The organism is Streptococcus suis (assembly GCA_002831545.1).
Taxonomy (GTDB): domain Bacteria; phylum Bacillota; class Bacilli; order Lactobacillales; family Streptococcaceae; genus Streptococcus; species Streptococcus suis_P.
In genome coordinates this window covers 57,672-173,014 of record CP025095.1, presented here as the reverse complement: position 1 = coordinate 173,014, position 115,343 = coordinate 57,672, and the positions used below count along the sequence as shown (strand labels likewise).

Genomic DNA, 115,343 nt, shown 5'->3' with positions numbered 1-115,343 from the left:
TAAGTGGCACAATTGTGATCCACGCTTATAGAGAGTAGGACTCGCGGCAGAACCATTGACCTGTAGGTAACCAATCCACGAATATCAGAGTGGCCAATGCCCGAAGCTAAGAACTAGGCTCTTTCTAGATACTTTTCATTTTTTAATCAGTTCGATTGTTTTTACTTGACAAAGGGCTTTACATATCAGTCATTTGAATTAACTTTGATACATCGTCACTTTCGGCTTGCCGTACTCTGCAGAAGTGACTTGCTTTGCAAGTTATATCTCCAACCTAGCACAGCCACTAGGCTGTGCTAGCAACCTGCACCTCAGTTCCTTGTCTGAAAGCTAATTCATTCGACTATACTTTTTTGAATTTTCCGTATTTTCCTATCTTCAAAAGCAACATACTCTACATTTCTGGTTCAAATTTTTTTGAAAATATATTGAAAAAGTGCGGAGCTAGAAATTGGTTTTGTGCATTTTCTGAATGACTATTTTTACAATCCTTTCTAACTCAATTGAAAAAAAATAAAAAATGTTACAATAGTAATTAACATATTTTAGAAAGTATAATACGTAATGCGAACAACCCATTCAGAGAGCATTAAAAGACGCTCATTGAAAAGATTACATCGTTCAAAATGGAAAAAAATAGTTATCAGCACTATCATACCTCTAATCTGCTTTGGAATTTGGTACGGAGTCAGCTTTGCCACCGCTTCTATTCAAACCAAATTAGCGGATTTTTTTCCAAACCATGTACAAACCATTTATAACCTTTCAGTTGCTCTTTTATACAGTAACCTAGTTTTTACAATCACACTTCCTTTATGGATTTGGTGGAAAATCCTATTCAACGAAAGATTTACATGGTGGAAACCTTCCTCCCTTCTATTTATTCTCCTACCAGCATTCCCTGTTTTCTTATTAGCTGGATTTGAAGCAGCCTCCCATCTTCCAAAATCTCCTCTTATTATCTCCCACCGTGCTTTAAACGACCACCAAGCCATCGAAAATACCGTTGAAGCAGTCCAATTAGCTAGCGAAAGCAACCCAGATTATATTGAAATTGATCTTTGGGAAACTGCTGATTTAGAATTCGTTGCTTTTCATGACCCAACTTTGATTAATTGGGCCGGACTAGACTACCGTCCTCATGATTTAACTTTAGCAAGTTTAACAGAAACAAGGATAACGGATGCAGCAGGACATACTGCTCAAATCGCAAGTTTTGACCAGATTCTAGCTGAAGCAACTGCGAGAAAACAGAAACTCTTAATTGATTTTAAAACTTCAGACCAAGATAGCCCGCAGATGGTGGACAATTTCATGAAGAAGTATCAAAAACGTTTTGAAGAAGAAGGTCATCAACTTCAGTCTGGTAGTTATGATTTCATGAAATCCGCCCTCTCCTACTCTCCAAAGTTTGAAACTTACCTATTGATGAGCAGTCCTCCAGAAAATGAACTACCAAATTTGACAGGTTATAGCGTCCCCTTAGACCAACTCACAGATGAATTGCTCAATTATATTTGCAAATCGGGAAAATCTTTCTACGTATGGACTGTCAATACTCCTGAAGGAGTACAACAAGCAGACTCCATAGAAGTAGATGGCATCATCACCGACTACCCAACTCGTACACAAACAGTTTTATCTGGTCTATCACAAGCCAATAAATACACAAAACTGTATCAAGAACAATTACAATATTTTAAAATATTCCCCATCCAGGAATAATGATTTTGTCTTAAGAGAGATGCGAAAATGTCCACTTGATTATTTAGCATCCACTTCGTTTGTCCGACTTCCACGTGCCACAGTTCAGCCCTAGACTGTTGGAGGTGATTTTTAATGAACTACAACATCTTCTCAGCCACCAGTTTAACTGGTGGTTTTCATTTGTTCTTGACGAAAGAGAAATAGAAGGCATGAAAAAAAGCCCGCTCTTTCGAGCAGGCTTGGGCAATCAATTAAGCATTACCGCCGTTTTTCTTGATGATTTCATCTTGTACAGATTTTGGTACATCTTCGTAGTGGTCAAATACCATCATGAAAGTACCGCGACCTTGTGTTGCTGAACGAAGAACAGTTGCGTAACCGAACATTTCCGCAAGTGGCACATAAGCACGAACGATTTGTGTGTTACCACGAGCTTCCATACCGTCAACGCGACCACGACGTGCAGTAACGTGACCCATAACGTCACCAAGATTATCTTCTGGTGCAGTGATTGTTACAAGCATCATTGGCTCAAGGATAGTTGGTTGAGCTGATTTAGCTGCTTCTTTAAGGGCAAGAGATGCTGCCACTTTGAAGGCTGTTTCAGATGAGTCGACATCGTGGTATGAACCATCGTAAAGCTTAGCTTTAACGTCAACGATTGGGTAACCAGCAAGAACACCGTTAGCCATAGATTCTACGAGACCTTTTTCAACCGCTGGGATGAATTCACGTGGAACCACACCACCGACGATAGCGTTCTCGAACTCGAAACCTTTACCTTCTTCGTTTGGTGTGAATTCGATCCAAACGTCACCGAATTGACCTTTACCACCAGACTGGCGTTTGAAGAAACCACGAGCTTGTGTAGAAGCGCGGAATGTTTCACGGTATGATACTTGAGGAGCACCTACGTTTGCTTCAACCTTGAATTCACGACGCATACGGTCAACAAGGACATCCAAGTGCAACTCACCCATACCAGAGATAACTGTTTCACCAGTTTCAACGTTTGTTTCAACGCGGAATGTTGGATCTTCTTCAGCCAATTTAGAAAGGGCAATACCCATCTTGTCTTGGTCAGCTTTAGACTTAGGCTCAACCATCAATTGGATAACTGGTTCTGGAACGTGGATTGACTCAAGGATGATTTTTGCTTTTTCATCTGTCAATGAGTCACCAGTTGTAGTGTCTTTCAAACCAACCGCAGCGGCGATGTCACCAGCGTAAACAGTTTCAATTTCTTGACGGCTGTTTGCGTGCATTTGAAGGATACGTCCGATACGCTCACGTTTACCTTTAGAAGTGTTCAATACGTATGAACCGCTGTTAAGGACGCCTGAGTAAACACGGAAGAATGTCAAACGACCTACGAATGGGTCAGTCATGATCTTGAAGGCAAGAGCTGCAAATGGCTCCTCATCTGATGCATGACGTTCTTCTTCAGCATCTGTATCTGGGTTAACACCTTTAATAGCAGGGATGTCAACTGGGCTTGGAAGGTAGTCGATAACCGCATCAAGCATCAATTGAACACCTTTGTTTTTGAAGGCTGAACCACACAATACTGGGAAGAATTCAACATTGATAGTCGCTTTACGGATAGCAGCTTTCAATTCTTCGTTTGTGATTTCTTCACCTTCAAGGTATTTCATCATCAATTCTTCATCAGTTTCAGCAACTGCTTCAACCAATTTTTCACGGTATTCTTGAGCTTGCTCAAGGTATTCAGCTGGAATATCTTCTTCAAGAATATCTGTACCAAGGTCGTTAGTATAGATTTCAGCTTTCATCTTGATCAAGTCGATGATACCACGGAACTCATCTTCAGAACCGATTGGCAGTTGGATTGGATGAGCATTTGCTTGAAGACGCTCATGAAGTGTGCTTACTGAGTAAAGGAAGTCAGCACCGATTTTATCCATTTTGTTTGCGAATACGATACGTGGAACACCGTATTCAGTTGCTTGACGCCATACTGTTTCAGTTTGTGGCTCAACACCTGATTGTGAGTCAAGAACGGTTACCGCACCATCAAGAACGCGAAGTGAACGTTGTACTTCGATTGTGAAGTCCACGTGTCCTGGTGTGTCGATGATGTTTACACGGTGGTTGTTCCATTGAGCTGTTGTTGCAGCAGATGTGATTGTGATACCACGCTCTTGCTCTTGCTCCATCCAGTCCATTTGTGATGCACCTTCGTGCGTTTCACCGATTTTGTGGATTTTACCAGTGTAGTAAAGAATACGCTCAGTTGTCGTTGTTTTACCCGCGTCAACGTGCGCCATGATACCGATATTACGAGTTTTTTCTAATGAAAATTCGCGTGCCATGAGGTTTGTTCTCCTATAATTTTAGTTTTATACTTTATTATACCATATTTTAAGAAAAGCGAGTGGGCAAGTCCCACCCGCTTGATTTCTTACTAATGGTGTGAAGTGGATGAGGTCATCCTCAATCCGGTTTGTGATGGTTGAACGAGAAGTTTGTACCATAATATCAATTGATTTATGTAGAACTAACTTAACGTCCTCACATCCTAATTAGTTGGGTTCGGACTAAAAATTCTGGAAAAAAGAGACGCAATTGTTTTGGCTTTAGCCAATTACAAGTGTGGCTACCTTTAGGTGTAAATCTTCCTTGGACCTTAAGGTCCATCGTCTGATTTCCTATTTTTCCTTGAATTTTCTTAACGTCCTCACATCCTAATTGAACTTGGGCTACAACTCACTGACAAAAAGAGACGCAGTTGTTTTGGCTTTAGCCAATTACAAATGGGGCTACCTTTAGGTGAGAACCTCATTGATTGCACAGCAATCTGTTTCGCTTCCCTATTTTGTCTAGGAGTTGCTTGACGCCCTCGTATCTTAATCTTAGTTGAATTTTAGCTACAAATGTCTGCCAAAAAGATAAAATCTCCTAGAAACCGAAGTTTCTGCGTCAATTTTCCTATTTTGGCTAGCATTTGTTTAACGCTAAAATATCCTATCTTACCAGCGGAAGTGTGCGAATGCGCGGTTTGCTTCTGCCATTTTGTGGGTGTCTTCACGTTTCTTAACAGCTGCACCAGTGTTGTTTGCTGCATCCATGATTTCTTTCGCAAGGCGATCAATCATAGTGTGCTCACCACGGTTACGAGCGATTGTTACCAACCAACGAAGACCTAGTGTTGTACGACGCTCTGGACGAACTTCAACTGGGACTTGGTAGTTAGAACCACCGACACGACGTGCACGTACTTCAAGTACAGGCATGATGTTTTCCATTGCTGTTTCAAATACTTCAAGTGCATCGTTACCAGTTGCTTCTTTGATTTGATCAAAGGCTCCGTAAACGATTGATGCAGCAGTACCACGTTTACCGTCCAACATAACACGGTTGATCAAACGAGTTACCAATTTTGAGTTATACAATGGATCTGGCAATACTTCGCGCTTAGGCGCTTGATTTTTACGACTCATTTATATTTCCCCTTTCTTAGCCTTTTGGACGTTTAGTACCGTATTTAGAACGGCCTTGCTTACGATCGTTAACACCTGCAGTATCAAGCGCACCACGAACGATATGGTAACGTACCCCTGGAAGGTCTTTTACACGTCCACCACGAAGAAGAACAACGCTGTGCTCTTGCAAGTTGTGGCCGATACCTGGGATGTAAGCAGTAACTTCGATAAGGTTGCTCAAACGTACACGAGCGAATTTACGAAGGGCTGAGTTAGGTTTTCTAGGTGTCATTGTTCCGACACGAGTTGCAACACCGCGTTTTTGTGGTGATGAAACGTTAGTTTGAACTTTTTTACGGCTGTTGTAACCAACGTTCAAAGCTGCTGATTTAGATTTTTCTACTTTAGACTTACGTGGTTTACGTACCAACTGGTTAATTGTAGGCATCTACATTCTCCTGTATATATTTTTTATTTTTGGTGATAGGGCATTGGTGACAACCCCTATCTGTGTGTACTTTTGCAACATTTGTCAGCACGTCCCTGTACACTCTTGAGAGACCAAAAGTAAAAAGTACCGTCTAATATAGTACCACATCTCAAAACTATTGTCAAATAGATATGTTTGAAATTTTCAAGAAAAAAACACAGCCAAGTAGCTGTGTCATTTTGCTATTTCTTAGTAGCCCATACCCATTCCATCCATACCTTGTGGCATAGCTGGAGCGGCTGGTTCTGGCTTGTTGGCAACGACTGCTTCTGTCGTCAAAATCAAGCTGGCTACGGAAGCCGCATTTTGAAGAGCAGAACGAGTAACTTTAACAGGGTCAATAATTCCTGCCTCAATCATATTCACCCATTCACCTGTCGCAGCATTAAAGCCTGTTCCAAGCTCAGAATTCTTCAATTTATCAATGATAACTGAACCTTCATAGCCTGCGTTATAGGCAATCTGACGAACTGGCTCTTCCAAGGCTCGTAGGACAATATTGCGTCCTGTCTCATCGTCGCCTGTCAATTCCAATTTCGCTACGCTATCAATTACATTGACAAGAGCAGTACCACCACCGGCAACGATCCCTTCTTCAACTGCGGCACGTGTTGCATTGAGGGCATCTTCGATACGGAGTTTCATTTCTTTCAACTCAGTCTCAGTAGCGGCACCGACTTTGATAACTGCAACACCGCCTGACAATTTAGCCAAACGCTCTTGCAATTTTTCACGGTCAAATTCAGAAGTCGTCACTTCAATCTGTGACTTGATAACAGCGACACGGTTGGCAATGACTTCTGGATTTCCAGCACCTTCAACAATGGTTGTACCATCTTTGTCGACCACAACTTTAGCAGCCTGACCAAGTGCTTCAATGGTCGCATCTTTCAAGTCCAAACCAAGGTCTTCTGTAATCACTGTACCGCCTGTCAAGATCGCAATGTCTTCCAACATAGCTTTGCGACGGTCACCAAAGCCTGGAGCTTTGACTGCAACAACGTTGAAGGTACCACGAATCTTGTTGAGAACAAGAGTAGGAAGAGCTTCGCCATCCACATCGTCAGCAATAATCAAGAGCGGACGACTAGTCTGGAGAATGCTTTCCAAGAGTGGCAAAATATCTTGGATATGAGAAATCTTCTTATCTGTAATCAAGATGAATGGATTTTCAAGTTCTGCCACCATTTTCTCATTATCTGTTACCATGTATTGCGAGAGGTAACCACGGTCGAATTGCATACCTTCAACCACATCCAGCTCAGTTTCCATACCGCGAGATTCTTCAATGGTGATAACACCATCTGTACCCACACGCTCCATAGCTTCTGAAATGTACTCACCAACTTTTTCAGAACGTGAAGACACGGCTGCGACTTGAGCAATTTCAGCTTTATTGGATACTGGGCTTGCTTGTGCTTTCAAGGCTTCAACCGCAGTCGCAACCGCAGCCTCGATACCACGACGGATACCAATTGGATTGGCACCTGCAGTTACGTTTTTCAAGCCTTCACGTACGATAGCCTGGGTCAAAACAGTTGCAGTGGTTGTCCCGTCACCAGCGATGTCATTGGTTTTTGACGCTACTTCGGATACCAGCTTGGCACCCATATTTTCAAAGTGGTCTTCCAACTCAATTTCTTTGGCAATGGTTACACCGTCGTTTGTAATAAGTGGTGAACCGTATGCTTTTTCCAAAACAACATTACGACCTTTTGGACCCAAGGTTACTTTGACAGTATCCGCCAGAATATCGACACCACGGACCATGCTTTCACGTGCATCTGCTGCAAATTTGATTTCTTTTGCCATTTTCCTACCTCTTATTCTACAATTGCCAAAATGTCTGCTTCACGGATGATGTGAACGGTTTGGTCTCCGTCTTTGACTTCCAATCCTGCATGAGCATCAATCAAAACAGTATCTCCAACCGCCACCGCTGGGGCAACCAAGTCACCATTCAAGGTACGAATCCCTTGTCCGATCGCTAGGACACTTGCTTCTTTTGTCTTTTCTTGGCCGGCTCCTGCTAGGACAAAGCCACCAACTGTTTGTTCTTTTTCTTCAATTTTTACGACGATACGATCGCCCAATGGTTTCAACATGGTATTACCTCCTGGTATTTTTAGCACTCTTTGTATGCGAGTGCTAATTCACATTTCCTATTGTATCACTTGGTCAAAAATAGTCAAGAAAATTCTATTCCTTTTCGTGAAAATCCTTCTTAAGTATGAGGTAGAATTTACCTATTCATTATTGGTAAACTATGTTATACTATTTTTAAAAAGTTTGGAGGTATTCATGAAATTTTTTAGAGATTTAAAAACAGATTACCTCGAAAGCCGATTTTCAGCCTAGGAAAATTTTGCAGAATGGTTTTTAAAACGTAAATTAGGCTTTTGGGGAGTGGGAAAGAACTCGACTGGTCAAAAAGAGTTCGTCTTCCCACCCCCGCACAGTTGATTAGGTCAGATTTGGAGTGTGAAACACGAACAAAACTGCCAATCAACCACTGCGCTGAGATGTTGACACCAGACCTGAGAAGAGGAGTCTTGCCTTTTGCTCAACCGCCTACCTACTCTGGCTAGTCTGGTTACTTCTCTTTTTCCACCCTCATTACATCATCTTTTTCTTTTATGGAGTTATCCTGTTTTCTCTGATTATCATACTGGTAGAATGGTGGAAATATAGAAAATAAGTAGCAAAAAACACCAACTTTCGTCGGTGTTTTTAAGGAGATATGAAAAATATTTAGGATTGACTATAGTATAGCCTACTTTTTCTCGTTCTCCATCGGTCTTAGGACCGATATTGCTTTAAAACGGTAATTCCTCCTCTTCCAAGACCAAGTCAGCTAGATCATCGCCTGTGTTATTTTCACGCATGGCACGTTGGGCCCGACTTTCGAGCAGCTGGAAGGATTGTCCTAAGATTTCCGTCACATAATGATTGCTGCCGTCTTTTTCGTATTTTCGCGTTCGCAACTCACCGTCAATAGAAATTAGACTACCCTTGCTGCCATAGGAAACAAGCGTTTCCGCCAGTTTGCCCCAGAAAATGACATTAAGAAAATCTGCTTCACGTTCCCCATTTTCCGTCTTAAAACGGCGGTTGACTGCAACAGTAACACGAGTCAAATTTTTGCCAGTTGGTGTTTGTGTGAGTTCAGGTTGGGCCGTCAAGCGACCGATTAAAATAACTTTATTATACATTTTATGTCCTCCTACTTATTTATTCGTAGAAGGATTAGAAAAGGAGCGAAAATTATGAAAGAATTTTTGATGGAAAAGATACAGACCTCCCAACCATATACCAATGCCGAACTGGCTTGGTTGCTGGAAAACATCGGTCATCCTGTTCCTGCTATACGCGACGAACTGGTTTATGCTAGTTTTTGCCACATCTTTTTGGAGGGCTTGGTCACAAGGGAGCAAGCACAGTCGCTGCTACAATTCTCTCAAGAAACCAATCCTCTTTCCCTAGAAAGTTCCACACTAAAGCGAAGTTTTACTTGCTTACTTTACTGTCTGTTGCTGTCTGTCGATAATGAGCCAGAGTCTATTTATCATGCATTTTTAAGCACTAACGACCGTGAGCTACTCTTCCAGCAGGCCTTGGATTATTTGGCGATTGAAAATGACTGGTCTGGCTACGATGAAAAACTCGGTTGGATCCATACCGTTGCCCACGGAGCAGATTTTCTTCTGGCCACAAGCTGTCATGATCAATTTCCCGATGAAAAAAGCAAAGCAGTCTGGCAAACTATTGTCACTTGTCTAACTAAACAAAGTAAAGTTTTCTCAGCTGGTGAGGAAATCCGTCTGGCACAAATCCCTGTCTACCTCCTGCTGAATGAAAAAGTGTCAAGCCAAGAGCTGACGGAATGGATTAGCAAGCTGGACTTTCCAAATCAAGAACCAGTAGACTACTTCCGGTGGCTCAATCTCCAACATTTTCTGTCTAGTCTTTACTTCCAACTCAAATCACAACAGGCCTTGACCGAAGAAATCGGACAGACTATTGAAAATAGAATTGAAACAACATAAAAGAATTGGCCAAAATCGACCAATTCTTCTTTTTCTATCCCTTCCAGTGTTTAGCTGGATCAAAGGCCTCTCCGACCACGGCGGAGTCGTCTAATTCGATAATACCACGGACTTGTGGTGCGTTTGGCAGAGCCAATTCACGCGGGCTACACATCATACCAAAGCTATCTTCACCACGCAATTTCCCTGGGAAGATCAGGCTACCGCTCGGCATCATTGCCCCCGGAAGAGCCACAATAGTTTTCAGACCTTGTGCAGCATTTGGGGCACCGGCTACGATTTGCACCGTTTTGTCCCCAACATTGACCTGACAGATATTGAGGTGGTCGCTGTCTGGATGCGGAACCAATTCCGCAATCTGACCAACAACAAATTTCGGACTGTTGTCATTGACCAAGCTTTCATTAAAACCTTCTTTTGCTAATGCTGCATTCAAGGTCGCAACTTGCTCATCTGTCAAGAAAACTTGACCATTTCCAGCAAGCTCAACCAAACTTGATGCTTCAAAGATATTCCAAGCGACTGTTTGACCCGTTTCTGCTAAGAAGACACGTGCTACCTTGCCTTTGCGTTCAAACTGGACAGCTTGTCCCTTGTCTTCTGCAACGATGACCATGAGGACATCGCCAACCTGTTCTTTGTTATATGTAAAAATCATTTCTTTTTCATTTCTCCTTTATGCAAATAGACCGGTCAAGCCTTTCCAAAGATTTTCAAAGAAGGCACCGATTTTTTCTAAAATCCCTGAATCTTGTAGATTCTTATAGGCTTCTGAAATTTGTTGCTCCGCCTGTTGCTTGAACTGGTTGAGCTGGGCAGCAACCTCAGCCGAATCAATAGCAGAGGTTTCCTGATAAGCTTTGGCAAATGTGACTAGCTTAGAAATTTCATCTGCTGTGATGACATTTTCCAAACCGTTATTGGCCAAGACATCGTTAATCATAGTATTGATGTCTGATTCGGAAGCTACCTGACCATTGGACTTTTTGTAGTCGGCAAGAGCTGTCTTGATTTCTGCTACTGCCTTATCCAAGGCCGAACTATCAAAATTAGTGTCACCTGTGTGAGCCGTTGCCACTTCATTGACTGTCTCTAGCTCCTGTTGAGCTACTTCAGTTCGAGCGGTATCAACTGTTTCACCATTGGCTGCAAGAGCCTTGTAAACACCTGTCAGGGCGGACTCTCCCGTCACCTGAATGGGTGCCGCAACGTCAATCAAGACATCTGTCGCACCAGCTGTAATGGCCGCATTGGCATACTGCGTTTCAGTAATCAAGGTGATGTTCTGCGGCGTCTTGATGTCCACCACAACCCCTTTGCCAGCGTCCTGCTTTTGCACCAAGACAGATGAATAGAGGGAGGCTGTGTCCGCTCCAGATGTACCTAAATATTGGTCCATATCCGCGCCAACAACCACCTGACGGCTAACATTATTGACATCCGAAATACCAAATAGATTGTTAACCTCTGTCGCCTGCGCATCTGACAAACCACCACCGTAGACCAGTGTTGGCTTGCCCCATTTTTCATTGATAACATCTGTTTGAATCTCAGCCTGCACCAAGGGAGCAAGACTCAAACTCAACCCCAGCACCACAGGTGCTAGAAGGATTTTTCCTAGTGATTTCTTCATATTCTTTCCTTTCTTTTGGGAAATGGCAGAGCTTCTCTGCTAATTTATCTACCCAGTCCAGATAAGAAGTTCATGATTTCTTCCTTGGTCTTGCGATTCTTATCGACAAAACGACCGATTTCCTTACCATTTTCCAAAACAACCAGACTTGGAATGCCTAAAATAGCCCATTCCTGTGCCAAAGGCATAAAGTCATCTCGATCCAGTTGCACAAAACGGAGATCTGGAAAAGCTTCTTCGATAGCTGGCAAATGCGGTTTGATATAGTGGCAATCTCCACACCAAGTCGTCACAAATAGAAAAACGGTTGGCTTGCCATCTTCAATCAAGGCAGCCACTTCTTCAAGCTTTGTTGGAAAAATCATCTTTCTTCCTCCCTGTACTGAATAGAACCTTGGGTATTTTCAAATAAAAACACCTGTCCTGCCTCCATCACAACCCCGCCAATAAGCTGGTCACGAGTTGAGGCTGTTTCATCCACATAGACCGTGGCAATCTCTCCTAAATCAGCGAAAAAGTCACGCACCTCCTGCAAGGCCTGTGCTTTTTTACGGTCTTCTTGGATTTTACGGTAAAATTGAGCACTAGCGGTGAGCACACCTGCCCCCAATAAGCCTGCTAGCAAGGCTGTCTTCTTCTTTTTCATGTTGACTATTTTATCATATTTCTCCGGATTTTTCCCAAAAATGCCATTGGACTTGTGACAGCTGAGACAAACTCGCACCACTTGACAAAAGACTTAAAAATAGATAGAATGGTCTTACAGTGAGAAGTTCGATAATACATCGGCAATCAAAAAGCCCCCAACGTTCCCAGCGTTGAGGGTTTTCTTTTGCCCCTGGGGCCTATTTGTTGCGATTGTTGAGCCAATACTCAAAGAGTATCAACACAAGACCTGATACAATAGGTGCAACGAACAATGTGAGAAGTTCGAACAACAAGGCAATCACCTCCTCTCTATTTTGAGGGGCATTTCTATCCTAGCAAACTTCAAGCATTCTTGTCAATACTATCCATATTTTCAAGACAAGTCTAGCTCTTCGTGATAAAATAGTAGTAATCATGTCATGGAGGAAGAAGAATGACTCTTTTTGAAAAAATTAAAGAAGTTACAGAATTGCAAAGCTTACCGGGATTTGAAGGACAGGTTCGCAACCACATCCGCCAGAAAATCACGCCACACGTGGACCGCATTGAAACAGATGGGCTAGGTGGAATTTTTGGCATCAAGGATACGGCTGTTGAAAATGCTCCTCGTATCCTAGTGGCCGCTCACATGGATGAGGTTGGCTTTATGATTAGCCAAATCAAGCCAGACGGTACTTTCCGTGTTGTCGAGCTAGGTGGCTGGAATCCTCTGGTTGTTTCTAGCCAAGCCTTCACTCTTCAGTTGCAGGACGGTCGTACCATTCCAGCCATCTCAGGCTCAGTACCACCTCACCTTTCACGGGGGGCTAACGCTCCTGGCATGCCTGCCATTGCTGATATTATTTTCGATGCTGGTTTTGCCAATTATGACGAAGCCTGGGCTTTCGGTGTTCGTCCGGGGGATGTCCTGGTTCCCAAAAATGAAACTATCCTTACTGCCAACGGAAAAAATGTTATTTCTAAGGCTTGGGACAACCGCTTCGGTGTCCTTATGGTGACGGAATTGCTGGAAAGCCTATCCGGTCAAGCTTTACCAAATCAGTTGATTGCTGGGGCCAATGTGCAAGAAGAGGTTGGCTTACGTGGAGCTCATGCTTCTACAACCAAATTCAATCCAGACATTTTCCTTGCTGTTGATTGCTCACCAGCGGGCGACATCTATGGTGACCAAGGAAAAATCGGAGATGGTACCCTATTTCGTTTCTATGACCCAGGTCATATCATGTTAAAAAATATGAAAGACTTCCTCTTGACGACTGCTGAGGAGGCTGGTGTCAAATTCCAATACTACTGTGGTAAAGGTGGAACAGATGCTGGTGCAGCCCACTTGAAAAATCATGGCGTTCCATCGACAACCATCGGTGTCTGCGCTCGCTATATCCATTCACATCAAACCCTCTATAGCATGGATGACTTCCTAGAGGCTCAAGCCTTCTTGCAAGCCATCGTTAAAAAGCTAGACCGCTCAACGGTTGATTTGATCAAGAATTATTAGACAATTATGCAAAGCGAAGAAGTACCCTATGATCGCTGAGTCTACCCAACTAGTAAAAAATAATATAGCAGTAAACGCTCTCTAACCTGTATCGTCATATTATGGTATTCACCGATAAGTCTGAGCCTACTATAAGAAACAAACCTATAGCAAACGAATCACCAAAGTTAAGTTAACATAGCGTTTGCATTTTACAAGTAATCTGTTATAATCCCAAGTTTATCACTTAAAAAAGCATAAAGAACAGCTAACCCCTTGTCTATCAAGGGATTTCACTGTTCTTTTCTCTTATTTTTTTGTTGTGTATGGACGTTTCCCATACTTCTTAAGCGTTTCAAATTTGACAATTCCATTGGTCCAATCAAACCCCAAAAGCTTATTTAACTCCTGCATATCGGAATTCTCTTGAAGCCTATAGTAATCATCCCTCAATCTTGTGGCCTTTGCACTATTTAGAGCAGAAGTAATCCGTTCTGGACTCATTTTCCAGTCAATCTGATGTTGGAGTAAGCGTAAGTGAACCAAGGCAATAAAGCATGTTAAAAAGTGTGCTTGAATATGTTCTTCTGTCCAAACATAGACTGGACGACTTTCTAACTCCATCTTAGTTACACGGAAGCAATCCTCAATTTTAGACAGTTCCTTGTAGGAAGCAAGCATAGCCTCATCGCTCATCTCAGTCTCACTGGTCACAAGGACATGAACTCCATCAAATTGAGCATCAAATTCGACCTGTTCTTGGTCAATTCGGATAAGTGGCGAAAATGGTTTAACCTCTCCGGTTTCCTTATCCAAATAGCTCAATTCAAGATATTTCTTTCCGCCCTTCTTACTCGTTTGTCGAAACAATTCCGCATCAGTTAGCTTATTGGCATAGTCAAGAGCCCCTTCACGTCGAATCCGTTCTCTATCTTCATATTTCTTTGACCAGGTCATTAGTACTTTTTCTCTAACGGTTGGAGAATCCTTCTTGGTCCCAAGTTTTCTCTCTCGAATGTAAGACTTTTTAGCGAAAGTGATCTCTTGATTAAACTGCCAACCAGATTCTTCCAATATTTTTTCTTGAATATCCTTCGGAGCACCACGTTTCCCACGGTGCTTTTGTGAGAAGATCCAGCCATCTCCTTGCTTCTCCATAGCTGAAACATTATTTTGACTATTCATTGCCTTATCTGCCACAACTACAATTCGTTCAATCCCAAATTGTTTCTTTACTTCTTCAACAGCAGGAAGATAAGTCACAGGGTCTGTCTGATTGCCTCTGAATAATTTATAGCTGATTGGAATACCGTTGGTATCCATAAACAATCCCAGTTGCACTATAGGCTTAGGTCTGTGTTCCTTACTCGGTCCCCTCCTACGCAAGCCCTCTTTGAGAATTGTTCCGCTCTCTGATACCTCTTCACTATCAGGGATATCTGTTTCAAAGTAATAGTTAGTAACATCATAGAAAACCAGACGAGCTTCACGCTTTGTCAGTCGACTTACTTCCTTGTGCAGATGTAGTTGAAGGTCCTCTTTTAGTGAGTTCAAGAGATCCAAAGAACGGTAGATAGCATTGCGACTAACTGACCAATCTCCAAACAAATCACCCTGAGAAGCATATGTCGCAAGTTTACTATTCGGATGTAAGATACGCTGAAAGACAAGTAGCTTTAGCACTTGAACCAAGTCGTAGTCAGCCTTATGAGGTCGGGATTTTAAAAAATGAGATAACTCCAATTCCTCAAACAAACCATCTAGTACCATCCAACCATAAGACTTATCTGGTTCATACATAGGAGCAAGCAAATCATAGTCAACTGTTAGAGTTTTCTTATCTGTTAAAATCCCTTGCTTAGCTTCTTGTTTTAATCGGTCAAGAATAGCGGGATCGTCTTTTTCAAGTTCGTCCAATAAGCCATATTTTTTTAGGATCCGTTGTTTGACCTTGCCATCTTTACGATATCCCTCGACTAGGTAGACATGGGTCCGACCTTCTTTGTTCGTTGTTGTTTTGATAAATGCCATAGTTACATTATAACATACATAACCATATACAACAAGAATAATGATAAAAATTATTCAAAAAATTCAACTATATCAAGCACTTATGGCATTTTTTTGAAAAAATAAGTGAGAAAGTCGGGAGCAAACGAATCACCAAAGTTAAGTTAACATAGCGTTTGCATTTTACAAGTAATCTGTTATAATAAAAATAGAAAAGGAGCTGGATTGCCGTCCAGCTCCAAATGTAGAACCGTTAAAAAGACGGCGGCTCGTATTACAGATTTAATCCGTCCTACTCGCGCAAAAGTGGGGACGGATTATTTTTTGTCATTATCTTTGAAGATTTTATAGCACAAACCAATCAAAGCAACTGTGAAACCACTGAAACTTAAAATCGTCTGCACAACTTCAAAAGCTGTCAAAAGAACGCTCCCCTTTCCGTCAGATTTTGATGAATTGCCCATAGGCATCACCTTACTTTCAGAAAATCAAGAGCTACCGTCTTCGCTTTTCTACTCATCTAGTACATCATATTTCATTCCTAAAAATTGTTGGAACTAGCGTAGTCTTTCCGAAACTTTTAGAAATCCAAAAAATCTTCCTACTGTCATAGTAAGAAGATTTTTTCATTATAGCCATCTATCCTTGTTTGCGTCTTCTTGCACTTGCAAGACCAAGACTAGATAATACTGCCACACCTGCGAGTGCCAACAAACTTGTTTGCTCCCCTGTGTTTGGCAAGGTCTTAGCACGTTCTACACGTGAGTAAGTAATACCTTGTGGTGTGACGGTGACACCTGCTTGTGGGGTCGTCACCACAACTTTACCGTCAACAACTGTTACATCTTGACCTTTAGTAATAGCGTCTTTGACTGCATCTACGTCAATAGCTGGTTTTTCAGCAGCAGTTGGTGCATCTTTTGGTACTGCAACAATTGTTCCGTCAGGCAATGTGACAATTACCTTGTTTTTCGCTTGATTTTCTAGATCTTTTAGTTTCGCTTGATTCAAATCAAACTTCGCTTTAAGTTCTTTGTATTCTGACAGTTTTGTATCGCGTTCTGTCAGTAATGTTTCTAAAAGGGCACTCGCATCGTCAAATGTTTCCTTAGCTTCTTTGAGCTGTTGTTGGACTTTTGCGTAGTTGCGCTTAGCCTCCTCTAGTTTCTCAGGTGCATTTTGCAAATCAAGCAGCTCCTGTTCTGCACTGCGGACAGCTTTCTTTGCCTCCTCAAGCCCTGTCTCAGCTTGAGTAAGATTTTCCTGTGCCTTATCACGAAGTCTTTCAAGTCGAATAAGTTCTTCTTCCTCTTTTGTCAAAACTTCTTTAGCTGACTTCAGTTCGGATTGTTGGGTTGTGAGTTCTGCTTTAGCTTTATTAAGATTTGATTGTTTCACTTTAACATCTTTTTCAAGAGCTAAAACATCAGCATTTGCCTGATCCAGAACTTTTTGACTTGCATCAAGTATAGACTGAACTCTATTACGTTCTAATTGAGCAGCCGGAGTCTGAACAGGGACTGATTGGGCTTCGGAAAGGGCGTCTTTGGCATCTTTATCATTTTCTAAAGCCGTATCATATTCTTTTTGAGCACTATCTAACCTAAGTTTTTCTTGGTCAACTTGTTCTTGTGCCTCGTCTCTAATCTTAAGAGTATCTTGGTAAAGCTTTGTAATTTTTTCAATATTATAAGGATTCTCAATCAACTCTGTGTCGAAAGTAGAATCAGAGGTTAAATCATGTGTACCGACTGTAATAAAATGAACTCCCGCTTTCCCATTCACCTTGGTAAAGTCAATACCAAGATATACTACATCGTCGTACTTTTCTACATATCCTTGACCAGATACATATTCAGTTGACTTATCGGTTAAGCCAGATATTGATTGAGCATGCAACCATTCTCTACCATTAAACATGAAACTAACAACAGCATGATGCACAGCGCGTTTTAACGTTTGTTTGGTTACTTTTGCAGGCCCAGCAACTAAAACATATCCATTAGAACCATAATCTCTATCATAAAAATGTACTCCAGACCAATTTTCATGATAATTACCAACTGGATAATTTTTATCGGTCAATCCGTATTCTACAGCGGTAGACCAAATTGACTCATCATCGTGACCACTTGTCCATGTATCCCAATTTTTAGAGACGGATTTATCCGTTGATTTATCTACAAAATCAACAGATGATGATGTAACTGTTGTCAAGGGAGTTCCGAAAATTGTTCTAATTTGATTTAACAGATAGGAAGCATAATGTGAAAGCTCTGTTTGCAAATCTTTCGGAAGATTATTCACATCATATTCTGTAGTATTATCATCGTTAAGGTTAATACTATACTTCAAGTTTGCTTCAACATTCGCTTGATTGGCTGCTTTCAATCGAGTTTTCGCATCCTCATTCCATTCATCCCACTTCTCTCTCTCAGACAAAATATTATATGGATTATTCACATAATCTTTAAGAGCTTGAACATAGTCAGAAGTTACAACAAAATTTTGAATACCTTTATAGTTGTTCTCTGCATGTTCAAAAGCAAGTTGCTTGTCTGCTAATTCAGCTTTAACTGTAGCATTATATGAGTTTGCTGTCGACAATTCTGTTGTCTTATTAGACAGTGTTTTAGCCGCTTTATCTGCCACTCTTTGAGCATCATCAATCGCTTCTTGGCGTTTTTTATCGGCTTCATGGGCAGCTTCTAATTTTGACTGAGCTTCATCTACCTTCGCCTTATCTTTATTAACAATATCTTGAGCTTTTGCTTGCGCATCATAAATTGCTTGAGCACCAGTACCATCTAAAATAGCTTGGGCATTATCAACGTTTTGCTGCGCTGCATCAACATCAGTCTGCTCTTTAGATGTCGCTTTTTTAGCTGACTCAACAACTTTAGCTTGGTTGTTTACAGCATCCTGAGCTTCCTTTACAGCATCTTGAGATGTCTGAACTGCTGTTTCTTTAGTTGCTTGGTTTGTTTTAACATTTTCAACTGCATCTGCAGCATTTTGGATATTTTCTGGAGTCGCTTGAGCGACCTTCTCCTCTGCTTTAGTTAATTGTTCCTTAGCTTGAGAAGTTGCTTGTTCAGCTGTTTCGAGAGAACCTTTTGCAGCTTCAACAACAATTTGTTGAGCATCTACAGACGCTTGGGCTTGCTCAGCTACTTCAAGGGCAGATTGAACAGTAGCAGCTGTTACAGGAACCTCAGCGACAGTTGTTGCTGTTTCAACTGTTGCAGTTACTTCCTCTGCTTGGACTGGTGTACCAACGGTTGCAAGGGTAATTGCAGTTGTCGCCGCAAAACCTCCAAATATATAATTGTTCTTTCTCATCTTTTCCTCCTGATGATGCTAATTAGGAAGGGCTTGGCCGAAGTGTCAAGCCCTGCTATACTAGTATAGCAGGGCTTTTGTCAAGTATTTTGCATGATTTTTAAGAATTTTGTCAAAACATTTTTTGGAAAAATTTTAATATCAGAATAACTTTTCTAAAACATACTTCCTCACATGGGTAATGAAATATAGCGAGCCTGTAATCAGGTAGAGTTTTTTGGGATTGTCCAAGTCCGCCTGCTCCAACCACTCCTGATAGGTCTGAACTCGTTCATAGCCTGACGGATAATCTTCTAACTGTACCGCTCTAAAATCGTCAAAGGTTGTCACGCTAACAGGTCCAAATTGGCTAAGCTGGGACAACATCTGGTCCACAGGCTTAGTATTGATGGCCGCAAAGAGAATTTCAATATCTCTGTCAGCATACTTTTCTTCCAAGAGTTGTGTCAGGACGGCAATACTTTCATTATTGTGGGCTCCGTCAATCATGAGGTTCGGTCTTATCAACTCTAAACGGCCTGGCCAGATGGCTTGGGACAAGCCCTGGCGGATGGTTTCATTGGTAATTGTTGGAAAATGAGGGCTGATGAGCTGGGCAGTTGTCACTGCCAAGGCTGCGTTGACCTCTTGGTGACGCCCCTGCATCTGTAGTCTTAAATCCTCAACTCGATCGAAGGGGCTTGAAACTGCAAAGCCTGCTCTGCTATTTTCCAAAAGAATCTCCCGCCCCACCGCATAGGTCGGACTCTGAAGCTGACGGGCCTGCTCCTCAAAAACTGCCACCACTTCTGGCAAATCGGTCGCATAGACGAGGGGAACCCCCTCACGCAAGACAGCAACCTTGTGACGGGCTATAGCAGCGTGGGTCTCTCCCAAAAAAGCCTGATGGTCCAAGCCGATGGACGGGCAAACTACTGCCAATGGGGCAAGGACATTGGTCGCATCCTGCAAACCGCCCATGCCTGCCTCCACCAAGAGAATATCAGGACGCTGGTAGTAGGCAAAATAGACAAACATAGCCACTACTACAATCTCAAACTCCGAGATGGCATCCAGTCCAGCCGTCTGGTCCAAGCCCTCAATCAAGGGATGCAAGTCTGTCACAATCCTCGCAAAATCCTCCTCCGAAATCATCTCCTGCTGGTAGACAATCTGCTCTCGGAAATCGATAATGGACGGCGAGGTAAAGCGACCAACGGTGTAACCCGAAGACCGTAAGATAGACTGTAACGCATTTAAGGTCGAACCCTTGCCATTTGTACCAACAAAGTGAATAGTCGGCACTTGAAGCTGGGGATTGTCCAAGCGTTCCAAGAGCCACTTAACACGTGCAACACCGTTTTCTAAATCTGATGCAGGGCGATTCGATAGCCACCGGCGAGTTTCTTGATAATTCATGATTCCCTCTCTACAAAAGCAGCAACAGGGGGATGACCTGTTGCTAGATTGTTTCTTATTTAAGGCTCATTAACCTAGCCAATTCAGGTATTTTTTGTAAACTTGGCAAGACAAGCATGGTCACGACAATCCGTAATGGAATTTCAAAAATAGCTTTTATGAAACGACTGCTATACAGGGCAATCCAAGGTGTTCCAAAATGGAAATGAAGAGCAACCGGTGTCATGATAAATGAAATCACGACCTGAATCAAGACAACAACCCCAGCCACATAAAACCAGTCAGTCTTGTTTTTAGTGTCTAGCGGTTTTCGATAGAAGAACCAGCCATAGATAAAAGCCGATACCGCCTCAATCAAAATCCAAGTGAAGAGGACGGTCTGCCCACTAAACAAGACAAAGATTGGGTCTGAAATCGCCGCAAAGACGGCTGCCCAAACCGGACCTGCAATAGCTCCCAAAATAGCATTTGGGATAAAGGTAAACTGGACCTGTAAGGTTTCCGAAATCCGAATAGAGAAATAGTTCTCCACAACCATAACCAAGGCCAAAGTCATAGCAATAGCAGCCAACAGCTGCACCGTTAGTTTTGGAATTTTCTTTTCCATAAAAAATGCTCCTTTTTCAAAATGGAGCTGTCGTGTATATTCGACAGCGGATGCAATGGTTTACCGCGCCACTTTTAGCTAAGGACTCGATGTTCCGACTAAAACAGACATCAACCCCAACCAAAAGCTAGCTTCGTTATGTGGCAACATCCCATCCACATACACTTGACGCAAACCATCTACTCTGTGCAAATTTCTTTGCTAGTCTATTGTATCACACACTATATATTTTGACCACTTGCTAAAAACTATACCTTTCTAAAGGTATAAACTATAAGAGAAACTGGCAGTCTCCGACTACCAGTTCGTTTTTCTTATTTCAAGCGTTCCACTTCACGCGCAATAACCAATTCTTCATCCGTTGGAATAACCAAGACACGAACTTTTGATTCTGCCGTTGAAATGTCACCATAGTTGCCAAATACATTTTTTTCCGGGTCCAACTCAATACCGAACCAAGACAAGCCTTCTACTACGTCATTGCGCATAAGCGGTGCATTTTCACCCATACCTGCCGTGAAGACAATAGCATCTGCCCCATTTAAAACTGCAAGATACTGACCGATAAATTTCTTAATACGGTCGATAAAAATATTGTAGGCCAACACTGCATCTGGATTGTGAGCTTGGATGCCTGATTCAATGTCACGCATATCGCTTGAGAAGCCAGATACACCGAACAAGCCTGATTGTTTATTCAACATGTTAACAACATCCGCAGCATCCTTCAACTCATCAACATTTGCAATCAAGTAAGGAATAATCGCTGGATCAATATCTCCCGAACGAGTTCCCATCATTGGACCAGCTAGAGGAGTGAAGCCCATAGAAGTGTCAACTGATTGACCGTGGTAGTTGGCAGTAATGGATACACCATTGCCGATATGGGCTGTAATTAATTTCAATTCCTCAATCGGACGTCCCAATACTTTTGCTGCCTCATGCGCTACATAATAGTGACTAGTTCCATGCGCTCCATACTTACGAACCTTGTGGTCGGTATAGTACTTTTGTGGAATCGGATAAAGATAGGCATGCTTTGGCATCGTAGTGTGAAAGGCTGTATCAAAAACAGCTACATTCAAAACTTCTGGTAGTACTTCCTCAAATGCACGAATTGCTGCTACGTGAGCAGGGTTATGAAGTGGTGCCAAAGCACTTAGTTCTTCAATTTGCTCAACCTCTTTTGGTCCAATAACAGCTGATTCTTTGAAAATCTCTCCACCTGCAACAACACGGTGTCCGATACCAGTAATTTCCTCGTAAGCAGCAATGATGTTGTACTTAAGCAAGTCTTCTAGGAGAATCTTAACCGCAACCGTATGATTAGGAATATCTAACACTTCACTTTCTTTCTTCCCATCATACTTAACTGTTGAGATGGAATCATTCAAACCAATGCGCTCAATAATCCCTGCTGCTAGCACTGTTTCTTCTGGCATTTGATAAAGTTGCCATTTTAGACTTGAACTACCTGCATTAATTGCAATTGTTTTTGACATATCGTTCCCCTTTTTAAAGCGTTTTCCTAACTAGTATAACAGATTTTCAATTAAATTGCATTCTCTTGCTTCCAATTTTTGAAATTGAGCATGAACTTCTGAATAGCTTCTGGTTCTTGAAGACTTTGCAAGGGATAAACAAACGGCGTCAACGATCTTGCAGCTTTCTTTTGCAAGACAAAAATAGACTTGGCCATAGCAGCCTTCCCAAAGAGATTTGGTGGCAGGGCAATCATGGCAACAATATTAGCTTGCTCCTGTAACCAACCTTTCAGCAAATCGCTTTGCGGACTAGTCAATAAATCATTTGGAGCCAACAAAATCGCAAAGCCATCTTTTTCCAGATATTTGAGGGATTGTTCCATGAGCAAATGATGGGCGTAGGTATGTTCATTTGGGCTGGCGACCTGATAACGGCTGGCAATCTGGTCATCTGGATAGTAGCCAATAGGCAAATCCGCAAGAATGATTTGGCTTTCCTTCAAAATCTGCGGACGTACCGCATCTCCCTGAGCAAAAGAAATATCTGCCTGCATGACATCCGCAATACTTGCCGACAAATCAATCAAGAGGTCATCCACTTCGATCCCCAAGTAATCCAAGTCTTTCTGACTGGCGTTAAGAATGGTCTGAGCTAGATTGCCTGTCCCCGAACCAATTTCCAGAACCGTCACCTTTTGAGTCGGCACCAATTGGTCTACTAGAAAAGATAGGATAAATCCGATAGAATCTGGTGTGAACTGGTGATTGTACTGCATGGGTTCAGTCTGATTGGCCTTGATGAGCAAGAATTGGTAGGCACGACGCCATTCTTCCTTGGTTAAATCTAGTTGTTTCAAGGTCTGATTGTTATTGACAACAAGGTCCGTCTCATGCTGATCAGCTACGTAAGCAGCATTTTGCTCAATCATGGCATCATAGATATTGGTACCTAGCTGGTTTTGGATAGTCTGTACGTTTTCTAATAGCAGGTCGTAAGCCTGTTCGATCTTTTCAAAATTCATACTCCTATCTTATCAAAATTTCACAGACTTTGCACCAAAAAGGGAGCGACTAGCCACTCCCCTCAGGTACTATTTTAAGCGGAAATTGATAGTGATAGGGTCCTACCTTCTCTAAGGCTACGATAATCGTTACTTGCTTATTTTTGACATGATAACTAGCCTGACCCTCTTGAAAAGCGACTGTTCCCTTATCTTCTATTGGTTTACTTTCTACATTTTGAGTAGACGATGTGTCAACTGATTTTGTAGCTGATTCTGGCCTAGTGCTAGTTGTTTCTTGTACCTCCCCTTCTTCCTTAATATTAGCCGTATCACTAGCAGCTACTTCAACTCCCTTCTGTTGTTCTGTTTGACTTGCTACCTTCTTGGCAATCGCTACACGCTCTTGTAATTCCTCTTCAACCTGATCCAAGACCATCTGGGCCATGATATAGGCTGTCGCTTCTTGCCTTGCCACCTGAACCAAGCGACTTTCGGCTTCTTGGCGGTGGAGATAAAACTGAAGCAAGAGACTAAAAACCGCCAACATCAAAAGGGCATAGAGCAGGATACCCGCCTTAACTTTTTTCTTTAAAAGCATAGATAAAGGTCCGCTCCTCTCCGTTTTTAAAGCTAAAGTCGATACGCACCAGCTGGTTTTTTTGGGAAATAGCTGCGCTGTCTACTTGATAAATCATGGGCTGATAGCCCTGTCCCCTGTCATTTGTTTTCCGAAAATCATCCGACCGTGACTTGCCAAAGGCTAAAGCCTGTTCGCCTTTGTTGACATAGACCTTGCCATTTTCAACCTTGACCAATTCAGCCTGGTCCCACTCCGACCGCAATTGACTAGAGAAGACCAACCATTCCTTTTGAACAGTCTGACCTTGGTAATGCGCTTCTTGAACCAACAGTTTTGACAAGCCTTCAAAGACCAGAAGACTTCCTGATAGGATGACTAAGGCTACCAAGCATTCCAAGAGAGTAAAAGCGGGAATTTTACTTTTTAACAACCGATAAAACCTCCTTTCCCTCGTGGAAAACAATCATCTTATCCGCCGTTCGTTGAACCTGAACTGTAACACCGTTTAAGGCTAGGTTATCTTGCCCGATCTGAACAGCCATCTGTGCTAGATTGAGAACCTCCTGTTGTTCCAATTCCCAAGCCTGTCGCCTACGACCTGCATCCACAGCTGACAAAATCAAGCTGCAAATAGTCACTAGGGTCGCAAGGGCAACCAGACTTTCTAGCAAAATATAAGCCTTATTCTTCTGTTTTCTTATAGCGACCACTCCCTATATATAATTGATATGTGACTGTCTTTCGACTAAGCCGAAAACGAATTTTAGACAGTGAGGAATTTCCTCCATTTTCTTCAAATTTGATATTTTTCTCCTCCAAGACCTCTACGTTTCTGGGCACCTCTACAGCCTGATAACCATTTGTAACTTCCTGTCCACCGATAGCAAGGTTCACTTTTTGATGGGAACTGGCTGCCAATTTCTGACTGTCTTTATAGATGGCCTCAAATTCCCAGAGAAAAATTTCTTCCTGAACAGACCGAAAGACCGTTTGTACTGTTCCCGACAGGCTGATTGCCAGAAAACTGACAACCAACAAGGTCAGCAGGCTTTCAAATAGGGTAAAAGCCTTATTTTTTCGCCTTAGCATACTGCTCCGCTTGTTTTTCAGTAATATAGCCATCCGCTTGCAAGTCTGCCACCGTTGCTTCCTTGTCATGTTCCAATTCATAGAGCTCCATCTGGCTCTCTACTACTTTGACAACGGCAGCATTTCCTTTCTCTTGAACAGCTGCTTTTTGCTTGCTCAAATTAGGCACAAAAATGAGCAAGAGCAGGCTAATAATACCCAAAACAACTAACATTTCCACCAGAGTGAAAGCTTTCTTTTTTAATTTCAACAATTTTTTCATTTTATAACTCCATATTTTGATAAATCGGCAGCAACATGGCTGCGTAGATGAGAACGACCATTAAGGCCACAAAGAGAAAGACCAGCGGTTGAATCAGCTGCATGGCTCTATTGACCCGAGAGAAAAAATCCTCCCAACACTCAGCCGCATAAACTGTCAACTCGCTCCCCAACTTAGACTTGACCTGACCATACTCGGCAATCAAACTCAGCTCCCGCTTAAAAAAGGCGTAGGTCTTAATGTGTTCGTGAAAGCTCTGACCATTGGAAAGCGACTGCTCCAGGTCCTGGCCAATCTCCTGAAAGAGTTGCGATTGCTGCGATTGCATCAAGCCCACAATCTGCGGCAGGTCCAAACCTTGCCCAATCAAACTCCCCCACTCCCTGGCGTAATAGGCCGTCAGGTAGGTTTGGATGAGTTTTCCGAAAAATGGCAGAGCTGCTAAGCAGGAAAAGACCTTGATTTTGTTAGTTTTTCGAAACCAAACCAGACTAGACATGACCGCCACTAAACTCAGACCACAAAGGGACAAGAAGATAGTCGGCAGATGGTTGATCAGCACGGTCGCTACATTACCTTCCTCCAACTGGGGCAGAAGATAGTTTTTCAAGCCCAGCATTATCAAGAGCAGAAAACCAAGCAAGATTATCGGATAGGTCGCTACCTCAATCAGCTTTTTACGAACCTTGCTGACATTTTCCAGATAGGACTGGATATGGCTCAAACTCAGGCTGGTATTGCCATGAACCTCTGCCAGAGCCACCTGTGTGACCACCGCATCTGAAAACCGCAAATCCGCTAATAGGCTTGAAAAGGGTTTGCCTGCAAGCAACCCATCTGACAAGACCTGAGTGTAGGGATCTGCCAGAAGCTGACTACGCTTGAGGAAATCAACAATCTCCCCCAGATGAAAACCACTAGCAAAAAGATTATTGAAAAGCTCAATGACCTTACGCTGGCGAGCCAAGGGCAATTTTTTCTGTTTCTGCCTGCCGAAGACTGATATGTCCTGCTGCAAAAAGCCGATCAATTTGCGCATTCCACTGGTCTGCGGAATGGTTTTGGTAATTTCCCTTTGCAAAATCTACTACACCTCCTCCCCCGATCAAGCGTTGATAGGCAATGCCTTGAAGGGCATTATTTAACTCTTCAGGACTGACCCCCAATTCCAACATACGAGCATAGACACCCGAAATAGACCTTGCGTGAACCGTTGAGAAAACGGTAGCTCCCGTCAGGCTGGCTCGAATGACTGCTCGAGCTGTTTCCGCATCCCGAATTTCACCGATGATGAGCAGGTCCGGTCGATGACGCAGGGATAATTTTATCAAATTGTCGTAGGTGGCTCCGATGGCTTCATTGAGCTGGAGTTGCAGCATGTCCTCCTGCTTGATTTCGACTGGATCTTCAATGGTCAAAATCTGCTTGTCTGGGAATTTCAGCCTGGCAAGATGGTACATAAGCGTGGTCTTACCAGAGCCGACTGGACCCGAAAAAAGGTAGAGCCCTCGTCCCTTGATTTCTTCTGCAAGCCGCTCGGCCGCCTCAAACCAGAACTTGAGTTCCTTGTCATCGTCATAGAGTAGGCGGATAACCAGACTTTCCTTGCCACGATAATCACCGACAGTTGATAAGCGAAGTGAAATCTCTCCGCTCCCATAATCATAGTCACAGGAACCCTGCTGGCTACGGCGTTTTTCACCAACATTTAATCCTGCTAAAAACTTGAAATGGCTGATGATGGCTGTTACTTCCTCCTCAGCCACGTCTTGCACAAATTCCCGCTCGTCCATGATACGATGGTAGACTTGGTAACACTCACCTCGAGGAACTAGATAGATGTCACTGACCCTATCTGCCACCGCCTCTTCAATCATCTTTCTTGCTTTTTCTTGAATCATACAACCTCCTCACCCTATCAATTCGTAAGGAGACTTGATTTTCCATACTTTTTTGTTAAAATAATAAAAAAGCTTGGAGGTTCCTATGAAAAAATTAAAAAAAGGCGACCACATACGCGTAGTCAGTCCTTCTTCGTCTATTGAAAGAATTGGTGGATTCGAGGCCAATCTTGTCGCCAAGGAAAAACTAGAAGACCTGGGATTCAAACTCTCCTTTTCAGAACATTATTTTGAAAATGATATGTTCGATTCGGCTCCAATTGCCAGTCGCGTTGCGGACTTGGAGGCGGCTTTTGCGGATGAGTCGGTCGATGCCATTTTGACAACCATTGGCGGTTTCAACTGCAATGAACTCTTGCCCTATCTAGATTTTGATTTGATTGCACAAAATTCGAAAATTTTCTGCGGTTATTCGGACACGACTGCCCTGCTCAATGCTATCTATGCCAAGACAGGCATACCAACCTACATGGGTCCAGCCTATTCAAGCTTCAAAATGGTGCAAGCCCAAGAGTATCAAACAGAAGCCTGGCTCAAGGCTGTGACACAAGACTCCTTTGACCTGACTCCGAGTCCAGAATGGTCTAGCGACGCTTGGTACCTACCAGACGCCTCTCGCACCTTTTACCCAACAGAATGGAAAGTCTACAATCCGGGCCAAGCCTCTGGTATTGCCATCGGCGGAAACATCTCAACCCTCAATCTGCTGACTGGGACAGAGTTCGCACCCAAACCGGACAAGTATATTCTCTTTTTAGAAGAGGCGGAAGACGACGATTATCTCATTATCTCTCGTCACTTGACTGCGCTTTTACAAGCCTATCCAAATCCGCAAGCGGTCGTCTTTGGACGATTTCCAAAGGAAACCAAAATGACCGAGGAGATTCTGCTGACCATTTTGGACAAACATCCTATTCTCAAAACTATCCCTGTTCTCTACGATTTGGACTTCGCCCATACCCAGCCACTCTTTACCATTCGGATTGGCGGGCATGTTGAGCTTGATGCGGAAGCATTTACTATCAGATTTAACTAAAAAGGATTGACCCGCAAAGGTCAATCCTTTTTTATTATTCATTTACACAATTATTTTGTTTTAATTTGCAGGGGCGCATACGAGGTTGCGTAGGTTGCTTAATAAAACCAGCCGGTAAATTTTCTCTCGCTTCTACCAACATCAACGAATGATACCGTTGTAAATATTCATCACATTCCTCACACCAATGCTGGTCTGATTCATCCCAAAAAGCCACCATTGTGCCATTCTTACTTTTCTTCATTGGAAAATCCTCTGATAGCCGTACCCACTCCTTCTGAAAAGCTTTTTGCGCATCCTCATAACGTTCATAGGTCTTTTTACTGACTATATCTTCTTCCCAACCATCTAAAAACCACCAGGGTTCAAAATCTCCATACATTCTAATAACTTGATACATAACACATACTTCCTTTTTCGTACACATTATATCGAAATCATCTGATTTAAGAAAACATTCTGCTTGTTAATTCCTTATCAAGTAATGTATGCGCTTCATTTCCGAATATCAAAAAGCACATCCCTAGAAAAGAGAGATGTGCCATCTTAATTTATTCAGTTACAGCTTCAAGCTCTGCTTCTGCTGCAAGCTCTTCTGCTACTGTGTCTTCAATGATTTCAACTTCATTGATGGCTTGTGGTTCAAGATTACGGTAGCGGGCCATACCTGTACCTGCTGGGATAATCTTACCGATAATAACGTTCTCTTTAAGACCGAGAAGGTTGTCACGTTTACCACGAATAGCAGCATCTGTAAGGACACGAGTTGTTTCCTGGAAGGATGCAGCAGACAAGAATGAGTTGGTTTCAAGGGAAGCCTTCGTGATACCCATAAGAACTGGACGAGCTGTTGCCGGAATACCACCAGCGATAACCACTTCAGCATTGGCATCTGTAAAGTCTGTGATATCCATGAGGGTACCCATGAGAAGATCTGTGTCACCTGGATCCATGACACGAACTTTACGAAGCATTTGACGAACCATTACCTCGATGTGCTTGTCGCCGATTTCTACACCCTGGCTACGGTAAACTTTTTGAACTTCAGAAAGAAGATAAGTTTCAACCGCCAAGACATCACGGACTTCGAGCAAGCGTTTTGGTTGGATAGAACCTTCGGTAAGGGCTGCTCCACGCGCAACTTGGTCACCCACTTCAACCTTCATACGGGCTGTAAATGGAACCACATATTCGCCTTCGCCAGTTACACCCTTAACAAAGACTTTCTTGGTACGAGTAGAAGCATCTTCTTCAATGGCGATAACTTCACCTTTGACCTCAGTGATAACCGCTTCCCCTTTCGGATTACGGGCTTCAAAGATCTCTTGGACACGAGGAAGACCCTGCGTAATATCGCTGTTTGAGGCTACCCCACCCGTGTGGAAGGTACGCATTGTAAGCTGTGTACCTGGCTCACCGATTGATTGGGCAGCGATTGTACCAACTGCTTCACCCACTTCAACCGCATCACCTGTTGCCAAGTTGATACCGTAACAATGACGGCAGACACCGTGACGAGTGTTACATGTAAATACGCTACGGATGGTTACTTGTTCAACACCTGCATTGACAATTTCACGGGCAATATCTTCAGTAATCAATTGGTTTGGACCGATGATGACTGCACCAGTTTCAGGGTGTTTAACAGTTTTCTTAGTGTAACGACCTTGCAAACGCTCTTCAAGTGGCTCGATCATTTCCTTGCCATCTGTGATAGAACGGATGTCAAGACCACGGTCAGTTCCACAGTCGTCTTCACGGATAATAACGTCTTGGGCAACGTCAACCAAACGACGAGTCAAGTAACCTGAGTCAGCTGTCTTCAAGGCCGTATCCGTCATACCCTTACGGGCACCGTGAGTTGAGAAGAACATCTCGAGTACCGAAAGACCTTCACGGAAGTTAGACAAGATAGGCAATTCCATGATACGTCCGTTCGGAGCTGACATAAGACCACGCATACCGGCCAACTGGGAGAAGTTGGAGATGTTACCACGGGCACCAGAGTCCATCATCATAACGATTGGGTTCTTAGGATCTTGTTTTTCAACCAGGCGTTTTTCCAATTTTTCCTTAGCGGAACGCCACTCATCTGTAACAGCTGTATAACGCTCGTCGTCTGTAATCATACCACGACGGAATTGTTTCTTGATTTGTTCTACACGTTCGTGAGATTCTTCAATAATCTCAGCCTTGTTGTCGATAACTGGGATATCGGCAATACCCACTGTCAAACCAGCAAGTGTTGAGTGATAGTAACCCAAGTCTTTCAAACGGTCAAGTAGGGCTGAGGTTTCAGTTGTACGGAAACGCTTGAAGATTTCAGCGATGATGTTACCGAGATTTTTCTTCTTGAATGGTGGGTTGATTGGCAATTCTGCAATAGCAGCCTTGATATCCGAACCTGGTTCCAAGAAGTATTTATCAGGAGTTCCTTCTGTCAAGTTGGCATTGTTTGGCTCTTGCAGATAAGGAAGTCCTTCAGGCATAATTGCGTTAAACAAGATTTTTCCGACAGTTGTCATCATAATCTTGTGTTTTTGATTGTCTTTCCAAGGCTTGTCAAGACTATCCGTTGCGATACCAACACGGGTATGCAAGTGAACATAACCATTGCGGTAAGCCATAACAGCCTCATCCGCATCCTTGAAGACCATACCTTCACCTTCACGACCAGCATCTTCCATGGTCAAGTAGTAGTTACCCAAAACCATATCCTGAGATGGTGTTACGACTGGTTTACCATCTTTAGGGTTAAGGATGTGTTCTGCGGCAAGCATAAGAATACGAGCTTCTGCCTGAGCTTCTTCTGACAATGGAACGTGAATCGCCATCTGGTCACCGTCAAAGTCGGCGTTGTAGGCTTCACAGACAAGCGGGTGCAAACGAAGGGCTTTACCGTCGATCAGAACTGGCTCAAAAGCCTGGATACCCAAACGGTGAAGGGTAGGTGCGCGGTTCAAAAGAACTGGGTGTTCTTTGATCACTTCTTCCAAGATATCCCAAATACGATCATCCCCGCGTTCAATCAAACGTTTTGCAGCTTTTACGTTACCAGCAATATCACGGGCAACGATTTCGCGCATGACAAACGGTTTGAAGAGCTCGATAGCCATTTCGCGTGGCACACCACATTGGTACATTTTAAGCGTTGGACCAACGGCGATAACGGAACGTCCTGAGAAGTCAACACGCTTACCAAGCAAGTTTTGACGGAAACGTCCTTGCTTACCTTTAAGCATGTGGCTGAGTGATTTAAGTGGACGGCTACCTGGTCCTGTAATTGGACGACCACGGCGACCGTTGTCAATCAAAGCATCCACAGCTTCTTGGAGCATACGTTTTTCGTTTTGTACGATGATACCTGGAGCGTTCAATTCCAAAAGACGAGCCAAACGGTTGTTACGGTTGATAACACGGCGGTAGAGTTCGTTCAAGTCAGACGCCGCAAAACGGCCACCATCCAACTGAACCATCGGACGCAAATCTGGTGGAATAACTGGAAGGATATTGAGAATCATCCACTCAGGCTTGTTACCAGATTTGTAGAAGGCATCCAATACATCCAAGCGGCGAACTGCTTTAATGCGTTTTTGACCAGAAGCTGTTTTCAATTCTTCTTTCAAAGCTGCGATTTCTTTTGGAAGATCGACTTGTTTCAAGAGGTCTTGAATGGCTTCTGCACCCATTTTAGCAACGAATGAACCATAGCCATATTCACGCAAACGCTCGCGGTATTCACGTTCTGTCATGATAGACTTGTGCTCAAGCGGTGTATCTTTCGGATCGATCACCACGTAAGCTGCGAAGTAGATAACTTCTTCAAGCGCACGTGGGCTCATATCCAAGGTCAAGCCCATACGACTTGGAATCCCTTTGAAATACCAAATATGTGAAATTGGTGCTTTCAACTCAATGTGTCCCATACGTTCACGACGTACTTTTGCACGAGTTACTTCCACACCACAGCGGTCACAAGTGATCCCTTTATAACGGATACGCTTGTATTTACCACATGAACACTCCCAGTCTTTTGTTGGACCAAAGATAACTTCGTCAAAAAGTCCATCACGTTCTGGTTTGAGTGTACGATAGTTGATTGTTTCAGGTTTTTTAACCTCACCGTAAGACCATGAACGGACCTTACTTGGTGAAGCTAACGTGATTTGCATACTTTTAAATCGATTTACGTCAACCACTAATAATCCCTTTCTTTTCTTGTGAGAGGCTGGATTTCCTCACCTCAAATTCTTGAATTATCTACATAAGGTAGGAGGAATAACCATTTCATTACTCTTCCATAAATCAAACGGATAAAGTCAGCCAGTCCTTGTCCTCATTATCACTAGAACAAGGACCAACTTCTTCCATCCAATTGAACTATTCTTTACCTTCTGCTTCTTCTGCTGCAAAGGCTGCGGCTGCGTCAGCTGCGGCTTTTGCACGTGCTTTTTCAAGATCATCTACGTGGATGATGTCATCATCTTCACCTTCATCAAGGTCACGCAATTCTACTTCATTGTTGTCTTCATCAAGGACACGCATATCCAAACCAAGTGATTGCAATTCTTTGACAAGAACGCGGAATGATTCTGGAACACCTGGTTTTGGAATTGGTTTACCTTTGGTGATGGCTTCATAGGCTTTCAGACGGCCTGTCACATCATCTGACTTGTAAGTCAAGATTTCTTGAAGGACGTTTGAAGCACCATAGGCTTCAAGGGCCCAAACCTCCATCTCACCGAAACGCTGACCACCAAACTGAGCCTTACCTCCGAGTGGCTGTTGGGTAACGAGTGAGTATGGTCCGACTGAGCGGGCGTGAAGTTTATCATCAACCATGTGGTGAAGCTTGATCATGTACATGACACCAACAGATACGCGGTTGTCAAATGGCTCACCTGTACGTCCATCGTAAAGAATGGTTTTGGCATCTGAATCCATACCTGCTTCTTTAACAGTTGACCAGAGGTCTTCTGAACTTGCACCATCGAAAACTGGTGTTGCGATATGGATGCCCAAGTTGCGAGCCGCCATACCCAAGTGAAGTTCCATAACCTGACCGATGTTCATACGTGATGGCACCCCGAGTGGGTTCAACATGATGTCAACTGGTGTTCCGTCTGGAAGATATGGCATATCCTCAACAGGTACAATACGTGAAACGACACCCTTGTTACCGTGACGACCGGCCATCTTATCTCCGACCTTGATCTTACGTTTTTGAGCGATGTAAACACGAACCAACATGTTAACACCTGATTGCAATTCATCACCGTTGGCACGAGTAAAGATTTTCACATCACGAACGACACCATCGGCACCGTGAGGTACACGAAGAGATGTATCACGTACTTCACGTGACTTATCACCGAAGATCGCGTGCAAGAGGCGCTCTTCAGCAGAAAGATCTTTTTCACCTTTTGGAGTGACTTTACCAACAAGGATGTCGCCTTCTTTAACTTCGGCACCAATACGGATAATCCCCATTTCGTCCAAGTTGCGAAGAGCATCTTCACCAACGTTTGGAATTTCGCGAGTGATTTCTTCAGGTCCTAACTTGGTATCGCGTGTTTCTGATTCGTACTCTTCCAAGTGAACAGATGTATAGACATCGTCTTTCACAAGGCGTTCAGACATGATAACCGCATCCTCGAAGTTGTAACCTTCCCAAGTCATGTAGGCAACGATAGGGTTTTGACCAAGAGCCATTTCCCCATTTTCCATAGAAGGTCCATCTGCGATGAAGTCGCCTTTTTCTACGATGTCGCCCAATTTTACAAGGGTACGTTGGTTGTAGGCAGTACCCGAGTTTGAACGACGGAATTTAGAAATGTGGTAGACATCAAGCGATCCATCTTCACGACGCACTTCTACCTTGTCCGCATCTGCGTAAACAACCTTACCATCGTGTTGAGCGATAATTGCCGCACCTGAGTCGTGGGCAGCCTGGTATTCCATACCAGTACCAACGTAAGGTGCTTTTGGATCAATCAATGGAACAGCCTGACGTTGCATGTTGGCACCCATGAGGGCACGGTTGGAGTCATCGTTTTCCAAGAAAGGAATACATGCTGTCGCAACGGCAACTACCTGCTTAGGAGAAACGTCCATGAAGTCTGCTGAATCTGCTGGGAACTCTTGGTTGTTACCTTGGTGACGTCCCATAACAATCTTATCAACGAAGCGGTTGTTTTCATCAAGAGGTGATGTTGATTGGGCTACGATGTAGGCATCTTCTTCATCGGCTGTCAACCAAACGATCTCATTTGTAACTGTACCAGTTGCACGGTCAATCTTGCGGTATGGTGTTTGGATGAAACCATACTTGTTGAGATGCCCATAAGATGACAAGTTGTTGATCAAACCGATGTTTGGTCCCTCAGGCGTTTCAATCGGACACATACGACCATAGTGAGTGTAGTGAACGTCTCGAACCTCATAACCAGCACGGTCACGAGTCAAACCACCAGGTCCCAGGGCTGACAAACGGCGTTTGTGAGACAACTCAGAAAGTGGGTTGTGTTGGTCCATGAACTGTGACAACTGAGATGAACCAAAGAATTCTTTGATTGCGGCTGTAACAGGACGGATATTGATGATTTGTTGTGGCGTCAATACTTCATTGTCTTGAACAGACATACGCTCACGCAAGTTACGTTCCATACGTGTCAAACCGATACGTACTTGGTTAGCAAGCAATTCACCAACGGCACGAATACGACGGTTACCCAAGTGGTCAATATCATCTACACGACCAAGACCCTCAGCCAAGTTGAGGAAGTAGCTCATCTCTGCCAAGATATCCGCAGGCGTTACTGTACGCACATTTTCAGCTGGATTAGCATTACCAATCACCGTCACAACACGTTCTGGATCCTTAGGAGCTACAATCTTGAATTTCTGCAAAAGAACTGGCTCAAGAAGAACAGCGTTGTCATTTGGAATGTATTCTACCAAGTTGAGCTCATCGAATTGTGCTTCTACTTTTTCAAGCACATCACGACTCAATACAGTACCAGCTTCCAAGACAATTTCGCCTGTCTCACCGTTAATCACATGCTCAGCAAGTGTTTGGTTGAGCAAACGAGTACGGAGGTTGAGTTTTTTATTAATCTTGTAACGACCAACAGGTGCCAAATCGTAACGACGTGGGTCAAAGAAACGAGCTGTCAAAAGGCTACGAGAGCTTTCAGCTGTCTTTGGTTCACCTGGACGAAGGCGCTCATAGATTTCCTTAAGCGCTTCATCTGTACGAGAATCAGCTGGGTTTTTATGAATATCTTTTTCAATGGTATTGCGAACCAATTCGCTATCGCCAAAGATGTCAAAGATTTCATCATCACCTGAGAAACCAAGCGCACGAACAAGCGTTGTGAACGGAATCTTACGCGTACGGTCAATACGAGTGTAGGCAATGTCTTTTGAATCTGTTTCCAATTCCAACCAAGCTCCACGGTTAGGGATAACCGTTGAACCATAACCTACTTTACCGTTCTTATCTACTTTATCATTGAAGTAGACACCTGGTGAACGAACCAACTGAGAAACGATGATACGCTCTGCACCGTTGATGATGAAGGTACCCATTTCAGTCATGATTGGAAACTCACCGAAAAAGACTTCTTGTGTCTTGATCTCGCCAGTTTCTTTATTCACCAGACGGAAAGTTACATAAATTGGAGCTGAGTAGTTTGCATCATGCGCACGCGCCTCTTCCAATGTGTATTTAGGCTCTTTCAATTCATAACCAACGAATTCCAATTCCATGGTATCCGTAAAGTTTGAAACTGGAAGTACATCTTCAAAGACTTCTTTCAAACCATAATCTAAAAAGTCTTGGAAAGAGTCCGTTTGGATTTCAATCAAATTTGGTAAATCAAGAACTTCCTTGATTCTTGAAAAACTACGACGGGTACGGTGCTTACCGTACTGAACTTCATGTCCTGCCAAAAGTTTTCTCCTTTGTAATAAGATACGAGACCGTGAAAACCAAAGTGAAAATAAGCGGTAAGTCCAAAATCTTTGATTTTGTAGACGCACCCTCGTCAGAACGACTAGGACTTTCTTGACAAATCGTCGAAGAAAGGCCAGACGTTTACGACGTTGGGAGTAACAAACCAAAGTAAATATTTCATACACTTTTTCACACAGGTTTTAGGTCGAGTTCAATTAAAAGATACGAGGACGTAAAATTCGAGAGAAAAATAGGAAATCAACGAAGTGTCATCAGACACTAGGAGATTTATCTTTTTTCCGACGAATTTAGTCCGAGTTCAATTAAAAGATACTAAGCCGTAAACAACTCAAAGAAAAATAAGCGGTAAGTCCAAAATCTTTGATTTTGTTGACGCACCCTCGTCAGAACGACTAGGACTTTCTTGACAAATCGTCGAAGAAAGTTCAGTCGTTTACGACGCCACGAAGTAAACAAAACCAAAGCACTACAAACCTTATCTTTTTTCACAGAGTTGTAGGCGAGTTCAATTAAAACAGCCAATAAATGACCAACATTCATCCTTTTTCTGAATTTTTAGAATCTTTAAGAATAGGTAACAATTCTCAAAAAAATTCCTCATAGACACAAAAAGAGCAGCTAAATCTTCCTTTGAAAAAGTTTGATTTAACTGCTGCAAGCCTTGTTTGGACAATATTTCAAACAAGACACACGACAAATAATTTATACTATTATAGCACAAGTACTAGGAAAAATCAAGGTGAATCATTATTCGCTTGCTCACTAGTTGCTGTTTGCGTTTCTGATGACTGGTTCGTGTTATTAGCTGAAGAACTCGTTCTACTCCGAGTCGAACTGCTTCGTTGGGTTGAGCTACTTGATGTTGGCGTTTGGGAACCGATAATTGTATTCCAAGCCTGTGCTCGGTCACTATCTGTCCCCCCAACCATGAAGTTATAACTTGTTACTGGTGCACCATTTTTAGCCCAATAACTAGTTGTCATCGCACCACCAACTGTTACTTGGCGCCCATTTACCTGTGTCGTCCCTGCACGTTGACCCGTAGAAACAACGACACTAGAAGCAATAACACTACTGTCTAATTCAAATTTTCCTGCGAACATATCCGCATTAACATTATAAAGCGCATCAACCATATGGGCCACATATTGTGAATTATTATGGTAGCCTGTCCAGACATACATTTCTGAGTTATCATCATTCCCAGCCCAAGTACCTAAAGTTACTCTAGGGGTTGATAGCATGAGCCACACGTCATTGACTTCATTACTTGTTCCCGTCTTACCGACGAAATCAGATGATGCTGCCTGTGGGTTTAAACCACTCAATCGACTCTTGAACGTCGTAGTATAACCAGAGTTGACAACCTGTCTCAAAAGCTGGTTCATAATACTTGCAGTTGCTTTAGAATAGACCTGAACCGGAGCTGCTTTATGCTGATACACTACTGTTCCATCAGAGGCAGTAATGCTTTCAACAATATAATGTTTGTTATAAACGCCACCATTTGCCAAAGTTTGATAGGCATTGGTATTTGTCAATACTGAAATTTCAACACCACCGCCCAACGGTACACTTTCAATATCGTACATAGGAATATGATAATTCATTTTATCCATGTACGCTTTGGCATCTACACCTGCATTTCTCATCATCTTATAGGTCCAAAAAGCAGGAATGTTAACAGAACGGTCAATAGCCGTCTGTAAGTTCATCATACCAGTACCACGTCCTGAACCATACATAATCGGTTGTCCACTTGAGAAGTTCGTTGGATAATCTGAAAGGATGCTAGCAGAACCTATCAAACCTTGATCAATCGCAATACCGTAAGCTAACAGAGGCTTGATGGTTGACGCTGGCGAACGAAGGGTATCAAAGGCATGATTATTTTGGTTGGTTGCATAGTCGCGACCACCCACAAATCCTAAAATAGCTCCTGTGGCATTATCAATTAAGACACTACCTGTCTCGACATATTCGTTTCCGTCATCCAAAACAGACCCATAGTTTGCCACAACAGACTGCATTGCCGCATAGATTCCTTGATCAACGGTACTCTTGATCGTATAGCCGCCTTGACTCAATTCTTGCTTAGCCAATTCTTCATAGGAAGCCTTGGTTTCATCGTTTTTCAAGTCATTTTCAGAAACCTTATCGCGTTTTACCAGATAATCAAACATAACCTCTTGCGCTTCTTCCATGACCTCGTAGTAGAGATAATCTTTCGTATCCGCCATTACAGGAGCTGGAGCAATAAAATCTTGTTTAATATCGTAAGCTTTGTAGGTTTCGTACTCTTCCTTGGTCAAGAATGACGCCCGATACATATTAAAGAGAACATCTTGATAGCGTTCAATACCGTAAACCATATCTTCATCTGATTTACGTGTTCCATCTGATGCATAGGGAGAATAAACAATCGGACTTTGCGGTAAGCCTGCAATAAAAGCAGCCTGCGGAACAGTCAAGTCTTTCGCTGGTTTACCAAAAATTCCCTGAGCCGCAGCTTCTACCCCTGCAATATTTCGTCCCTGATTATTTCGACCAAATGGAGAAACATTTAAGTAAATAGTCAAAATCTCTTCCTTGGTCATATTCCGCTCTAATGCCAAAGCCGAAACAATCTCATTAGCCTTACGCGTAAAGGTTGGAGCATCTCCGACAAGTTGCTGTTTTATCAATTGCTGGGTCAAGGTTGAACCACCGCTAGATGAACCTAGACCAACCGATCCCAGTGCCGCACGCAAAACAGCCTTAGGCACAACCCCATTATGGGTTTCAAATGTTTCATCCTCTGTCGCAATTACAGCCTGTTTTAGATAATTCGAGACCTCTTCCGAAGTAATAGGTACACGAAGCAGATCTGAATTAACTTCCGACACCAAGCTACCATCCGAATAGGTAACGGTGGAAATCCGACTAACTTCTGAAACCTTCGCTACCAGTTCCTCTGTTTTGGGAATCTTAACGTCATCAAAAAGACTAACCACGAAACCAATTCCTATGCCCGCACCAAAAAGACCGAATAGGAACACCAAGACAGCTACTGAATTGAATAATAATTTCAGCGTCCGAAGGAAAACTCCTACTACATCCCCTAGGCCTAGGGCACTGATTTTCTTTTTAAAATCTTGCTTATCTGATTTAGTCGCCATATTAACTCCTTATCGTTCCATTATACCAAATTTTGTTTATTTTCCGCAATTTCGTGGTATAATAGGGAGGAATTTTTTAAAATGAAGTTCGGTCCAAAAATCATATAAAATGATTTATGGTCCTGTATATTAAACCTAAAGGAGACAGCCCACATGAACATTTTTGAAGAACTAAAAGCTCGTGGCTTGGTCTTTCAAACGACAGACGAAGAAGCCTTGGTAAAAGCATTGACAGAAGGACAGGTTTCTTATTACACAGGATACGATCCAACAGCAGATAGTTTACACTTGGGGCACTTGGTTGCTATCTTAACCAGCCGTCGCTTGCAGTTAGCTGGTCACAAGCCTTACGCCCTAGTTGGCGGTGCAACTGGTCTGATTGGCGACCCTTCCTTCAAGGATGCGGAGCGTAGCTTGCAAACCAAAGATACCGTGGACGGTTGGGTAACAAAAATCCAAGGTCAGCTCTCTCGCTTCTTGGATTTTGAAAATGGTGATAATAAGGCTGAAATGGTCAACAACTACGACTGGTTCTCAGACATCAGCTTTATCGACTTCCTTCGTGATGTCGGTAAATACTACACGGTCAACTACATGATGAGCAAAGACTCTGTGAAAAAAAGGATTGAAACAGGGATTTCCTACACCGAGTTTGCCTACCAAATCATGCAGGGCTATGACTTCTACGAGCTCAACGACAAGCACAATGTAACTCTGCAAATCGGTGGTTCTGACCAATGGGGCAATATGACTGCAGGTACCGAGTTGCTTCGCCGCAAGGCTGACAAGTCTGGTCACGTGATGACTGTTCCCCTCATCACTGACTCAACAGGTAAGAAGTTCGGTAAGTCAGAGGGCAACGCTGTTTGGTTGGATGCAGACAAGACTTCTCCGTATGAAATGTACCAATTCTGGCTCAATGTCATGGACGATGATGCTGTTCGTTTCTTGAAAATCTTTACTTTCTTGTCATTAGATGAGATTGCTGAAATCGAGAAACACTTTGACGCTGCCCGTCATGAACGCCTGGCTCAGAAGATTTTGGCTAAGGAAGTCGTGACATTGGTACACGGTGAAGAGGCTTATAACCAGGCCCTTAACATCACCGAGCAATTGTTCGCAGGCAACATCAAAAACCTGTCCGCAAAAGAACTCAAACAGGGCCTCAGCAACGTTCCAAACTACGCTGTACAGGCTGAAGACAACCTTAACATCGTTGAACTCCTAGTCACCTCTGGTATTGTCAACTCAAAACGCCAAGCTCGTGAAGATGTGCAAAATGGTGCCATCTATGTCAATGGTGAGCGTGTGCAGGACTTGGACTATACCCTTTCTGACAGTGACAAGATTGACGGCGAGTTAACCGTTATCCGTCGTGGTAAGAAAAAATATTCAGTTTTGACTTATTAAGCGATGAAAAATACCAAGCAAAATCCTAAAAATCAAGAACTTTTGAACGACTACTTTGAACAAATGGGTCAGGAAGCCAGTCTTTTGCATCCTGAGTTAGAGCATTTGTCTGCCGATGAACGTCAAGCATTTTTGGACCAACTCTATCGTGAAGATGAGACACGTCGTGCCAAGCGCCTGAAGGAGCATCTTGAGGTGTTCTCCGATGCAGTGATTGGGGTCATCATCACCATGATGTTGCTGGAAATTCCTTTACCGAGCGACACTGTTGATACACATCACTTTTTCACTGGCATCCTCATCTTCTTTGTATCCTTTTTCATCGTGGCGGATTTTTGGTATGACAACCACAAGATTCTAGGACAGATTGAGCACGCAACCAGCAAAATCTTAATTGTTCAATTCAACTTTATGGCAACGCTGGCCCTCATTCCCCTCTTTACTCGGTGGATGATGGAAGGCATAACCACCACGGCTGTTGTTGGTTATGGGGTCGTGACCATTGCAGTCAATCTCTGTCAATCCATTTTGAATTACTTTGTCCTACAAGAAAAGTTTGCCGGAACAACATATACAAAGCGGTTTGTTTCCATGGCACACTTACGACAATTGGTGACCGTCGCCCTTTTCAACATCGTCGTTATCCTATTTGCTTACTTTAATCCGACACTTGCCTTTTATTTCTACATTTTACGCCCAATCGTATCTTTCCTAGGAGCAGCCTTCTTCGAAAAGAGACGGCAGAAGCGGAAAGAAAAAATGGCAGTTAGAGTAAATTACATATAATTCCCAAGGAAATCCTATGTGATTTAATTTTCTGCTAACCTAGGAGAAAAGACATGACCTGCATTTTTTGCCACCAACTCAAAGAAGAAGATATTCTCTACCAGACGGAACATTTCAAGGTAGTCTGGGATATTGACCCTGTCCAAACTGGGCATCTACTGATTGTTAGCAAGGAACACTATGACACGCTCAGCCAAATCCCTTCTGCTGTTCGCTATGAGCTATCGGACTTAGAAGTCTTTTTGACTGATAAACTCTGTCAAGCATTGACAATTGACGGTGTGACCATAGCTTGCAACGATCGCTTGTTTGACGTTGGAACCCATTTCCATGTCCACCTGATTCCACGCTTTCGATCAGACGGCTTCTGGGACCAAATTTCACTTGCACAAGTGCAGCTGGACCTGAACGCCTTTCTCAAAGCATTATAAAAAGCAGCCCGACGGCTGCTTTTTCGCTTATATCAACTCTTCCACTTCATAGATTGTATCATCCAGCACCTCTTGGTACTGTTCCAAGTCATAGGCTACAGAGGTTTCCACCTCCGCCAACTGCTCTTCCAGCTGGATTTTCACCTCTTCCACCCCATCCAAGTCCAAGAGGTGATTGGTCACATGCTTGACACAGTTTTGGCACGATAAGTTTTTCAATTTCAAAGTTTGCTTCATATTCTTTCTCCTTTTTTATACTCAATGAAAATCAGGTTCAGATTAGCTTCAAAGGTTCGGGGAACCTTTGAAGGTTGGAAATAGAGCGAACGTCTTCGTTTCTCCAAGAGCAGATAGAACCCTACTACTTTCGCATTGCCAGGTAGTCGGCTGAGGCTGGGCAGAAAGCCCAGCACCTCTTCTCAGAGTTCGTGTCAACATCTCAGCGCAGTGGTTGATTGACAGATTTGTTTGTTTTTTACACTCCAAATATGGCCTCTACGACTGATGCGAACAGAGTTCGCCTTATCTCCAACCTCAAACTGTCTCCCAGACAGTTTGAGCTGTGCGGGGGTGGGAGTGAAACAGTCTGGGGATAGACTGTTTCAGCTCAACAACTAGAAATAAAGACTTGTTGACGAACTCTTTTTAGACTGGTCGAGTTCTTTCCCACTCCCACTCATCAAGTCAAGTCAACACATCTTATGTTGATTTTCGAAGAGTATGATGATGCCCACAGGTACATTGCCCCGCCAAGCACCGACAAGCGATTTGCTCGGGTGCAGTCCTTTGTAACTGCGAGATTTTGCTGGCCAGATTTTCTAGGCTTTTTTGGGAAAATGTCCCTGTGTCTAGCAGTTTTTCAACCAGTTGCCCCTGTTTTGTGGAACAGATGGTAGCTAGTAAGAGCTCCACCTGACCCTGCAAATGTTCCTCTTCACTGATCAGCGGATAATAGTGGTATTTGCTGGTTTCCTTGACCATTCTCAAATAGTTTTTCTTCCGCAGCCGCCCCAAGAGTGTCTTAATGGTCGTCGCCTGCCAATCAAAGCCTTCCTGCAAGGCCTGAATAATTTCCTGAGAAGTCGCACCAGGATGGGCCCACAGGACTCGCATGACCTGCCACTCCGTAGCAGAAATTGTCTGCTCCACACATTCACCTCCCAACAATAATTTTCCAACTTTAGTTTACATTTGTAGTCAAAAATTGTCAAGAAGAAAGACTGAACACCTTGCCCAGTCTTCTCATTATTCTTAGTGAGCCAGCATCTCCTGACCAATTTCCAAACCAGTCAAACCAACAGGGTAGTATGTCGGCCAGTTTTCCAACTCTTCCAAGAGTTTTTCTTGGCTCTCTCCACCAAAATAGATGTGGAAGTGATCTGTTTTAACAGGGGCGATATTGTGGTCGCTAAATTGAACATACTTATAGTTACCAGCATTTGCATCCGTTGCTTCAAACAAGAAACGAACACCACGATTTCCTTTTTTGTAGGTCAAAATCTTATAGCCCACATACTTATACGTGAATTTTTCTTTCTTATCTCCCACTACAAATTCCATGGTATTATCTGTAATGTTAATTTGATCAACATCTGTTTTGTAGCCAGTATCGTAATAAGCCTTGTACTCTTCTGCTGTCATACCACCTTTGATCTTAGCCTTGTAATCCCAGACCTGATCTAGTGTACCATCAAGCAAGTATGGATAAACAGATTGCCACTCACCTACATAATCTGAAAGAGTACGATCTTTTACGGCACTATCTTCAAAATAACCGTTATAAACAGTTTGCGCAGTCTCAGCACCTTCTTCTGGCAAAATTTCAGAACCTTCTTGGGAAGTTGTTTTTTCAAGGGCAGTCAGATTATCTTCCATAACAGAAATATAATCCTTACCATTTTTCATATCCTCATCCGTCAAACTTTCAAGAGGATTAAGAACGTCCAACTGAACCCCAGTCTCTTTGGCAAGTGTTTCTGCAACAGATTTTGACGCATTTTCTTCAAAATAGATATACTTAATACCATATTTATTAATATACTCTGTCAATTCTGCTAGACGTGATGGAGTTGGATCTTCATCTGCAGCAACACCTGTAATAGAAACTTGTTTCAAACCATAGTCCAAAGCCAAATATGCAAATGCAGTATGCTGTGTAACAAAGTATTTCTGTTTCGCAGCAGATAATGTTTCAGAATATTTAGCATCCAAAGCATCTAATTTCTCAATATAGGCTGCCGCATTTGTTTCAAAAGCATCTTTCTTTTCTGGGTATTTAGCTACCAAACTATCACGAATATTTTCTACAAGTGTGATGGCACGCTCAGGAGACAACCATACATGCGGATCATAAGCATGGCTATGCCCCTCCTCACTATGGTCGTGTTCCTCCCCTTCTTCACTACCCGGTAACAAGAGCATCCCATCCGTTGCACTGATAACATTTACTTTTTCAGTATCAATTGAACCTTCTACATCATGGACCCAGGTTTCCATATTCTCATTTTCATAAACAAAAGCATCTGCCTCTTGGATACGAGCAATATCTTTAGCTGACGGCTCATAACCATGAACCTCTGTCCCAGCCTTAACCAACAGATCAACATTTGCCTCATCACCTGCCACCTGCTTGGTGAACTCATAAACAGGATAAAAAGTCGTGACGATATCTAACTTCCCATCTTCAGAAGCTGTGCTATTGCTACAAGCCCCTAAAAGCAAAGCTGATACAGACAAAAATAATAAACCAACTTTTTTCATCTTAACTCCTTATTTTTTAAATTTTTGAACAACATTTACCAGTAAGAAAATACTAATGAAAATCAAGGTAATACTTGCACTCGCTGGGGTTTCTGCATAGTAAGAAGTCAGCAACCCCATGACCATTCCAAAAAAGCCAATGCCCATCCCAGTAAAGATAACAGCTTTAAAACTCTTACCAAGTCGCAATGCAATAGAAGCTGGCAAAACCATAATTGTTGAAACCAGCAAAGCACCTGCCGCTGGAATCATTAAGGCAATAGCAACACCAGTCACCACATTAAAGGCAATGGACATAGCTCGCACAGGTAACCCATCTACAAATGCCGTATCCTCGTCAAAGGTAAGAATATACATCGGACGTAAAAACAACAATGTCAGCACGATGACAATCACAGCAATCGTAAACAAAGCAATTACCTGCTCCTGACTAATCGTCACTATCGAACCAAACAGATATTGTTCCAGGCTAAGCCCTGATTTCCCACCAGATTTATTCATGACAATCAACGAAATCGCCAAACCAGTCGACATGAGGATAGCCGTCCCAATTTCCATAAAGTTCTTGTAAATCGTACGCAAATACTCTAAAAATACAGCTGCCACAATAACGACAAGAACAGTCGAAAGCGTTGGTGAAATCCCCAATACCAAACCAAATGCAACCCCCGCCAACGAAACATGACTAAGAGTATCCGACATCAAACTCTGCCGTCTAAGTATCAAAAAGACCCCCAAAATGGGCGAGAACAGACTCATCGCAATGATTGCCAGGAAAGCACGCTGCATAAAGTCATAATGAAATACAGATAGATCAAACATGGGCAACCTCCTCATCCGCTTCATGAACATTGAAACAACGCCAAGGAGACTGCTGATCACGAACCAAGTGAATGTTTCGATCAGCATACTTATTCAGCTCATCAGGATCATGAGTTATCATCAAAACCGACTTCCCATGCTTCTTAGCCGAATGATGCATGAGCTGGTAAAAAGCATCCTTGGTCCCTGCATCCATCCCTGTTGTCGGTTCATCCAGAATAAAAATATCTGGATCAGAGGCAAACATACGCGCAATGACCGCACGCTGCTTCTGCCCACCACTCAAAGCACCTAAGCGCTTATCCCGATGTTCCCACATGCCAACTGATTCCAAACTAATCCGAACATGTTCCTCATCATGGGCTGTCAAACGACGAAACCAACCTTGTCGAGGATAACGCCCTGATTTTACAAATTCGTAAACCGTGCTTGGAAAACCAGCATTAAAACTTGCAATTTGCTGAGGTAAATAGGCCATTCTCAACTTCTTACCCTTTATACTCTTCTCAGCAATAGAAACCTTCCCTTGTTTGGGCTTCAATATCCCCAAAGTCGCCTTAATGAGGGTTGTCTTGGCTGCGCCATTCTCACCAGTCAAAGTCACAAATTCCCCACTATCAAGATAATAATGAATATGTTCTAAAACCGGTTCTTTATCGTAGTAAAACGACAAGTCTTCCACAGTAATATATCTCATTTATTTTCTAATCTTCTCCACTAACTCACTTAAGAATCGAGCAATTGACTCCTGCTCTTCAAGACTATAATGTTCCAAAAGCTCTTCATAAGCTTCCAAGGTATGCGCGTGATGATGAGCATGCTCTGCAGCAATAGGCTTAGCAGCCTCAGTCAAACTAAAGCGAACAATACGAGCATCCTTATCATCTCTAACCGCCACCAATAACCCCTGAGCAACTAATGACTTTGTAGCCTTCGTGATCGCAGCCTGACTAACATTCAACTCCTTAGCAATCTCAGTATTAGTATATGCAGCCTTTTCAATAAGCATCAAAATATGCTCCTGCGTATTCGTCAACTTCACCGTGCTTTGACAAGAACCAACCAAAATCTCCAATTGATTCTCCGAACTCAAAACAATCTCGTGCAGGTACTTCTCAATTTCTAATGCAATACGATTCATAGGCATCCCCTTAACCTTTTAATTAACTTGTTAAGTATACCACATAGAAAACAAAAAAACAAGGAAAATTTACTGAAAAAGAGTATATCTATCCATAGCAACTCGTAAGCCTTCTTAATAAAAAAGAAACACCAAAAAAGAGAGAACGAATTTCGTCCTCTCTAGGTGTTAGCTTTTCGTCTACCCACTACAGTTGACAATGAGCCACAAAAAAATAACAAAAGACAAGGCTTAGAAACCTTGTCTTTTAAACTATACCGGCGGCCTACAATCTAGCGTTAAAATCAGTTAAAATAAGTATCAAAAATGCGATAAAATCAAGATATTATCACTCGCTAGTTAGTATAAAAATCGGTAAAGTTGACCATCAGTTGACCAAGTTATTTCCTGAACTAAAAAAGGAAAACTTCCATCATTCCGTTACTTGTATTGAATTTTATACAAGTAGTTTGATACCGAGTGCGGCTTTTCAATAAGTTTTAAAGATGCTAAATTTCAAATACAACTTAGATTAAAATTTCATAGCACAAGCTAACAGCCAACATTGACAGATTATTTGCATTTTACAAGTAATCTGTTATAATGAAAATAGAAAAGGAGCTGGATTGCCGTCCAGATCCAAATGTAGAACCGTTAAAAAGACGGCGGCTCGTATTACAGATTTAATCCGTCCTACTCGCGCAAAAGTGGGGACGGGTTATTTTTTGTCTTCATCTTTGAAGATTTTATAGCACAAACCAATCAAAGCAACTGTGAAACCACCGAAACTTAAAATCGTCTGCACAACTTCAAAAGCTGTCAAAAGAACGCTCCTCCTTTCCGTCAGATTTTGATGAATTGCCCATAGGCATCACCTCATTTTCAGAAAATCAAGAGCTACCGTCTTCACTTTTCTACTCATCTAGTGTATCATATTTCATCCCTAAAAATTGTTGGAATAGCGTAGTCTTTCCGAAATTTTTAGCAATCCAAAAAATCTTCCTACTGTCATCATAGTAAGAAGATTTTTTTCATATTCGCTACCTATCCTTGTTTGCGTCTTCTTGCACTTGCAAGACCAAGACTAGATAATACTGCCACACCTGCGAGTGCCAACAAACTTGTTTGCTCCCCTGTGTTTGGCAAGGTCTTAGCACGTTCTACACGTGAGTAAGTAATACCTTGTGGTGTGACGGTGACACCTGCTTGTGGGTTCGCCACCACAACCTTACCGTCAACAACCTTCACATCTTGACCTTTATCAAGAGCTTGTTTGACTGCATCAATATCAATAGCTGGTTTTTCAGCAACAGTTGGTGCAACTTTTGGTACTGCAATCACTGTTCCGTCTGGAAGCGTTGCAATGACATTGTCTTTTGCTTTGTCTTCAAGGTCTTTGAGTTTGTCGTACTCTGCTTGAAGTTCAGCCAATTTGCTTTCTTCTGCTGCAAGTTTAGCAGTAACAGTTTCAAGTTTGTTTTGTGCTGTTTCAGCTTTAGCTTGTGCGTCTGCAAGAGCAGTTTGTTTTTCTGTAAGGGTTGCTTGAGCGTCAGCAAGGCGTGCTGGTGCGTTCAAATAACCATCAAGTTCTTCAGCAAGTGCTTTAGCTTCTTCAACTAAGCGGTCTTTTTCTGCAAGAAGTGTGTCACGTTCTTTGTTCAAGCTATCAAGGGTTGCTTGTTGGCTTGCAAGGTTAGCTTGTGCTGTTTTAAGTGCTTCAGCTTTTGCAGTTGCAGTAGCTTGTGCTGTAGCAAGTTCAGCTTTAGCAGTATCAAGAGCTGCTTTCTTTTCAGCAAGATTTGCTGAGAAGTTGTCAACAGCCTTTTGAGCGTCTGCTTTGCGAGTTTCAGCATTTTGCAAAGCAATAATAGCAAGACGCAAGTTATTTTCTGCCACCTGTGTTTGAAGCGGTGTGGCAGTAGCATCAGCAAGGACTTTTTCTGCCTGTGTTTTAGCTTCAAGTGCGGTAGCATAATCTGAGCTTGCTTGGGTCAACTTAGCTTTTGCTTCATCAGATGCAGTTTGGGCCGCTGCAAGAGCTGCTTGAGCTTGAGTGAGTGCTGCTTGGAGTGTTGCGACATCTTCTGGGTTGGTGATTGGGGTGCCAGTGTAGATACCAAATACGTTGATTGAGTACAATTCACCAGCAATGATACCAAATGAAGCACCAAAATCAGATACTTGTTTTTGGATGTTATTTGAGTGACCCCAATTTGATGGTGCATCAGCGAAGGCTTGAGTCATTACAAACTTGTAGATTTCGTGCTTAACATCATACATAGTCATTGATGTACCAAATTTAGCTAGTGCAATTGGACCACCATTTTCACCAAAGTAATCACCTGGCAAATGACCAGCTGTTAGAATATCTTGGTTGCGAGCTACATATTTGTTCATTTGGTCTTGGGCAGCTTTCATTGAACCTGTATTTAGTTCAAATGCAGGCAAACCAAGTTGTTGACGAATAGCATTGATTACTTGCAAATTGTAAAGTGCAAGTTCTTCTGCTTGCTCTTTTGTGATATTTGTGAAGTCAACAAGCTCGTTTTTATCAGCTGAACTAATAGTGGTGTTAAAATTTTGTGCCATTTTGACACCATCACCGATCAATGTGTTTTTCCACAATTGGTCGGTTTTGTTTTGTTTCCACATATCGAGGGATTCTTTAAAATTGTCAATATCTTGTTTAGTTCCTGTGAACGTAACAGTATCCACATTTGCAAGAGCGTCTGTTGCTGATTTGACAGCGTCAGTAGCATTACTTACTGCTTCAGTTGTTGTTTTAACAGTATCTTGTGCAGTAGTCAATTTTGCTTTTGCTGTATCAACAGCGTCTGTTTTGACTGCAACGTCAGTTGTTGCTGCATCAATCTTAGTTTGACGATCTGCGTCTGCCTTTTTAGCTGTATCAACGGCTGTAGTAGCAGTTGTAACATTATCTTGTGCTGTTTTGACGTCAGCTGTAGCTTGGTCAAGGGTTGCTTGAGCCTCTGCAAGACCAGTACCAGAAAGAGCATCTTGTGCTGCTTTAACATCAGCTTCTTTAGATGCTACTGTGGCATCCGCTTGGTCTTTTTCTGCTTGGGCAGTATCAACAGCTGTTTGTGCATCTGCAACAGCTTGTGTCTGTGCTGTGATTTCAGCATTGACTTCATCTGTTTCAGCAGCGTTTGCTGTTTGGTCAGCAAGGTTAGCTGTTTGGTCAGCTTGGTTTGCTGCAATGTTGTCTGGTGTAGCATTTGTTGCGTTTGTTTCAGCGTCTTTGACAGCTTGTGTTGCAGTATCAACGTCTGCTTCAGCAGTGGTAACAGCTTGGTTAGTTGCGTCTGCATCAGCTTGAGCGTTAGTTGTATCTTGAGCAGTAGCATCAACAATAGCTTGTTGAGCATCAAGAGCTGGTTTGACATCAGCTGATGTTTTAGGTGCTTCGACAGCTGTAGTTTCCACTGCTGGTGTTTCAGTTGTAACTGGTTTTACTTCCTCAGCGAATGCTGGTGTGCCAGTAGCACCGATTGCTGTTGCGATTGCCGCACCTGTTGCAAGAGTTTTGATTGATTTTTTGTTCATGGTTTTTTCTCCTATTATATAAACAACCTTTTGAAGTTGCTTTTACATAGATTTTAACACATATAAACAGCTTTGTAAAGTTGCTTACAACTTTTTAAGAAGTTAATATTTGTTGTCAAAAGCTGTAATATTGGTATCGTGAGGTATATCATGAAACAATCATTACGAACATTTATTGGCAAACGAATTCGCCTTTTAAGGTTGCAAAAAGGGTTAACCCAAGAACGAGTTGAAGAATTGGCTGATCTTGGTACAAACTATGTTTATAAATTGGAACATTTAGAAACTAATATTAAGATAAATACACTTGAAAAAATAATGGAAGCACTTGATTGTGATATAGCATCATTTTTTGATATAACCCCTAAAGATGATAATCCTCATATTGCAGATTTAATTACTAATCTTAAAAGTATTCCTGAAGGTCAACAAGAAGAAATTCTCGCTGCTTTTAATACTATCATCGTAACCGCCCAATAACAAGGTATCTATCTAATCACTCCCTCCTCCTGTATACTGTTATAAAAAACAAAACTGGAGGATTTATTATGTCACACCCCATCGTCCCATTGACTATTCCCCTATCTCGCCGCTTTGAGAAGAAAGGCAGAAATGATATTCTGATGAAAATTCGTCTCGGAAAAGTGGAAGTCACATTCTTTCACTCTATCAACCAAAAAATATTAGAAACAATCTTGGATAAGGTACTGCACTATGACCATCCGACTCAGTGATTTAGGTCAAGTCTACTTGGTTTGCGGTAAAACGGACATGCGTCAAGGGATTGATTCTCTCGCCTACCTTGTCAAAAGTCAATTCAATCTGGATCCCTTTTCAGGTCAGGTCTATCTCTTCTGCGGAGGTCGAAAAGACCGATTCAAAGCTCTTTACTGGGACGGACAAGGATTTTGGTTATTGTATAAACGTTTTGAGAATGGAAAATTGACCTGGCCAAACAATGAAGAAGAGGTCAAGGCTCTAACTTCCGAGCAGGTGGACTGGCTCATGAAAGGATTTTCTATCAATCCAAAAATAAATCTTTCAAAAAGTCGTGATTTCTATTGAAATCATGGCTTTTCTTTGTGTATAATGAGATAAAAAGAAGGAGATTGGTTATGTCATCACTAGAAAAAATTATTGAAACACAGTCAAAAACGATAGATATGATGGCTAATGAACTTACCCTCCTTCGTGAACAGATTGAGTATCTGAGACAGAAACTCTACGGAAAATCATCAGAGAAGGTTGTGTATCAACCCGGTCAGCTGAGCTTGTTTGGGGAGGAAATTCTCCCTGAAGAAGAAGCTGACTTACCCAGTTGAAACAGAAACGATTACCTATAAACGCAAGAAAGCTAAGGGAGTTCGTCAGGCTATTTTCAGCCAATTCACTCCAGAGATAGTGCATCACGAATTGCAAGGCGAAGATTGTACCTGTCCAGACTGTCATGGTCAATTAAAGGAGATTGGTTCAACTGTTCAACGACAAGAGTTGGTCTTCATTCCTGCACAATTAAAGCGGATTGACCATGTTCAACACGCATACAAGTGTCAGGCATGTAGTCAGAAGAATCTGAGCGATAAGATTATCAAGGCTCCCATTCCTAAGGCACCTTTGGCACACAGCTTGGGTTCAGCCTCTATCATTGCCCACACCATTCACCAGAAGTTCAATCTGAAGGTGCCCAATTACCGTCAGGAAGAGGATTGGAACAAGCTCGGTCTGCCCATCAGTCGCAAGGAAATAGCCAATTGGCACATCAAGTCTAGTCAGTATTATTTCGAACCGATTTATAACCTGTTGCACGAGAAATTGTTGGAGCAGCCTATTCTCCATGCGGATGAAACCTCCTACAAGGTCTTAGAAAATGATAGCCAGTTGACCTTCTACTGGACTTTCTTGTCTGGGAAGCATGAGAAAAAGGGCATCACCCTCTATCATCATGACAAACGACGGAGTGGCTTGGTTGTGGAGGAAGTTCTTGGGGACTATGCGGGCTATGTACATTGTGACATGTGGTCAGCCTATCGGCAGTTAGACAAGGCTCAGCTGGTTGGCTGTTGGGCTCATGTCAGAAGAAAATTCTTTGAGGCGACTCCTAAGAAGACAGACAAGACTTCTTTAGGAGCCAAGGGCTTAGCCTATTGCGACCGCCTGTTTGCCTTGGAGAATGACTGGACTGACTTGTCTACTGAGGAGCGGCTGCATAAACGGCAGACAGAGTTGGCTCCCTTGATGGACGAGTTCTTTGATTGGTGTCGCAATCAGGCTGTCTTGCCAGGTTCCAAATTGGGCACTGCAATAGAGTATAGCCTCAAATACGAAACCACCTTCCGAACCGTTCTCTCGGATGGCGATTTAGTCCTGTCCAACAATATGGCTGAGAGGGCTATGAAGACCTTGGTGATGGGACGTAAAAATTGGCTGTTCTCTCAAAGCTTTGAGGGGGCCAAGTCGACAGCTATCATTTTGAGTCTTTTAGAAACTGCTAAACGACACGGTCTTGATGCAGAGAAATATATGACCTATCTTCTAGAACACTTACCTAACGAAGAGACGCTCGCAAAAAAAGAAGTTCTGGAGGCTTATTTACCATGGGCTGAAAATATTCAAGAAAAGTGCAAATAGAAAAAGGTTCCAGAGTCGACAGGACTTTGGAACCTTTTCAATATACCTTGTTATTGGGCGGTTACCTATCATCAATCAGTTAAAACTAAAGTAACCGCTAAGATTCAATCCTAGCGGTTTTCTTCTACTTAAATAGGTAAAGTATTATCCTTATTTGCCTTTTCAATACCTTCATTTATTTCATCAACCGTTAGCAGCTTCGGTTCAATTTGAACTTCTGTTGTTCGAAAATAATCTTTATCAAATCCTACTAGGTCAAATCCAATCTTGAACAACTCTGTGTCAGTTTTACGATAACCTAATCGTTTATCTTGTAATGTCTGAACTTTCTCTAATTCTGTCACAAAATGTTCAATTGCTTCCACCATCATCTGTTGTTCTTCTTCTAAATAATGCGAGTAGTTTAACTGCGAATAACGTTTATCACTCTTAATTAATAAACTACTCCTATATTCCCGCATCTCATGTGAATAGTATAAATTGTATGTTTGATAAATTTGAGAGCCAAGAGAATCTGCAATGATTGCAGTCTGTTTCTCATTCCAGTGCTCAATTTCATCAATCACTTGATGAGCAAATTCCTTAAGTTTAGCATCTAAATAGCCTAGTTCATAATCACTGTCAATAAAGACTTGTTTAAATAATTGATAAAATTGTTGCTCAATCTCAGGCTGATATAGTCGAAAAATTACTTGAGCTAACTTTTTATCGTGAATATCAAAAGAGATACTCTCAAGTGAGAAATCAGATTCAATTTCTTTTTTAGCCAATTCAGATGCAAAGACAACAGATGGCTTTAAAGCTTCTATAGCTCTTTCTTGGAGAGAAAACTTCTCTTTTGTACCCTTATCAATATCATTCAATGCATCAAAAATTACAAGATAAAACAGAGCTGGGAGAAGTGGTTTCCAGTCTTTTTCTTTTTCCCACAACAATTCAGATGCAGAAATTTCCACATTTTGGGCAATCAGCCTAATTGGCGTTGGAGTCATGGCTTTTCGGTCGCCTTTCTTGATATTAGTCATTCGCTGTTTAGCAGATTTCTTCGAACCCCCATAATAGGCCTCACCATAACCATTATCTATTACTGCATCATATAAGAATTTGTACAAGAAATATTTTTTCTTTTTAGGGTGTTCTTTCAGATACTTTTCCTGATAGTCCAATATTTTTTGTGGGATAGAATCTAATGTGAATCTGCAAATCATTTCTTTTGTATTGTGCATTATTAATTACTCCTTATCTAATTACAAGTTCATTATAACACAAAAAGTTATACATGTGAAGTATTTAACTTTCTATTTTTTGTATGATTGTTGTATAACTTTATTTAGAGTAGAATAAGAAGGTAAATAAATAGCGCGCAACTATTTACAATGTAATTTTTTTAGAAGCCTTTCTGTAATGGAAAGTGGAGAATTTTTATGTCAATGTTTAAACAAATCGTATCAAATGCTAATAAGTCTTCTGAAGAGACTATTAATGTTACAGCTGTGAATCTAGGTTCAGTTGCTACTCCTTATAAAGATTATGTTCGTGATGAAAATGGGCAAAAAGTTAAGGATAATCGTGGTTTCGATAAAAAAGAAGATACAGCTTCAAAACTTAAGTATCAATTTGCAACAGTTGGACAAGAGTGTAAAACTGTAACATTGCTAACGCCAATTAATAAACCTCTATCAATTGAACCACTGGTCGTTTATGATATTACAGCATTTGGATACAATTTCAAAAACGGCGGATACTGGTTAACGGAATTAGTCAGTGCTAAGCCACTCTTGCAACTTAAAGAAGAAAACGTGACACGATCATCAGGGGGACAGTAATATGAAAAACATTCATGAAGAATTATCAGATTTATCTGCTTGGGATCTACCAATCGAATTGCGACGAATATTTGCTAAATATCTGCGTACTGAAGATCCGAAAATCATTGACTCTTTTATCTATCTGAGTCTAGCTTATTCAAATGGTAAATATACAGATTTTATTCGAGCATACATGTATTATGAATTAATGCGTCGTCATATGTTGGAAGAAATGGAAAAACTCTGTAAGAAGTTATGATTAGATATCGTTTAAATCCACATTTAGGTTATATGATGAAAGCCTATCCTAGTTTAGTAACATTGATTCAACTTTTTGGATCAGTGTTACTGATTGTAGGATTCATCTGCAACTGGTTGATTATAAAGGCTGTTGAACTAAAAGTGATAGCTAGACCAATGACATGGGCATTCTATCTCATGTTATTTGGCTCAGCTGTCTTGCTTCTTGTTAATGGCTCATTACTCTTGCGTTTCCTTTATCGTGTTAAAGAATCGGATTCTTTTTCTCAATATCAGCAATTAAGATTGATTGAACGTCAAGCCCATACCGCATTGAAAGATTCTGCGATTGCTAATCGCAAAGTCGGCAGCAAATTCATAGATGTTTCAAAAGCGACTGCGTGCTTCTCGAAGCAAAGCAGGCGCATTACAGTTACGATCAATAAATTAGCTGATCAGACAACTGATGATTTAGAAAAGTTTGCGGAGATGCTTTCAGCTTGTTTAGTGGGAAAAAATCGCTCTTTAATAGTTCTTGATTACTGGTTATCTGAGGATAATACAAAATTTACATATTTACTCGAGGATATCGTAGAAGCTAAAGCAAGACAGCTGAAGCCAAAGCGTATCACAGAATTAAAGCCAGCAAATGACTATGCAATAACAGTGGAGACAGGATTGACCTTTTCAATGCTTAAGAATATCCATTTATTATTAGTCGGTAATACGTCATCATCTAAGACCACTTTTCTAAAATCCATGCTGGCTCAAGTATTTATGTTTGAATCAGACGTTGATTTAACAATATTTGATGTCAAATCGGAATTCAGTTCGTGGGACTTTTTACCTAAAGGTACCATTATTTCAGATAGTGACGAAATCCTCGCTTATTTTGAAACTTTGCTTGATTTAGTAATTAATCGTGAAAAAGAGATTGCTCAATTAGCTGCAAGAGATGATATAACAGGTGCAACATTTGTCAACTTTGGTAAAGAAATGAGAATGAAGCTTGTTATCATTGAAGAATATTCTGCAATGCTATCAAGTATCACTGATGCTAAAAAGCGAAAAAGAGTACAAGATTTAGTCTTGTCAATCGTCTCTCGCTCACGTTCTAGTGGGGTCTATATGTGTATCTGTATGCAGCAACCACGTTCCGAGCTGATTTCAACGGCTGTTCGCGATAATCTTGGTGTTCGTATCTGTCTCTCAAACGGTGCAATCACAGATGAATTAGCACGTATGGTATTCGGAGAAGCTGATAATATTGAAAACCATGCCCCACGCTTTAGTGGTTACATCATGACCTCTGACGGTCAATTCTCTAAACCTAGACGATTTTGGAACATTAACATGCACGAACATGAGCTTGAAAAGATAAGTATTTTTGAACAAGCTTATCTGTACGGTATCAAGAAACGAAAATCATTGGAACAACCCACGTCTAACACTTAACATTTGGAACATCATTTGAATCTGTGTTGTGCCAAATTTTGAACCCTATTTGATGTTTTTGGACGCCACATTTCTCTCCGTCTGTGGCGTCCAAAAAACAATCAAATCTATCCTAACAAAAATGACACATCACAATAATTTTGTGTCAAAAAAATACAAATACAAAGGAGACCTCAATATGGTTAAAAAGAAAGCGATTGATCCAAACACTCGCAAACGTAAATTCTTTGGACAGATTTCGTATGAATATGAGGCAAATGCTGATCCGAAACTTACAGAAGATGATTTTAAAAAATCCGTTGAAAAACGTATCAAAGAATATTGTCAACACGATGAAGATACATACTACATTATCTTCCATGATAAAGATATCGACGATAAGGGAACACTTAAACCATTACACGCACATTTTTATCTTGAATTTAAAAATGCTCGCCCTTTTTCTCCCGTTTACAAAGCATTAAAAATTTCACGAGAAGAAAACCTTGAATTTGTAAGGAGTTCAATCAAAGCTTGTAGGTATTTGACACATAGAAATGAGCGAAATATGGCTGAGGGGAAATATCCATATTCTGTTGAGGAAGTCATTCAATCATCAAATGGAGACTATATCAACAGTATCATGGGCGAAATCAAAGACCACAGTAAAGAGAAATCAGATGACGGCTTAGAAGTTGATGATTATTGTTTAGAATTATGTTATCAAATTTCATCAGAGGGTTTACTACCTGAAGAAGCTAAAGAACGTTTATTCGAGCAATTTACACAGCGCACAGCACAAAAAGCATGGAATACAAACAAACGGCAATTTGAAGAAAATCGTCAAGAATTTATCCAACAAGAATTTGAGCGGATGAACCGTGGAGAACGGAATCACAACGGAATTTATATTCACGGTTTAGGTAATAGTGGCAAATCGTTTCTTGCGAGGTTGATCGCAGAACAGCATGATCGTTTAGGTGCTCATACTCCATCTATAAATAAAAAGAGATTTGATCTAGGATCTGGCTACAAAGGACAAAAAACAATTATCATCAATGAATTTGATGGATCGTGTGGTATGGCATATCGTGAGCTCTTTCAAATTTTAGAACCAAATTCAGCCAATCAGCTTAGTTCTCGTTTCAAAGATGCATACATTATCAATGATTTAACAATTATGACAAATTCAGAGACATACTGGGATTGGGTTGATGGTTGGTTCGAAGAAAAGAAAAGAGAGTATCATCAACTCATGCGAAGAATTCGTTTTGTAATCAAAATGTATCATAATGATCAAAATAAACTCATTATTGAATTATGGTACTATCACGCTATCCGAGATTTAAAAGAAAAGGCGAAACTACAATTTCAGAAAATCAAGGATTGGAAGTTAGATTCTATCACTCAAGATTCTGAACCAGATTTGACAATAGTTGCACAAGAAATTTTGAGTGAAATTCAGATCAATAACAATAATTCTAAACAAACAAAAAAAGTTGCCGAAAAATCTACCGACCAAAGCGATTCGAACGACAACTCAAACCAATTAGAAGATTAGTCAAGTAAGCTAATCTCTTACTTGATTATCTCATATTACTAAAATGAGGTAAAGTAAAATGATAAAACTAACAAAAACAGATCTGATTTGCTTATTGCTTGAAATTGAAAATATGGAAGCTACTATTGAACTAGAAACAGGTTTCAACTGCTATGACTACTTTTTAACTAACAATCTTATGATGAGCTCTGAGCAAGTTTTAGAATGTTTAACTTCTCAAAGAGACAATGAAAGGTGGTTAATGAACCGCCTAACAGATTTTGTCGGTGAGTATTTCAATATTCGATATCAGTATGATCCTACAAACGAAAGGAAAAAATTATGATCACACAATTTGAATTAAAACTAGATCCTATCACTATACAGCTTCCTGAAAGCCATGTCATCATTCCTAAAAGTGATTATGATCATTTGACTAAGCAAGCTTCTCAAGGGCGTTATATGACCTTAAACGAAGTTTTAGAAATGCTTTCGGTGTCTAGACCTTGGTTTTTAGAAAACGTGCTATACAAGCCAGATATCCGCTCAAAAATTGATATTGATAAAAATAATAAAGAGGGATTTGTGAAATATCCTCAGAATCAAGGCGGACGTTACTATTTTTTAGCAAGTAAAACCAAAAAATATTTTGAAGAACATTTTGCAGAAATTTTTGAATTATGATATGATAACCAAGATAATATCTTGGTTATCGCTTTTAGAAAGAGGTAATCAATGGCAATTTCATATAGAAAAAGAGGTAAAAATAAAACTTGGGACTACCGTATCTTTGATAAGAACAAAAAAGTAATTGCATCAAATTCAGGCTTCAAAACTAAACGTGAAGCCGAAATTGAAGCGCTTAGCATCGAAATAAAATTAATGCAAGGTGCAATCATAGATAAAAACATTACATTTTATGACTTATGGGAAAAATGGCTAGAACTGACTGTAAAACCGCTTGGTAAAGCTGATACAACACTAAACAAGCATATGTTACGTGGAAAATTCATCAAAGCACAATTTGAAGATAAACCAGCTATTCAGATAAAAGCTAGTGAATATCAAGCTTTTATCAATAAATACGCTGAAACAAATTGTCGTGATAACGTAAGTAGAATGAATGCGGAAATCCGAAATGTCATTGTCTTTGCTAAACGTGACAAACTCAATATTGAAGATTTTACAGAAGGTGTTATTTTATCTGGTCGTCCTCCTAAAAAACGGAAAGAAGATAAGTATATTCATAGTTTTAAGGATTATCAAAAACTGGTTAGTTACTTAGAAGAGAATTTAGACATGACTAGTTCTATCATTCCTCACTTACTACTAATCCAACTAAAAACTGGACTACGTGCAGGTGAAGTGGCAGGACTAACATGGGACTGTGTGTTATGGGATACATTTGAAATAAAGACATATCGACGGTATGATACAGTTAGACAGCGTTGGAGCAAAGCTAAAACAGAAGATTCAATACGGACAATCCCTATTGATGCAGATACACTAAACGTTCTTGAAAAACTAAAACAAGAACAAGATGTGTTTATCGAAAATGGAACCATCACAAATGATGAAAATATGATTTTCGTAGATATAAATTATAATATCGTGACTAATGCAGGCATCAACAAACACTTAAAACAAATCTTAAAAACATTACGCATCTTTCCCCAAAATATGACAAGCACAGGTTTACGGCATACCTATTGCTCCACATACCTATTGCTCCACAATGTTAGCTATGGGCGTCGATATTTGGGCAGTATCAAAACTCATGGGTCATAAAGATATTACTGAAATCACTGAAACATACGGACATCTTATCAAAGAAAAAGCAGAGATTGAGAACAATAAAGTTCGTTCAGTATTAAAGAGTTTAATTGAAAATGATAAATAGTGACCAAAAGTTGACCAAAAAACAAAAGAAATGCTGATAAATCAACGTTTCTCCTACATAAACTATACCGGCGGCCGGGGTCGAACCGGCACGTCCTTGCGGACACTGGATTTTGAGTCCAGCGCGTCTGCCAATTCCGCCACGCCGGCATATAGTTGAACTGGGGTAGCTGGATTCGAACCAACGCATGAGGGAGTCAAAGTCCCTTGCCTTACCGCTTGGCGATACCCCAATATTAAAATAGGCGAGTGAGGGGAATCGAACCCCCGAATGTCAGAGCCACAATCTGATGTGTTAACCACTTCACCACACCCGCCATATAACACGGGCAGTAGGAATTGAACCCACACTGAAGGTTTTGGAGACCTTAGTTCTACCTTTAAACTATGCCCGTAAAGGTATGGAGAGAGAGGGATTCGAACCCCCGAACCCGAAGGAGCGGATTTACAGTCCGCCGCGTTTAGCCTCTTCGCTATCTCTCCGAAATATAATATTAAGTTAATGGCGCGAGACGGAATCGAACCGCCGACACATGGAGCTTCAATCCATTGCTCTACCAACTGAGCTACCGAGCCAAATTCTTAAAGAAATTGCGGGAGCAGGATTTGAACCTACGACCTTCGGGTTATGAGCCCGACGAGCTACCTAGCTGCTCCATCCCGCGATAATACTAAGGAGGATGTGGGATTCGAACCCACGCACGCTTTTACACGCCTGACGGTTTTCAAGACCGTTCCCTTCAGCCGGACTTGGGTAATCCTCCGAATAATATAGTCCGTACGGGATTCGAACCCGTGTTACCGCCGTGAAAAGGCGGTGTCTTAACCCCTTGACCAACGGACCATATAATGGGCACGAGTGGAATCGAACCACCGACCTCACGCTTATCAGGCGTGCGCTCTAACCATCTGAGCTACGCGCCCAAACCAAGTTTGGGTATGAACTATGTTCAAAGCGGGTGACGAGAATCGAACTCGCGACAACAGCTTGGAAGGCTGTAGTTTTACCACTAAACTACACCCGCTTATATGGGAGTTAACGGGATCGAACCGCTGACCCTCTGCTTGTAAGGCAGATGCTCTCCCAGCTGAGCTAAACTCCCAATTTGCTAAGCGACTACCGTATCTAACAGGGGGCAACCCCCAACTACTTCAGGCGTTCTAGGGCTTAACTGCTGTGTTCGGTATGGGAACAGGTGTATCTCCTAGGCTATCGTCACTTAACTACTGAGTCTTGTCAACTCAAAATTGAATATCTATATTCTAACAAGAAACCGATCGCTTGTCAATATCGACTCTAGTTTTAATAAGTAATTGTATTCGAACTAAAAAGCTAGTGATTTAGATAAATCGCCTTGAAGTCTAACCGACTTCCGCGTTGATTTCCTAAAATCATACGCTTTTCTTAACGTTCTCATTACTTATTCTTGGATAAGTCCTCGAGCGATTAGTATTGGTCCGCTACATGTGTCGCCACACTTCCACTTCCAACCTATCTACCTGATCATCTCTCAGGGCTCTTACTAACATAAAGTTATGGGAAATCTCATCTTGAGGTGGGTTTCACACTTAGATGCTTTCAGCGTTTATCCCGTCCCTACATAGCTACCCAGCGATGCCTTTGGCAAGACAACTGGTACACCAGCGGTAAGTCCACTCTGGTCCTCTCGTACTAGGAGCAGATCCTCTCAAATTTCCTACGCCCGCGACGGATAGGGACCGAACTGTCTCACGACGTTCTGAACCCAGCTCGCGTGCCGCTTTAATGGGCGAACAGCCCAACCCTTGGGACCGACTACAGCCCCAGGATGCGACGAGCCGACATCGAGGTGCCAAACCTCCCCGTCGATGTGAACTCTTGGGGGAGATAAGCCTGTTATCCCCAGGGTAGCTTTTATCCGTTGAGCGATGGCCCTTCCATACGGAACCACCGGATCACTAAGCCCGACTTTCGTCCCTGCTCGAGTTGTAGCTCTCGCAGTCAAGCTCCCTTATACCTTTACACTCTGCGAATGATTTCCAACCATTCTGAGGGAACCTTTGGGCGCCTCCGTTACCTTTTAGGAGGCGACCGCCCCAGTCAAACTGCCCGTCAGACACTGTCTCCGATAGGGATAACCTATCCGGGTTAGAGTAGCCATAACACAAGGGTAGTATCCCAACAGCGCCTCAGTCGAAACTGGCGTCCCGACTTCATAGGCTCCTACCTATCCTGTACATGTGGTACAGATACTCAATATCAAACTGCAGTAAAGCTCCATGGGGTCTTTCCGTCCTGTCGCGGGTAACCTGCATCTTCACAGGTACTAAAATTTCACCGAGTCTCTCGTTGAGACAGTGCCCAAATCATTACGCCTTTCGTGCGGGTCGGAACTTACCCGACAAGGAATTTCGCTACCTTAGGACCGTTATAGTTACGGCCGCCGTTTACTGGGGCTTCAATTCAGATCTTCGCTTGCGCTAAACCCTCCTCTTAACCTTCCAGCACCGGGCAGGCGTCACCCCCTATACATCATCTTACGATTTAGCAGAGAGCTGTGTTTTTGATAAACAGTTGCTTGGGCCTATTCACTGCGGCTCAGTTAAACTGAGCACCCCTTCTCCCGAAGTTACGGGGTCATTTTGCCGAGTTCCTTAACGAGAGTTCTCTCGCTCACCTGAGGCTACTCGCCTCGACTACCTGTGTCGGTTTGCGGTACGGGTAGAGTATGATACATCGCTAGAAGCTTTTCTCGGCAGTGTGACGTCACTAACTTCGCTACTTATCTTCGCTCCCCATCACAGCTCAATGTTACAGATACAAGCATTTGACTCATATCACACCTCACTGCTTAGACGGGCTCTTCCAATCGCCCGCTTTAGTTAGCCTACTGCGTCCCTCCATCACTTCATACTCTAGTACAGGAATATCAACCTGTTGTCCATCGGATACACCCTTCGGTCTCTCCTTAGGTCCCGACTAACCCAGGGCGGACGAGCCTTCCCCTGGAAACCTTAGTCTTACGGTGGATGGGATTCTCACCCATCTTTCGCTACTCATACCGGCATTCTCACTTCTATGCGTTCCAGCACTCCTCACGGTATACCTTCTTCACACATAGAACGCTCTCCTACCATAACACTAATGTGTTATCCACAGCTTCGGTAAATTGTTTTAGCCCCGGTACATTTTCGGCGCAGGGTCACTCGACTAGTGAGCTATTACGCACTCTTTGAATGAATAGCTGCTTCTAAGCTAACATCCTAGTTGTCTGTGCAACCCCACATCCTTTTCCACTTAACAATTATTTTGGGACCTTAGCTGGTGGTCTGGGCTGTTTCCCTTTCGACTACGGATCTTAGCACTCGCAGTCTGACTGCCGACCATAAATCATTGGCATTCGGAGTTTATCTGAAATCAGTAAACCGAGATGGCCCCCTCATCCAAACAGTGCTCTACCTCCAAGATTCTCAAATGTCGACGCTAGCCCTAAAGCTATTTCGGAGAGAACCAGCTATCTCCAAGTTCGTTTGGAATTTCTCCGCTACCCACAAGTCATCCAAGCACTTTTCAACGTGCCCTGGTTCGGTCCTCCAGTGCGTCTTACCGCACCTTCAACCTGCTCATGGGTAGGTCACATGGTTTCGGGTCTACGACATAATACTAATCCGCCCTATTAAGACTCGGTTTCCCTACGGCTCCGTCTCTTCAACTTAACCTCGCATCATATCGTAACTCGCCGGTTCATTCTACAAAAGGCACGCTCTCACCCATTAACGGGCTCGAACTTGTTGTAGGCACACGGTTTCAGGTTCTATTTCACTCCCCTTCCGGGGTACTTTTCACCTTTCCCTCACGGTACTGGTTCACTATCGGTCACTAGAGAGTATTTAGGGTTGGGAGATGGTCCTCCCAGATTCCGACGAGATTTCGCGTGTCTCGCCGTACTCAGGATACTGCTAGGTATAAAGAATATTTCAAATACGAGGCTTTTACTCTCTTTGGCCTACCTTCCCAGGTAGTTCTTCTATACTCTTTAAGTCCACATTGCAGTCCTACAACCCCGAGGAGTAAACTCCTCGGTTTGCCCTCCTGCCGTTTCGCTCGCCGCTACTAAGGCAATCGCTTTTGCTTTCTCTTCCTGCAGCTACTTAGATGTTTCAGTTCACTGCGTCTTCCTCTTCACTACCTTAACAGTAGTGAGTGACAGGTATTACCTGCCGGGTTCCCCCATTCGGACATCCCTGGATCATTGCTTACTTACAGCTCCCCAAGGCATTTCGTCGTTAGTCACGTCCTTCATCGGCTTCTAGTGCCAAGGCATCCACCGTGCGCCCTTATTAACTTAACCTTAATTACTAGTTTTTTTCTAAACTAGAAAACTCATTAAATATTCACAGCGTTTTCGGTTTATTTTCTTGTTACTATTTCTTAATGTATCCTTTCAGATACATCAGGAATGTTTGATAGATATTCAATTTTCAATGGACAAGTTCTAAGATATTAAGAACCGATGCGACTTGTCGCAAAACTTTCGTAGAATAAGGAGATAACCAACGACGTGTCTTTAGACACTAGGTGGTTTTGACTTATTCCTAGGAAGTTTAGGTTCGTATTCAGTTATCTTAGTTATCTAGGTTACTCTGTATTCTAGATAATGGAGCCTAGCGGGATCGAACCGCTGACCTCCTGCGTGCAAAGCAGGCGCTCTCCCAGCTGAGCTAAGGCCCCGTACATTTTTATGTACCTGTTAACGTATTTAATTGTTTCGATATAATATCATTTTTGAGACGCTGGCCCCTGTCGTGCACTAGCTCCGCTAGTTTCGACAAAGCTTCAACCTAAAGGTTTCGCTTAGCTGAGCTAAGGCCCCACAAGACCTCTCAAAATTAAAGAAGACTGACGTACAGGTTTCCATTTCCTTAGAAAGGAGGTGATCCAGCCGCACCTTCCGATACGGCTACCTTGTTACGACTTCACCCCAATCATCTATCCCACCTTAGGCGGCTGGCTCCTAAAAGGTTACCTCACCGACTTCGGGTGTTACAAACTCTCGTGGTGTGACGGGCGGTGTGTACAAGGCCCGGGAACGTATTCACCGCGGCGTGCTGATCCGCGATTACTAGCGATTCCGACTTCATGTAGGCGAGTTGCAGCCTACAATCCGAACTGAGACTGGCTTTAAGAGATTAGCTTGCCGTCACCGACTTGCGACTCGTTGTACCAGCCATTGTAGCACGTGTGTAGCCCAGGTCATAAGGGGCATGATGATTTGACGTCATCCCCACCTTCCTCCGGTTTATTACCGGCAGTCTCGCTAGAGTGCCCAACTGAATGATGGCAACTAACAATAGGGGTTGCGCTCGTTGCGGGACTTAACCCAACATCTCACGACACGAGCTGACGACAACCATGCACCACCTGTCACCGTTGCTCCGAAGAGAAACCCTATCTCTAGGGCGGTCATCGGGATGTCAAGACCTGGTAAGGTTCTTCGCGTTGCTTCGAATTAAACCACATGCTCCACCGCTTGTGCGGGCCCCCGTCAATTCCTTTGAGTTTCAACCTTGCGGTCGTACTCCCCAGGCGGAGTGCTTAATGCGTTAGCTGCGGCACTGAGTCCCGGAAAGGACCCAACACCTAGCACTCATCGTTTACGGCGTGGACTACCAGGGTATCTAATCCTGTTCGCTCCCCACGCTTTCGAGCCTCAGCGTCAGTTACAGACCAGAGAGCCGCTTTCGCCACCGGTGTTCCTCCATATATCTACGCATTTCACCGCTACACATGGAATTCCACTCTCCCCTTCTGCACTCAAGTTTGACAGTTTCCAAAGCGTACTATGGTTAAGCCACAGCCTTTTACTTCAGACTTATCAAACCGCCTGCGCTCGCTTTACGCCCAATAAATCCGGACAACGCTCGGGACCTACGTATTACCGCGGCTGCTGGCACGTAGTTAGCCGTCCCTTTCTGGTAAGATACCGTCAAATGAGAAACTTTCCACTCTTCTCACAGTTCTTCTCTTACAACAGAGCTTTACGATCCGAAAACCTTCTTCACTCACGCGGCGTTGCTCGGTCAGGGTTGCCCCCATTGCCGAAGATTCCCTACTGCTGCCTCCCGTAGGAGTCTGGGCCGTGTCTCAGTCCCAGTGTGGCCGATCACCCTCTCAGGTCGGCTATGTATCGATGCCTTGGTGAGCCGTTACCTCACCAACTAGCTAATACAACGCAGGTCCATCTCATAGTGAAGCAATTGCTCCTTTCAAGTATCTACCATGCGGTAAATACTGTTATGCGGTATTAGCTATCGTTTCCAATAGTTATCCCCCGCTATGAGGCAGGTTACCTACGCGTTACTCACCCGTTCGCAACTCATCCGTCTAGTGCAAGCACCAGACTTCAGCGTTCTACTTGCATGTATTAGGCACGCCGCCAGCGTTCGTCCTGAGCCAGGATCAAACTCTCATTAAAAGTTTTGATTCAAACTCAAGCTATTGCTAGCTTTCCGTTTTATTGTTTTGTTTTGTCATTGACGATTTATCATTTGATAAATCACCCTGCACGTTTGGTTCGTCTTCTTTAATTTTCAAAGGTCTTGTCGTTATCGCGCTCTCGCGACAACTATCTTAGTTTATCATTTCTTGTGAACTTTGTCAACACTTTTTTGAAACTTTTTTTTCGTTCCTCTGTTAACCAGTCCCTCAAGAGACAACTCAATCATTCTATCATCTTCTGATGGTCTTGTCAACACTTTTTCGAAACTTTTTTTCGTTTCTCTGTTAACTAGCCCTTCAAGAGACAACTCAATCATTCTATCACGACTTATATACTTTGTCAACCAGTTTTTTGGGATTTTTTGGATTTTTTATGAAATTTGGCGAAAACGAAAGTTCTATAATGAAGTTAGCCACCTTACCTTAGTCAAGAATTAGATGTTTCACTATGTTTGAGTAAGTTGATGATTTCATTTGATAACAGGCTTGAAGCTGTTAGGCTAGTTGCCCAAGGCTAATCATAGCCTTGGTTTAGCTGAAAAAACAGCTTCAAGGGTGCCTGGTGTCAAATGAAATGTGATTTAAGGTATAAGAAAACACCTCTGTGCTATACTTGTTGTTCACCACAAACACAAGGAAAGGCACAGAGATGCAAGGACATTATACCCCAAAAGGGAAACATTTGACAATAGATAACCGTCGCTTGATTGAGCGGTGGAAACTTGAAAATAAGTCAAATCGTGAAATTGCAGGCTTGTTAGGAAAGGCGCCTCAAACGATTCATAATGAAATCAAGCGTGGGACAACCTTACAACAAGTGCGAAAAGGGGTCTACAAAAAAGTTTATTCTGCTGATTATGCACAAACTGTTTACCATTCCAATCGAAAACGGTCGGTTAAAAAGATAATCCTAACGAAAGAAATGAAAGAGAAGATTTTACACTATCATAAGCAAAAATTTTCACCTGAAATGATAGTGAAGAAGAAGCAAGTGAAAGTAGGTATTTCAACCATCTACTATTGGTTTCATAATGGTCATTTAGGATTGAAGAAATCGGACATGCTTTATCCTAGAAAAGGGAAAGGTGGCAAGAAGCAAGCTAGTCCGAACTTTAAGCCAGCTGGTAAATCAATCGAAGAGCGACCAGAGGTCATCAATCTTCGATTGGAAAACGGTCATTATGAAATTGATACAGTTCTACTAACCAGAGCGAAAAATCAGTGTCTTTTAGTCTTAACCGACCGACGAAGTAGACACCAAATCATAAGATTAATTCCAAGTAAAACTGCTGAAGCTGTCAATCAGGCACTTAGGTTACTATTGGCTGAGTATCATATTTTATCAATAACTGCAGATAATGGTTCGGAGTTCAAACGATTGTCTGAGGTATTTCCTGAGGAACATATCTACTATGCACATCCCTACTCTTCATGGGAAAGAGGTTCAAATGAAAACCATAATCGATTGATTCGGAGATGGTTACCTAAAGGAACCAAGAAAACGACTCCGAAAGAAGTAGCTTTTATCGAAAATTGGATTAACAACTACCCTAAAAAATGCTTGGACTACAAGTCGCCAAGTGAATTTCTTTTGGGTGGCTAACTTCAACTTGAAATTTGGGAAATTTGGCGAAAAACTGAGAGACATACTAATCAGAGATTGTATATTTGTCTTCGTATGCCTCCAGTATATCAAAATTTTACCGGTCTTTATGTTTTTTGTGAAAATCTATGGCTACCTACTCATATTTTAGTAGACTGTCACAATACCCCGAAGTCATCGATTAATAAATTGTACAGTGGAGTTAAATATTTTTCTTCACTGTATCCTCTCAAAAGGAGAGCTTCATGTGCACAATCTAATAATGTCTTAGAAAAGTCTTTCACCATTCTTTGTTCTAAATCAGAAAGTTTTTTTCTCGAAAATTGTCTACGTAACTTTGAATAATTTCTGCCAAATTCTTTAAAAAACTCCGTACTTTCTAGAATTTCTTCCAATTTCACGAGATTGGCGAGCAGACCTAAATGAAAGGCTATGGGAGCAAATGTCGTTTCAAATGGTTGTGTACATGTACTTCGAAATTCAATAGTTCCTCGTTTGGTAAGCTCTTGATAGTGGTATGAGCGATGGTTTTTGAAATCATCTGCTTTCGGAACAAAGTAACATATCTCGCCAGTTTCTGAATATGCTGCAAATTTTTCTTGCTCAAAAAAAGATTTGACAGTAATTGGTTTAAAATAATAATAGCAGTTATCCCTGATGACATAAAACATTGCGGACTCTTCTTGGTATTGACGATATTCTGCCTCAGTACGAAATTCCTCTGAATAGATACCAACGTTATTCTTTAAGAGGCCATGCATTGAATATTCCCAAAAATAATCCCTAGTAAGGGCCATATCATCCATATGATCGAATGGTGAATTTGCAAACAAAAACGCCTTCGCTGCTTCAATTCTATTAAACGCATTAATGACTCGTAAAAAGGATTTTCGACTCACATCAAACTGCACTTGATTTCCGCAAATAAAGCCAGCATATCCAGTATAGGGATGCATATTAGGTTTGCCTTCTCCTAGCTTGAGATAGTTCATCAACATCCTATATCGGCCCGTATCTACCGGTCTATTGTCATTGTTTTCCCAGTTGGGATTTATCCCTAACCCCTGCAATTCGTGTCCATTTTGGCGCAAATAATATTGAATATTCTCTAGATATTCTTTATGACGCTCTTCTACACTACCAATATTTTTTGCTTTTGCGAATGCAAATTCTAGTGTATTATACGTGACTTCAAATAGTATGAGGTCTCCCGACTCGTGCTGGAGTTCTATCGGATTTCCTCTATCATCTCTTTTGACGATGGTAAACCCATTTTGATTAGATATATGTCGCATCATATCTGTAGCCACTTGGATAGAAGTTGCTTTCCCTGAGATATTAACTATCGGATATTCTAATTCTACACCTATAAACAATTCTGGCTTTTCTTTAATGTTAGCAAAATAGTATTCTTCAAAACAATTGCCTAAGGATGTCATGTCTTCTCTATTCATTTTATAAGTATATCAAAATTTTTGAGCAAAATAAAAAGGCTCTATAATTTCTGTAGTGGGTAAATCCACCATAGAGATTATGGAGCCTTTTTGAATATATACAAAAAGTCCCATATGACCTATAATGAAAAGCAACCACACTCACATTAGAAAGACTCATATGGAATAAATCCAGAGTCAGGGAAGTGACTCTGGATTCCTGAGCCTAGAAATAAAAAAGCGAAGATCATACCACAGAACTAATTGGAATCAAAGACAAAAACATCAAAATTCTCTTCATTTTGAAACATCAGACCCATCTAGAAATCAGGGCAAAGCTAGATTACGACAGCCCCGGTTGTCCTCATTGCCAAGGAAAGTGTATCAAGTACGACTTTCAAAAGTCGTCAAAGATTCCGATTTTGGATTGCCAGGGCTTTCCGACCCTCCTCTTGCTTAAGAAACGGCGGTTTCAATGCAAATCTTACCAAAAAGTGACTGTAGCTGAGACAACTCTAGTCAAGAAAAACTGTCAGATTTCCCAACCTATTTGGGAGAAAGTGACACAACTCCATACAGAAAACATGACCAATATAGCCATCGCTAGGAGACTACATATCTCCGTATCGGTCGTCCAGAGGAAACTGGCTCAGTTTCAATTTGAGCATGATTTTACGAAATTACCACAAGTCTTGAGCTGGGATGAATTTAGTCGGAACAAGGGAAAACTCGCCTTTATTGCTCAGGATTTTGAGACGAGACGCATTGTGACCATTCTAGAGAATAACCGCCAAGCAACCATAAAGAACTATTTCTACAAGTATCCTAGGGCAGTCAGAGAAACTGTCGAGGTCGTGACCATGCTATGTTTGGCGCCTACTACAAATTGGCTAGCCCCTTCGCTTTCCTATCTCTAGGCTCAGGCTGAAACAGTCTATTCCCAGACTGTTTCACTCCCAAGAGCTAAAATTGTCCTTGATAGATTTCACATTATACAACACCTGAGCCGTGCTATGATGACGACTAGAATTGATATTATGAAGACTTTCGATACGCGTTCCCTACCTTATCGATCCATGAAAAATCACTGGCGTATTCTCCAAAAAGATAGTCGAAAACTGTCTCGAAATCGCTTCTATTCCCGCACTTTTGGGCAAACAGTAACACCGAGAGAGGTTGTCCAGAAGACATTGGATTTCTCAAATGAATTGAAATTCTATTACGAACTCTACCAGATCCTTCTCTTCCATTTCCAAGAGATGAACTCGAAATATTTCTTCGAGCTTCTAGAAGACAATTTGGATCTTGTCAATCCTGCCTTTAAAACTGTTTTTAAAACTTTTCTAAAGTATAAAACGTACATCACGAACGCCATGGAGCTTCCATATTCCAACGCTAAGCTGGAAGCGACCAATAAACTCATCAAAGACATCAAGAGGCAAGCGTTCGGCTTTAGGAACTTTACGAACTTTAAAACCAAGATATATATTGCTTTGAACATCAAAAATGAGAGAACGAATTTCGTCCTCTCTAGGTGTTAGCTTTTCGTCTACCCACTACAGTTGACAATGAGCCAATAAAAACGCCTGCTTACGAAATTATTCTATCTTAGAGTAATTTCGTAAACAAGCGTCCGATCAACATGATGAGTGTTACCGCTGAGACAAGCTCAGCGGTAGACCAGAGCTAGACTAAGAATCAGAATAGGATTCCATCATCATAACACTCAACAAAATTGATGATCTTATACAAGTTCGATAATTGCCATTGGTGCAGCATCACCACGACGTGGTTCAGTTTTGAGGACACGAGTATATCCACCATTACGTTCTGCATAACGAGGTGCAATTTCAGAGAACAATTTTTGAAGTGCTGTAGTAGAAGTGTACTTATCAGTTGCTTCATCATAGTTTTCAGATGCAATTTCGTTACGAACAAATGCTGCTGCTTGACGACGTGCGTGCAAATCACCACGTTTACCAAGTGTGATCATTTTTTCAACTGTTTTACGGATTTCTTTAGCACGAGCTTCAGTTGTAACGATTGATTCGTTGATCAAAAGGTCAGTTGTCAAATCGCGCAACATTGCTTTACGTTGTGAGCTAGTGCGTCCTAGTTTACGGTATGCCATGATTTCCTCCTATATTATTTATCTTTTTTCAATCCTAGACCAAGATCAGCCAATTTAACTTTAACTTCTTCAAGACTCTTGCGACCAAGATTGCGCACTTTCATCATTTCTGGCTCAGTTTTCTCTGTCAAGTCGAATACAGTGTTAATGCCTGCACGTTTCAGACAGTTATATGAGCGAACAGATAGATCCAATTCTTCAATCGTACGATCAAGCATACGATCATCTGAAGCCACTTCAGCTTCTTTCATCACTTCTGCAGATTTTGCAACTTCAGTCAAGTCAGTGAAGAGACCTAAGTGCTCCATCAAAATGCGTGCAGAAAGACCTAAAGCATCTTCTGGAATAATGGTGCCATTTGTGTTGATTTCAAGTGTTAATTTGTCAAAACCATCGTTGCTACCAACACGAGCTGGTTCAACTTGATAATTGACTTTCTTCACTGGCGTATAGATAGAATCTACAGCAAGTGTTCCCACTGGTGCATCATCTTTCTTATTACCCTCAGCTGGTACATAACCACGACCTGAATTGACAGTCAAAACAGCTTTAAAAGTGGCACCATCAGCAATGGTAAAGAGATAATGGTCAGGGTTTACAATTTCAATGTCACTATCTGTAAGAATGTCTCCTGCTGTTACTTCAGCTGGACCTACTACATCAAGTTCAATTTTCTTTTCGTCTTCGACATAAGATTTTACAGCAATGCCTTTGATGTTAAGAATAATTTGCATAACATCTTCACGAACACCTGGAACTGTGTCGAATTCGTGGAGTACACCATCAATTTTAATTGATGTTACTGCAGCACCTGGAAGTGAGGCAAGAAGTACACGACGAAGAGAGTTACCAAGAGTTGTACCGTAACCACGTTCTAATGGTTCGATTACAAATCTGCCGTAATCTTTATTTTCATCAATTTTTGTTATTGTTGGTTTTTCAAACTCAATCATTTCTTACTCCCTCTTAAACGAAAAGCTGTGTATGGAATGTATGATTATACACGGCGACGTTTTGGAGGACGAGCACCATTGTGTGGTACAGGAGTCACATCACGAATTGCTGTTACTTCAAGACCAGCGGCAGCAAGAGCGCGGATAGCAGACTCACGACCTGAACCTGGGCCTTTAACGGTAACTTCAACTGTTTTAAGACCGTGTTCTTGTGCAGATTTAGCAGCTGCTTCTGAAGCCATTTGGGCTGCGAATGGTGTAGATTTACGAGAACCTTTGAAACCAAGAGCACCAGCTGATGACCAAGCAATAGCGTTACCATGCACATCAGTAATCATAACAATAGTGTTATTAAATGTAGCGTGAATATGAGCAATACCAGATTCGATATTCTTTTTCACACGACGTTTACGTGTTGGTTTAGCCAATTTTTCTACCTCCTATATTATTTTTTCTTACCTGCAATCGCAACAGCTTTACCTTTACGAGTACGGGCATTGTTTTTAGTGTTTTGTCCACGGACAGGAAGTCCACGACGGTGACGGATACCACGGTATGAACCGATTTCCATCAAACGTTTGATGTTCAAGTTAACTTCACGACGGAGGTCACCTTCAACTTTGATTGCATCAACTTCACGACGAATAGCATCTTCTTGATCTGATGTCAAATCTTTCACGCGTACATCTTCTGAAATACCTGCAGCTGCAAGAATTTTTTTAGATGTTGCAAGACCGATACCATAAACATAAGTTAATGAAATAACTACACGTTTGTCATTTGGAATGTCAACTCCAGCAATACGAGCCATGTTTTCTCCTTTCTATTTCTTAACCTTGACGTTGCTTGTGTTTAGGGTTTGCTGGGCAAATCACCATAACACGACCATTACGACGAATAACTTTGCAGTATTCGCAAATTGGTTTGACCGATGGTCTTACTTTCATGTTTAATCCCTCCAAGTATTTCGACTATTTAAAGCGGTATGTGATACGTCCACGTGTCAAGTCGTATGGACTAAGCTCAACAGTTACGCGGTCACCGACCAAAATACGAATGTAGTTTTTACGGATTTTACCTGAAACAGTTGCAAGGACTTGGTGTCCGTTCTCCAACTCAACAGTAAACATAGCATTTGGCATTGTATCGACTACTTTGCCTTCAATTTCAATCACATCTTCTTTTGCCATGCAAAAGTAACCCCTCTCTAAATATCGATTTGATGTCCTCTGAACACAGAGGTAACAATTATAAGTCAGACTAGGCTATTTTATCATCTTTGTATAAAAAATGCAAGCCAAATCTATTAGTTTATTGCAATTTTGATAGTACTGTATCAATTGCTTGGAAAACAAGGTCAATGTCTTGATCACCTTCAATATCATGGACCAGCCCTTTTGCACGATAATGATCAATGATTGGCTGTCCTTGTGCGATATTGACCTCTAAACGACGTTTGACAGATTCTGGCTTGTCATCTTCACGTTGATAGAAGTCTTCCTCTTTGTAGTCTCCAACAGGTGGATTGAATACTTTGTGGAAAGTCTCTCCGGTTTCTTTATGAATAATGCGACCGCTGAGACGCTCTACCAATTTTGAAGGATCAATCTCAATATTGATAACACCTTGCAACTCAATTCCTAAGTCAGCCAAATTTTCATCCAAGGCATGGGCTTGTTCAATCGTACGAGGATAGCCATCTAGTAAAAAGCCTTTTTCCTTGATGTCATCCTGAACCAAACGTTCTTTGACAATGCCATTAGTAACTTCATCAGGAACGAGGTCACCCTTATCAATGTACGACTTGGCAAGAATACCCATTTCAGTCTGATTGGCCATTGCTGCACGGAACATATCTCCTGTTGAGATATGAGCAACATTGAATTTCTCAACAATCTTGGCCGCTTGTGTCCCTTTACCAGCACCTGGTAAACCCATAATTAAAAGATTCATGACAAACTCCTTATTTTGTTTTCACATAAATTTGCCATTATTGACAAACTTATCTAAAAACAAAATAGAAGGTTGACTAGGTCAACCTATATTCTATTCTGTAATTTCTAAGAAACCTACATATTTTCTCTTAAGAAGGTAGCCTTCTAATTGCTTGATGCCTTCGATACTTGTAGAGATTACGATAATCAAACTTGTACCAAGGAACGCAATGCTTGAAGAAAGCCCAAAGAGATTTTGCGCAAGGATAGGCAACAAAGCTACAAAACTCAAGAAGAGCGCGCCGATTACTGCCAATCTTGTCAATAATTTTGACAAAAACTGTTCAGTGCCATTACCAGGACGAACTCCATGGATATAGGCTGCACTTTTCTGAAGGCTTTCTGCAGTCTTCTCAGGATTTACTTGAACAAAGGTATAGAAGAATGTAAAGGCAATAATTAAACCAGCATATACAATCATACCTTTAGCAGTTGAATAATCAAAGTATTCCTGAACCGTCAATAACCACCCGGCACTCTTATTTTGACTTGCGAAATATTGAATCAAAGAAGTTGGAACTGCAGTGATTGAGCCTGCAAAGATTACGGGAATGACTCCTGATGGATTCAATTTCAGCGGTAAATATGAGCTAGAAGGTGCTCCTTGTGCACGTTTTGTATATTGAATTGGTAATTTATATTCTGCTTGTTGTACAAAAGTTGTAAAATACACAACAAAGAATATTAATACGACGAGTGCAGCAACAAAGATTGCTGATTCCCCCAAACGACTTGATTCAATATTAACAAAGCGATCAATGTAAATCTCGTGAAAAGTTCCTGGTAGTGATGAAATGATACCCGCGAAGATGATCATTGATGTACCATTACCATAGCCCTTTTCAGAAATCTGTTCCCCCAACCAGGTTACAATAATCGAACCTGTTGTCAAGATTGATCCAATCAACAAATATGTTTGCCAATTTAATGGCATATTGGTCAATTTTGCACCAGACAAGGCATTAAAGCCTGCTGTAATACCAATAGATTGAACAAATGCCAGTACCAAAGAAATGTAGCGTGTTGCCTGATTCAGTTTACGACGACCAACTTCACCTTGCTTACCCCATTCAACAAATTTAGGTAAAATATCCATTTGCAAAAGTTGAACAATGATGGAAGCTGTAATATAAGGACTAACACCTAGTGCGAAAACTGAGAAATTACGCATAGCATTTCCCGAAACCAAACTCAACATGTTCAAAAATGGAACGTTTGACAAGGCTTCAAGACTCTTTGCGTTTACTCCTGGTACTGTAATGTGGGTTCCTACGCGGAAGACAAAAAGGATAAAGATAGTAAATAGAATTTTACTACGTACCAATTTTACCTTTAAGGCATCTTTTAAAAGTTTAAAAAACATAGGCTGTCACCTCTTAGATGACTTCTACTGAGCCACCTTTAGAAGTGATTGCTTCCTCAGCTGATTTAGAGAATTTCGCAGCTTTCACTGTCAATTTTTTAGTTAATTCGCCGTTACCAAGAATTTTGATTCCTGATTTTTCAGCTTTAACGATTCCAGCTTCAATAAGCACAACTGGTGTTACTTCTGCACCATCTTCAAAAGCGTTCAATTGATCAAGGTTAACGATTGCGTACTCTTTAGCGTTGATATTTGTAAATCCACGTTTTGGAAGACGACGGAACAATGGAGTTTGTCCACCTTCAAAACCTGGGCGAACACCGCCACCGCTACGAGCTTTTTGACCTTTTTGACCACGGCCAGATGTTTTACCGTTACCTGATGATGTACCACGACCTACACGGTTGCGGACTTTACGAGAACCTGTAGCAGGTTGTAATTCATGAAGTTTCATTATTATTTCTCCTCTTATATATGCTAGCGCCTGTGAAGTACAAGAGTCTTCCTCCACAAACTCGCTGTATGTAAATATGTAAAATGGACTAGAAGTCGCAAAGATTTCTCAATGCGACTTAGTCTATTTGTTAGATTATTTAACTTCTTCTACAGTTACCAAGTGAGAGATAGCGTTAACCATTCCAAGAATAGCTGGGTTATCTTCTTTAACAACTGAAGAGTTCAATTTGCCAAGTCCAAGTGCAACAACTGTTTTACGTTGTTCTGGTTTGCGACCGATTGGAGACTTAGTCAAAGTGATTTTAATTTGAGCCATGAGTATCTCCTTTCTTATGCTAAATCAGAAACTGAGATGCCACGAAGTGCAGCCACTTCTTCAGCACGTTTCAATTGTTTCAAACCTTCAACTGTTGCGCGAACGATGTTGATTGGTGTGTTTGAACCAAGTGACTTAGAAGTCACATCTGCGATACCTGCCAATTCGATTACAGCACGAGTTGCACCACCGGCAGCAACCCCAGAACCTTCTGAAGCAGGTTTCAACAATACACGAGCGCCGCCAAATTCTGAGCGAACTTCGTGAGGGATTGTTGTACCAACCATTGGTACTTCAATCATGTTTTTCTTAGCAGATTCAACTGCTTTACGGATAGCTTCTGGTACTTCTTGAGCTTTACCAGTACCGAAACCTACGCGACCGTTACGGTCACCAACAACCACAAGAGCTGCAAAACGAAGACGACGTCCACCTTTAACAACTTTTGTAACACGGTTGATGGCTACTACGCGTTCTTCAATTTCAACTGCGTTATCTTTGAATGCCATTTCTTAGTGTCCTCCCTATTAGAATTTCAATCCGTTTTCACGAGCTGATTCAGCCAAAGCTTTCACACGTCCGTGATAGAGATATCCACCGCGGTCAAAGACCACTTCAGAAATACCTTTAGCTACCGCGCGTTCAGCAACGAGTTTACCTACAACAACAGCTTGTTCTGTCTTAGTACCTTTTGAAACTTCTTTATCAAGAGTAGAAGCGCTTGCGAGCGTTACACCCGCTACGTCATCAATCACTTGAGCGTAGATGCCTGTATTAGAACGGAAAATGTTCAAACGTGGGCGAGCAGCAGTTCCAGAGATTTTACCGCGAACGCGACGGTGGCGTTTTTGGCGGATTTTGTTTTTATCTGGTTTTGAAATCACAATATTCACCTCTTAATGTATGATTCTGTTTCTTACGAAACAATTTGAGAAATAGTCAGCCAGGTGGCTAAGCCACCTCAGCAAGCTATTATTTACCTGTTTTACCTTCTTTACGGCGAACGAATTCACCAACGTAGCGGATACCTTTACCTTTGTATGGCTCAGGAGCGCGAAGGCTACGGATGTAAGCTGCTGTTTGACCAACAACTTCTTTGTTGATACCAGACACGACAATTTGTGTTGGTGTTGGAACTTCAAATGTAATACCTTCTGGTGCAACCACTTCATCTGGATGTGATTTACCAACAGCAAGTGTCAATTTGTTACCAGCCAATTGAGCACGGTAACCGACACCACGCATTTCAAGTTCTTTTTTGAAGCCTTCAGAAACACCAACAACCATGTTGTTGAGGTTAGCACGGCTAGTACCGTGAATAGTCTTCATTTCTTTTGAATCGTTTGGACGGTGAAGTGTAACTTCTGTACCTTCCACACGGATTTCAATAGCAGTTGGGAATTCACGAGTCAATTCCCCTTTAGGTCCTTTTACAGTTACCACGCCGTTGTTTTGAGCAAGCTCAACGCCAGCAGGCAATGTAATTACTTTATTACCAATACGTGACATATTTTTAATTCTCCTGTTAAATTATCAAGCCATCAAGCGACTAGTTTTCACGGGGGCTCATTTAAACATGGACAATAGCCCGTGTTCGATTGAGCAGGTTACATGATACTAAATTATCAGCAAGTCTGATTTGAATACGCACGAAGAACCAGTCCTCTCGCATTTGTATCATGCTTTTAGGTTTCAATTTCTAAATGTGGCAAGGCAGAGCGACGCAGACCATACTTGAGTATGTCAAGACGCTCTAACACAGGCACATGACGAAATTGGAAGCTAAAAGATTACCAAACGTATGCGATAACCTCACCACCAACGTTCTTTTGACGAGCTTGTTTGTCAGTCAAAAGACCTTCTGATGTTGAGATGATTGCGATACCAAGTCCGTTAAGAACTTTTGGAATATCTTCACGTTTTGAGTAAACACGAAGACCTGGTTTTGAAACGCGTTTCAAGTTAGTGATAACTTTTTCACCGTTTGGTCCATATTTCAAGAATACGCGGATGATGCCTTGTTTGTCATCTTCGATGAATTCAACGTTTTTTACAAAACCTTCGTTTTTAAGGATTGTAGCAATACCTTTTTTGATGTTTGATGCAGGTACTTCAAGCACTTCGTGTTTTGCTTGGTTAGCGTTACGAATACGTGTCAAAAAATCTGCAATTGGGTCAGTCATAACCATTTGTTGTTTCTCCTCTTACTAGCAGTTTGATTGGATCACTTGCTAGTTAATTCATGATACAAAGGGTGCAAAAAAGCCAAAGTGAAAATAGAAAACTTGACGTAGAAACTTTGGTTTCTAGGAAAGTTTGTCTTTTTCACACAGGCTTTCGCCCGTGTTCAAATCGGCAAGCAAACTTTGTAGCGGGGTTGTTTTAATTGAGTTCGAGCTACAAGCTTAGCAAAGAAGAGAGATTTTCCTAGAAGTAAACTTCGTCGTAAAATCTCCTATCTTTGCGTTGGCAGCTAAACGCTCTCACATCTTATCTTACCAAGAAGCTTTTGTTACGCCTGGTATTTGTCCAAGGTAAGCCAAGTCGCGGAAGCATACACGGCACAATTTGAATTTGCGGTAAACTGAGTGTGGACGTCCACATTTTTCACAGCGTGTGTAAGCTTGTGTAGAGAACTTAGCTGGGCGTTTGTTCTTAGCGATCATTGATTTTTTAGCCATTTATTCTCTCCCTCTTATTTTGCAAACGGCATACCAAGGCCAGTAAGCAATGCACGTGATTCTTCGTCAGTGTTAGCAGTTGTAACGATAACGATATCCATACCGCGAGTTTTATCAACATCGTCGAAGTTGATTTCTGGGAAGATCAATTGCTCTTTCACACCAAGTGTGTAGTTACCACGTCCGTCAAATGACTTAGTTGGTACACCGTGGAAGTCACGTACACGTGGAAGTGAAACTGTAACCAATTTGTCCAAGAACTCATACATACGTTCGCCACGAAGAGTTACTTTCGCACCGATTGCAACACCCTCACGAAGACGGAAGCCGGCGATTGATTTCTTAGCTTTAGTGATAAGTGGTTTTTGACCTGAGATCAAAGCCAATTCTTGAGCAGCTTTCTCAAGGTTTTTAGCGTTAGAAACAGCGTCACCAACACCCATGTTCAAAACGATCTTATCAACTTTTGGCACAGCCATCACTGAAGAATAGTTAAATTGTTCAGTCAAAGCAGGAACTACTTCATTAAGATATTTTTCTTTTAAACGATTTGCCATTATACTTCTCCTTTCCTTCGTGATTAATCAAGCACTTCGCCTGATTTTTTGTTGTAGCGAACTTTTTTGCCATCTACAAACTTGTAACCAACGCGTCCTGCAACACCATTTTTGTCAAGAACTTGAACGTTTGACACATGGATTGGAGCTTCTTTTTCAACGATAGCACCTTGAGGGTTTTCGCTATTTGGTTTTTGGTGTTTCTTAACGATGTTAACACCTTCAACAATAACTTTGTTTACTTTTGGAAGTGCTGTTACAACAAGAGCTTCAACGCCTTTGTCTTTACCAGCGATTACGCGAACTTTATCGCCTTTTTTTACAAACATTTGATTTCTCCTATGATTTCTTACGCCCTAATGGGCACCCTGTTACTCTGGCGAGATAACAGGGGACTTAGTTTGTTAGATTAAAGTACTTCTGGTGCCAATGAAACGATTTTCATAAAACCGCCGTCACGCAATTCGCGTGCCACTGGGCCGAAGATACGAGTTCCGCGAGGAGTTTTGTCTTCACGGATGATAACTGCAGCATTCTCATCGAATTTGATGTAAGAACCATCAGCACGACGAGCACCTGTCTTAGTACGAACGATAACGGCTTTTACAACGTCACCTTTTTTAACCGCACCACCAGGAGTAGCTTGTTTTACTGAAGCAACGATGATGTCGCCGATGTTCGCGAATTTGCGTCCTGAACCACCAAGAACTTTGATTGTCAAGATTTCGCGTGCGCCACTGTTGTCAGCAACTTTCAAACGAGTTTCTGTTTGAATCATGTCAATTTTCTCCTTTCAGGTTGATTAAATGATAACTGCCTCTTCCACAACTTCTACAAGGCGGAAACGTTTTGTAGCTGAAAGTGGGCGAGTTTCCATGATACGAACGATATCGCCTTCTTTAGCAACATTGTTTTCATCATGAGCTTTGTACTTTTTAGAGTAGTTAATACGTTTACCATAGACTGGGTGGTTACGTTTAGTTTCAACTACAACTGTGATTGTTTTGTCCATTTTGTCAGATACTACGCGTCCAACAAGAACTTTACGATTATTGCGTTCCATTGAAATTCTCCTTTCCCAATCTATTATTTGGTTTCTGATTGCACAGTTTTGATACGTGCAATTTGTTTCTTCACTTCGTTCAAACGAGCAGTTTGCTCAAGTTGACCAGCAGCAGCTTGGAAACGAAGTTCGAAGAGTTCTTTCTTCAATTCGTTTTCTTTCTTAGCAAGTTCTTCTTGAGAAAGGCCACGAAGTTCTTTTACAAAATCTTTAATTTCTTGAAGTTTCATGTCTTCTCCTTATTCTGCTTCACGTTTTACGAATTTTACTTTAACTGGCAATTTGTGACCAGCAAGGCGGAATGCTTCACGTGCGATTTCTTCAGAAACGCCAGCTACTTCAAACATAACCTTACCGCGTTTAACTGGAGCTACCCAACCTTCAGGAGCACCTTTACCAGAACCCATACGTACACCGATAGCTTTAGCAGTGTATGATTTGTGTGGGAAGATCTTGATCCAAACTTTACCACCACGTTTCATGTAACGCGTCATAGCGATACGGGCAGCTTCGATTTGGCGGTTTGTAATCCATGAGCTAGTAGTTGCTTGAAGACCGTATTGACCAAAGTCTACTTGTTTTCCACCTTTAGCTTCACCGCGCATTTTTCCACGGAATTCACGACGGTGTTTTACACGTTTAGGTACTAACATTTGTTATTTACCTCCTTTAGTGTTTTTACGAGCTGGAAGAACTTCACCACGGTAGATCCATACTTTAACACCAAGTTTACCGTAAGTTGTCAAAGCTTCTTCCCAAGCGTAGTCGATATCCGCACGAAGTGTATGAAGAGGAACAGTTCCTTCTGAGTAGCCTTCTGCACGGGCAATATCAGCACCGTTCAAACGACCAGAAACTTGTGTTTTGATACCTTTTGCACCAGCGCGCATTGCACGTTGGATAGCTTGTTTTTGAGCACGGCGGAATGCCACACGTTGCTCCAATTGACGAGCGATTGACTCACCAACAAGGTGTGCATCCAAATCAGGTTGTTTGATTTCGATGATGTTGATGTGTACTTGCTTACCAGTCAATTTGTTCAATTGAGCACGAAGTGCATCAACGTTGCTACCAGCTTTACCGATAACCATACCTGGTTTAGCAGTGTGGATAGAAACGATTACTTTATTTACAGCACGTTCGATTTCGATTGTTGATGTTGACGCATCAGCCAATTCTTTTTTGATAAAGTTGCGGATTGCAAGATCTTCATGAAGGTAATCCGCGTATTCTTTTTCAGCATACCATTTAGCATCCCAATCACGGATGATGCCAACACGCATACCAATTGGATGTACTTTTTGACCCACGTTTTTACCTCCTTATTTCTCTGCCACAACTACAGTGATGTGAGCTGTGCGTTTGTTGATTGGTGAAGCAGAACCTTTCGCACGTGGACGGAAACGTTTCAATGTTGGTCCTTCGTTTGCGAATGCTTCGCTGACTACCAAGTTAGCTTTTTCCAAACCAAAGTTGTTTTCAGCGTTAGCGATTGCTGAGTTCAAAACTCCCTCGATAATGCCTGCAGCTTTGTTTGGTGTGAATTTCAAGATTGCGATTGCGTCTGCTACGCTTTTGCCACGGATGTTATCCAAGACAAGACGTGATTTACGAGGTGAAACACGTACTGTGCGAGCAGTTGCTTTAGCTGAAGTAATTTCTGCCATTGTGTTTTCCTCCTAAATTATTTACGACGAGTTTTCTTGTCGTCAGCAGCATGACCTTTGTAAGTACGAGTTGGTGCAAATTCACCAAGTTTGTGACCTACCATGTCTTCTTGAATGTATACAGGTACGTGTTTACGTCCATCGTAAACTGCGATTGTATAACCGATGAAACTTGGGAAGATCGTTGAACGACGTGACCAAGTTTTAATTACTTTTTTCTTTTCGTCGTTTGCTTGAGCTTCAACTTTTTTCATCAAATGCTCATCGACGAAAGGTCCTTTTTTAAGACTACGTCCCATTTTAGTGTTTTCTCCTTTAAAATATGTACCACAGCGGCTTGCCCGCATAGCGGGCTACCGAGTTGGCGGATGATATAGAATGCTAAGCAACTAAGAATAGATTATTTTTGGTTGCGACGACGAACGATAAGTTTGTCAGATTTAGCTTTCTTGTTACGAGTTTTCAAACCAAGAGCTGGTTTACCCCATGGTGTAGATGGTGCTTTACGACCAACTGGTGCTTTACCTTCACCACCACCGTGTGGGTGATCGTTAGGGTTCATTACAGAACCGCGAACTGTTGGACGGATACCTTTCCAACGGCTACGACCTGCTTTACCAAGGTTAACAAGGCCATGTTGTTCGTTACCTACAGTACCAACAGTAGCACGGCAAGTACCAAGGATCATACGAACTTCACCTGATTGAAGGCGAACAAGAACGTATTTACCTTCTTGACCAAGAACCTGTGCAGATGCACCAGCAGCACGAACCAACTCACCACCACGACCTGGTTTCAACTCGATGTTGTGAACAACAGTACCGACTGGGATGTTTGCAAGTGGAAGTGCGTTACCAACTTTGATATCTGCTTCTGGACCTGAAACGATGCGTTGACCAACTTCAAGACCTTTAGGAGCAATGATATAAGCTTTAACACCGTCTGTGTAGTGTACAAGAGCGATGTTTGCTGAACGGTTTGGATCATACTCGATCGTTTTAACGATTGCTTCAACGCCATCTTTGTTACGTTTGAAGTCTACCAAACGGTAGAAACGTTTGTGACCGCCACCTTGGTGACGAACAGTGATGCGACCGTTGTTGTTACGACCAGCTTTGCTCTTCAAAGCAACAAGCAAGCTTTTTTCTGGAGTGCTTGTTGTGATTTCAGCGAAGTCCAAAGAAGTCATGTTACGACGGCCATTTGTCGTTGGTTTATAAACTTTAATACCCACGTTAATTCCTCCTTTGATTATTCAGCGTCAGCTGTAGCGAACAATTCGATCGCTTTTGAATCAGCAGCCAATGTGATGATTGCTTTTTTCACTTTGTTTGTGCGACCTACATAACGACCTACGCGTTTTGTTTTAGGTTTCACGTTGATTGTGTTAACATTTGCAACTTTAACACCCTCGAATGCAGCTTCAACAGCTTGCTTGATCAAGAGTTTATGTGCACGAGTGTCAACTTCAAATACATACTTGCCTGCTTCGAGTTGGCCCATTGAGCTTTCTGTGATGACAGGTTTTTTGATAACATCATACAAATTCATTATGCAAGAACCTCCTCAATTTTAGAGATAGCTGCTTGAGTTACAAGAAGTTTGTCTGCATTTGCGATGTCAAGTACGCTTGCAGTTGTTGCAGTTGCAACTTTAACTCCTGGGATGTTACGAGCAGAAAGAGCTGCGAATTCGTTGCCTTCTTCAAGAATAACAAGGACTTTAGAATCAATGCTCAATGCTGCAAGTACTTTTGCAAATTCAGCAGTTTTTGGAGCTGTGAATTCAAGTGAGTTAACAGCTACAAATTTGTTTTCAGCAACTTTTTCTGAGTAAACAGATTTAAGTGCCAAGCGACGAACTTTTTGTGGAAGTTTGTACGCGTATGAACGTGGAGTTGGTCCGAAGACTACGCCACCGCCACGCCATTGTGGTGAACGGATAGAACCTTGACGAGCACGTCCAGTTCCTTTTTGACGCCATGGTTTGCGTCCGCCACCTGAGACTGCTGAACGGTTTTTAACTGCGTGAGTACCTTGACGAAGGCTAGCACGTTGGCTGATGATCACTTCAAATACAACTGCTTGGTTTGGCTCGATACCAAAGATCGCATCGTTAAGAACTACTTCACCAGCTTGTTTACCAGTTTGGTCAAATAATGTTACGTTTGCCATTTCGACTGATTTCCCCTTTCCTTATTATTTACCAGCTTTAACTGCTGACTTGATAGTGATAAGAGATTTCTTAGCACCTGGTACGTTACCTTTGATAAGGATAACGTTCTTTTCTGGAACAACTTGTACAACTTCAAGGTTTTGAATTGTTACACGGTTGCCGCCCATGCGACCTGCAAGGTTTTTACCTTTGAATACACGGTTAGGTGCAACAGGACCCATAGAACCTGGACGACGGTGGTAACGAGAACCGTGAGCCATAGGACCACGTGATTGACCATGGCGTTTGATAACACCTTGGAAACCTTTACCTTTAGATGTACCAGTTACATCAACAACATCACCAGCTGCGAAAGTTTCAACTGTAATTTCTTGTCCAACTTCCAAGCCTTCAATGTTTTTGAATTCACGAATGAAGCGCTTAGGAGCTGTGTTAGCTTTAGCTACATGGCCTTTGGCAGGTTTGTTGCTCAATACTTCGCGTTTGTCATCAAAACCAACTTGAACTGCCGCATAACCGTCAGTTTCAACTGTTTTCACTTGAAGAACAACGTTTGGAGTTGCTTCGATGACAGTAACAGGGATAAATTCACCAGATTCAGTGAAGATTTGAGTCATTCCCACTTTTTTCCCTAAGATTCCTTTTGTCATGAGAAAAATATTCCTTTTCTTATTTTGTATTTAAAAAGTTTTTAACGAGCGTTTTTCATGCTCAAGGTAAGATGCAGAAGGCGTCAAACTCACAGCAAAAATAGGAAATCTGACGAAGAAACCGTGGTTTCTAGGAAGATTTATCTTTTTTGCACAGAGTTTAGCCTGTGCTCAATTAAGCGAAATCAGATTACAATTTAATTTCTACGTTTACACCACTTGGAAGATCCAATTTCATCAAAGCATCAACTGTTTTTTGAGTTGGGTTGATGATGTCGATCAAACGTTTGTGTGTACGCATTTCGAACTGCTCACGAGAGTCTTTGTACTTGTGAGTCGCACGGATGATTGTGTAGAGGCTACGTTCTGTTGGAAGCGGAACTGGACCAGCTACTTGAGCACCTGTACGTGTTGCAGTTTCAACGATTTTTGCAGCTGCTGTATCAAGTGTACGGTGTTCGTACGCTTTCAAGCGGATGCGAATTTTTTTGTTTGCCATCTTTTTCTCCTTTTCGTCTATTTAACATAATAGGCTAGCTCCACAAGAAAACCAACACGTGTTGCGTGGCAATGCAACCGAGCGTGTCGCAACCTCTTGCATCAAAGCTACAGCCGTAATTTTTACGGCACTAGGTCATTCTATCAAATTATTTTGTGCATTGCAAGAGTTTTTACTTAAAAATTTAAAAATCCCAAAACTTTTATTTCAGGATTCTTCATTACTTATTTTTTATTTGAGTTAACTATCAACGCTTTTTTCAAATATCCTTGTAAGTCTCGAATTATTTTTTTGACTGCCAGTAAAACTCTGTCCGCTTATCAATTTTTCATATTTTCAAGTCGGTCATTGATTAATTTTTTTCGATAATCTCTCAGGAGACCCCATAACATCAGCAACTCATCATTACCCAAGCTCGGTGATTGAATCAAACCATGAATATCTTCATGGAGGAGACGATCAAATTTACATTTTTGACTTTCCTGTTTACGAATTATAGCCTCGATATGGTTTCTAAATTTAACTTTGAAGTAGCAATATAGCCTACCTAAGTTTCTAACCTTCAAACAAACCATTTCAAATCCCATAACATAGTCAGTCTCCCGTAGTTGATTGTTTTACTTTATAAAAAAAATACTGTTTTTTGCCTACTTACTTGGTGGGAGTTAGGTCTCTTTTACTGTTAGCGATAGCCACCTATTTTTCCACTGTTTCTTAAGAATTCTTTGTCGATACAATTCCATGCGATTAGGATCCGCTAAGAAATGTGGTGTTGGCCGTACTTGGTAAGCATAAATGTCATCCAATCCAAAAGGAGCAAATATTTCTAATTTATTTCTTTCTGTTCGACAAATACCTATCGCTGTGCATCTTTCTGGAAATTTTTCAATCGCATCCCTTGATGATTGATACGGTTTAGTATTCGGACTATGGATATGCATATACACTTGATTTTTTAATTCCCATCGATAGGCTGGATAGTTTTGATATAAATCGCCTTCTATTTCCATTGTCTCTTCATAAGAAATATTTTCATCAAAAAACACAAAATCAACATCTGTTTCTTCATCAAAACTGTATTGATTCCAAATGAAATTACGGATAGTTCCCGCACAGAGCCAGCAATCTGATAAATTCAGTCTATCCATTATATCTAATATGACCAAAATATTTTTATCAGCCAGTAGATGCCTCTCTAATTCCTCACTCAGCTTCTTACTTCTTTCTGTAAAACTATCTTTCATCTGGCCTCCCTTTTGATTTTCTGGCTTATGATTCATTCCTCGCCTTGCTGTTTCTTAACTCGGGCTGAAACAGTCTCCCCCAGACTGCTTCACTCCACCAGACCTTTATTAGCTCCTTGGTTTTCAAACTCATAATAAAAAGGCCCACCGGACCTGATAAAAAGGTCCACCGGACCTTTTTATTCCTCCATAAAGCTGTTGAAGACTTCTTCAATCATATCCCATTCTGCTGTTGCGTCTTCTGGGATAGGTTGCAAATCGCCTTCTGTGCCATTCTCATTTTCAATATATGAGTAGGCTTGGATTTCAACTTCTCCGTTCTCATCTTCTTCTGCACTTGCAGGAATTAAAAGAACGTAGTTTTTACCAAATTCTTCTTGACCATCAATTGTCAATAAAATTTCAAAAAGTGTTTCATTACCTTGGTCGTCTACCAAAGTAATCAATTCACGCTCGTCGTGATTGTGGTCGTGTTCATGGTCATGATGATGTGCCATTAGTATCTCCTTTAAAATGTTCTATCTAAATAATTTTGTAAAATCAGCTGGGCTGCCAATTTGTCAATAACTTTTTTACGTTTTCCGCGACTAATATCCGCCTGCTCAATCAGCATGCGCTCTGCCGCTACGGTTGTTAACCGTTCGTCCTGGTAATCAACTGGTAGTTTGTATTGTTCAATCAATAAATTTCCATAAGCTTGACTAGCTTCGACACGAGGTCCGCTAGTATTATTCATATTCTTAGGTAGGCCTACAACAAACTTATCAACCTTATACTGCTCTACTAACTCAGTTAAGCGCTCTAAACCAAATTCACCCTTTACTTCGTCAATTGGGATGATTTCCAAACCTTGAGCTGTAAATCCCAAGGGGTCTGAAATAGCTACACCAACCGTCTTAGAACCAACATCTAATCCCATTATTCTCATTAGAGGTCAATCCCATTCCCTTTCAGGTAGTAACGTACCAATTCTTCTATGATTTCATCGCGTTCATACTTGCGAATTTGGTTACGAGCATCATTGTAGCGAGGAATATAAGCAGGGTCCCCACTTAATACATAACCAATGATTTGGTTGATTGGATTATAGCCTTTTTCTTCCAGTGAACGATAAACACCAGTCAGCGTTTGACTAATTTCTTGCTTATCTGTGTCATCCAGACGAAAACGAACTGTTTCTTCTGTGAATCCCATACTTACACCTTCTTTCAATTTTTATTCATTTTCATTATATCATATTTCTAGAACAAGCACAAAGAAAGTGCAAAAAGAACTCCATAAATAGAGTTCTTCCTACTCTTTATAGGGCTGCTCGCATACGAGCTTGTGCATTTTCAACATTTCGAACTGCTCGTGGTAAGAAGGCACGAATGTCATCTTCTTTATATCCAACCTGCAATCGTTTCTCGTCAATCAGAATTGGACTTTTTAAGATGCGTGGATTAGAAGTAATCAAGTCAATCACTTCATTGACACTCAAATCTTCAATATCAAAATCCAAACTCTTAGCATAGCGATTTTTTGACGATACAATACTTGCAATGCCGTTTTCCGTCTTGGTCAAGATATTTAAAATTTCTTCCTTGGTGATTGCCTCTTTAGCTAGGTTATGTTCGTTATAGGACAATTGATGGGCATTCAACCAGTTCTTTGCTTTCTTACAAGAAGTACAACTAGATACTGTATAAATTTTAATCATGTAGTCACTCCTTTGCTACATCTTAGTAAGCACATTATAGACTATTATACCACATATTCCATCCGTCTGTAGACCTATTTTTAAAAAACTTTAAATTTTTGGGGGAAAATTCGGGTTTTGGTAAGAAAAAAGTTTGGTCTCCCCAAACTTTTTCGCTTTTATTCTTCTAATTCAATGCCGCCATCCAAGTCTAAAATAACATCTTGGACTTCTTCAGTTGCAACAGGGGTTTCCTCTGTCACGACTTCTGGTGCTTCCTCACCTTCAATCAAGCCATAATGAACACGTATCTTGCGGTCAATTTCATCAAAGATTGCTGGATTATCTGCTAAGAATTTCTTAGCATTTTCAGAACCTTGGCCAATTTTTTCTCCATTATATGAATACCAAGCACCTGCTTTTTGGATGATGCCGAGGTTGCTACCAATCTCAATCAATTCACCTGTGCGAGAAATTCCTTCACCGTACATGATTTCAACAACAACCTCTTTAAACGGTGGAGCCACCTTGTTCTTCACGATCTTCACCTTGGTTTCCTTACCAACATTTTGGTCTTTCTTGTCGCCTGTTCCTTTGATTTGTGTGTTTCCACGAACATCCATACGGACAGATGCATAGAATTTAAGCGCACGACCGCCAGGTGTTGTTTCGGGGTTACCAAACATGACACCGACTTTTTCACGTAATTGGTTGATGAAAATAGCTACTGTCTTAGTTTTGTTGATGGATGCTCCGAGTTTGCGCATGGCCTGACTCATCATACGAGCCTGCAAACCAACATGACTATCACCAATATCACCGTCGATTTCTGCACGAGGTACAAGGGCTGCAACCGAGTCAACAACAACCAAGTCAACCGCACCAGAGTCGATCAGCTTGCCTGCAATTTCAAGACCTTGTTCCCCTGAGTCTGGCTGTGACAAGAGCAACTCATCAATATTGACACCAAGAGCTGCTGCATAGGCTGGATCCAAGGCGTGTTCCGCATCGATAAAGGCAGCAATACCACCATCTTTCTGGGCTTGAGCTACTGCGTGTAGAGCAACAGTTGTCTTACCTGAGCTCTCTGGACCATAAATCTCAATGATACGACCTTTCGGATAGCCACCCGCCCCAAGCGCAATGTCGATGGACAAACTACCTGAACTCATGACTTGAACTTTTTGCTCAGCACGCTCACCAAGACGCATGACAGCGCCCTTACCAAAATCTTTTTCAATTGATTTTAGGGCATCATCCAACGCTTTTTTACGCTCATCGCCAAATTTCTTTGTAATATCTTCTAATTTTTTTCCTGGTTTCTTAGCCAATGATTTTCTCCTCTTTTCTTAGTCAAACTATTATAGCAAATATCTGCTATTTCACAAAGTGTTTCGTACAAAATCCCAGGCCTGCAGACAAGCAAGCTGGCGAAGGTATTGCCACGAATAACCACCTAAATCTATCTCTTTTTGGGAAATACCCGAGGTCGTAGCCAAAGTGAGGTATACTTTTGCAAGTACGTTATCCTCTGTTGATTCCGGTTTGATAAGCACAGACACAGCCAAACCCAAATCAGCTTGCAGCTCCTGCCGAATGCAGTCAGCTTCCTCTGATAACCTACCCGATTCTGTTCCTAGCTGACCGATGACTTTTCCTCCGCTAAAATACGGCTGATCAGCCAAAGCCAGGCTCAATTCAGCTTGCAAGAGACCACCTGTCCCCTGTTCGACGATAGCGATGGTTTGTCTTTTCTCCGCCAAACGAGTCGCTACCGTTTTGACCAAACTATTGTCCTCACCGTAAGCATAGAAATATTCTCTCAGTTTATCACGTTGTAAGATGTCTTCTTCCAACTGATTTAAACGTAGATTTGCTTCTTCTTGGCTGGTCGCTTTGGTGGACAAGCGTAAAGTCACCTCTCCAACTTTTGCATAAGGAGCAAGAGTTGGGTCTGTCTGCTTGTCAATCAAGTCCGCCAAAACAGTCACTAACTGGCTTTCACCAATGCCAAAAAAGCGTAGGACACGCGAATAAAGTTGCTGCTGAGATTGGGACAGTAAAGGTAAGAGACTCTCAGAAAACATGGCCTTGAGCTCACTTGGTGGGCCAGGCAAAACAATATAGGTTACACCATCTTGCTCAATCATACCACCAACAGCTAAACCAGCTGGATTCTGAAGCGCCTGACTTCCCTCCACAATCTGTGCCTGACGTTCATTATTTAGTGTACGGACACGACCTGGGCGACTGGCAAAGAAACGGTCTAATTTTGCCATAGCCAACTCATCAAACACAAGATTTCTACCTAAGAAGGTCGCCAGGGTCTGCTTGGTCAAGTCATCTTCTGTTGGACCAAGTCCTCCACAGAGAATGACTAGCTCACTACGCTTGCTGGCTATCTCCAGTACAGACAAAAGCCTCTGTTCATTATCTCCAACAGCTGTGTGGAAATAAACATCAATTCCCAGCTCTGCACATTTCTCCGAAAGGAACTGAGCATTGGTATTAATGATTTGACCTGTCAAAATCTCCGTCCCAACGGCGATTAGTTCTGCTTTCATATTCCTCCTCTGTCTAGGGTGCGATTGCTCGCTCATCTAATTAGTTCGCAATTTCTTTCCAATCTCGCAAGTTTCTTCATGTTCATTCAACAGACCTGCTGCCTGCAAATAGGAGTAAATACAGACAGGCCCTACAAACTTGAAACCTCGTTTCTTCAAATCTTTTGAAATTCGCTCAGACAAGTCGTTCTTGGTCGGCAATTCTCGGAAGGACTTGACAGGGTTGTCGATAGATGTAAAGTTAACCCATTCCCAAAGATACGTATCAAACGTACCGAATTCCTCCTGTACTCGAAGAAAGGCCTGAGCATTGGCGCGGGTAGCGTACAGCTTTGCCTTATGACGAATGATGTCTGGATTGGTCAGAAGGCTATCTAACTCGCTATCTGTCATAGCCGCAACCTTTTGAATATCATAGTTGAAAAAAGCAGAGCGAAAAGCCTGACGTTTATTGAGAACAATTTCCCAGGAAAGTCCTGCTTGGTAGGATTCCAAGCAAAGCAACTCAAACAAAGACTGCTCATCGTGAAGTGGCTTGCCCCATTCTTCATCATGGTAAGCAATATAGAGTGGATTGTTGGGATTGACCCAAGCACAACGGGACATAGAAACTCCTTTTCGTGAATAACTAAAGTGCGAATCAGAATAAACTGACTGAAACACGGCTACGATACTTTGTAAAATTGTCAAACTGAATCCTAAATATCACTGAATAACGCAGTTGACATCTGGCAAAAGGCTTCGTCAAAACTCGCCTTTTACCTAGTTGTCATTGCGGAGGTCTCACAACGAAATTTCTAGCAAAATTTCTGTTCGGCCGTCTATTTTCTCTTTATCCTTTACGTCCTTTGTATCTTATTACTTCATCAGCATTTTAAGGGCTGATTTGATGTAGTTTTCTGCGGTGTCGTTGGTGCCGTCGAAGAATTTCTTGATTTTCTTGAGTTCGGCTGGACGGTAACCAAGGGCTTCCATGGCTTCCATGGCTTCTTCGAGGGCGATATTTTCACTGGATGGTGCTACTTGTTGGACAGGGCCTGCTTCTTCACTCATGACAAACTTGCCTTCTAGGTCCAAAATCATCTGCTGGGCTGTTTTCTTGCCAATCTTCGGAAACTTGGTCAGGTAGGTAATGTTTTTCTGCTCGATAGCATGAACAAGGCCATCATTATCATCAACAGCAATAATAGCCAGAGCTGTTGTTGGACCAATACCTGATACTGAAATCAGACTCAGAAAGACGGATTTTTCATTTTCTGTAGCAAATCCGTAGAGCAAATGAGCATCTTCACGAATCACCTGATGAGTATAGACCGTCACTTCTTGCTGAACTTGTCCTGAATAGGCGTAGGGATTAGCAACCTGCAAGATATAGCCTACTCCACACGTTTCTACCACAATATATTTTGCGGTTATTTTCGTTAAAATTCCTTTGATATAGTCGTACATATTTTTCCCTTATCGATGATAATTTTATTCTTAATATTGTATCATAAAAGCCTCGCTATTGATAGCGAAGCCGTATTTCAGTATCCGACGGAGAGATTTCCTGCACAATGAACGAGCATTGGATAACAAAGATTCCCTGTTCTGTGGTAGAGATAACCCAAGTAAATACCCGTACAAATCTGGGGAATCGTGTTGATAATTTCTGAACTATCCAGAGATTTAGCATGCCCTAAGCCAAAAATGAGACCTTGCAAGACAATAGCAAACCATGGATTTAAAACATTTTTCAGACTATCCTGTAAAAATTTTCGATAAAAAAGTTCTTCAACAATTGGACCGATGATTCCCACTATCAGCAAAAAGATTGGAAGTGGGACGATTTGGTTTATCTTATTAACTGCTGTGACATTGCCTATACCTTCTGAGATATGGAATGATTTCATTAGCAAATATTGGAGAAAACTTCCTCCATACATGACCAAAAAGTCTGCAAGATAAAACAAAGGGAATTGATAAAGCAGTTTCCAGCTCCACATTTTTCCAAAATCAGTCCAAAGCAACTCTCTATAGTGGTACATACCAAGTGCAAATAGCAAGATAAAACTAGTAAGCTGGTAGTAAAGACTATGAGTCGAACTAAATCCTAAATAGCGGTGAAGCTTGACCAGCAGACTGAGCACACCAAGAACAATAAATGCAATAAATAGTCTATCCTTTCGGACCATACGATGACCTCGCTTTATAAAGATTTGGTCAACATGAATTCTTGGATAAGGAAGCCGATGAGGAAAAAAACGATAAGGAAAGGAAGCAAGAGAGTGGCGTTACCACCAACAAAGATACCCAGACTGAATAGGATTAAGAGAAAGAGGTAGTTTATCCAAACTCGTCTTTTCTTCTCCTTAACTTGTAGGCCGATTAGCTGGTCAAAAGACAGGTGATAACGGCGGGCAATGTTGACTAAACTGGCACTATCTGGTAGAGTGCGACCTTTTTCCCAGTTCAAGACTGTTTGCCGTGACACTCCGATTGCTTTTGCCAAGGTTTCTTGCGATTCCTGTCGTTTTGTTCGCTCCATGTGAATGAGCTGTCCAAGATTGGTCATGTTTCCTCCTTTACTTTACAAGCTGGCAGTAAAAATAGCTAGTCCAAATGCTTTTACAGGGGTGTTAAAATCCTTAATACTTGCCCAACTCTCGCAAACTCGTGTGATTTTCTTGAATGCGACGGAACATTTTTTCCATATCTGACTTGCTAAAATGCACTAAGACTGGGCGGCCGTGCGGGCAGTTATAGGGATTTTGGCAGTAAGACAATTGTCTCAATAAATCACGCGCCGAATAATCATCCAAAGCATGATTGGCCTTGATTGACCGTTTACAAGACATCATGATAGCCAGTTCTGCCCGATACTGCTTGATTGACACCTGATCCGTCAAGAGCAACATGTCGCACATCTCATAAATGCCAGACTCAATCTCTTCTTCCTTCATCCAAATAGGATGTTCACGCAGAATAAATTGATTAGCTCCATATTCTTCCAAGTTGACACCAACTTGACGAAGGGCATCCATTTTGTGGACAAGGTCAAGGGCATCATTCTGCGGAAATTCAAAAATATAGGGCACCAATAACTGTTGAGCTGAATTGTCAACCTGACCAATTTTCTCACGGTAGTATTCGTATTTGACCCTCTCTTGCGCGGCATGCTGGTCAATGATATAAAGTCCTGTCTTGCCTTGTGCAAATAAATACGTCCCGTGCATCTGACCAAAATATTCTAACTCTGGAAATGTCGATGTTTCCTCCCGGTCTAATTTATCTGCCAGTTTTGCCAATTCTTTTGCGCTTAGATTAGGATGCTCCTGATCTTCTGATTCCACCGATTGACGTTCTGCAAATTGAACAGATGTAGGTTTATTTTCGACAGGCGACTCAACAATCTCTTGCCTATCCTCTTCGAGAGGTTTGACATCCTCAGCGACAACATCTGGTTTTAAGAAGAAGTCTTGCCTAATCGTATCATAATAGATTTTTGGCTCTCTGAGTGGTAAGGTACCTTGCTCTGCTTTTACTTTTGGTCGAGTACTTGACTGAGCTAAATTCTCAAGAGCATCTGGTATCAAGTCCTGCTCTTTAAGCGCTTGACTAATCGCCTCTCGAATCAAGGTCATGAGTTCTTTTTCCTTGGAGATGCGAACTTCCTGCTTGGTCGGATGCACATTGACATCAGCAAGATAGGGGTCAATTTCTATAGAAATCACTGCCAATGGAAAACGTCCTACCATCAACTTACTGCCATAACCTTCCAAAATCGCTCGATTCAGCAAAAAATTCTTGATATAGCGACCGTTGATGAAAATGGAAATGTAGTTGCGGTTGGCACGAGTCAACTCTGGCAAGGAAACGTAACCTGAAATCTGAAAATCCAGATCTTCTGCCTCAATTTCAACCATTTTTTTGGCAGAAGCAATCCCATAAATCCCTGAAATTGCCTGACGAAGTTTCCCTGTCCCTGCAGTTCTAATTAATTCTCGTCCTTCGTTTACTAAGGCAAAAGCTATTTCCGGATGAGCTAGACTCAATCGATTTACAACATCAACAATATGTGATAATTCAGCCTGTTGACTGCGAACGTATTTGAGACGAGCAGGGGTATTGTAAAATAAATCCGAAACAGTAATCTGCGTACCAACTGGACGACTAACTGGCTCCTCTTTCTCGATGACACCACCTTTGGCCTCCAAATGAAGTCCGTGTGCAGAGTCTGCCGTAGCTGTCTCAATGATCATATGACTGACAGAAGCAATGGAGGGCAGAGCTTCTCCACGAAAACCGAGGGTGCGAATACGAAACAAATCCGATTGATTTTTTATCTTACTGGTGGCGTGACGGCGGAGGGCAAGCGCTACTTCATCAGGGGCAATCCCCTCACCGTTATCCGTAATTTGAATCATTTTGAGGCCAGCCTCTTCAACACTAATTTCAATCTGACTAGCCCCTGCGTCAATGGAATTTTCCACCAACTCCTTAACCACACTGGCTGGTCGCTCAATGACCTCACCAGCCGCAATCTGGTTGGCTAGTATTTCTGGTAGTTCAATAATATGTGACATCATTTCTCCTACATTTCTTTAATAATTTTTCCCGAATGCTTATTTTTCCATTATACCACATATCCACTTTCCCTCCTTTTCCCAGATAGGCTAAAGAAAAAATGACTGCCTGAGCAATCATTCATTCTTTTGATAAATCGTAAAGTAATCCGTTGTCTGAACAGACTGGTATTGTGATTCTAAATTTGTCTTGATTTCATCTAGAATTGGTAAAGTCTTATTGACGACTACAAATTTTGCCTCATTTTTATTGATGTCATACATCAAGCTATTTTTATTGTCGTCAGTATTCAGATAGGGTTCTGCTGTAGTAATCGTTGCGGCAGATAAACGTTGACTTGAAAGATATATACTTGCGCTATTATCCCAAACATAAATCTTATCCGAATCTTTTGTTTGTTTACCAATGTAATTGGCAACTTGTTCACGGTCAGTTCTCAAATCTCCTTGTACCAAATAAAGATAAGCAGGTTGAGCGATAATACCCAAGCAAATAGCTAACGGAAGGAAGAATTGACGACGCAAATACCCACGATAATCTTCTACATCCTCGTCACGCAGGTAAACGACTGACATCGCAAAACCATACGGTAAAAGAAGAATGAGTTGGCTCCATTGAAAATTAGCATTCCCAATAATAAAGACACATTGAACTAAGAAAGTCAATAACAGGAGAACTTTGATATAGGTATGTCTTCCTTGTTTGAAAGAAAACAGCATTTGGATGAAACTTTTAAAGAATCCAGATAAGAGTAAAAATACAGACACAATCGCCAAGTCTAAATATAGATAGGAATGGTGAAAGTCTAACTGTAAGTTATAAAGGAAAGTTTGTTGAATAGCTGTCCCCAGAATCTGCGCCTCAAAAGCATAATAACCTACCGCATATAGAATCAGAAGAAAACCAAAAATAGTCGCTAATAATTGATAGATTCCTCGAGTAACTTGGCGGTGTTGGATATTAAAAATAAATAAAACTAGACCCGCAACTAACCAAAGAATCAGACTTTTTGGGTAAATTAAAAATACCAATGCCGCATCGATTCCGTAGAGGATAAACGCCTCATCACGCACTGCATTTTCAAAATAGCGGACCAGAAACCACACACTAGTCAAAAGAAATGGAAGAGCAAACATTTCTGCATACATCCCTCCAAAACCAAGTGTAAAAATAAATACATAGAACCAATGACTAGAACTTGTCGCTAGGTGTTCTGACTGACTAAAATAAGCTACAATCTTATAGAAATAGATTCCCGCTATCAGTAATGCTATAAACTGGAGGATTCCAAAGATAATGAAATTCCCTCCCAGATGACCTAAGAAAGCAAGTAAGTAGAATAATAACCCGCTTGTACCAAAGAAATCACCATAAGGGATTTGTCCATTTGCCATTGCCATCCCTGCATATAAATTTTGAGTTTGTATATTGGTTGCAAATGGCATTAGCAGTGGATTGGCTACACTAAAAACACTTAAAACTAAGCTCCAAACAAGAGCTGGCCAATACTTTGTCTTTAATACTCTTTCATGAAATTCACCATTCAGTTGCACTTGCTGTCTGCGTGATGCTCTACGACTACGCCGATAAGTTTCCTCAGGATGAGTAACTACGTCCGAAACTACATCTAATTCTGTCATTTTCTTCTCCTTAGATTTGCTTTCCTTATTATATCAAAAAGCACTCCCGATGTCATTTCCTATCGGGAGTTCTGGAAATTTTTGCAAACTGCTCTAATTGACGGAAGGTATGGCGTTTGGTTTTTTCAAATTCCTTTAAAAAGGCTTGTTTTTCTACATGTGTCATACCTATTTATTCGCAAAAAGATATTCATTTTTTAAAAATCCGACGAACTTCTGAGATAAAGTAGAGAGAGCCTGTGACAATCAAAATACCTTGCTCGCTAGATTGCCAGTCTTCTATAAATTGCTGGTAGTCTTCAACATAATCTCGTCCTTGTCGGTTTTTCTCAGACAAGGCACCATCATAAGCAAAGCTGGTTAATACAAGAGGAGTATGTGGTAACTTTTCTTCCAATAATTCCAGCGTTTCTTGAAAGTCCTTGCGCCGAAGGGCTGAAAAGAGAATGGTGACAGGCTCTTCTTGAACCTGAATAAATTCAACCAAACGTTCGATAGCTGGGACATTGTGGGCTCCGTCCAAATAGATTTTTGGCTCTTGAGCAACCAATTCCAAACGACCAGGCCAGCTGGTTTGAGCAAGCGCTTGTTTAATCAGCTGAGGTTGAATGTCTTTTTGGATATTGGTCATATAGAGTAGAAAAGTTTGTAGAGCTACGGCCGCATTCTCTTCTTGATGATGGCCTGCCAGACTCAGAACTAATTCTGACAGTTCCAAGTCCGTATTGCTGAACTGTCCTGCTTTGTAGGTAAATTCCTGACCAAATTGATAGACAGAGGCTTGTTTGTCTTGGGCAATGTGGCGACAGATGGCTGTGGTTTCTGGACAAAGTGGTCCTAAGACGACAGGCACGTTTTCCTTGATAATCCCTGCTTTCTGCTCTGCTATTTCCCTTAAAGTCGATCCTAGTAAATCCTGATGGTCCATGCCGATGGAGGTGATGACGCTGAGAGCCGGTGCCGCGACGTTGGTCGTATCCAAAAGTCCTCCGATGCCCACCTCTACTAGTGCCACATCGGGTTGTTGAGCTTCGAAATAAAGGAACATAATGAGCACCATGACCTCAAAATAGCGAAAAGGCTCATAGCGTGTAGCGACTTCCTGCTCCAAGTCGTAGACTTTCTGTAAATAGCACTGAAAATCATGGTCTGAAATGGGCTGGCTGTCAATACAAATCCTGTCGTGCACGCTCACCATGTGGGGGGATACAAAACTACCGACACGCATACCATGTGCCTGAAATAGCTGGCGCAGAAAGGCAATGGTCGACCCCTTGCCGTTGGTTCCAGCCACATGAATGACCGGAACAGCAAACTGGGGATTCCCCAGCAGTTCCAGGGCATACTCAATCTTTTCCATCTTATAATGAAACACCTGACCTTGTTTGGTGTTTAACCAATTTTCTAACATAGCCACCTCCTATATATTGTCTAGTATAGCAAAAAAGCCTAACGGATGTTGGCTTTTTGATAATATTATTCTTCAACCCAAGTCCCCCAGTTACCACCAAGACGACCAAAAAATTTCAAAAAGTTAAACATATCACTAATCTCCTTTAATCTTTATGAGTTTAGTATAATAGTTTTTTCTGTCCTTCAACAGGACAAAAATGTCACTTTATTGATTGTCAACTTTCCAATCTTCTTCAATCTTCTGTTCTAACTCTCTATTTTCTATCAATTTTGCAAATAGCATCGCATCTAGGTAATGTTTTTCAGCCTCACCTCTATCCTTATTTACAAAAAGTGCGTACTTCCATTTCAACACACTGACAATTGGCTTTTTCTGAAAATCTTGCGTTGACTGTATAATTTTATCTACAGTTTCGAATATTTTTGGTATTGGTTCATAATACTTTTTGCCTCCCAAAATATTTACACAAGATAACAATGTGTCTCGTAAAACAAATAGATCACTCGAATTGATAATATCAATTTGTCCATGTAAATATTCTATAATTTTCAAAAACTGTTTAAATATTTCTGAGTCACTACTGGACAATCTAACGTATTCAAGCTGGAGCCTAATAATCAGTAAATCATTCACTTCGTACTTTTGTTTTCGAAAAATTTGTTCAAAGTAATCTTCCAGTATCTCTTTCCCGAAGCCCGCTGTCCCTGACTCTAAGGTGTCAATTCGGGATTGAATGGCATCAATCGCTATTTTCTCCTCCTCAGGCAAGTCATCATAATAGTCATCATAGATTTCCGTCATGATAGCATCACGTTTTTCAACTAATTCCTCGTTTCCATAAGTCGGTGTACGGAGGACATCAAATTTCAGCTTGGAGTATCTTTCTGGTAAGGATACATAATCAGGCATAAGCTCGTAGAGCCCCATGCCTAAGCGGGTTGCGATATATTGGATTTTTGAAAAAGTCGGCTTAGAAGTACCTGCTTCGATACGGGTTAGTTGGCGGACGGAGAGCTCAAGTTCGTCATCGCAAAACTGTTCACGTGTCAGATTAGCAGTTTCTCGCAGTTGACGCACACGCTGCCCAAATTCCTTATCGTTCATAAAATACCTCCGAATATACTTTTTTTTATATTATAAAAAACAAAGTTTATCAACGCTGTTAATCGTGGGTGAAGGCCTATACCTTACACACCACCTGAATATTCTGCTGTTTTCACATCTATTTGCCACTCTTCTTCTAATTTAGCCGTTAGGTGGGCATTACCAATTATTCTTGCAAAAAGAAGTGCTTCTTCAAATAAGGCAGTTGCTGCATCTTTATCTTTATTTATTAACAACTCATATTTCCACTTAAGCAGATTAAGAATAGGTTTCTTTTGAAAATCTTGGGTCTTCTGCATTATCTTATCAAGTGCTTCAAAGAGTGTAGGAATATAGCTAAATTCTTCCTTTTGTCCCAAAAGTCCAACAGAAGTTATCATCACATCCCTTAAAATAAACAAATCCCCAGATTCAACTAATTCTACTTGGCTTGGTAACTTTTCCACCAAGTCTAAAAAGTGCTGAAAATCACTGCTCTGTTTAACTTCCATTCTCAAATTGATTAAATAGAGCTGGATTATCAACAAATCATTGGATGAAAATTGTTTTTTTCTATGTATCTGTTCAAAATAGTCATCTAGAATATCTTGACCAAATTCTGCTGTCTTCGTTTCAAATACGTCAATGGTTGATTGAATAGCATCGATTGCTATTTTCTCATCCTCGGGCAAGTCATCATAATAGTCATCATAGATTTCTGTCATCATATCTGCCCGTTTTTCCATCAATTCCTCATTTTCATAAGTCGGTGTACGGAGGACATCAAACTTCAACTTGGAGTATCTTTCTGGCAAGGATACATAATCAGGCATAAGCTCGTAGAGCCCCATGCCTAAGCGGGTTGCGATATATTGGATTTTTGAAAAAGTTGGCTTAGAAGTACCTACCTCGATACGGGTTAATTGGCGTACGGAGAGCTCCAGTTCATCATCACAAAACTGTTCACGTGTCAGATTAGCAGTTTCTCGCAGTTGACGTACACGCTGTCCAAATTCCTTATCGTTCATAAAATACCTCCGAATATACTTTTTTTATATTATAAAAAACAAAGTTTATCAACGCTGTTAATCGTGGATGAAGGCCTATACCTTACACACCACCTGAATATTCTGCTGTTTTCACATCTATTTGCCAATCCTCTTCTAATTTAGCAATTAGGTGCGCATTGCCAATTAATTTTGCGAACATAACTGCTTCTTCATAAAACCGTCTAGCCTCCTCGCTATCATTGTTCACATATAACTCATATTTCCACTTAAGCAGATTGAGAATGGGTTTCTTTTGAAAATCTTGAGTTGAAACCATGATTCTATCTAGAGCATCAAAAAGTGGAGGTATCTTGCCATATTCTTCATGTTCGCCAAGAATCCCTATCGACGTCAGCATCACATCTCTTAAAATAAATAATTCTCCAGATTCAATCAATTCTACTTGGCTTGGTAACTTTTCCACCAACTCTAAAAAGTGCTGAAAATCACTGCTCTGTTTAATTTCCATTCTCAAATTGATTAAATAGAGTCGAATTATCAACAAATCGTTGGCTGAAAATTGGGGTTTTCTTTGGATTTGTTCAAAATAATCTTCTAGAATATCTTGACCAAATTCTGCTGTCTTCGTTTCAAATACATCAATAATAGATTGAATGGCATCAATCGCTATTTTCTCCTCCTCGGGCAAGTCATCATAATAGTCATCATAGATTTCTGTCATCATATCTGCCCGTTTTTCCATCAATTCCTCATTTTCATAAGTCGGTGTACGAAGTACATCAAACTTCAGTTTGGAATATCGTTCAGGTAGCGACACGTAATCTGGCATAAGCTCGTAGAGCCCCATGCCTAAGCGGGTTGCGATATATTGGATTTTTGAAAAAGTCGGCTTAGAAGTACCTGCTTCGATACGGGTTAATTGTCGAACGGAGAGCTCAAGTTCGTCATCGCAAAACTGTTCACGTGTCAGACTAACGGTTTCTCGAAGTTGACGTACACGCTGCCCAAATCCCTTATCGTTCATAAAATACCTCCGAATATACTTTTTTTATATTATAAAAAAACAAAGTTTATCAACGCTGTTAATCTATAGATGAATATCTAGATGCGATACACTACCTGAATATTATGTTATTTTCGTATCTTGTTCCCACTCCGTTTGAAGCTTTTCTTTTAAGTGTGTTTGATTAAGCAAGCTAGCCAACGTAATAGCTTCATTATAGTATCTTTCAGCACCTTCGCGATTCTGTTTCTCCTTTAATTCATATTTCCATTTCACCAGATTTAAAATTGGTTTTTTCTGAAAATCTTGCGATAATTCCATAATATTCTCAATTTTTTCTATATATACTGGAACATACCCATACAGCTCCTTCGAAAACAAAATACGAACAATAGCTAGCAATAAATCCCTAACAATAAATAAGGATTCCGAATGCACATCGTAGGTTGTTTGAGTCAATTTCTCTACTAAATCTATAAATAGTGTATAATTTGCGGTTCCAGAATCTAAAGTTTCTAACTCAAAGTGTTCGACAAATAACCGCAAAATCATTAAGTCATTTATAGATAGTTTGGAACGGTGGTAACTTTGATGTAAATAATCATCAAGAATTTCTTTGCCGTATTCCCGACTATCTGTATCCAATACATCAAATAGGGAGCATAGTGTATCTATAACGATTTTCTCCTCCTCAGGCAAGTCATCATAATAGTCATCATATATTTCCGTCATGATAGCATCACGTTTTTCAACTAATTCCTCGTTTCCATAAGTCGGTGTACGGAGGACATCAAATTTCAGCTTGGAGTATCTTTCGGGTAAGGATACATAATCTGGCATAAGCTCGTAGAGCCCCATGCCTAAGCGGGTTGCGATATATTGGATTTTTGAAAAAGTCGGCTTGGAAGTGCCTGCTTCGATACGGGTTAATTGGCGGACGGAGAGCTCAAGTTCGTCATCGCAAAACTGTTCACGTGTCAGATTAGCAGTTTCTCGCAGTTGACGCACACGCTGCCCAAATTCCTTATCGTTCATAAGATACCTCCGAATATACTTTTATTCATTATAACAAAAAACTTACGTTTTGTAAACGGTTTCATTTCGTTCTGAAAAAAATTGTATATTTACATACTGACTATTTCGTGCTGCCTTCCCCGATTATTCGAATTTCTTATCTTTCACCGATAACCTCAGTTTTTCGCTTTACCTATATAGTGTATCAAAACTTGCTATAGATGACTAATTGAATATTTTCATGACTTGCCATAGTTACTAGCTATATCTACACTTTAAACTTTTCCTTAATATCCACCAAATGTTCAATCTTCCAATTCTGCTCCACACCATCAATTTGCAGGTTGATGCTATGAATCCCCGCATTAACAGCAGTCTCTACATCGAGCAGACGGTCGCCGATATAGTAGGTATTTTCCCTATCCAGTCCGTATTTGTCTATGAGAAATAGCAGAGCTTCTGGACTTGGTTTGCGAGCAAAACCAGAATCGCTGGTCAAGATTTCTGTGAAATGGTGACGAACACCCAAATCCTCCAAAACCTGAAAAGCATTGTCACTCTTGTGTGTATAAACAAAATTTTGAATTCCTTTCTCTGCTGTCCAGTCCAGAATTTCACGCGCACCAGCCATCAAGGGAATTTGCGTATTTTTCTCCTTCAGGGAGGTTGCACGCACGCAATTGAGTTCATCGCTATCCAGACCGTATTTGTCTGCATCGCGCACCAGCAAGTCCTTGACAGAATAGCGCAGTATAAATTGTTTGACTTCCTCACGGTCATAAGGAAGTTTGTATTGTTCATAGGTTTCTTGGATTCCAGCCAATATCGCCTCATAAGAATCCAAGAGCGTTCCATCCAAATCCCAAATAAATGTCGGTGTCATCTTATCTCCATTCCTAAATTGATTTGTAATCGCAATAAGTTTGTTACTCATCTCATCTGCTCTGCCATTATTTTTCCGTATAGGGATAACCCAAGTGCTCGTAGGCCTTGGCTGTAGCAACCCGCCCCGTCCGTGTCCGCATGAGGAAGCCCTGCTGAATCAGGTAAGGCTCGTACATGTCCTCCACCGTCTCACGCTCCTCGGCGATATTAACCGACAGGGTGTTGAGACCGACAGGACCGCCACCGTACATCTCAATCATGGTACGGAGAATCTTCTGGTCCACATAGTCCAGCCCCTCGCGGTCCACATCCAACATAGTCAAGGCCTTATCCGTAATGGTGTCGTCAATCAGGCCGTCACCCATAATCTGTGCGAAATCCCGCACCCGCTTGAGCAGACGGTTGGCGATACGGGGAGTTCCACGAGACCGACGAGCCAGCTCGATAGCGGCTTCATGAGTAATCTCCATATCAAAGATATCCGCTGTCCGCTCGACAATCTCCGTCAAATCAGCCAGTTCATAGTATTCCATGTGACCGGTAATACCAAAACGGGCCCGCAGAGGATTGGACAGCATACCCGCACGAGTGGTCGCTCCAATCAGAGTAAAAGGTGGCAACTCCAAATGCACGGAGCGACTGGCCTCCCCTGCTCCAATCATAATGTCGATGTAGAAATCCTCCATAGCAGAGTAGAGAATTTCCTCGACCGCCATGGGCATACGGTGGATTTCATCGATAAAAAGGACGTCGCCAGGCTCCAAGTCGTTGAGAAGGGCCACCAAGTCACCTGCTTTTTCAATAACAGGACCACTGGTCTGCTTAATGTTGACCCCCAATTCGTTGGCAATAACAAAGGCCATGGTGGTCTTTCCCAAACCTGGAGGGCCAAAAAGAAGCGTATGATCCAAGGCTTCATCACGGAGCTTGGCTGCTTCGATAAAGATTTTCAGCTGGTCCTTAACCTTGTCCTGACCGATGTATTCATTTAATTTCTGTGGACGCAGGGTACGCTCAACATACTCCTCGTCCTGCATTTGTTCCATATCTAAAATTCGATTTGTCATGAAACCATTATAGCACAAAATGAAAATACCAGACTCAATGAGTCCAGTATTCTCAGGAGATTATATGATACCTAGCTCTTGTCGCTTGCGACTTAGAGCTAGGGACACCTTTAGGTGAAAAGTATTTCTGCTATTTCTAGCTTGGATATAGTATAACTCGCCAAGCTTAAGGGAAACTAAAACAGAATTCATTTTATTTATTTTCCACTATTCGCAAAAATCGCTCTAGGTAGTGCGAATCTAAATCGTTGTACTGACTGCCTTCTGTTGAACTTTCTTTGGGAATTTCCAGATTCATCAACTGCCAATCAAACTCCTCTAACTCGATATAGGTATCGTCAGGGATCAAGTTCTGATTAACAGCTGGTTGCATAAACACAATCTTTTTCCCATCCAGTTGAATTTGATAGCTAAATTCCCCTTGCCTTTCAGCCCTGTTCACTGTCACTAGCTTGTTCCCAAAGCCTGTCCAGACAGACTTGACATCGCTGTAAAGATATTCCTTGGACGGAGCCAGCAGATTGATGTCGATAATCTGATCTTTGGTCACCGCTGCTGTGGTAGAAATCAGCAGAGCGGTCAATAGGATACAACCGCCTGCCAGACCCAAGCCGTATTTCCAAGATAACTTCACCAGCCTCGCCAGTTTTCCCAAAAGAAAAATGAGAAAAGCCATGATAAAAAATATAGCAACCTCGCCCAGACCAGTCGAATACTCATAGAAGAGCCAATCGCTTGGTAGGAAAAATCTTTCGGTCAACCAGCCGACAAGGACAAAGTAGGCAATCCCACCTACGAGGGAGATAAGACCAATCGGAATCCACCAGGCCTGACTACGATTCTTCTGACGAACCTTGTCTCGATATTTCCACCAGGTTACGAGGTAGTCTCGCCAGATAAGCGTTATCCAAGCGGTTGCTAGCAGGGAAACCACTGCTAATAAGAAAAGGTTTTCCTGCCGACCTTGTTGGATGCGGGTAAATAGCCAGAGGATGGGACCTGATGCCATCAAGGTCTGTAAGAAAGTCATCCAAATACTTGGCAACAAGGCATCTTCTAAATCTTGTTTGAAGTCTTGAAATTCACCACTTTCCACAAAGGCAATGGAGTCCTGTGCTTCTTCCAACCAATCCTCTTTCTTGCCCATTTCCTTGACCACCTGGTCCAGCAAATCAACCTTGTCTGTCAACTCTTCTGCTTGCTGGTTGATTCCCCGCTTTTTCTCACGCAAGGCTGACTGCAAGTCCTCCTCTGGCAAGGCTAGGAGGGCCGTAATCTCTGCTAGAGAGCATTCAAAATAGCGGAGCAACTTAATCAAGCGGAGCTGCCGCACATTTTCCTCTGAATAATCACGGTAGTCGTTGAGTGGATTTCTCGCCACTTCAATCAAGCCCTTTTCTTCATATAGCCGAATCGCCTTGGTTGACAAGCCTGTCAACTTCTCCACATCTTTGACCTGCATAAGCAACCTCCATCTGTTTTGATAGTCCTAGCATACACTATCCCCCTAGGGATGAGTCAAGGATTTTTGAAAAATTAAATAATACTCAATGAAAATCAAAATCAGGCTAGCTCCAAAGGTTTGGGAAACCTTTGGAGGTTGGAGATAGAGCGAACGTAGTTCGTTTCTACTTATGCAGATAGAACTCTGTTCCTTTTATATTTCAAGGGAACAGGCTGAAAACCTCCTCAGGAGCTTTTCAGCCATCAAATCAAGTCAACAACGGCTGAGTTTGATTTTCGAAGAGTATAAAAAAATAAGAACAGGAGCTATCGACCCCTGCCTTACTAACTTGCATTTGGTAAGTTTTTTAGAAAATCATTATACAAATGACTTCGTATCACTAACTGCTGGTGATGACCGTAGTCAGCCACTTGTCCGTTTTTATCTAAGACCAGAATAGCATCTGCTTCACGCACCGTATGCAAACGGTGAGCAATGGTTAGCCTTGTTTTGCCAGCTGTTAACCGGTCAATCGCTTTACTAATGACACGTTCTGTGACAGTATCTAAACTTGCTGTCGCCTCATCTAACAAATAAATCGGATGTTCTAGCAGCAAGGCTCTCGCAATGCTAAACCGTTGTTTTTGGCCTTCCGACAAACCTGTCCCATTTTCTGAAATCCGAGTATCTAAACCATCTTCCAACTCAGCTACTAAAGGAGACAATCCCAACTCCTTGAGAATATAAGCAATACGCTCTTCTGACACAGACTCGTTCTTTCCATACAATAGATTTTCTCTAATCGTTCCATGGAAGAGCGTATTGTCTTGTGGTATAAAGGAAATCAACCTTCTCATCTCCTTGGTTGAAATATCACTTAAGCATTGTTGACCAATCCGAATCTCTCCTTGATAGTCTTGATAGTATTTCATCAGCAAAGAAAAAATCGTTGACTTTCCGGCTCCGCTTGGCCCAACAATCGCCACGTGAGCTCCTTCAGGAATTCTAACCGATACTCCATTCAAAACCGGATCTGTATGATAGGAGAACCGAACATTTTCCAATTGGATACTAGCAGCATCAACCAACTCTGTATCTTCCTGTTCTTCCTTATTCAGTTCCAGCAATTCTACCAAACGTTTAGACACTGCATGAAACTCCGTCAGTTCATTTAGGGAAGCAGCAATATCTGTTACTGGATCAATCAATTGCATCATGTACAATACAAAGGTGGTCAAGGTAGCCATGGTCATTACTCCCTTGGTTACTTCTATCCCCGCTATAAGTAACATCAGGATAATAAATCCTGTCATCAAGCTACTAACCAAGGCATGTTGGACCGCTGACAGTCTAATCATTTTCTCAAAGGTTTGTGACAGATACTGAAAAGACTTGCCCATCTCTCGCTGTTCATGCTTTTCTCCCTGAAATGCCTTCATCAAACGAATCGTTGTAAATTTATGACTAATTCTACTAGAAACCTGCCCTAATCCCTCTTGATAAGCAGAGTAGTAACCCTCCAACCGCTGATTCATTGGAATCATAACCATTGACAACATAGGAAGCAAGAAGAGACTAAGACCCGTGAGCCACGGACTGATGGTCCACAGAAAATAAATTGACCCCATAACCATCAAACCATTCATCAAGAAATTTGGAAGAATAACGGTGATGAAGTTCAGAACAACCGACATATCATTGGTCAAACGACTAGCAAGATCGCCTGATTGGTACTGATCCAAGTCCTTTACAGATGTAGTCAACAAGGATTCATAAATATATTGTTGCAACCGTTTGAGTGCATTACTACCACTACGCCCTATGAAATAATTAGATAGAGCCTGTACTGCATAGACCGATACAAAGAAAAGGATGAAACCTGCCAGCAATTCTGGCCGTGTTAATAGATTGCTCAAATAGGTTTGATCTAGCAACCTACCAATAAACTGGGGCAGGAACAAACCCATTCCAACCCCAAGTGCACTCAGAACTATCCCAAACAAGAACATCGTTTTATTGAGCGACTTCAACAACACTCCGACGAGTCTTTTATTCATAACTAGAACTCCAAATTCTTGAATTTTTTCGCAGCAATTTTAGTAAATACGAGTACGTAAACAAGCGTTACACCAATAGCGCCCAAGTAAGCCAGCCCCGCTCCTGTAAGACCTTCGTTGGCCAAAGCTACATAACTAGTTGGAAAAAGCATAGCGATTGGACCGCCAATAACTGCTAAAATCATCATCGTAATCGTTACCAAAAATCCTATAATCATTGTGGTAATGTTTTTCAAATATAGGCAAAGAGCAGTTGCCAAACTAACTGAGAGAATATCTTTCAATAGATAGGCAACAATACCAAATACATTACCCAGGCTCTCTGCTAAGCTAACATCAAAAACAGCTGGACTACCAAAAGGCAGATGGATTACCCGAACATAATGTACAAATGCAGAGGTTACAAAGAAGAAACCATAGAAAATAACAATTGTTGCTAGTAGACCAAGATATTTAGACCAGAAAATCTGCTTCCGCCCAAGATCCCGATACAAAAACATGGTATGTTCATCTACTTCTTTCCTAAAGACAGATATAGCCAAGAAATACAGGGTCAAACTAGGAAGAATGAAACTATCTGCTGAGCTCACCATCATATTCGTAAAGGCAACAAGGCTGACTTTATAGCCCTCACCAGCATGAATCTGCATAAAATTCGACCCTTCAATAAATGAAGTGACTAGATAGATAAAAGGAAACAAAGTGAACAGGAGATAAATCTGCGTCTCCTTTCGCTTCCAAATCGTTCTAAAGACAGCTGGAAAAATCTGTTTCATACTCACTACCCTTTCGTAAAGATTTCTTTCAAGTGATTCTCTTTCACTTCTAATTTCACAATCAATTCTTGACGAGCCAACACACCAAAAATCTGATTTAGCTCACTTGTAGGCGTGGCAGTGGAAATCTCTAGCACTTCCCCCTCTAGCACCACATGGTCATTGAGCAAAGCCTCTACAGAATCTAGGTTTTTAGTTGTGTCCAACTGCACGAGCACACTTGGATGAGATTTGCCTTCAAAAGCCTCTGCCAATTCTCCCGATTCGATATAGACATAGCGGCTGCACAAGGCCTCCAACTCACCTAGTTGGTGACTCGAAATCAGCATGGAAATTTGTCGCTCACTAGACCACTGCTTCAAGATATCAATCAATTTCTGAACACCAATCGGGTCCAAGCCCACAAAAGGCTCATCTAAGATAAGGAAATCTGGCTCCGCAACCAAGGCAATCGCCAAAGCAGTCCGTTGTTTCATACCAAACGAGAATCCCTTGGGTTTCCGATTGCGAGCTTCCCATAATTCTACCAATTTCAAAGTCTTCTCAATATTTGGATAGAGGTCTTTTTTCCCATGCAAGTCCAAATAAAACTTGAGGTTGTCCATAACAGTCATTTCTGGATAGAAGACTGGATCGATCATAATTCCAAAGTCTGCTAACAAATTATCCTGACTAAAAATATCCGTACCCTTATATGTAATGGTTCCCGAACTTGGTTTTAGGGACTTAGCCATTAGTTTCATGAGTGTGGATTTTCCAGCTCCGTTTTTCCCAATCAGACCAACTATCTCGCCCTTATTGATCTCCAAACTCACATCTTTTAGTGAGTAAAATTCGTTTCCTGCAAACTGTTTTGATAAATGATTGATTTTAAGCATAAGTAACTCCTTTTTCTTTCTTACGACCTGCCTGCTGAATAAAATAAGTGGCAATAGCTGCACCATAATATAGTACGGCAACAAATAGCATTTGTGATGGAACTAACAATTCTCCTGCCAGCTCGACACTCATGACATCATCTGAAACTGTATGCAGTTGAGCAAACTGAGCCCACTGACCATTGCTACTCGTAAGGTAGGCAAAAGCGGCATAAAATATCATTGACATTGTTGGAAAAATGCCCGCTGACCATGCTTTCCAAGACTCAGTCTTTTGTAATCCCATACAGATTGAATTGACAATGGGCGGTAGCAAATAAGTCAACAACAATAAAACAGGAACAGAGAGACTTAGCAATAGTTGCGAACTAGCAACTGTCAAACAAATATAAAATAGACTCAATAATAGAATAAATATCATCATGACCCTCACAATTAAAATGGAAATCTCGAAACTAACAGATTGTATAACCAATGTCCTCCGATAGCATACTGCAAACCAAAACGAGTAGCTAACACAGAGAACAATAAACCTAGTGGAGTTCGGATTAATAGATTATCCAGCAAGGGATAATTCATGTGTAGCAGAACTCCAAACAAGAGAGAAGCGACCAACATAGATAGCCAAGTAGGGTATTCACTTTTTAGAATACGATAGATAAGATAACGGAACAAGAATTCTTCACAAGTCGCAATAATAAATTGATTCACATACTCATCACTCTGAATAAACCAGAAATTGACCAAGAAAATTGCAATAGCCAGCAAAACGAAGCTTTTCCAACTGAACTTCACTTCCGATAGCTCCTGACAAAGCTGGTAACGTTTGGTTAACATAGATGGAAGTAGAATAAACCCTACTGGCATTCCAACCATAATAGAAAATAGGTAGGCTAGCTGTAAAAATTGACTGGAGCTAAATAAAACCAAAGATGTTGCCAGAAGATAAGAAATTGATGCTAAAATAATCAAAGCAATGGATAAGGCAACTGGTCTCATATAACGAATTACCATAACATACCTCTAAAATTCCAACTTTTCAAAGTTCGAACGACCTTTAAGATAGGTAGCAACAATATAAAATATCGTTATAGCTACTACCAAGGACCATGCAAGCAGTGGCTGATTAAAACTCATCTGAGCATAGCCATTTGGTACGACATAACGAACTCCAATCAGAAATGGTGCAGTTGTTGTAAATAGCGACCAAAAAACTCCTGCTAGAACTGCCTGTAAGGATTTGGCTTTAATAGAAACCATGGCAACCAATAAAACACCGATAATATTGATGGAGATTGTTGCAAAAATAGATAGCAAAGTGGACTGTACATTACTCCAATCATTCGATATTACCTTTCCAAAAGTATTCAAGAAACCAAAATAGGCAATTGCACTTGTCAGCACTGTTAGAAGGACATAAGAGGCATACATCACCACTAAACTAATGATTTTTGCATTAAAAAGTCGGGTTCTATTCAAATCTTTGTATAAAAATAGAATGCCACTATCAATCTCATCCCTAAAAACTGCGGAAATTATCAAGGATAACAACAATGTTGGTAACACTATCCCATCCTGTGTTGACAATGCTGCTCCTAGAAAATCTAAAAAATTATCCGTATATTCAGCCTTTACGCCTACCAAAAATTTGGACAGTATAGGAACTAAGATTGGTAAACCAGCAAAAGCATAGAACAAAGCAACATCCCTTCGATGTATCACCGACTTAAAAATTGACCGAAACATATTCATTTTATCTCCTTTTTATCAATAAGATAGGCATTAACCCATAATACCCATCTTATTGATAGCTAAACAATATTAGCTATCAATAAGTTTCTTTACAAAGTGTGACGACCGCGACGATAAGTATATTTAATAATACCTAGATCAATAGTGATGCGCTGATTTTTCTTAAAGAATTTTCCCATTTTTATCTCCTCCTCTTACAAAGTAAAGCGTGGGTAACGGTAGCTGATAGTAAGGTTTCCTAGACGAATTGTTGCACGTTTGCTTGATTTTTTGAATGTTTTTTTCATTTTTTACTCCTTTTACTTTAAAAATTTACAAAAATATAATTTATTACTCTGTTTACAAAGTGTGACGACCGCGACGATAAGTATATTTAATAATACCTAGATCAATAGTGATACGTTTATTTTTCTTAAAGAATTTTCCCATTTTTATCTCCTCCTCTTACAAAGTAAAGCGTGGGTAACGGTAGCTGATAGTAAGGTTTCCTAGACGAATTGTTGCACGTTTACTTGATTTTTTGAATGTTTTTTTCATTTTTTACTCCTTTTACTTTAAAAATTTACAAAAAATATAATTTATTACCCTGTTTACAAAGTATGGCGACCACGACGGTAGCTATACTTAATAATCCCGAGGTCAATCGTTGTACGTTTGTTTACAATCTTGAACTTCTTTTTCATCCTTCTTCTCCTTTCATTTTTCCTACACTTGTTTATTCGTAAATCATTTTGAAAATGATTTATTTTTTTCAAGTGTGTATCTCCTAGAGGGGGTGTTTTCCCTCTCACTTACTTATTCGCAAATCGTTTGCATTTTTTAAAAAAATTTTTTATAGTCTTTTAGTTTACTTTTAGTACTAGGCAACGAGCCGCAGGCATAACTAGAGTTAGGCAAGGCAAGTTAACGAAGTAATAAAAGAAAAACTAAATGACGATACTTTTTTTGAATAAGTTGTGAGCTTGTTTTCCCCTACACTTATCTATTCGTAAACTTTTGTAAAAAATAAGTTATACTCAATGAAAATCAAAATCAGACTAGGCGACGCAGATGCAGATAGAACTGAAGTTCATCAAATCAAGTCAACAACGTCTGATTTCGATTTTCGAAGAGTATTATTTTTATCCACGAATGATTGTCTTCGGAAGGAGCTTGTTTTCCCCTTCACCTATTTATTCGCAAATAAATAAAAAAATTCTCTGGAAAATCCAAAGAATTTTAATTTTTTATAATCCAAGTCGTTCAAAGATATCATCTACCCGCTTAGCATAGTAGTCTGGGTTGAAGAGTTCATCGATTTCTTCCTGGCTGAGTTTAGCAGTCACGCGCTCATCCGCTTCGAGAAGGGGCTTGAAGTCCACTTGATTATCCCAAGACTGTGCTGTTTTTGGTTGCACCAAATCATAGGCTTCCTCACGGGTCATGCCTTTTTCAATCAAACTGAGCATGACACGCTGGCTGTAAATCAAGCCAAAGGTTGACTCCATATTGCGTTTCATATTTTCAGGGAAGACCGTCAAGTTCTTAACGATATTGCCAAAACGGTTGAGCATATAGTTGATGAGGATAGTCGTATCCGGCGTGATAATCCGCTCCGCTGACGAGTGGGAAATATCACGTTCGTGCCAGAGAGCCACATTCTCAAAAGCCGTCACCAAGTGACCACGCACCACGCGAGCCAGACCGGTCATATTTTCAGAGCCGATAGGGTTACGTTTATGGGGCATAGCAGAGCTGCCTTTTTGGCCTTTGGCGAAATACTCTTCGACTTCACGTTGTTCAGATTTTTGTAGCCCACGGATTTCTGTCGCCATACGCTCGATAGACGTTGCAATCAAGGCTAGGGCTGAGAAATATTCTGCGTGGAGGTCACGAGGAAGGACCTGGGTAGAAATTTCCTGCGGACGAATGCCCAATTTACCACAAACATACTCTTCCACAAATGGAGGAATGTTAGCAAAGTTTCCAACCGCTCCTGAAATTTTACCAGCCTCGACACCCTTGGCCGCTACATCGAAACGCCCCATGTTGCGTTTCATTTCGCTATACCAAGTCGCCAATTTAAGACCGAAGGTCGTTGGCTCCGCATGGACACCGTGGGTCCGCCCCATCATGATGGTGTACTTGTGTTCACGCGCCTTGTCGGCGATGATAGTGGTAAAGTTTTCAAGGTCGCGACGGATGATGTCGTTGGCCTGCTTGTAGAGGTAGCCGTAAGCCGTATCTACCACATCGGTCGAAGTCAGACCATAGTGGACCCACTTGCGTTCCTCACCAAGACTTTCCGAAACCGCACGTGTGAAGGCCACCACATCGTGACGGGTTTCCTCTTCAATCTCTAAAATGCGGTCGATGTCAAAAGTCGCCTTCTCACGAATCAAGGCCACATCTTCTTTGGGAATCTCACCCAACTCAGCCCAGGCCTCATCAGCGAGGATTTCCACCTCCAACCAAGCCTTGTACTTGTTCTCTTCACTCCAAATAGCCGCCATCTCTGGACGGGAATAACGATTGATCATACTTAGTTCTCTACCTCTTATCTTACTTATGATTCTTAAACACCTTTTCAAGACAACAACTTTTTCTATAGTCCGATTAATGAAATAACCGTAATGATTGTTGTTATCAAAATCTAGGTCGTTGTCTATATATAAATAACTCTAGATTCTTTTTTATTATTCAACTTTGCCAAGCCGTTATAAAGACAAGCTCCTCATAATTTTCGTTTAATACTTATGAAAAGACTAGCAAAAATTTCTTTATATTTATAACATCTTTTAAGTTTTTACCCTTTTGATTTACATCAAAAGTATTCCTGAAATTATATTAGATAAAGTAGATGACATGACATCCTTTACAAAAGAGTTATCAAACCATTTTTCATTTTCTTTGACAACTGAATTAAAGTTATCAAAGTTCTTTTCTTTACTAGCGTCTAGCAATTCTGAAAAAACATTTCTTAGTTCATCTGAAAAAGCCTTTTCATTGATTAGACGATTTAAATCAGCTGTTACTGCTTCCCAGGGCAAACTTTTGTTAGTTTCTAAATTAGAATTGGATATCTTTGCATTCTCAGTAATGTTGGAATTAGATACTGCATCACCCTTGATTGAGATCGTATTCCCTTGTCCAAAATTAGTACCAACAATGTTATCGTTTCCAGCAATATTAGTTTCATGTACCGTTTTATCTTCTATTACTTCTTGAGTACCCGAACCGCTGTTGATATTTTGGTTTTTTATGTCAATATAAGTCGTCTGCCCCTTAAGATTAAACGACTTCTTTATTACATCCGAAACTTCATCCCTAAAATTTTTGTCTTCAAAAAATAAATAATAATTCTTACTTGACCCAAGATTAAATTCAATGAAGTACTTATCTTTTAAATGCTTTTGATATCTCTGATAAATGTTATATCCTAACACAGCTAAAACAATCATTGGTATAATCTTTGGTATGAAATCTATAAACAGAAGAGAGAAGAAGAATAAAATAGCCACTATTTCTCTGATTG

120 protein-coding genes, 13 tRNA genes, 3 rRNA genes and 4 pseudogenes (1 of these 140 only partly in view) are annotated in these 115,343 nt (G+C 41.4%); 22 read left to right on the top strand and 118 right to left on the bottom strand.

Features of this window, described 5'->3' with window-relative positions:
• Positions 1-564 precede the first annotated feature (564 nt).
• A complete protein-coding gene (locus tag CWM22_01030) occupies positions 565-1,725 on the top strand; it encodes a hypothetical protein (GenBank protein ID AUC90611.1) in 1,161 nt (386 codons plus the stop codon).
• Positions 1,726-1,958: 233 nt separating this feature from the next.
• On the opposite strand, the gene fusA is transcribed toward CWM22_01030, so the two are convergent.
• The 6 genes and pseudogenes from fusA to CWM22_01000 form a co-directional block, all read right to left on the bottom strand.
• On the bottom strand, positions 1,959-4,040 hold the full coding sequence (fusA, locus tag CWM22_01025; GenBank protein AUC90610.1) for an elongation factor G: 2,082 nt from the start codon (positions 4,038-4,040) through the stop codon (positions 1,959-1,961).
• Between the two features lie 657 nt (positions 4,041-4,697).
• On the bottom strand, positions 4,698-5,168 hold the full coding sequence (locus CWM22_01020) for a 30S ribosomal protein S7 (GenBank protein ID AUC90609.1): 471 nt from the start codon (positions 5,166-5,168) through the stop codon (positions 4,698-4,700).
• A gap of 16 nt (positions 5,169-5,184) precedes the next feature.
• Complete coding sequence (locus CWM22_01015) at positions 5,185-5,598, bottom strand: 30S ribosomal protein S12 (GenBank protein ID AUC90608.1); 414 nt, start codon at positions 5,596-5,598, stop codon at positions 5,185-5,187.
• A pseudogene (locus CWM22_01010) lies at positions 5,585-5,801 on the bottom strand (L-fuculose kinase). Before CWM22_01010 ends, CWM22_01015 begins: the two are co-directional and overlap by 14 nt.
• Before the next feature lie 28 nt (positions 5,802-5,829).
• Entirely contained in the window at positions 5,830-7,452 is a 1,623-nt protein-coding gene (groL, locus tag CWM22_01005) for a chaperonin GroEL (protein AUC90607.1), read from the bottom strand.
• 11 nt (positions 7,453-7,463) lie between these two features.
• Positions 7,464-7,745 carry a co-chaperone GroES gene (locus CWM22_01000; protein ID AUC90606.1) on the bottom strand — a complete coding sequence of 94 codons (282 nt, stop codon included), beginning with the start codon at positions 7,743-7,745 and terminating at the stop codon, positions 7,464-7,466.
• Positions 7,746-8,220: 475 nt separating this feature from the next.
• Between CWM22_01000 and CWM22_00995 the strand changes: the two genes are divergently transcribed.
• A complete protein-coding gene (locus tag CWM22_00995) occupies positions 8,221-8,331 on the top strand; it encodes a hypothetical protein (protein ID AUC92817.1) in 111 nt (36 codons plus the stop codon).
• A gap of 125 nt (positions 8,332-8,456) precedes the next feature.
• Here CWM22_00995 and CWM22_00990 read toward each other — a convergent pair whose 3' ends face one another.
• The gene (locus CWM22_00990) at positions 8,457-8,852 is read right to left on the bottom strand and encodes a single-stranded DNA-binding protein (protein ID AUC90605.1); all 396 of its coding nucleotides are present in this window, start codon (positions 8,850-8,852) and stop codon (positions 8,457-8,459) included.
• A gap of 54 nt (positions 8,853-8,906) precedes the next feature.
• Here CWM22_00990 and CWM22_00985 point away from each other — a divergent pair, with 54 nt between their 5' ends.
• Positions 8,907-9,686, top strand: a complete 780-nt coding sequence (locus CWM22_00985; protein ID AUC90604.1) for a DUF2785 domain-containing protein — start codon at positions 8,907-8,909, stop codon at positions 9,684-9,686.
• Between the two features lie 34 nt (positions 9,687-9,720).
• On the opposite strand, the gene CWM22_00980 is transcribed toward CWM22_00985, so the two are convergent.
• The 4 genes from CWM22_00980 to CWM22_00965 are packed head-to-tail and all read right to left on the bottom strand — an operon-like array spanning position 9,721 to position 11,965.
• The gene (locus CWM22_00980) at positions 9,721-10,344 is read right to left on the bottom strand and encodes a DUF4479 domain-containing protein (GenBank protein AUC90603.1); all 624 of its coding nucleotides are present in this window, start codon (positions 10,342-10,344) and stop codon (positions 9,721-9,723) included.
• A gap of 18 nt (positions 10,345-10,362) precedes the next feature.
• On the bottom strand, positions 10,363-11,319 hold the full coding sequence (locus tag CWM22_00975; GenBank protein ID AUC90602.1) for a DUF1002 domain-containing protein: 957 nt from the start codon (positions 11,317-11,319) through the stop codon (positions 10,363-10,365).
• A gap of 44 nt (positions 11,320-11,363) precedes the next feature.
• Complete coding sequence (locus CWM22_00970) at positions 11,364-11,684, bottom strand: thioredoxin (protein AUC90601.1); 321 nt, start codon at positions 11,682-11,684, stop codon at positions 11,364-11,366.
• On the bottom strand, positions 11,681-11,965 hold the full coding sequence (locus CWM22_00965) for a DUF4651 domain-containing protein (GenBank protein AUC90600.1): 285 nt from the start codon (positions 11,963-11,965) through the stop codon (positions 11,681-11,683). The genes CWM22_00970 and CWM22_00965 overlap by 4 nt, the downstream gene beginning before the upstream one ends.
• Positions 11,966-12,400: 435 nt before the next feature.
• Between CWM22_00965 and pepA the strand changes: the two genes are divergently transcribed.
• On the top strand, positions 12,401-13,462 hold the full coding sequence (gene pepA / locus CWM22_00960) for a glutamyl aminopeptidase (protein AUC90599.1): 1,062 nt from the start codon (positions 12,401-12,403) through the stop codon (positions 13,460-13,462).
• A gap of 288 nt (positions 13,463-13,750) precedes the next feature.
• Here the strand turns inward: pepA and CWM22_00955 are convergent, their stop codons facing one another.
• The 14 genes from CWM22_00955 to CWM22_00890 all read right to left on the bottom strand — a co-directional run bounded on the left by CWM22_00955 (position 13,751) and on the right by CWM22_00890 (position 27,118).
• Positions 13,751-15,472, bottom strand: coding sequence for an IS1634 family transposase (locus tag CWM22_00955; protein AUC90598.1), 1,722 nt, complete (start codon positions 15,470-15,472; stop codon positions 13,751-13,753).
• 296 nt (positions 15,473-15,768) lie between these two features.
• Entirely contained in the window at positions 15,769-15,921 is a 153-nt protein-coding gene (locus CWM22_00950) for a putative holin-like toxin (protein ID AUC90597.1), read from the bottom strand.
• Between the two features lie 169 nt (positions 15,922-16,090).
• The gene (locus CWM22_00945; protein AUC90596.1) at positions 16,091-18,793 is read right to left on the bottom strand and encodes a hypothetical protein; all 2,703 of its coding nucleotides are present in this window, start codon (positions 18,791-18,793) and stop codon (positions 16,091-16,093) included.
• A gap of 141 nt (positions 18,794-18,934) precedes the next feature.
• Positions 18,935-20,191, bottom strand: coding sequence for a dihydrofolate synthase (locus tag CWM22_00940; protein AUC90595.1), 1,257 nt, complete (start codon positions 20,189-20,191; stop codon positions 18,935-18,937).
• Between the two features lie 55 nt (positions 20,192-20,246).
• Positions 20,247-20,798, bottom strand: coding sequence for a folate family ECF transporter S component (locus tag CWM22_00935; GenBank protein ID AUC90594.1), 552 nt, complete (start codon positions 20,796-20,798; stop codon positions 20,247-20,249).
• Between the two features lie 314 nt (positions 20,799-21,112).
• Positions 21,113-22,300: an acetate kinase gene (locus CWM22_00930; protein AUC90593.1), complete on the bottom strand. Its 1,188-nt coding sequence runs from the start codon at positions 22,298-22,300 to the stop codon at positions 21,113-21,115.
• Between the two features lie 50 nt (positions 22,301-22,350).
• Positions 22,351-23,304, bottom strand: a complete 954-nt coding sequence (locus CWM22_00925; GenBank protein AUC90592.1) for an SAM-dependent methyltransferase — start codon at positions 23,302-23,304, stop codon at positions 22,351-22,353.
• Positions 23,305-23,353: 49 nt separating this feature from the next.
• On the bottom strand, positions 23,354-23,884 hold the full coding sequence (locus CWM22_00920) for a competence protein ComGG (GenBank protein AUC90591.1): 531 nt from the start codon (positions 23,882-23,884) through the stop codon (positions 23,354-23,356).
• Complete coding sequence (locus tag CWM22_00915; GenBank protein AUC90590.1) at positions 23,862-24,296, bottom strand: prepilin-type N-terminal cleavage/methylation domain-containing protein; 435 nt, start codon at positions 24,294-24,296, stop codon at positions 23,862-23,864. The genes CWM22_00920 and CWM22_00915 overlap by 23 nt, the downstream gene beginning before the upstream one ends.
• Positions 24,283-24,576, bottom strand: coding sequence for a Type II secretory pathway, pseudopilin PulG (locus CWM22_00910; protein AUC90589.1), 294 nt, complete (start codon positions 24,574-24,576; stop codon positions 24,283-24,285). Before CWM22_00910 ends, CWM22_00915 begins: the two co-directional genes overlap by 14 nt.
• Positions 24,548-24,955: a type II secretion system protein gene (locus tag CWM22_00905; GenBank protein ID AUC90588.1), complete on the bottom strand. Its 408-nt coding sequence runs from the start codon at positions 24,953-24,955 to the stop codon at positions 24,548-24,550. The genes CWM22_00910 and CWM22_00905 overlap by 29 nt, the downstream gene beginning before the upstream one ends.
• Positions 24,936-25,217 carry a competence protein ComG gene (locus tag CWM22_00900; GenBank protein ID AUC90587.1) on the bottom strand — a complete coding sequence of 94 codons (282 nt, stop codon included), beginning with the start codon at positions 25,215-25,217 and terminating at the stop codon, positions 24,936-24,938. Before CWM22_00900 ends, CWM22_00905 begins: the two co-directional genes overlap by 20 nt.
• A 1-nt stretch (position 25,218) precedes the next feature.
• Entirely contained in the window at positions 25,219-26,247 is a 1,029-nt protein-coding gene (locus CWM22_00895) for a competence protein CglB (GenBank protein AUC90586.1), read from the bottom strand.
• Complete coding sequence (locus CWM22_00890) at positions 26,168-27,118, bottom strand: competence protein CglA (protein ID AUC90585.1); 951 nt, start codon at positions 27,116-27,118, stop codon at positions 26,168-26,170. Before CWM22_00890 ends, CWM22_00895 begins: the two co-directional genes overlap by 80 nt.
• 85 nt (positions 27,119-27,203) lie before the next feature.
• Between CWM22_00890 and CWM22_00885 the strand changes: the two genes are divergently transcribed.
• On the top strand, positions 27,204-28,154 hold the full coding sequence (locus CWM22_00885; protein AUC90584.1) for an LD-carboxypeptidase: 951 nt from the start codon (positions 27,204-27,206) through the stop codon (positions 28,152-28,154).
• 34 nt (positions 28,155-28,188) lie between these two features.
• On the opposite strand, the gene CWM22_00880 is transcribed toward CWM22_00885, so the two are convergent.
• From CWM22_00880 to CWM22_00860, 5 genes are all read right to left on the bottom strand, one after another.
• Positions 28,189-28,554 (bottom strand): DUF1033 domain-containing protein, encoded by a 366-nt coding sequence (locus tag CWM22_00880; protein AUC90583.1) that lies wholly within the window; start codon positions 28,552-28,554, stop codon positions 28,189-28,191.
• Between the two features lie 151 nt (positions 28,555-28,705).
• Positions 28,706-32,353 (bottom strand): DNA-directed RNA polymerase subunit beta', encoded by a 3,648-nt coding sequence (rpoC, locus tag CWM22_00875; protein ID AUC90582.1) that lies wholly within the window; start codon positions 32,351-32,353, stop codon positions 28,706-28,708.
• Between the two features lie 181 nt (positions 32,354-32,534).
• Positions 32,535-36,107: a DNA-directed RNA polymerase subunit beta gene (gene rpoB, locus CWM22_00870; protein AUC90581.1), complete on the bottom strand. Its 3,573-nt coding sequence runs from the start codon at positions 36,105-36,107 to the stop codon at positions 32,535-32,537.
• 337 nt (positions 36,108-36,444) lie between these two features.
• Complete coding sequence (locus tag CWM22_00865) at positions 36,445-36,672, bottom strand: hypothetical protein (GenBank protein ID AUC90580.1); 228 nt, start codon at positions 36,670-36,672, stop codon at positions 36,445-36,447.
• 194 nt (positions 36,673-36,866) lie between these two features.
• Positions 36,867-39,290, bottom strand: coding sequence for a transglycosylase (locus CWM22_00860; GenBank protein AUC90579.1), 2,424 nt, complete (start codon positions 39,288-39,290; stop codon positions 36,867-36,869).
• Between the two features lie 153 nt (positions 39,291-39,443).
• On the opposite strand from CWM22_00860, the gene CWM22_00855 reads away from it, so the two are divergent.
• The 3 genes from CWM22_00855 to CWM22_00845 are packed head-to-tail and all read left to right on the top strand — an operon-like array spanning position 39,444 to position 41,917.
• Positions 39,444-40,700: a tyrosine--tRNA ligase gene (locus CWM22_00855; protein ID AUC90578.1), complete on the top strand. Its 1,257-nt coding sequence runs from the start codon at positions 39,444-39,446 to the stop codon at positions 40,698-40,700.
• A gap of 3 nt (positions 40,701-40,703) precedes the next feature.
• Positions 40,704-41,486 carry a DUF1211 domain-containing protein gene (locus tag CWM22_00850; protein AUC90577.1) on the top strand — a complete coding sequence of 261 codons (783 nt, stop codon included), beginning with the start codon at positions 40,704-40,706 and terminating at the stop codon, positions 41,484-41,486.
• Positions 41,487-41,539: 53 nt separating this feature from the next.
• On the top strand, positions 41,540-41,917 hold the full coding sequence (locus CWM22_00845; protein AUC90576.1) for an HIT family protein: 378 nt from the start codon (positions 41,540-41,542) through the stop codon (positions 41,915-41,917).
• 27 nt (positions 41,918-41,944) lie between these two features.
• Here CWM22_00845 and CWM22_00840 read toward each other — a convergent pair whose 3' ends face one another.
• The 9 genes from CWM22_00840 to CWM22_00800 all read right to left on the bottom strand — a co-directional run bounded on the left by CWM22_00840 (position 41,945) and on the right by CWM22_00800 (position 50,186).
• Complete coding sequence (locus CWM22_00840) at positions 41,945-42,154, bottom strand: copper resistance protein CopZ (protein AUC90575.1); 210 nt, start codon at positions 42,152-42,154, stop codon at positions 41,945-41,947.
• Positions 42,151-42,318: a hypothetical protein gene (locus tag CWM22_00835; protein AUC92816.1), complete on the bottom strand. Its 168-nt coding sequence runs from the start codon at positions 42,316-42,318 to the stop codon at positions 42,151-42,153. The genes CWM22_00840 and CWM22_00835 overlap by 4 nt, the downstream gene beginning before the upstream one ends.
• Positions 42,319-42,616: 298 nt before the next feature.
• The gene (locus tag CWM22_00830) at positions 42,617-43,084 is read right to left on the bottom strand and encodes a CopY/TcrY family copper transport repressor (protein ID AUC90574.1); all 468 of its coding nucleotides are present in this window, start codon (positions 43,082-43,084) and stop codon (positions 42,617-42,619) included.
• 84 nt (positions 43,085-43,168) lie between these two features.
• Positions 43,169-44,677 carry a zinc ABC transporter substrate-binding protein AdcA gene (locus tag CWM22_00825; protein AUC90573.1) on the bottom strand — a complete coding sequence of 503 codons (1,509 nt, stop codon included), beginning with the start codon at positions 44,675-44,677 and terminating at the stop codon, positions 43,169-43,171.
• 9 nt (positions 44,678-44,686) lie between these two features.
• Positions 44,687-45,499, bottom strand: a complete 813-nt coding sequence (locus CWM22_00820) for a metal ABC transporter permease (protein ID AUC90572.1) — start codon at positions 45,497-45,499, stop codon at positions 44,687-44,689.
• Positions 45,492-46,196, bottom strand: a complete 705-nt coding sequence (locus CWM22_00815; protein ID AUC90571.1) for a metal ABC transporter ATP-binding protein — start codon at positions 46,194-46,196, stop codon at positions 45,492-45,494. Before CWM22_00815 ends, CWM22_00820 begins: the two co-directional genes overlap by 8 nt.
• Entirely contained in the window at positions 46,197-46,640 is a 444-nt protein-coding gene (locus tag CWM22_00810) for a transcriptional regulator (protein ID AUC90570.1), read from the bottom strand.
• 697 nt (positions 46,641-47,337) lie between these two features.
• Positions 47,338-47,478, bottom strand: a complete 141-nt coding sequence (locus CWM22_00805) for a hypothetical protein (protein AUC90569.1) — start codon at positions 47,476-47,478, stop codon at positions 47,338-47,340.
• A 185-nt stretch (positions 47,479-47,663) separates the two neighbouring features.
• The gene (locus CWM22_00800; protein AUC90568.1) at positions 47,664-50,186 is read right to left on the bottom strand and encodes a surface exclusion protein; all 2,523 of its coding nucleotides are present in this window, start codon (positions 50,184-50,186) and stop codon (positions 47,664-47,666) included.
• Between the two features lie 150 nt (positions 50,187-50,336).
• Between CWM22_00800 and CWM22_00795 the strand changes: the two genes are divergently transcribed.
• The 5 genes from CWM22_00795 (at position 50,337) to CWM22_00775 (ending at position 52,814) form a co-directional block, all read left to right on the top strand.
• Positions 50,337-50,666 (top strand): transcriptional regulator, encoded by a 330-nt coding sequence (locus CWM22_00795; GenBank protein ID AUC90567.1) that lies wholly within the window; start codon positions 50,337-50,339, stop codon positions 50,664-50,666.
• Positions 50,667-50,734: 68 nt separating this feature from the next.
• Positions 50,735-50,920 (top strand): hypothetical protein, encoded by a 186-nt coding sequence (locus CWM22_00790; GenBank protein ID AUC90566.1) that lies wholly within the window; start codon positions 50,735-50,737, stop codon positions 50,918-50,920.
• Complete coding sequence (locus tag CWM22_00785) at positions 50,901-51,251, top strand: IS66 family insertion sequence hypothetical protein (GenBank protein AUC90565.1); 351 nt, start codon at positions 50,901-50,903, stop codon at positions 51,249-51,251. Before CWM22_00790 ends, CWM22_00785 begins: the two co-directional genes overlap by 20 nt.
• Before the next feature lie 50 nt (positions 51,252-51,301).
• Positions 51,302-51,508, top strand: a complete 207-nt coding sequence (locus CWM22_00780) for a transposase (protein ID AUC90564.1) — start codon at positions 51,302-51,304, stop codon at positions 51,506-51,508.
• Positions 51,462-52,814 (top strand): transposase, encoded by a 1,353-nt coding sequence (locus CWM22_00775; GenBank protein ID AUC90563.1) that lies wholly within the window; start codon positions 51,462-51,464, stop codon positions 52,812-52,814. Before CWM22_00780 ends, CWM22_00775 begins: the two co-directional genes overlap by 47 nt.
• A gap of 128 nt (positions 52,815-52,942) precedes the next feature.
• Here CWM22_00775 and CWM22_00770 read toward each other — a convergent pair whose 3' ends face one another.
• Positions 52,943-54,040, bottom strand: coding sequence for a hypothetical protein (locus tag CWM22_00770; GenBank protein AUC90562.1), 1,098 nt, complete (start codon positions 54,038-54,040; stop codon positions 52,943-52,945).
• A gap of 198 nt (positions 54,041-54,238) precedes the next feature.
• Here CWM22_00770 and CWM22_00765 point away from each other — a divergent pair, with 198 nt between their 5' ends.
• The 7 genes and pseudogenes from CWM22_00765 (at position 54,239) to CWM22_00735 (ending at position 59,736) form a co-directional block, all read left to right on the top strand.
• Positions 54,239-54,640, top strand: a complete 402-nt coding sequence (locus CWM22_00765; protein ID AUC90561.1) for a hypothetical protein — start codon at positions 54,239-54,241, stop codon at positions 54,638-54,640.
• Position 54,641: 1 nt separating this feature from the next.
• The gene (locus tag CWM22_00760; GenBank protein AUC90560.1) at positions 54,642-54,881 is read left to right on the top strand and encodes a hypothetical protein; all 240 of its coding nucleotides are present in this window, start codon (positions 54,642-54,644) and stop codon (positions 54,879-54,881) included.
• Positions 54,878-56,317, top strand: a complete 1,440-nt coding sequence (locus CWM22_00755) for a hypothetical protein (GenBank protein ID AUC90559.1) — start codon at positions 54,878-54,880, stop codon at positions 56,315-56,317. The genes CWM22_00760 and CWM22_00755 overlap by 4 nt, the downstream gene beginning before the upstream one ends.
• A gap of 28 nt (positions 56,318-56,345) precedes the next feature.
• Positions 56,346-57,857: a hypothetical protein gene (locus tag CWM22_00750; protein ID AUC90558.1), complete on the top strand. Its 1,512-nt coding sequence runs from the start codon at positions 56,346-56,348 to the stop codon at positions 57,855-57,857.
• Between the two features lie 58 nt (positions 57,858-57,915).
• The gene (locus CWM22_00745) at positions 57,916-58,182 is read left to right on the top strand and encodes a hypothetical protein (GenBank protein ID AUC90557.1); all 267 of its coding nucleotides are present in this window, start codon (positions 57,916-57,918) and stop codon (positions 58,180-58,182) included.
• Positions 58,179-58,520 carry a DUF771 domain-containing protein gene (locus CWM22_00740; GenBank protein ID AUC90556.1) on the top strand — a complete coding sequence of 114 codons (342 nt, stop codon included), beginning with the start codon at positions 58,179-58,181 and terminating at the stop codon, positions 58,518-58,520. Before CWM22_00745 ends, CWM22_00740 begins: the two co-directional genes overlap by 4 nt.
• A 51-nt stretch (positions 58,521-58,571) precedes the next feature.
• Positions 58,572-59,736 (top strand): annotated as a pseudogene (locus CWM22_00735) (site-specific integrase).
• Positions 59,737-59,801: 65 nt separating this feature from the next.
• On the opposite strand, the gene CWM22_00730 reads toward CWM22_00735, so the two are convergent.
• From CWM22_00730 to CWM22_00650, 17 genes and pseudogenes are all read right to left on the bottom strand, one after another.
• Positions 59,802-59,885, bottom strand: a tRNA-Leu gene (locus CWM22_00730).
• An 11-nt stretch (positions 59,886-59,896) separates the two neighbouring features.
• Positions 59,897-59,968 (bottom strand) — tRNA-Gln (locus CWM22_00725).
• A gap of 11 nt (positions 59,969-59,979) precedes the next feature.
• Positions 59,980-60,052, bottom strand: a tRNA-His gene (locus CWM22_00720).
• A 7-nt stretch (positions 60,053-60,059) separates the two neighbouring features.
• Positions 60,060-60,130: transfer RNA gene (locus CWM22_00715), tRNA-Trp, on the bottom strand.
• 7 nt (positions 60,131-60,137) lie between these two features.
• A tRNA-Tyr gene (locus CWM22_00710) sits at positions 60,138-60,218 on the bottom strand.
• Between the two features lie 20 nt (positions 60,219-60,238).
• Positions 60,239-60,311 (bottom strand) — tRNA-Phe (locus CWM22_00705).
• A 15-nt stretch (positions 60,312-60,326) separates the two neighbouring features.
• Positions 60,327-60,400: transfer RNA gene (locus tag CWM22_00700), tRNA-Met, on the bottom strand.
• 9 nt (positions 60,401-60,409) lie between these two features.
• A tRNA-Ser gene (locus tag CWM22_00695) sits at positions 60,410-60,499 on the bottom strand.
• 8 nt (positions 60,500-60,507) lie between these two features.
• Positions 60,508-60,579 (bottom strand) — tRNA-Glu (locus CWM22_00690).
• A gap of 6 nt (positions 60,580-60,585) precedes the next feature.
• Positions 60,586-60,659, bottom strand: a tRNA-Ile gene (locus tag CWM22_00685).
• Positions 60,660-60,689: 30 nt separating this feature from the next.
• Positions 60,690-60,760 (bottom strand) — tRNA-Gly (locus CWM22_00680).
• Between the two features lie 5 nt (positions 60,761-60,765).
• Positions 60,766-60,838: transfer RNA gene (locus tag CWM22_00675), tRNA-Val, on the bottom strand.
• A gap of 5 nt (positions 60,839-60,843) precedes the next feature.
• Positions 60,844-60,959, bottom strand: a 5S ribosomal RNA gene (gene rrf / locus CWM22_00670).
• Between the two features lie 202 nt (positions 60,960-61,161).
• Positions 61,162-64,067 (bottom strand): 23S ribosomal RNA (locus CWM22_00665).
• 306 nt (positions 64,068-64,373) lie between these two features.
• Positions 64,374-64,446, bottom strand: a tRNA-Ala gene (locus tag CWM22_00660).
• 187 nt (positions 64,447-64,633) lie between these two features.
• Positions 64,634-66,189 (bottom strand): 16S ribosomal RNA (locus CWM22_00655).
• The 16S, 23S and 5S rRNA genes sit together here with 13 tRNA genes alongside, the layout of an rRNA operon.
• A gap of 151 nt (positions 66,190-66,340) precedes the next feature.
• Positions 66,341-66,584: pseudogene (locus CWM22_00650) on the bottom strand (hypothetical protein).
• 278 nt (positions 66,585-66,862) lie between these two features.
• On the opposite strand from CWM22_00650, the gene CWM22_00645 reads away from it, so the two are divergent.
• Positions 66,863-67,816 (top strand): IS30 family transposase, encoded by a 954-nt coding sequence (locus CWM22_00645; GenBank protein AUC90555.1) that lies wholly within the window; start codon positions 66,863-66,865, stop codon positions 67,814-67,816.
• Between the two features lie 158 nt (positions 67,817-67,974).
• Here CWM22_00645 and CWM22_00640 read toward each other — a convergent pair whose 3' ends face one another.
• Entirely contained in the window at positions 67,975-69,255 is a 1,281-nt protein-coding gene (locus tag CWM22_00640; GenBank protein ID AUC90554.1) for a gamma-glutamylcysteine synthetase, read from the bottom strand.
• Positions 69,256-69,512: 257 nt separating this feature from the next.
• Between CWM22_00640 and CWM22_00635 the strand changes: the two are divergent.
• Positions 69,513-70,790 (top strand): annotated as a pseudogene (locus CWM22_00635) (ISL3 family transposase).
• Positions 70,791-70,993: 203 nt separating this feature from the next.
• On the opposite strand, the gene CWM22_00630 reads toward CWM22_00635, so the two are convergent.
• From CWM22_00630 to CWM22_00335, 60 genes are all read right to left on the bottom strand, one after another.
• On the bottom strand, positions 70,994-71,380 hold the full coding sequence (locus tag CWM22_00630; GenBank protein AUC90553.1) for a 50S ribosomal protein L17: 387 nt from the start codon (positions 71,378-71,380) through the stop codon (positions 70,994-70,996).
• Between the two features lie 14 nt (positions 71,381-71,394).
• Positions 71,395-72,333, bottom strand: coding sequence for a DNA-directed RNA polymerase subunit alpha (locus CWM22_00625; GenBank protein AUC90552.1), 939 nt, complete (start codon positions 72,331-72,333; stop codon positions 71,395-71,397).
• Between the two features lie 44 nt (positions 72,334-72,377).
• Positions 72,378-72,761, bottom strand: a complete 384-nt coding sequence (locus CWM22_00620; protein ID AUC90551.1) for a 30S ribosomal protein S11 — start codon at positions 72,759-72,761, stop codon at positions 72,378-72,380.
• A 17-nt stretch (positions 72,762-72,778) separates the two neighbouring features.
• Positions 72,779-73,144 carry a 30S ribosomal protein S13 gene (locus CWM22_00615; protein ID AUC90550.1) on the bottom strand — a complete coding sequence of 122 codons (366 nt, stop codon included), beginning with the start codon at positions 73,142-73,144 and terminating at the stop codon, positions 72,779-72,781.
• 19 nt (positions 73,145-73,163) lie between these two features.
• On the bottom strand, positions 73,164-73,280 hold the full coding sequence (locus tag CWM22_00610; protein ID AUC90549.1) for a 50S ribosomal protein L36: 117 nt from the start codon (positions 73,278-73,280) through the stop codon (positions 73,164-73,166).
• Between the two features lie 24 nt (positions 73,281-73,304).
• Positions 73,305-73,523: a translation initiation factor IF-1 gene (locus CWM22_00605; GenBank protein ID AUC90548.1), complete on the bottom strand. Its 219-nt coding sequence runs from the start codon at positions 73,521-73,523 to the stop codon at positions 73,305-73,307.
• A 121-nt stretch (positions 73,524-73,644) separates the two neighbouring features.
• Entirely contained in the window at positions 73,645-74,286 is a 642-nt protein-coding gene (locus CWM22_00600) for an adenylate kinase (GenBank protein ID AUC90547.1), read from the bottom strand.
• Between the two features lie 93 nt (positions 74,287-74,379).
• Positions 74,380-75,690, bottom strand: a complete 1,311-nt coding sequence (locus CWM22_00595) for a preprotein translocase subunit SecY (protein ID AUC90546.1) — start codon at positions 75,688-75,690, stop codon at positions 74,380-74,382.
• A 13-nt stretch (positions 75,691-75,703) separates the two neighbouring features.
• Positions 75,704-76,144, bottom strand: coding sequence for a 50S ribosomal protein L15 (locus CWM22_00590; GenBank protein AUC90545.1), 441 nt, complete (start codon positions 76,142-76,144; stop codon positions 75,704-75,706).
• Positions 76,145-76,279: 135 nt separating this feature from the next.
• Entirely contained in the window at positions 76,280-76,462 is a 183-nt protein-coding gene (locus CWM22_00585; protein AUC90544.1) for a 50S ribosomal protein L30, read from the bottom strand.
• A gap of 14 nt (positions 76,463-76,476) precedes the next feature.
• Positions 76,477-76,971 (bottom strand): 30S ribosomal protein S5, encoded by a 495-nt coding sequence (locus CWM22_00580; protein AUC90543.1) that lies wholly within the window; start codon positions 76,969-76,971, stop codon positions 76,477-76,479.
• 18 nt (positions 76,972-76,989) lie between these two features.
• Positions 76,990-77,346 (bottom strand): 50S ribosomal protein L18, encoded by a 357-nt coding sequence (locus tag CWM22_00575; protein ID AUC90542.1) that lies wholly within the window; start codon positions 77,344-77,346, stop codon positions 76,990-76,992.
• 88 nt (positions 77,347-77,434) lie between these two features.
• A complete protein-coding gene (locus CWM22_00570) occupies positions 77,435-77,971 on the bottom strand; it encodes a 50S ribosomal protein L6 (GenBank protein ID AUC90541.1) in 537 nt (178 codons plus the stop codon).
• Between the two features lie 281 nt (positions 77,972-78,252).
• Positions 78,253-78,651, bottom strand: a complete 399-nt coding sequence (locus CWM22_00565; protein ID AUC90540.1) for a 30S ribosomal protein S8 — start codon at positions 78,649-78,651, stop codon at positions 78,253-78,255.
• 306 nt (positions 78,652-78,957) lie between these two features.
• Positions 78,958-79,143, bottom strand: a complete 186-nt coding sequence (locus CWM22_00560; protein AUC90539.1) for a type Z 30S ribosomal protein S14 — start codon at positions 79,141-79,143, stop codon at positions 78,958-78,960.
• Positions 79,144-79,157: 14 nt separating this feature from the next.
• Positions 79,158-79,700 carry a 50S ribosomal protein L5 gene (locus CWM22_00555; GenBank protein AUC90538.1) on the bottom strand — a complete coding sequence of 181 codons (543 nt, stop codon included), beginning with the start codon at positions 79,698-79,700 and terminating at the stop codon, positions 79,158-79,160.
• Between the two features lie 23 nt (positions 79,701-79,723).
• Entirely contained in the window at positions 79,724-80,029 is a 306-nt protein-coding gene (locus CWM22_00550; GenBank protein AUC90537.1) for a 50S ribosomal protein L24, read from the bottom strand.
• A gap of 80 nt (positions 80,030-80,109) precedes the next feature.
• Complete coding sequence (locus CWM22_00545; protein ID AUC90536.1) at positions 80,110-80,478, bottom strand: 50S ribosomal protein L14; 369 nt, start codon at positions 80,476-80,478, stop codon at positions 80,110-80,112.
• Positions 80,479-80,502: 24 nt separating this feature from the next.
• Complete coding sequence (locus CWM22_00540; GenBank protein AUC90535.1) at positions 80,503-80,763, bottom strand: 30S ribosomal protein S17; 261 nt, start codon at positions 80,761-80,763, stop codon at positions 80,503-80,505.
• 23 nt (positions 80,764-80,786) lie between these two features.
• The gene (locus tag CWM22_00535) at positions 80,787-80,993 is read right to left on the bottom strand and encodes a 50S ribosomal protein L29 (GenBank protein ID AUC90534.1); all 207 of its coding nucleotides are present in this window, start codon (positions 80,991-80,993) and stop codon (positions 80,787-80,789) included.
• A gap of 9 nt (positions 80,994-81,002) precedes the next feature.
• Positions 81,003-81,416 carry a 50S ribosomal protein L16 gene (locus CWM22_00530; GenBank protein AUC90533.1) on the bottom strand — a complete coding sequence of 138 codons (414 nt, stop codon included), beginning with the start codon at positions 81,414-81,416 and terminating at the stop codon, positions 81,003-81,005.
• A 3-nt stretch (positions 81,417-81,419) separates the two neighbouring features.
• Complete coding sequence (locus CWM22_00525; GenBank protein AUC90532.1) at positions 81,420-82,073, bottom strand: 30S ribosomal protein S3; 654 nt, start codon at positions 82,071-82,073, stop codon at positions 81,420-81,422.
• 12 nt (positions 82,074-82,085) lie between these two features.
• On the bottom strand, positions 82,086-82,430 hold the full coding sequence (locus CWM22_00520; GenBank protein AUC90531.1) for a 50S ribosomal protein L22: 345 nt from the start codon (positions 82,428-82,430) through the stop codon (positions 82,086-82,088).
• 17 nt (positions 82,431-82,447) lie between these two features.
• The gene (locus tag CWM22_00515) at positions 82,448-82,729 is read right to left on the bottom strand and encodes a 30S ribosomal protein S19 (GenBank protein ID AUC90530.1); all 282 of its coding nucleotides are present in this window, start codon (positions 82,727-82,729) and stop codon (positions 82,448-82,450) included.
• Positions 82,730-82,830: 101 nt separating this feature from the next.
• The gene (locus tag CWM22_00510; GenBank protein AUC90529.1) at positions 82,831-83,664 is read right to left on the bottom strand and encodes a 50S ribosomal protein L2; all 834 of its coding nucleotides are present in this window, start codon (positions 83,662-83,664) and stop codon (positions 82,831-82,833) included.
• A 17-nt stretch (positions 83,665-83,681) separates the two neighbouring features.
• Positions 83,682-83,981 carry a 50S ribosomal protein L23 gene (locus tag CWM22_00505; protein AUC90528.1) on the bottom strand — a complete coding sequence of 100 codons (300 nt, stop codon included), beginning with the start codon at positions 83,979-83,981 and terminating at the stop codon, positions 83,682-83,684.
• Complete coding sequence (locus CWM22_00500) at positions 83,981-84,604, bottom strand: 50S ribosomal protein L4 (protein AUC90527.1); 624 nt, start codon at positions 84,602-84,604, stop codon at positions 83,981-83,983. Before CWM22_00500 ends, CWM22_00505 begins: the two co-directional genes overlap by 1 nt.
• A gap of 24 nt (positions 84,605-84,628) precedes the next feature.
• Positions 84,629-85,255 carry a 50S ribosomal protein L3 gene (locus tag CWM22_00495; protein AUC90526.1) on the bottom strand — a complete coding sequence of 209 codons (627 nt, stop codon included), beginning with the start codon at positions 85,253-85,255 and terminating at the stop codon, positions 84,629-84,631.
• Between the two features lie 190 nt (positions 85,256-85,445).
• Positions 85,446-85,754, bottom strand: a complete 309-nt coding sequence (locus CWM22_00490) for a 30S ribosomal protein S10 (GenBank protein ID AUC90525.1) — start codon at positions 85,752-85,754, stop codon at positions 85,446-85,448.
• 320 nt (positions 85,755-86,074) lie between these two features.
• The gene (locus CWM22_00485) at positions 86,075-86,341 is read right to left on the bottom strand and encodes a transcriptional regulator (protein ID AUC90524.1); all 267 of its coding nucleotides are present in this window, start codon (positions 86,339-86,341) and stop codon (positions 86,075-86,077) included.
• Between the two features lie 78 nt (positions 86,342-86,419).
• On the bottom strand, positions 86,420-86,998 hold the full coding sequence (locus tag CWM22_00480; protein AUC90523.1) for a hypothetical protein: 579 nt from the start codon (positions 86,996-86,998) through the stop codon (positions 86,420-86,422).
• A 179-nt stretch (positions 86,999-87,177) separates the two neighbouring features.
• Positions 87,178-87,495 (bottom strand): DUF1292 domain-containing protein, encoded by a 318-nt coding sequence (locus tag CWM22_00475; GenBank protein ID AUC90522.1) that lies wholly within the window; start codon positions 87,493-87,495, stop codon positions 87,178-87,180.
• A gap of 11 nt (positions 87,496-87,506) precedes the next feature.
• Positions 87,507-87,926, bottom strand: coding sequence for a Holliday junction resolvase RuvX (locus CWM22_00470; protein ID AUC90521.1), 420 nt, complete (start codon positions 87,924-87,926; stop codon positions 87,507-87,509).
• On the bottom strand, positions 87,926-88,192 hold the full coding sequence (locus CWM22_00465; GenBank protein ID AUC90520.1) for an IreB family regulatory phosphoprotein: 267 nt from the start codon (positions 88,190-88,192) through the stop codon (positions 87,926-87,928). Before CWM22_00465 ends, CWM22_00470 begins: the two co-directional genes overlap by 1 nt.
• A 106-nt stretch (positions 88,193-88,298) precedes the next feature.
• Positions 88,299-88,697 (bottom strand): transcriptional regulator Spx, encoded by a 399-nt coding sequence (locus CWM22_00460; GenBank protein ID AUC90519.1) that lies wholly within the window; start codon positions 88,695-88,697, stop codon positions 88,299-88,301.
• Positions 88,698-88,855: 158 nt separating this feature from the next.
• On the bottom strand, positions 88,856-90,007 hold the full coding sequence (gene recA / locus CWM22_00455; protein AUC90518.1) for a recombinase RecA: 1,152 nt from the start codon (positions 90,005-90,007) through the stop codon (positions 88,856-88,858).
• Positions 90,008-90,058: 51 nt separating this feature from the next.
• Positions 90,059-91,240, bottom strand: coding sequence for a competence/damage-inducible protein A (locus CWM22_00450; protein ID AUC90517.1), 1,182 nt, complete (start codon positions 91,238-91,240; stop codon positions 90,059-90,061).
• Between the two features lie 36 nt (positions 91,241-91,276).
• The gene (locus CWM22_00445; GenBank protein AUC90516.1) at positions 91,277-91,846 is read right to left on the bottom strand and encodes a DNA-3-methyladenine glycosylase I; all 570 of its coding nucleotides are present in this window, start codon (positions 91,844-91,846) and stop codon (positions 91,277-91,279) included.
• A 252-nt stretch (positions 91,847-92,098) separates the two neighbouring features.
• Positions 92,099-92,689 carry a Holliday junction branch migration protein RuvA gene (locus CWM22_00440; protein ID AUC90515.1) on the bottom strand — a complete coding sequence of 197 codons (591 nt, stop codon included), beginning with the start codon at positions 92,687-92,689 and terminating at the stop codon, positions 92,099-92,101.
• Positions 92,690-92,766: 77 nt separating this feature from the next.
• Positions 92,767-93,414, bottom strand: coding sequence for a CPBP family intramembrane metalloprotease (locus CWM22_00435; GenBank protein AUC90514.1), 648 nt, complete (start codon positions 93,412-93,414; stop codon positions 92,767-92,769).
• A 14-nt stretch (positions 93,415-93,428) separates the two neighbouring features.
• Entirely contained in the window at positions 93,429-93,794 is a 366-nt protein-coding gene (locus CWM22_00430; GenBank protein AUC90513.1) for an XRE family transcriptional regulator, read from the bottom strand.
• Between the two features lie 73 nt (positions 93,795-93,867).
• Positions 93,868-95,805 (bottom strand): DNA mismatch repair endonuclease MutL, encoded by a 1,938-nt coding sequence (locus CWM22_00425; GenBank protein AUC90512.1) that lies wholly within the window; start codon positions 95,803-95,805, stop codon positions 93,868-93,870.
• Between the two features lie 117 nt (positions 95,806-95,922).
• Positions 95,923-97,446 (bottom strand): quinol oxidase, encoded by a 1,524-nt coding sequence (locus CWM22_00420; GenBank protein AUC90511.1) that lies wholly within the window; start codon positions 97,444-97,446, stop codon positions 95,923-95,925.
• A gap of 52 nt (positions 97,447-97,498) precedes the next feature.
• Complete coding sequence (locus CWM22_00415; GenBank protein AUC90510.1) at positions 97,499-97,612, bottom strand: hypothetical protein; 114 nt, start codon at positions 97,610-97,612, stop codon at positions 97,499-97,501.
• Positions 97,613-97,636: 24 nt separating this feature from the next.
• A complete protein-coding gene (locus CWM22_00410) occupies positions 97,637-98,857 on the bottom strand; it encodes a bifunctional folylpolyglutamate synthase/dihydrofolate synthase (GenBank protein ID AUC90509.1) in 1,221 nt (406 codons plus the stop codon).
• Between the two features lie 207 nt (positions 98,858-99,064).
• A complete protein-coding gene (locus CWM22_00405) occupies positions 99,065-99,964 on the bottom strand; it encodes a transcriptional regulator (protein ID AUC90508.1) in 900 nt (299 codons plus the stop codon).
• Between the two features lie 83 nt (positions 99,965-100,047).
• Positions 100,048-100,971, bottom strand: a complete 924-nt coding sequence (locus CWM22_00400) for an XRE family transcriptional regulator (protein ID AUC90507.1) — start codon at positions 100,969-100,971, stop codon at positions 100,048-100,050.
• Positions 100,972-101,053: 82 nt separating this feature from the next.
• A complete protein-coding gene (locus tag CWM22_00395; protein AUC90506.1) occupies positions 101,054-101,977 on the bottom strand; it encodes an XRE family transcriptional regulator in 924 nt (307 codons plus the stop codon).
• A 102-nt stretch (positions 101,978-102,079) separates the two neighbouring features.
• Positions 102,080-102,991, bottom strand: a complete 912-nt coding sequence (locus CWM22_00390; protein AUC90505.1) for a transcriptional regulator — start codon at positions 102,989-102,991, stop codon at positions 102,080-102,082.
• A 247-nt stretch (positions 102,992-103,238) separates the two neighbouring features.
• Positions 103,239-103,853: an HAD family hydrolase gene (locus tag CWM22_00385; protein ID AUC90504.1), complete on the bottom strand. Its 615-nt coding sequence runs from the start codon at positions 103,851-103,853 to the stop codon at positions 103,239-103,241.
• 67 nt (positions 103,854-103,920) lie between these two features.
• Entirely contained in the window at positions 103,921-104,922 is a 1,002-nt protein-coding gene (locus CWM22_00380; protein AUC90503.1) for a Holliday junction branch migration DNA helicase RuvB, read from the bottom strand.
• Between the two features lie 193 nt (positions 104,923-105,115).
• Complete coding sequence (locus CWM22_00375) at positions 105,116-106,384, bottom strand: hypothetical protein (GenBank protein ID AUC90502.1); 1,269 nt, start codon at positions 106,382-106,384, stop codon at positions 105,116-105,118.
• Positions 106,385-106,710: 326 nt separating this feature from the next.
• On the bottom strand, positions 106,711-108,423 hold the full coding sequence (locus CWM22_00370) for an ABC transporter ATP-binding protein (GenBank protein ID AUC90501.1): 1,713 nt from the start codon (positions 108,421-108,423) through the stop codon (positions 106,711-106,713).
• A gap of 2 nt (positions 108,424-108,425) precedes the next feature.
• Positions 108,426-109,199 (bottom strand): hypothetical protein, encoded by a 774-nt coding sequence (locus CWM22_00365; protein AUC90500.1) that lies wholly within the window; start codon positions 109,197-109,199, stop codon positions 108,426-108,428.
• Between the two features lie 5 nt (positions 109,200-109,204).
• Positions 109,205-110,077, bottom strand: a complete 873-nt coding sequence (locus tag CWM22_00360) for an ABC transporter ATP-binding protein (GenBank protein AUC90499.1) — start codon at positions 110,075-110,077, stop codon at positions 109,205-109,207.
• Positions 110,070-110,501, bottom strand: a complete 432-nt coding sequence (locus CWM22_00355; GenBank protein ID AUC90498.1) for a hypothetical protein — start codon at positions 110,499-110,501, stop codon at positions 110,070-110,072. The genes CWM22_00360 and CWM22_00355 overlap by 8 nt, the downstream gene beginning before the upstream one ends.
• Positions 110,502-110,512: 11 nt before the next feature.
• On the bottom strand, positions 110,513-111,091 hold the full coding sequence (locus CWM22_00350; protein ID AUC90497.1) for a CPBP family intramembrane metalloprotease: 579 nt from the start codon (positions 111,089-111,091) through the stop codon (positions 110,513-110,515).
• 9 nt (positions 111,092-111,100) lie between these two features.
• Positions 111,101-111,829: an amino acid transporter gene (locus CWM22_00345; GenBank protein ID AUC90496.1), complete on the bottom strand. Its 729-nt coding sequence runs from the start codon at positions 111,827-111,829 to the stop codon at positions 111,101-111,103.
• Between the two features lie 1,226 nt (positions 111,830-113,055).
• The gene (locus CWM22_00340; GenBank protein AUC90495.1) at positions 113,056-114,348 is read right to left on the bottom strand and encodes an adenylosuccinate lyase; all 1,293 of its coding nucleotides are present in this window, start codon (positions 114,346-114,348) and stop codon (positions 113,056-113,058) included.
• A 279-nt stretch (positions 114,349-114,627) separates the two neighbouring features.
• Positions 114,628-115,343, bottom strand: the 3' portion of a protein-coding gene (locus CWM22_00335; protein ID AUC90494.1) for a hypothetical protein. The gene runs 34 nt beyond the window's last position; the window shows 716 of its 750 coding nt (coding positions 35-750); its start codon lies off the right edge, out of view; it ends in the stop codon at positions 114,628-114,630.

What these genes read in the sequence shown, in the direction of transcription:
- CWM22_01030 (AUC90611.1), top strand. Translation starts at nt 565, where the DNA reads ATGCGAACAACCCATTCAGAGAGCATTAAAAGACGCTCATTGAAAAGA.
- fusA (AUC90610.1), bottom strand. Translation starts at nt 4,040, where the DNA reads ATGGCACGCGAATTTTCATTAGAAAAAACTCGTAATATCGGTATCATG.
- CWM22_01020 (AUC90609.1), bottom strand. Translation starts at nt 5,168, where the DNA reads ATGAGTCGTAAAAATCAAGCGCCTAAGCGCGAAGTATTGCCAGATCCA.
- CWM22_01015 (AUC90608.1), bottom strand. Translation starts at nt 5,598, where the DNA reads ATGCCTACAATTAACCAGTTGGTACGTAAACCACGTAAGTCTAAAGTA.
- groL (AUC90607.1), bottom strand. Translation starts at nt 7,452, where the DNA reads ATGGCAAAAGAAATCAAATTTGCAGCAGATGCACGTGAAAGCATGGTC.
- CWM22_01000 (AUC90606.1), bottom strand. Translation starts at nt 7,745, where the DNA reads ATGTTGAAACCATTGGGCGATCGTATCGTCGTAAAAATTGAAGAAAAA.
- CWM22_00990 (AUC90605.1), bottom strand. Translation starts at nt 8,852, where the DNA reads ATGTATAATAAAGTTATTTTAATCGGTCGCTTGACGGCCCAACCTGAA.
- CWM22_00985 (AUC90604.1), top strand. Translation starts at nt 8,907, where the DNA reads ATGAAAGAATTTTTGATGGAAAAGATACAGACCTCCCAACCATATACC.
- CWM22_00980 (AUC90603.1), bottom strand. Translation starts at nt 10,344, where the DNA reads ATGATTTTTACATATAACAAAGAACAGGTTGGCGATGTCCTCATGGTC.
- CWM22_00975 (AUC90602.1), bottom strand. Translation starts at nt 11,319, where the DNA reads ATGAAGAAATCACTAGGAAAAATCCTTCTAGCACCTGTGGTGCTGGGG.
- CWM22_00970 (AUC90601.1), bottom strand. Translation starts at nt 11,684, where the DNA reads ATGATTTTTCCAACAAAGCTTGAAGAAGTGGCTGCCTTGATTGAAGAT.
- CWM22_00965 (AUC90600.1), bottom strand. Translation starts at nt 11,965, where the DNA reads ATGAAAAAGAAGAAGACAGCCTTGCTAGCAGGCTTATTGGGGGCAGGT.
- pepA (AUC90599.1), top strand. Translation starts at nt 12,401, where the DNA reads ATGACTCTTTTTGAAAAAATTAAAGAAGTTACAGAATTGCAAAGCTTA.
- CWM22_00955 (AUC90598.1), bottom strand. Translation starts at nt 15,472, where the DNA reads ATGGCATTTATCAAAACAACAACGAACAAAGAAGGTCGGACCCATGTC.
- CWM22_00950 (AUC90597.1), bottom strand. Translation starts at nt 15,921, where the DNA reads ATGCCTATGGGCAATTCATCAAAATCTGACGGAAAGGGGAGCGTTCTT.
- CWM22_00945 (AUC90596.1), bottom strand. Translation starts at nt 18,793, where the DNA reads ATGAGAAAGAACAATTATATATTTGGAGGTTTTGCGGCGACAACTGCA.
- CWM22_00940 (AUC90595.1), bottom strand. Translation starts at nt 20,191, where the DNA reads ATGAATTATCAAGAAACTCGCCGGTGGCTATCGAATCGCCCTGCATCA.
- CWM22_00935 (AUC90594.1), bottom strand. Translation starts at nt 20,798, where the DNA reads ATGGAAAAGAAAATTCCAAAACTAACGGTGCAGCTGTTGGCTGCTATT.
- CWM22_00930 (AUC90593.1), bottom strand. Translation starts at nt 22,300, where the DNA reads ATGTCAAAAACAATTGCAATTAATGCAGGTAGTTCAAGTCTAAAATGG.
- CWM22_00925 (AUC90592.1), bottom strand. Translation starts at nt 23,304, where the DNA reads ATGAATTTTGAAAAGATCGAACAGGCTTACGACCTGCTATTAGAAAAC.
- CWM22_00920 (AUC90591.1), bottom strand. Translation starts at nt 23,884, where the DNA reads ATGCTTTTAAAGAAAAAAGTTAAGGCGGGTATCCTGCTCTATGCCCTT.
- CWM22_00905 (AUC90588.1), bottom strand. Translation starts at nt 24,955, where the DNA reads ATGCTAAGGCGAAAAAATAAGGCTTTTACCCTATTTGAAAGCCTGCTG.
- CWM22_00900 (AUC90587.1), bottom strand. Translation starts at nt 25,217, where the DNA reads ATGAAAAAATTGTTGAAATTAAAAAAGAAAGCTTTCACTCTGGTGGAA.
- CWM22_00890 (AUC90585.1), bottom strand. Translation starts at nt 27,118, where the DNA reads ATGATTCAAGAAAAAGCAAGAAAGATGATTGAAGAGGCGGTGGCAGAT.
- CWM22_00885 (AUC90584.1), top strand. Translation starts at nt 27,204, where the DNA reads ATGAAAAAATTAAAAAAAGGCGACCACATACGCGTAGTCAGTCCTTCT.
- CWM22_00880 (AUC90583.1), bottom strand. Translation starts at nt 28,554, where the DNA reads ATGTATCAAGTTATTAGAATGTATGGAGATTTTGAACCCTGGTGGTTT.
- CWM22_00865 (AUC90580.1), bottom strand. Translation starts at nt 36,672, where the DNA reads ATGAATGTTGGTCATTTATTGGCTGTTTTAATTGAACTCGCCTACAAC.
- CWM22_00860 (AUC90579.1), bottom strand. Translation starts at nt 39,290, where the DNA reads ATGGCGACTAAATCAGATAAGCAAGATTTTAAAAAGAAAATCAGTGCC.
- CWM22_00855 (AUC90578.1), top strand. Translation starts at nt 39,444, where the DNA reads ATGAACATTTTTGAAGAACTAAAAGCTCGTGGCTTGGTCTTTCAAACG.
- CWM22_00850 (AUC90577.1), top strand. Translation starts at nt 40,704, where the DNA reads ATGAAAAATACCAAGCAAAATCCTAAAAATCAAGAACTTTTGAACGAC.
- CWM22_00845 (AUC90576.1), top strand. Translation starts at nt 41,540, where the DNA reads ATGACCTGCATTTTTTGCCACCAACTCAAAGAAGAAGATATTCTCTAC.
- CWM22_00840 (AUC90575.1), bottom strand. Translation starts at nt 42,154, where the DNA reads ATGAAGCAAACTTTGAAATTGAAAAACTTATCGTGCCAAAACTGTGTC.
- CWM22_00825 (AUC90573.1), bottom strand. Translation starts at nt 44,677, where the DNA reads ATGAAAAAAGTTGGTTTATTATTTTTGTCTGTATCAGCTTTGCTTTTA.
- CWM22_00820 (AUC90572.1), bottom strand. Translation starts at nt 45,499, where the DNA reads ATGTTTGATCTATCTGTATTTCATTATGACTTTATGCAGCGTGCTTTC.
- CWM22_00815 (AUC90571.1), bottom strand. Translation starts at nt 46,196, where the DNA reads ATGAGATATATTACTGTGGAAGACTTGTCGTTTTACTACGATAAAGAA.
- CWM22_00810 (AUC90570.1), bottom strand. Translation starts at nt 46,640, where the DNA reads ATGAATCGTATTGCATTAGAAATTGAGAAGTACCTGCACGAGATTGTT.
- CWM22_00800 (AUC90568.1), bottom strand. Translation starts at nt 50,186, where the DNA reads ATGAACAAAAAATCAATCAAAACTCTTGCAACAGGTGCGGCAATCGCA.
- CWM22_00795 (AUC90567.1), top strand. Translation starts at nt 50,337, where the DNA reads ATGAAACAATCATTACGAACATTTATTGGCAAACGAATTCGCCTTTTA.
- CWM22_00790 (AUC90566.1), top strand. Translation starts at nt 50,735, where the DNA reads ATGTCACACCCCATCGTCCCATTGACTATTCCCCTATCTCGCCGCTTT.
- CWM22_00785 (AUC90565.1), top strand. Translation starts at nt 50,901, where the DNA reads ATGACCATCCGACTCAGTGATTTAGGTCAAGTCTACTTGGTTTGCGGT.
- CWM22_00780 (AUC90564.1), top strand. Translation starts at nt 51,302, where the DNA reads ATGTCATCACTAGAAAAAATTATTGAAACACAGTCAAAAACGATAGAT.
- CWM22_00770 (AUC90562.1), bottom strand. Translation starts at nt 54,040, where the DNA reads ATGCACAATACAAAAGAAATGATTTGCAGATTCACATTAGATTCTATC.
- CWM22_00765 (AUC90561.1), top strand. Translation starts at nt 54,239, where the DNA reads ATGTCAATGTTTAAACAAATCGTATCAAATGCTAATAAGTCTTCTGAA.
- CWM22_00760 (AUC90560.1), top strand. Translation starts at nt 54,642, where the DNA reads ATGAAAAACATTCATGAAGAATTATCAGATTTATCTGCTTGGGATCTA.
- CWM22_00755 (AUC90559.1), top strand. Translation starts at nt 54,878, where the DNA reads ATGATTAGATATCGTTTAAATCCACATTTAGGTTATATGATGAAAGCC.
- CWM22_00745 (AUC90557.1), top strand. Translation starts at nt 57,916, where the DNA reads ATGATAAAACTAACAAAAACAGATCTGATTTGCTTATTGCTTGAAATT.
- CWM22_00740 (AUC90556.1), top strand. Translation starts at nt 58,179, where the DNA reads ATGATCACACAATTTGAATTAAAACTAGATCCTATCACTATACAGCTT.
- CWM22_00645 (AUC90555.1), top strand. Translation starts at nt 66,863, where the DNA reads ATGCAAGGACATTATACCCCAAAAGGGAAACATTTGACAATAGATAAC.
- CWM22_00640 (AUC90554.1), bottom strand. Translation starts at nt 69,255, where the DNA reads ATGACATCCTTAGGCAATTGTTTTGAAGAATACTATTTTGCTAACATT.
- CWM22_00630 (AUC90553.1), bottom strand. Translation starts at nt 71,380, where the DNA reads ATGGCATACCGTAAACTAGGACGCACTAGCTCACAACGTAAAGCAATG.
- CWM22_00625 (AUC90552.1), bottom strand. Translation starts at nt 72,333, where the DNA reads ATGATTGAGTTTGAAAAACCAACAATAACAAAAATTGATGAAAATAAA.
- CWM22_00615 (AUC90550.1), bottom strand. Translation starts at nt 73,144, where the DNA reads ATGGCTCGTATTGCTGGAGTTGACATTCCAAATGACAAACGTGTAGTT.
- CWM22_00610 (AUC90549.1), bottom strand. Translation starts at nt 73,280, where the DNA reads ATGAAAGTAAGACCATCGGTCAAACCAATTTGCGAATACTGCAAAGTT.
- CWM22_00605 (AUC90548.1), bottom strand. Translation starts at nt 73,523, where the DNA reads ATGGCAAAAGAAGATGTGATTGAAATTGAAGGCAAAGTAGTCGATACA.
- CWM22_00600 (AUC90547.1), bottom strand. Translation starts at nt 74,286, where the DNA reads ATGAATCTTTTAATTATGGGTTTACCAGGTGCTGGTAAAGGGACACAA.
- CWM22_00595 (AUC90546.1), bottom strand. Translation starts at nt 75,690, where the DNA reads ATGTTTTTTAAACTTTTAAAAGATGCCTTAAAGGTAAAATTGGTACGT.
- CWM22_00590 (AUC90545.1), bottom strand. Translation starts at nt 76,144, where the DNA reads ATGAAACTTCATGAATTACAACCTGCTACAGGTTCTCGTAAAGTCCGC.
- CWM22_00585 (AUC90544.1), bottom strand. Translation starts at nt 76,462, where the DNA reads ATGGCTCAAATTAAAATCACTTTGACTAAGTCTCCAATCGGTCGCAAA.
- CWM22_00580 (AUC90543.1), bottom strand. Translation starts at nt 76,971, where the DNA reads ATGGCATTCAAAGATAACGCAGTTGAAATTGAAGAACGCGTAGTAGCC.
- CWM22_00570 (AUC90541.1), bottom strand. Translation starts at nt 77,971, where the DNA reads ATGTCACGTATTGGTAATAAAGTAATTACATTGCCTGCTGGCGTTGAG.
- CWM22_00565 (AUC90540.1), bottom strand. Translation starts at nt 78,651, where the DNA reads ATGGTTATGACTGACCCAATTGCAGATTTTTTGACACGTATTCGTAAC.
- CWM22_00560 (AUC90539.1), bottom strand. Translation starts at nt 79,143, where the DNA reads ATGGCTAAAAAATCAATGATCGCTAAGAACAAACGCCCAGCTAAGTTC.
- CWM22_00555 (AUC90538.1), bottom strand. Translation starts at nt 79,700, where the DNA reads ATGGCAAATCGTTTAAAAGAAAAATATCTTAATGAAGTAGTTCCTGCT.
- CWM22_00550 (AUC90537.1), bottom strand. Translation starts at nt 80,029, where the DNA reads ATGTTTGTAAAAAAAGGCGATAAAGTTCGCGTAATCGCTGGTAAAGAC.
- CWM22_00545 (AUC90536.1), bottom strand. Translation starts at nt 80,478, where the DNA reads ATGATTCAAACAGAAACTCGTTTGAAAGTTGCTGACAACAGTGGCGCA.
- CWM22_00540 (AUC90535.1), bottom strand. Translation starts at nt 80,763, where the DNA reads ATGGAACGCAATAATCGTAAAGTTCTTGTTGGACGCGTAGTATCTGAC.
- CWM22_00535 (AUC90534.1), bottom strand. Translation starts at nt 80,993, where the DNA reads ATGAAACTTCAAGAAATTAAAGATTTTGTAAAAGAACTTCGTGGCCTT.
- CWM22_00530 (AUC90533.1), bottom strand. Translation starts at nt 81,416, where the DNA reads ATGTTAGTACCTAAACGTGTAAAACACCGTCGTGAATTCCGTGGAAAA.
- CWM22_00520 (AUC90531.1), bottom strand. Translation starts at nt 82,430, where the DNA reads ATGGCAGAAATTACTTCAGCTAAAGCAACTGCTCGCACAGTACGTGTT.
- CWM22_00515 (AUC90530.1), bottom strand. Translation starts at nt 82,729, where the DNA reads ATGGGACGTAGTCTTAAAAAAGGACCTTTCGTCGATGAGCATTTGATG.
- CWM22_00505 (AUC90528.1), bottom strand. Translation starts at nt 83,981, where the DNA reads ATGAATTTGTATGATGTTATCAAAAAACCTGTCATCACAGAAAGCTCA.
- CWM22_00500 (AUC90527.1), bottom strand. Translation starts at nt 84,604, where the DNA reads ATGGCAAACGTAACATTATTTGACCAAACTGGTAAACAAGCTGGTGAA.
- CWM22_00495 (AUC90526.1), bottom strand. Translation starts at nt 85,255, where the DNA reads ATGACAAAAGGAATCTTAGGGAAAAAAGTGGGAATGACTCAAATCTTC.
- CWM22_00490 (AUC90525.1), bottom strand. Translation starts at nt 85,754, where the DNA reads ATGGCAAACAAAAAAATTCGCATCCGCTTGAAAGCGTACGAACACCGT.
- CWM22_00485 (AUC90524.1), bottom strand. Translation starts at nt 86,341, where the DNA reads ATGGGATTTGAAATGGTTTGTTTGAAGGTTAGAAACTTAGGTAGGCTA.
- CWM22_00480 (AUC90523.1), bottom strand. Translation starts at nt 86,998, where the DNA reads ATGAAAGATAGTTTTACAGAAAGAAGTAAGAAGCTGAGTGAGGAATTA.
- CWM22_00475 (AUC90522.1), bottom strand. Translation starts at nt 87,495, where the DNA reads ATGGCACATCATCATGACCATGAACACGACCACAATCACGACGAGCGT.
- CWM22_00470 (AUC90521.1), bottom strand. Translation starts at nt 87,926, where the DNA reads ATGAGAATAATGGGATTAGATGTTGGTTCTAAGACGGTTGGTGTAGCT.
- CWM22_00465 (AUC90520.1), bottom strand. Translation starts at nt 88,192, where the DNA reads ATGGGATTCACAGAAGAAACAGTTCGTTTTCGTCTGGATGACACAGAT.
- CWM22_00460 (AUC90519.1), bottom strand. Translation starts at nt 88,697, where the DNA reads ATGATTAAAATTTATACAGTATCTAGTTGTACTTCTTGTAAGAAAGCA.
- CWM22_00450 (AUC90517.1), bottom strand. Translation starts at nt 91,240, where the DNA reads ATGAAAGCAGAACTAATCGCCGTTGGGACGGAGATTTTGACAGGTCAA.
- CWM22_00445 (AUC90516.1), bottom strand. Translation starts at nt 91,846, where the DNA reads ATGTCCCGTTGTGCTTGGGTCAATCCCAACAATCCACTCTATATTGCT.
- CWM22_00440 (AUC90515.1), bottom strand. Translation starts at nt 92,689, where the DNA reads ATGTACGACTATATCAAAGGAATTTTAACGAAAATAACCGCAAAATAT.
- CWM22_00435 (AUC90514.1), bottom strand. Translation starts at nt 93,414, where the DNA reads ATGGTCCGAAAGGATAGACTATTTATTGCATTTATTGTTCTTGGTGTG.
- CWM22_00430 (AUC90513.1), bottom strand. Translation starts at nt 93,794, where the DNA reads ATGACCAATCTTGGACAGCTCATTCACATGGAGCGAACAAAACGACAG.
- CWM22_00425 (AUC90512.1), bottom strand. Translation starts at nt 95,805, where the DNA reads ATGTCACATATTATTGAACTACCAGAAATACTAGCCAACCAGATTGCG.
- CWM22_00420 (AUC90511.1), bottom strand. Translation starts at nt 97,446, where the DNA reads ATGACAGAATTAGATGTAGTTTCGGACGTAGTTACTCATCCTGAGGAA.
- CWM22_00415 (AUC90510.1), bottom strand. Translation starts at nt 97,612, where the DNA reads ATGACACATGTAGAAAAACAAGCCTTTTTAAAGGAATTTGAAAAAACC.
- CWM22_00410 (AUC90509.1), bottom strand. Translation starts at nt 98,857, where the DNA reads ATGTTAGAAAATTGGTTAAACACCAAACAAGGTCAGGTGTTTCATTAT.
- CWM22_00405 (AUC90508.1), bottom strand. Translation starts at nt 99,964, where the DNA reads ATGAACGATAAGGAATTTGGGCAGCGTGTGCGTCAACTGCGAGAAACT.
- CWM22_00400 (AUC90507.1), bottom strand. Translation starts at nt 100,971, where the DNA reads ATGAACGATAAGGAATTTGGACAGCGTGTACGTCAACTGCGAGAAACT.
- CWM22_00395 (AUC90506.1), bottom strand. Translation starts at nt 101,977, where the DNA reads ATGAACGATAAGGGATTTGGGCAGCGTGTACGTCAACTTCGAGAAACC.
- CWM22_00390 (AUC90505.1), bottom strand. Translation starts at nt 102,991, where the DNA reads ATGAACGATAAGGAATTTGGGCAGCGTGTGCGTCAACTGCGAGAAACT.
- CWM22_00385 (AUC90504.1), bottom strand. Translation starts at nt 103,853, where the DNA reads ATGACACCGACATTTATTTGGGATTTGGATGGAACGCTCTTGGATTCT.
- CWM22_00380 (AUC90503.1), bottom strand. Translation starts at nt 104,922, where the DNA reads ATGACAAATCGAATTTTAGATATGGAACAAATGCAGGACGAGGAGTAT.
- CWM22_00375 (AUC90502.1), bottom strand. Translation starts at nt 106,384, where the DNA reads ATGCAGGTCAAAGATGTGGAGAAGTTGACAGGCTTGTCAACCAAGGCG.
- CWM22_00370 (AUC90501.1), bottom strand. Translation starts at nt 108,423, where the DNA reads ATGAATAAAAGACTCGTCGGAGTGTTGTTGAAGTCGCTCAATAAAACG.
- CWM22_00365 (AUC90500.1), bottom strand. Translation starts at nt 109,199, where the DNA reads ATGAAACAGATTTTTCCAGCTGTCTTTAGAACGATTTGGAAGCGAAAG.
- CWM22_00360 (AUC90499.1), bottom strand. Translation starts at nt 110,077, where the DNA reads ATGCTTAAAATCAATCATTTATCAAAACAGTTTGCAGGAAACGAATTT.
- CWM22_00355 (AUC90498.1), bottom strand. Translation starts at nt 110,501, where the DNA reads ATGATGATATTTATTCTATTATTGAGTCTATTTTATATTTGTTTGACA.
- CWM22_00350 (AUC90497.1), bottom strand. Translation starts at nt 111,091, where the DNA reads ATGGTAATTCGTTATATGAGACCAGTTGCCTTATCCATTGCTTTGATT.
- CWM22_00345 (AUC90496.1), bottom strand. Translation starts at nt 111,829, where the DNA reads ATGAATATGTTTCGGTCAATTTTTAAGTCGGTGATACATCGAAGGGAT.
- CWM22_00340 (AUC90495.1), bottom strand. Translation starts at nt 114,348, where the DNA reads ATGATCAATCGTTATTCCCGTCCAGAGATGGCGGCTATTTGGAGTGAA.